This is a genomic window from Pannonibacter sp. Q-1 (genome assembly GCF_054073275.1).
In genome coordinates, this window is record NZ_JBSXNB010000003.1 from 113,963 (window position 1) to 229,305 (window position 115,343).

89 protein-coding genes, 1 tRNA gene, 1 other RNA gene and 1 pseudogene (2 of these 92 running past the window's edge) are annotated in these 115,343 nt (G+C 62.6%); 39 read left to right on the top strand and 53 right to left on the bottom strand.

What is annotated here, in order from left to right; genetic code table 11:
- The 7 genes from ACVNHC_RS08480 to ACVNHC_RS08510 form a co-directional block, all read right to left on the bottom strand.
- Positions 1 to 1,180, bottom strand: partial view of a peptidoglycan D,D-transpeptidase FtsI family protein gene (locus tag ACVNHC_RS08480; protein WP_094463241.1) — the 5' portion only. The gene continues 551 nt to the left of window position 1, outside the view; only the first 1,180 of its 1,731 coding nucleotides appear in the window; it begins with the start codon at positions 1,178 to 1,180; the stop codon falls past the left edge of the window.
- A 10-nt stretch (positions 1,181 to 1,190) separates the two neighbouring features.
- Entirely contained in the window at positions 1,191 to 1,568 is a 378-nt protein-coding gene (gene ftsL, locus ACVNHC_RS08485; protein WP_019964115.1) for a cell division protein FtsL, read from the bottom strand.
- Between the two features lie 3 nt (positions 1,569 to 1,571).
- Positions 1,572 to 2,615, bottom strand: coding sequence for a 16S rRNA (cytosine(1402)-N(4))-methyltransferase RsmH (rsmH, locus tag ACVNHC_RS08490; protein WP_050474248.1), 1,044 nt, complete (start codon positions 2,613 to 2,615; stop codon positions 1,572 to 1,574).
- Positions 2,612 to 3,079 (bottom strand): division/cell wall cluster transcriptional repressor MraZ, encoded by a 468-nt coding sequence (locus ACVNHC_RS08495; RefSeq protein ID WP_019964113.1) that lies wholly within the window; start codon positions 3,077 to 3,079, stop codon positions 2,612 to 2,614. The genes rsmH and ACVNHC_RS08495 overlap by 4 nt, the downstream gene beginning before the upstream one ends.
- Positions 3,080 to 3,401: 322 nt before the next feature.
- An RNA gene (rnpB, locus tag ACVNHC_RS08500) (RNase P RNA component class A) lies at positions 3,402 to 3,802 on the bottom strand.
- A gap of 58 nt (positions 3,803 to 3,860) precedes the next feature.
- Entirely contained in the window at positions 3,861 to 6,737 is a 2,877-nt protein-coding gene (locus ACVNHC_RS08505; protein ID WP_457166983.1) for a DUF2339 domain-containing protein, read from the bottom strand.
- A gap of 144 nt (positions 6,738 to 6,881) precedes the next feature.
- The gene (locus ACVNHC_RS08510) at positions 6,882 to 8,957 is read right to left on the bottom strand and encodes a putative bifunctional diguanylate cyclase/phosphodiesterase (protein ID WP_186391092.1); all 2,076 of its coding nucleotides are present in this window, start codon (positions 8,955 to 8,957) and stop codon (positions 6,882 to 6,884) included.
- Positions 8,958 to 9,125: 168 nt separating this feature from the next.
- Here ACVNHC_RS08510 and ACVNHC_RS08515 point away from each other — a divergent pair, with 168 nt between their 5' ends.
- From ACVNHC_RS08515 to ACVNHC_RS08525, 3 genes are all read left to right on the top strand, one after another.
- Positions 9,126 to 9,878, top strand: a complete 753-nt coding sequence (locus ACVNHC_RS08515; protein ID WP_244274560.1) for a J domain-containing protein — start codon at positions 9,126 to 9,128, stop codon at positions 9,876 to 9,878.
- Positions 9,875 to 10,633, top strand: a complete 759-nt coding sequence (locus ACVNHC_RS08520) for an N-acetylmuramoyl-L-alanine amidase (protein WP_026355622.1) — start codon at positions 9,875 to 9,877, stop codon at positions 10,631 to 10,633. The genes ACVNHC_RS08515 and ACVNHC_RS08520 overlap by 4 nt, the downstream gene beginning before the upstream one ends.
- Positions 10,634 to 11,158: 525 nt before the next feature.
- On the top strand, positions 11,159 to 11,707 hold the full coding sequence (locus ACVNHC_RS08525) for a lytic transglycosylase domain-containing protein (protein ID WP_208982760.1): 549 nt from the start codon (positions 11,159 to 11,161) through the stop codon (positions 11,705 to 11,707).
- 66 nt (positions 11,708 to 11,773) lie between these two features.
- Here the strand turns inward: ACVNHC_RS08525 and ACVNHC_RS08530 are convergent, their stop codons facing one another.
- Entirely contained in the window at positions 11,774 to 12,310 is a 537-nt protein-coding gene (locus ACVNHC_RS08530; RefSeq protein WP_050474254.1) for a winged helix DNA-binding protein, read from the bottom strand.
- Positions 12,311 to 12,668: 358 nt separating this feature from the next.
- Here ACVNHC_RS08530 and ACVNHC_RS08535 point away from each other — a divergent pair, with 358 nt between their 5' ends.
- From ACVNHC_RS08535 to ACVNHC_RS08565, 7 genes are all read left to right on the top strand, one after another.
- Positions 12,669 to 13,916: an NAD(P)/FAD-dependent oxidoreductase gene (locus ACVNHC_RS08535; protein ID WP_457166984.1), complete on the top strand. Its 1,248-nt coding sequence runs from the start codon at positions 12,669 to 12,671 to the stop codon at positions 13,914 to 13,916.
- An 80-nt stretch (positions 13,917 to 13,996) separates the two neighbouring features.
- A complete protein-coding gene (locus tag ACVNHC_RS08540; protein ID WP_457166985.1) occupies positions 13,997 to 14,977 on the top strand; it encodes a TRAP transporter substrate-binding protein in 981 nt (326 codons plus the stop codon).
- A gap of 229 nt (positions 14,978 to 15,206) precedes the next feature.
- Entirely contained in the window at positions 15,207 to 15,743 is a 537-nt protein-coding gene (locus ACVNHC_RS08545) for a TRAP transporter small permease (RefSeq protein WP_050474256.1), read from the top strand.
- 5 nt (positions 15,744 to 15,748) lie between these two features.
- Positions 15,749 to 17,056: a TRAP transporter large permease gene (locus ACVNHC_RS08550; protein ID WP_050474257.1), complete on the top strand. Its 1,308-nt coding sequence runs from the start codon at positions 15,749 to 15,751 to the stop codon at positions 17,054 to 17,056.
- Between the two features lie 149 nt (positions 17,057 to 17,205).
- Complete coding sequence (locus ACVNHC_RS08555; protein ID WP_457166986.1) at positions 17,206 to 20,793, top strand: hydantoinase B/oxoprolinase family protein; 3,588 nt, start codon at positions 17,206 to 17,208, stop codon at positions 20,791 to 20,793.
- 153 nt (positions 20,794 to 20,946) lie between these two features.
- Positions 20,947 to 21,966, top strand: a complete 1,020-nt coding sequence (locus tag ACVNHC_RS08560) for a TIM44-like domain-containing protein (protein WP_457166987.1) — start codon at positions 20,947 to 20,949, stop codon at positions 21,964 to 21,966.
- Positions 21,967 to 22,437: 471 nt separating this feature from the next.
- Entirely contained in the window at positions 22,438 to 24,201 is a 1,764-nt protein-coding gene (locus tag ACVNHC_RS08565) for a methyl-accepting chemotaxis protein (protein WP_457166988.1), read from the top strand.
- Between the two features lie 59 nt (positions 24,202 to 24,260).
- Here ACVNHC_RS08565 and ACVNHC_RS08570 read toward each other — a convergent pair whose 3' ends face one another.
- Together ACVNHC_RS08570 and ACVNHC_RS08575 are read right to left on the bottom strand one after the other, a co-directional pair.
- The gene (locus tag ACVNHC_RS08570) at positions 24,261 to 25,403 is read right to left on the bottom strand and encodes an endonuclease/exonuclease/phosphatase (protein WP_457166989.1); all 1,143 of its coding nucleotides are present in this window, start codon (positions 25,401 to 25,403) and stop codon (positions 24,261 to 24,263) included.
- Between the two features lie 103 nt (positions 25,404 to 25,506).
- Entirely contained in the window at positions 25,507 to 26,280 is a 774-nt protein-coding gene (locus tag ACVNHC_RS08575) for a HugZ family pyridoxamine 5'-phosphate oxidase (RefSeq protein WP_457166990.1), read from the bottom strand.
- A 227-nt stretch (positions 26,281 to 26,507) separates the two neighbouring features.
- Between ACVNHC_RS08575 and ACVNHC_RS08580 the strand changes: the two genes are divergently transcribed.
- Together ACVNHC_RS08580 and ACVNHC_RS08585 are read left to right on the top strand one after the other, a co-directional pair.
- A complete protein-coding gene (locus ACVNHC_RS08580; protein ID WP_058899330.1) occupies positions 26,508 to 27,041 on the top strand; it encodes a BA14K family protein in 534 nt (177 codons plus the stop codon).
- Positions 27,042 to 27,307: 266 nt separating this feature from the next.
- Positions 27,308 to 27,946, top strand: coding sequence for a LysE family translocator (locus ACVNHC_RS08585; RefSeq protein WP_162936399.1), 639 nt, complete (start codon positions 27,308 to 27,310; stop codon positions 27,944 to 27,946).
- Between the two features lie 21 nt (positions 27,947 to 27,967).
- Here the strand turns inward: ACVNHC_RS08585 and ACVNHC_RS08590 are convergent, their stop codons facing one another.
- Complete coding sequence (locus ACVNHC_RS08590) at positions 27,968 to 29,038, bottom strand: DUF2336 domain-containing protein (protein ID WP_094463233.1); 1,071 nt, start codon at positions 29,036 to 29,038, stop codon at positions 27,968 to 27,970.
- Between the two features lie 875 nt (positions 29,039 to 29,913).
- A complete protein-coding gene (locus ACVNHC_RS08595; RefSeq protein WP_050474265.1) occupies positions 29,914 to 30,516 on the bottom strand; it encodes an FMN-dependent NADH-azoreductase in 603 nt (200 codons plus the stop codon).
- Between the two features lie 279 nt (positions 30,517 to 30,795).
- On the opposite strand from ACVNHC_RS08595, the gene ACVNHC_RS08600 reads away from it, so the two are divergent.
- Positions 30,796 to 31,116, top strand: a complete 321-nt coding sequence (locus ACVNHC_RS08600) for a hypothetical protein (protein ID WP_200901781.1) — start codon at positions 30,796 to 30,798, stop codon at positions 31,114 to 31,116.
- A gap of 56 nt (positions 31,117 to 31,172) precedes the next feature.
- On the opposite strand, the gene metH is transcribed toward ACVNHC_RS08600, so the two are convergent.
- The 4 genes from metH to ACVNHC_RS08620 all read right to left on the bottom strand — a co-directional run bounded on the left by metH (position 31,173) and on the right by ACVNHC_RS08620 (position 38,690).
- The gene (gene metH, locus ACVNHC_RS08605) at positions 31,173 to 34,901 is read right to left on the bottom strand and encodes a methionine synthase (RefSeq protein ID WP_457166991.1); all 3,729 of its coding nucleotides are present in this window, start codon (positions 34,899 to 34,901) and stop codon (positions 31,173 to 31,175) included.
- 444 nt (positions 34,902 to 35,345) lie between these two features.
- The gene (gene metF, locus ACVNHC_RS08610) at positions 35,346 to 36,260 is read right to left on the bottom strand and encodes a methylenetetrahydrofolate reductase [NAD(P)H] (RefSeq protein WP_050474266.1); all 915 of its coding nucleotides are present in this window, start codon (positions 36,258 to 36,260) and stop codon (positions 35,346 to 35,348) included.
- A gap of 1 nt (position 36,261) precedes the next feature.
- On the bottom strand, positions 36,262 to 37,275 hold the full coding sequence (locus ACVNHC_RS08615; RefSeq protein ID WP_050474267.1) for an ArsR/SmtB family transcription factor: 1,014 nt from the start codon (positions 37,273 to 37,275) through the stop codon (positions 36,262 to 36,264).
- A 329-nt stretch (positions 37,276 to 37,604) separates the two neighbouring features.
- Positions 37,605 to 38,690: a DUF2336 domain-containing protein gene (locus tag ACVNHC_RS08620; protein WP_457166992.1), complete on the bottom strand. Its 1,086-nt coding sequence runs from the start codon at positions 38,688 to 38,690 to the stop codon at positions 37,605 to 37,607.
- A gap of 396 nt (positions 38,691 to 39,086) precedes the next feature.
- On the opposite strand from ACVNHC_RS08620, the gene ACVNHC_RS08625 reads away from it, so the two are divergent.
- The gene (locus tag ACVNHC_RS08625; protein WP_094463230.1) at positions 39,087 to 40,010 is read left to right on the top strand and encodes a LysR substrate-binding domain-containing protein; all 924 of its coding nucleotides are present in this window, start codon (positions 39,087 to 39,089) and stop codon (positions 40,008 to 40,010) included.
- A gap of 8 nt (positions 40,011 to 40,018) precedes the next feature.
- Here ACVNHC_RS08625 and ACVNHC_RS08630 read toward each other — a convergent pair whose 3' ends face one another.
- Both ACVNHC_RS08630 and ACVNHC_RS08635 read right to left on the bottom strand, forming a co-directional pair.
- The gene (locus ACVNHC_RS08630) at positions 40,019 to 40,654 is read right to left on the bottom strand and encodes a helix-turn-helix transcriptional regulator (RefSeq protein WP_457166993.1); all 636 of its coding nucleotides are present in this window, start codon (positions 40,652 to 40,654) and stop codon (positions 40,019 to 40,021) included.
- Between the two features lie 93 nt (positions 40,655 to 40,747).
- The gene (locus ACVNHC_RS08635) at positions 40,748 to 40,981 is read right to left on the bottom strand and encodes a hypothetical protein (protein ID WP_457166994.1); all 234 of its coding nucleotides are present in this window, start codon (positions 40,979 to 40,981) and stop codon (positions 40,748 to 40,750) included.
- Positions 40,982 to 41,131: 150 nt separating this feature from the next.
- On the opposite strand from ACVNHC_RS08635, the gene ACVNHC_RS08640 reads away from it, so the two are divergent.
- Positions 41,132 to 43,111, top strand: coding sequence for a putative bifunctional diguanylate cyclase/phosphodiesterase (locus ACVNHC_RS08640; RefSeq protein ID WP_457166995.1), 1,980 nt, complete (start codon positions 41,132 to 41,134; stop codon positions 43,109 to 43,111).
- A 79-nt stretch (positions 43,112 to 43,190) separates the two neighbouring features.
- Positions 43,191 to 43,472 (top strand): DUF2293 domain-containing protein, encoded by a 282-nt coding sequence (locus tag ACVNHC_RS08645; RefSeq protein WP_457166996.1) that lies wholly within the window; start codon positions 43,191 to 43,193, stop codon positions 43,470 to 43,472.
- A 36-nt stretch (positions 43,473 to 43,508) separates the two neighbouring features.
- Here the strand turns inward: ACVNHC_RS08645 and ACVNHC_RS08650 are convergent, their stop codons facing one another.
- Positions 43,509 to 43,883 carry a RidA family protein gene (locus tag ACVNHC_RS08650; RefSeq protein ID WP_050474299.1) on the bottom strand — a complete coding sequence of 125 codons (375 nt, stop codon included), beginning with the start codon at positions 43,881 to 43,883 and terminating at the stop codon, positions 43,509 to 43,511.
- 512 nt (positions 43,884 to 44,395) lie between these two features.
- On the opposite strand from ACVNHC_RS08650, the gene ACVNHC_RS08655 reads away from it, so the two are divergent.
- Positions 44,396 to 46,072 (top strand): methyl-accepting chemotaxis protein, encoded by a 1,677-nt coding sequence (locus ACVNHC_RS08655; protein WP_058899322.1) that lies wholly within the window; start codon positions 44,396 to 44,398, stop codon positions 46,070 to 46,072.
- Between the two features lie 216 nt (positions 46,073 to 46,288).
- Positions 46,289 to 47,542 carry an alpha/beta hydrolase family protein gene (locus ACVNHC_RS08660; protein ID WP_457166997.1) on the top strand — a complete coding sequence of 418 codons (1,254 nt, stop codon included), beginning with the start codon at positions 46,289 to 46,291 and terminating at the stop codon, positions 47,540 to 47,542.
- Positions 47,543 to 47,556: 14 nt separating this feature from the next.
- Here the strand turns inward: ACVNHC_RS08660 and ACVNHC_RS08665 are convergent, their stop codons facing one another.
- Complete coding sequence (locus tag ACVNHC_RS08665; RefSeq protein ID WP_457166998.1) at positions 47,557 to 48,195, bottom strand: MOSC domain-containing protein; 639 nt, start codon at positions 48,193 to 48,195, stop codon at positions 47,557 to 47,559.
- Positions 48,196 to 48,374: 179 nt separating this feature from the next.
- On the opposite strand from ACVNHC_RS08665, the gene ACVNHC_RS08670 reads away from it, so the two are divergent.
- Positions 48,375 to 49,829, top strand: coding sequence for a hypothetical protein (locus ACVNHC_RS08670; RefSeq protein WP_457166999.1), 1,455 nt, complete (start codon positions 48,375 to 48,377; stop codon positions 49,827 to 49,829).
- 164 nt (positions 49,830 to 49,993) lie between these two features.
- A complete protein-coding gene (locus ACVNHC_RS08675) occupies positions 49,994 to 52,243 on the top strand; it encodes a mechanosensitive ion channel family protein (RefSeq protein WP_457167000.1) in 2,250 nt (749 codons plus the stop codon).
- A gap of 10 nt (positions 52,244 to 52,253) precedes the next feature.
- On the opposite strand, the gene ACVNHC_RS08680 is transcribed toward ACVNHC_RS08675, so the two are convergent.
- From ACVNHC_RS08680 to ACVNHC_RS08700, 5 genes are all read right to left on the bottom strand, one after another.
- A complete protein-coding gene (locus ACVNHC_RS08680; protein ID WP_457167001.1) occupies positions 52,254 to 55,280 on the bottom strand; it encodes a pentapeptide repeat-containing protein in 3,027 nt (1,008 codons plus the stop codon).
- Positions 55,281 to 55,528: 248 nt separating this feature from the next.
- Positions 55,529 to 57,178, bottom strand: coding sequence for an energy-dependent translational throttle protein EttA (gene ettA / locus ACVNHC_RS08685; RefSeq protein ID WP_457167002.1), 1,650 nt, complete (start codon positions 57,176 to 57,178; stop codon positions 55,529 to 55,531).
- A 140-nt stretch (positions 57,179 to 57,318) separates the two neighbouring features.
- Positions 57,319 to 58,650, bottom strand: coding sequence for an NAD(P)/FAD-dependent oxidoreductase (locus tag ACVNHC_RS08690; protein WP_457167003.1), 1,332 nt, complete (start codon positions 58,648 to 58,650; stop codon positions 57,319 to 57,321).
- A 3-nt stretch (positions 58,651 to 58,653) separates the two neighbouring features.
- Positions 58,654 to 59,973, bottom strand: a complete 1,320-nt coding sequence (locus ACVNHC_RS08695) for an NAD(P)/FAD-dependent oxidoreductase (RefSeq protein ID WP_457167365.1) — start codon at positions 59,971 to 59,973, stop codon at positions 58,654 to 58,656.
- A 133-nt stretch (positions 59,974 to 60,106) separates the two neighbouring features.
- Positions 60,107 to 61,009 carry a LysR family transcriptional regulator gene (locus ACVNHC_RS08700; RefSeq protein WP_457167004.1) on the bottom strand — a complete coding sequence of 301 codons (903 nt, stop codon included), beginning with the start codon at positions 61,007 to 61,009 and terminating at the stop codon, positions 60,107 to 60,109.
- 126 nt (positions 61,010 to 61,135) lie between these two features.
- On the opposite strand from ACVNHC_RS08700, the gene ACVNHC_RS08705 reads away from it, so the two are divergent.
- The 6 genes from ACVNHC_RS08705 (at position 61,136) to ACVNHC_RS08730 (ending at position 66,861) form a co-directional block, all read left to right on the top strand.
- Positions 61,136 to 61,615 (top strand): nucleoside deaminase, encoded by a 480-nt coding sequence (locus ACVNHC_RS08705; protein ID WP_457167005.1) that lies wholly within the window; start codon positions 61,136 to 61,138, stop codon positions 61,613 to 61,615.
- Between the two features lie 145 nt (positions 61,616 to 61,760).
- A complete protein-coding gene (locus tag ACVNHC_RS08710) occupies positions 61,761 to 62,735 on the top strand; it encodes an ABC transporter substrate-binding protein (RefSeq protein ID WP_457167366.1) in 975 nt (324 codons plus the stop codon).
- Positions 62,736 to 62,740: 5 nt separating this feature from the next.
- Entirely contained in the window at positions 62,741 to 63,520 is a 780-nt protein-coding gene (locus tag ACVNHC_RS08715) for an ABC transporter ATP-binding protein (RefSeq protein ID WP_457167006.1), read from the top strand.
- A gap of 1 nt (position 63,521) precedes the next feature.
- Positions 63,522 to 64,376: an ABC transporter permease gene (locus tag ACVNHC_RS08720; RefSeq protein ID WP_457167007.1), complete on the top strand. Its 855-nt coding sequence runs from the start codon at positions 63,522 to 63,524 to the stop codon at positions 64,374 to 64,376.
- Positions 64,373 to 65,746, top strand: a complete 1,374-nt coding sequence (locus ACVNHC_RS08725) for an amidohydrolase family protein (RefSeq protein WP_457167008.1) — start codon at positions 64,373 to 64,375, stop codon at positions 65,744 to 65,746. Before ACVNHC_RS08720 ends, ACVNHC_RS08725 begins: the two co-directional genes overlap by 4 nt.
- A 116-nt stretch (positions 65,747 to 65,862) precedes the next feature.
- On the top strand, positions 65,863 to 66,861 hold the full coding sequence (locus ACVNHC_RS08730; RefSeq protein WP_050474907.1) for an isopenicillin N synthase family dioxygenase: 999 nt from the start codon (positions 65,863 to 65,865) through the stop codon (positions 66,859 to 66,861).
- A 190-nt stretch (positions 66,862 to 67,051) separates the two neighbouring features.
- Here the strand turns inward: ACVNHC_RS08730 and ACVNHC_RS08735 are convergent, their stop codons facing one another.
- The 4 genes from ACVNHC_RS08735 to ACVNHC_RS08750 all read right to left on the bottom strand — a co-directional run bounded on the left by ACVNHC_RS08735 (position 67,052) and on the right by ACVNHC_RS08750 (position 72,824).
- Complete coding sequence (locus ACVNHC_RS08735; protein ID WP_050474906.1) at positions 67,052 to 67,858, bottom strand: NUDIX hydrolase; 807 nt, start codon at positions 67,856 to 67,858, stop codon at positions 67,052 to 67,054.
- Positions 67,855 to 68,919, bottom strand: coding sequence for an ABC transporter ATP-binding protein (locus tag ACVNHC_RS08740; protein ID WP_457167009.1), 1,065 nt, complete (start codon positions 68,917 to 68,919; stop codon positions 67,855 to 67,857). Before ACVNHC_RS08740 ends, ACVNHC_RS08735 begins: the two co-directional genes overlap by 4 nt.
- Positions 68,920 to 68,931: 12 nt before the next feature.
- A complete protein-coding gene (locus ACVNHC_RS08745; protein WP_457167010.1) occupies positions 68,932 to 70,686 on the bottom strand; it encodes an ABC transporter permease in 1,755 nt (584 codons plus the stop codon).
- A 71-nt stretch (positions 70,687 to 70,757) separates the two neighbouring features.
- On the bottom strand, positions 70,758 to 72,824 hold the full coding sequence (locus ACVNHC_RS08750; protein WP_457167011.1) for an extracellular solute-binding protein: 2,067 nt from the start codon (positions 72,822 to 72,824) through the stop codon (positions 70,758 to 70,760).
- A 207-nt stretch (positions 72,825 to 73,031) separates the two neighbouring features.
- Between ACVNHC_RS08750 and ACVNHC_RS08755 the strand changes: the two are divergent.
- A pseudogene (locus ACVNHC_RS08755) lies at positions 73,032 to 73,382 on the top strand (Ldh family oxidoreductase); the annotation flags it as partial.
- A 183-nt stretch (positions 73,383 to 73,565) separates the two neighbouring features.
- Here ACVNHC_RS08755 and ACVNHC_RS08760 read toward each other — a convergent pair.
- The 4 genes from ACVNHC_RS08760 to ACVNHC_RS08775 all read right to left on the bottom strand — a co-directional run bounded on the left by ACVNHC_RS08760 (position 73,566) and on the right by ACVNHC_RS08775 (position 76,338).
- Positions 73,566 to 74,291: a hypothetical protein gene (locus tag ACVNHC_RS08760; protein ID WP_457167377.1), complete on the bottom strand. Its 726-nt coding sequence runs from the start codon at positions 74,289 to 74,291 to the stop codon at positions 73,566 to 73,568.
- Positions 74,292 to 74,378: 87 nt separating this feature from the next.
- Positions 74,379 to 74,675: a helix-turn-helix transcriptional regulator gene (locus ACVNHC_RS08765; protein ID WP_457167012.1), complete on the bottom strand. Its 297-nt coding sequence runs from the start codon at positions 74,673 to 74,675 to the stop codon at positions 74,379 to 74,381.
- A 17-nt stretch (positions 74,676 to 74,692) separates the two neighbouring features.
- Positions 74,693 to 76,015, bottom strand: a complete 1,323-nt coding sequence (locus ACVNHC_RS08770; RefSeq protein WP_457167013.1) for a type II toxin-antitoxin system HipA family toxin — start codon at positions 76,013 to 76,015, stop codon at positions 74,693 to 74,695.
- A 247-nt stretch (positions 76,016 to 76,262) separates the two neighbouring features.
- A tRNA-Ile gene (locus tag ACVNHC_RS08775) sits at positions 76,263 to 76,338 on the bottom strand.
- Positions 76,339 to 76,545: 207 nt separating this feature from the next.
- Between ACVNHC_RS08775 and ACVNHC_RS08780 the strand changes: the two genes are divergently transcribed.
- Positions 76,546 to 77,337, top strand: a complete 792-nt coding sequence (locus ACVNHC_RS08780; RefSeq protein WP_457167014.1) for an SIMPL domain-containing protein — start codon at positions 76,546 to 76,548, stop codon at positions 77,335 to 77,337.
- A 100-nt stretch (positions 77,338 to 77,437) separates the two neighbouring features.
- Here the strand turns inward: ACVNHC_RS08780 and ACVNHC_RS08785 are convergent, their stop codons facing one another.
- The 5 genes from ACVNHC_RS08785 to ACVNHC_RS08805 form a co-directional block, all read right to left on the bottom strand.
- Complete coding sequence (locus tag ACVNHC_RS08785; protein ID WP_050474933.1) at positions 77,438 to 78,025, bottom strand: GNAT family N-acetyltransferase; 588 nt, start codon at positions 78,023 to 78,025, stop codon at positions 77,438 to 77,440.
- Positions 78,026 to 78,202: 177 nt separating this feature from the next.
- Entirely contained in the window at positions 78,203 to 79,303 is a 1,101-nt protein-coding gene (locus ACVNHC_RS08790; protein WP_457167015.1) for an NAD(P)/FAD-dependent oxidoreductase, read from the bottom strand.
- Between the two features lie 63 nt (positions 79,304 to 79,366).
- Positions 79,367 to 79,783 carry a ketosteroid isomerase-related protein gene (locus ACVNHC_RS08795; RefSeq protein WP_050474932.1) on the bottom strand — a complete coding sequence of 139 codons (417 nt, stop codon included), beginning with the start codon at positions 79,781 to 79,783 and terminating at the stop codon, positions 79,367 to 79,369.
- 131 nt (positions 79,784 to 79,914) lie between these two features.
- Positions 79,915 to 80,304, bottom strand: coding sequence for a DoxX family protein (locus tag ACVNHC_RS08800; RefSeq protein WP_050474894.1), 390 nt, complete (start codon positions 80,302 to 80,304; stop codon positions 79,915 to 79,917).
- Positions 80,305 to 80,427: 123 nt separating this feature from the next.
- The gene (locus tag ACVNHC_RS08805; RefSeq protein WP_457167016.1) at positions 80,428 to 81,330 is read right to left on the bottom strand and encodes a LysR family transcriptional regulator ArgP; all 903 of its coding nucleotides are present in this window, start codon (positions 81,328 to 81,330) and stop codon (positions 80,428 to 80,430) included.
- Between the two features lie 83 nt (positions 81,331 to 81,413).
- Here ACVNHC_RS08805 and ACVNHC_RS08810 point away from each other — a divergent pair, with 83 nt between their 5' ends.
- Positions 81,414 to 82,028 carry a LysE/ArgO family amino acid transporter gene (locus ACVNHC_RS08810; protein WP_457167367.1) on the top strand — a complete coding sequence of 205 codons (615 nt, stop codon included), beginning with the start codon at positions 81,414 to 81,416 and terminating at the stop codon, positions 82,026 to 82,028.
- A gap of 29 nt (positions 82,029 to 82,057) precedes the next feature.
- Here the strand turns inward: ACVNHC_RS08810 and ACVNHC_RS08815 are convergent, their stop codons facing one another.
- Positions 82,058 to 83,416, bottom strand: coding sequence for a DUF930 domain-containing protein (locus ACVNHC_RS08815; protein WP_457167017.1), 1,359 nt, complete (start codon positions 83,414 to 83,416; stop codon positions 82,058 to 82,060).
- 747 nt (positions 83,417 to 84,163) lie between these two features.
- Here ACVNHC_RS08815 and ACVNHC_RS08820 point away from each other — a divergent pair.
- Positions 84,164 to 84,403, top strand: a complete 240-nt coding sequence (locus ACVNHC_RS08820; protein ID WP_197717513.1) for a DUF2798 domain-containing protein — start codon at positions 84,164 to 84,166, stop codon at positions 84,401 to 84,403.
- Positions 84,404 to 84,465: 62 nt separating this feature from the next.
- On the opposite strand, the gene rpoD is transcribed toward ACVNHC_RS08820, so the two are convergent.
- The 3 genes from rpoD to ACVNHC_RS08835 form a co-directional block, all read right to left on the bottom strand.
- The gene (gene rpoD / locus ACVNHC_RS08825; protein ID WP_058900719.1) at positions 84,466 to 86,475 is read right to left on the bottom strand and encodes an RNA polymerase sigma factor RpoD; all 2,010 of its coding nucleotides are present in this window, start codon (positions 86,473 to 86,475) and stop codon (positions 84,466 to 84,468) included.
- Positions 86,476 to 86,943: 468 nt separating this feature from the next.
- Complete coding sequence (gene dnaG / locus ACVNHC_RS08830) at positions 86,944 to 88,971, bottom strand: DNA primase (protein ID WP_457167018.1); 2,028 nt, start codon at positions 88,969 to 88,971, stop codon at positions 86,944 to 86,946.
- Positions 88,972 to 89,168: 197 nt separating this feature from the next.
- Positions 89,169 to 89,636, bottom strand: a complete 468-nt coding sequence (locus ACVNHC_RS08835; protein WP_050474889.1) for a GatB/YqeY domain-containing protein — start codon at positions 89,634 to 89,636, stop codon at positions 89,169 to 89,171.
- A gap of 253 nt (positions 89,637 to 89,889) precedes the next feature.
- On the opposite strand from ACVNHC_RS08835, the gene carA reads away from it, so the two are divergent.
- Positions 89,890 to 91,083, top strand: a complete 1,194-nt coding sequence (gene carA / locus ACVNHC_RS08840; protein WP_457167019.1) for a glutamine-hydrolyzing carbamoyl-phosphate synthase small subunit — start codon at positions 89,890 to 89,892, stop codon at positions 91,081 to 91,083.
- A 177-nt stretch (positions 91,084 to 91,260) separates the two neighbouring features.
- On the opposite strand, the gene ACVNHC_RS08845 is transcribed toward carA, so the two are convergent.
- The gene (locus ACVNHC_RS08845; RefSeq protein WP_050474887.1) at positions 91,261 to 91,704 is read right to left on the bottom strand and encodes a MerR family transcriptional regulator; all 444 of its coding nucleotides are present in this window, start codon (positions 91,702 to 91,704) and stop codon (positions 91,261 to 91,263) included.
- 819 nt (positions 91,705 to 92,523) lie between these two features.
- Complete coding sequence (locus tag ACVNHC_RS08850) at positions 92,524 to 93,570, bottom strand: helix-turn-helix domain-containing protein (RefSeq protein ID WP_457167020.1); 1,047 nt, start codon at positions 93,568 to 93,570, stop codon at positions 92,524 to 92,526.
- Between the two features lie 416 nt (positions 93,571 to 93,986).
- Between ACVNHC_RS08850 and ACVNHC_RS08855 the strand changes: the two genes are divergently transcribed.
- From ACVNHC_RS08855 to ACVNHC_RS08870, 4 genes are all read left to right on the top strand, one after another.
- A complete protein-coding gene (locus ACVNHC_RS08855; protein WP_082675989.1) occupies positions 93,987 to 94,277 on the top strand; it encodes a helix-turn-helix domain-containing protein in 291 nt (96 codons plus the stop codon).
- A 128-nt stretch (positions 94,278 to 94,405) separates the two neighbouring features.
- The gene (carB, locus tag ACVNHC_RS08860) at positions 94,406 to 97,768 is read left to right on the top strand and encodes a carbamoyl-phosphate synthase large subunit (protein ID WP_457167021.1); all 3,363 of its coding nucleotides are present in this window, start codon (positions 94,406 to 94,408) and stop codon (positions 97,766 to 97,768) included.
- 222 nt (positions 97,769 to 97,990) lie between these two features.
- The gene (gene greA / locus ACVNHC_RS08865; RefSeq protein WP_055454032.1) at positions 97,991 to 98,464 is read left to right on the top strand and encodes a transcription elongation factor GreA; all 474 of its coding nucleotides are present in this window, start codon (positions 97,991 to 97,993) and stop codon (positions 98,462 to 98,464) included.
- A 923-nt stretch (positions 98,465 to 99,387) separates the two neighbouring features.
- On the top strand, positions 99,388 to 100,182 hold the full coding sequence (locus tag ACVNHC_RS08870) for an SDR family oxidoreductase (RefSeq protein WP_457167022.1): 795 nt from the start codon (positions 99,388 to 99,390) through the stop codon (positions 100,180 to 100,182).
- Between the two features lie 128 nt (positions 100,183 to 100,310).
- Here the strand turns inward: ACVNHC_RS08870 and ACVNHC_RS08875 are convergent, their stop codons facing one another.
- From ACVNHC_RS08875 to ACVNHC_RS08895, 5 genes are all read right to left on the bottom strand, one after another.
- The gene (locus tag ACVNHC_RS08875; protein ID WP_457167023.1) at positions 100,311 to 101,267 is read right to left on the bottom strand and encodes a hypothetical protein; all 957 of its coding nucleotides are present in this window, start codon (positions 101,265 to 101,267) and stop codon (positions 100,311 to 100,313) included.
- A gap of 81 nt (positions 101,268 to 101,348) precedes the next feature.
- A complete protein-coding gene (locus ACVNHC_RS08880; protein WP_457167024.1) occupies positions 101,349 to 102,371 on the bottom strand; it encodes a hypothetical protein in 1,023 nt (340 codons plus the stop codon).
- Between the two features lie 125 nt (positions 102,372 to 102,496).
- The gene (locus ACVNHC_RS08885; protein ID WP_457167025.1) at positions 102,497 to 103,504 is read right to left on the bottom strand and encodes a hypothetical protein; all 1,008 of its coding nucleotides are present in this window, start codon (positions 103,502 to 103,504) and stop codon (positions 102,497 to 102,499) included.
- Entirely contained in the window at positions 103,494 to 105,221 is a 1,728-nt protein-coding gene (locus ACVNHC_RS08890) for an Hsp70 family protein (RefSeq protein ID WP_457167026.1), read from the bottom strand. The genes ACVNHC_RS08885 and ACVNHC_RS08890 overlap by 11 nt, the downstream gene beginning before the upstream one ends.
- 139 nt (positions 105,222 to 105,360) lie before the next feature.
- Positions 105,361 to 105,831 (bottom strand): Lrp/AsnC family transcriptional regulator, encoded by a 471-nt coding sequence (locus ACVNHC_RS08895; protein WP_019964018.1) that lies wholly within the window; start codon positions 105,829 to 105,831, stop codon positions 105,361 to 105,363.
- 191 nt (positions 105,832 to 106,022) lie between these two features.
- On the opposite strand from ACVNHC_RS08895, the gene ACVNHC_RS08900 reads away from it, so the two are divergent.
- The 3 genes from ACVNHC_RS08900 to ACVNHC_RS08910 all read left to right on the top strand — a co-directional run bounded on the left by ACVNHC_RS08900 (position 106,023) and on the right by ACVNHC_RS08910 (position 108,954).
- Entirely contained in the window at positions 106,023 to 107,015 is a 993-nt protein-coding gene (locus ACVNHC_RS08900) for a mitochondrial fission ELM1 family protein (protein WP_457167027.1), read from the top strand.
- 17 nt (positions 107,016 to 107,032) lie between these two features.
- Complete coding sequence (trxB, locus tag ACVNHC_RS08905) at positions 107,033 to 107,995, top strand: thioredoxin-disulfide reductase (RefSeq protein ID WP_094463194.1); 963 nt, start codon at positions 107,033 to 107,035, stop codon at positions 107,993 to 107,995.
- 62 nt (positions 107,996 to 108,057) lie between these two features.
- The gene (locus ACVNHC_RS08910; protein WP_050474926.1) at positions 108,058 to 108,954 is read left to right on the top strand and encodes a LysR family transcriptional regulator; all 897 of its coding nucleotides are present in this window, start codon (positions 108,058 to 108,060) and stop codon (positions 108,952 to 108,954) included.
- Positions 108,955 to 109,808: 854 nt separating this feature from the next.
- On the opposite strand, the gene msrP is transcribed toward ACVNHC_RS08910, so the two are convergent.
- Together msrP and ACVNHC_RS08920 are read right to left on the bottom strand one after the other, a co-directional pair.
- Positions 109,809 to 110,780 (bottom strand): protein-methionine-sulfoxide reductase catalytic subunit MsrP, encoded by a 972-nt coding sequence (msrP, locus tag ACVNHC_RS08915; protein WP_457167028.1) that lies wholly within the window; start codon positions 110,778 to 110,780, stop codon positions 109,809 to 109,811.
- Positions 110,781 to 110,982: 202 nt separating this feature from the next.
- On the bottom strand, positions 110,983 to 113,043 hold the full coding sequence (locus ACVNHC_RS08920; protein ID WP_457167029.1) for an elongation factor G: 2,061 nt from the start codon (positions 113,041 to 113,043) through the stop codon (positions 110,983 to 110,985).
- A gap of 333 nt (positions 113,044 to 113,376) precedes the next feature.
- Here ACVNHC_RS08920 and ACVNHC_RS08925 point away from each other — a divergent pair, with 333 nt between their 5' ends.
- Positions 113,377 to 113,718, top strand: a complete 342-nt coding sequence (locus tag ACVNHC_RS08925) for a hypothetical protein (protein ID WP_457167030.1) — start codon at positions 113,377 to 113,379, stop codon at positions 113,716 to 113,718.
- Between the two features lie 178 nt (positions 113,719 to 113,896).
- On the opposite strand, the gene ACVNHC_RS08930 is transcribed toward ACVNHC_RS08925, so the two are convergent.
- Positions 113,897 to 115,096, bottom strand: coding sequence for a pyridoxal phosphate-dependent aminotransferase (locus ACVNHC_RS08930; protein ID WP_050474873.1), 1,200 nt, complete (start codon positions 115,094 to 115,096; stop codon positions 113,897 to 113,899).
- A 183-nt stretch (positions 115,097 to 115,279) separates the two neighbouring features.
- Positions 115,280 to 115,343, bottom strand: partial view of a PAS domain-containing protein gene (locus tag ACVNHC_RS08935; RefSeq protein WP_457167031.1) — the 3' portion only. Its footprint extends 1,076 nt past the window's final position; only the last 64 of its 1,140 coding nucleotides appear in the window; its start codon lies off the right edge, out of view; its stop codon occupies positions 115,280 to 115,282.

Here is a 115,343-nt window from a genome sequence, read left to right on the forward strand (position 1 = left end):
GCAGCAGCGGGGCCGCATTTTCGGGCAGCTCGTTGGACTGGCGCTCGGTCAGGCCGAGGCGTGCATAGAACTCGCGCTGATAGTCGACACCTGTCGTCAGCATCATCTTGGCCGTGCCGATGTTGGACGAATAGATGAAGACTTCCGGCACCGAGAGGATGCGTCTTTTTCCGTGGAAATCGTTGATCGTGCGCCCGCCGGCGCGGATCGGGCGGCTCGCATCGAAGCTGTCGTTCATGCCGACCCGGCCCGAATCGAAGGCGCTGGCGAAGGTGAAGGTCTTGAAGACGGAGCCCATCTCGAACACGCCGCCCGTGGCACGGTTCAAGCGGTCCTTGTCGAGGGCCTGGGCGCGGTCATTCGGATCGTAGTCCGGATAGGACGACATGGCGACGACTTCGCCCGTGTGCACATCCAGAATGATGCCGACGCCGGCAATGGCGTGATAGCGCTCGACACCCTTGAGCAGCTCATCACGCACGACGAACTGCACACGGGAATCAAGCGCCAGCTTGACCGGCTCCAGCGACCGGTCCGTGGCAAAGCCAAGCTTCTGCAGTTCGGACAGCCATGAATCATCAAGATGCTTCTCAAGGCCGCCAATGCCCTGATTGTCGATATTGACCGATCCGATGATGTGCGAAGCCAGCGGCCCGCCCGGATAGAAGCGCTGCTTCTCCCAGAGGAAGCCGATGCCCGGAATGCCGAGACGGTGAATGGCCTGGTGCTGGGCCGGCGTAACCTCACGCTTCAGCCAGATAAACCCGGCGCGGCTGCTCAGCCGCTTGCGCATGTTCTCGTTGTTCAGCTCCGGGAACACGCTGCCGATGCCCTCCAGCGCCTCATCCACGTCGATGATCTTGCGCGGCTCGGCATAGATGGAGGCTGTCTTGATGTCGGTCGCAAGAATTTCGCCGTTCCGGTCGATCAGATCCGGCCGGGAGGCCGCGATGGAATCCTGCGCCGAAATGAAAGCCGCATTCGGCGCCTCTTCCATCTGGGCGAGATGCACGAGCCGGGCGCCGATCACGGCATAGAGCATGGCGAAGGCCGCCATCGCAAAATAGATGCGGGTTCTGACGGTGCTGGTGGACACCGAGCCATAGGCCGGGCGCGCTGCCGCACGGGGCTGGCTGCGCTGGAACTGCAGGAAGGAGGCGGGCTCGCTTGCCATTGTCATTGCAGCGCTCCTATCGGATCGAGGAGGTGGAGGCAGGTTCCCGCAGAGCCGCAAAGCCATCAAGCGGGGCCTCACCACCAACAGGGGGCAGCATGACGGGCCGCATCGGCAGATCCTGCAGCTGCACGATCTGCTTGCCCGGATCCATCTCCTGGAGCTTCAGAAATTCATCATAGCGCTCGGTCAGCCCCTGCAGGCGGGCAGGCTGATTGAGAACGCTCCATTCGGCACGCAGCACCCGGATGGCTTCGTGCTCTTCGTCGATCTTGACCTTGAGCGACGCCACATATTCGGACGTGTGCTCGGCCTCCATCTTCATGTCGTACACGACACCTGCGCCCGTCAGCACAGCAAGGACACAGACGATATTGAGATAACGGCTCACCATCGCTCAGCCTCCAAGTCCCTTGAATTCCGCCAGATGCGGAACGCCAATGGCGTGAATATCCAGATCTCGCGCCGGAGCATCCGTCCGCCGCCCAGCCCTGAGGCGGGCCGAGCGGGCACGCGGGTTGGCCTGCGTCTCGCTCTCGTCCGGCTCCTGACCGCCCTTGACCACCAGTTCGAAGGTCGCCGGCGGCACATCCTCTTCCGGCATATGCCGGGAACCGCCACCGCGCGTGCGCGTGCGGTCGGCAAAGAACTTCTTCACGATCCGGTCTTCGAGGCTGTGGAAGCTGACGACCACCAGCCGCCCGCCGGGACGCAGAACCTTTTCCGCCGCCCCCAGCACGGACGCTGCCTGATGCAGCTCGCCGTTCACATAGATGCGCAGCGCCTGAAACGTGCGCGTCGCCGGATGGATGTGCATCTTCTTCGGCGAGCGCCCGACGACCTTCTCGATCAGCGCGGCAAGATCACCGGTGCGGGTGAAGGGCTGCTCCTTGCTCCGCTGCTCGATGGCGCGTGCCACCTGCCCTGCCCGCTTTTCTTCACCCAGAAGACCGATGATCCGGGTCAGATCCCGCGCCGGAAGCGTATTCACCACATCGGCCGCCGACGGCCCGGCCTGCTCCATGCGCATGTCGAGCGGCCCGTCGCGCATGAAGGAGAAGCCGCGATCGGCTTCATCCAGCTGCATCGAGGAAACGCCCAGGTCCAGCACGACGCCGTCCACGGCCTCGACGCCGAGCGACGCCAGATGCGTCTCGATATCGGCAAAGCGCCCCGGCACCAGCGTCAGCGCGCCATTCGAGGCTTCCACCAGCGGCTGACCGCCCGCGATGGCATCCGGATCCCGGTCAACGCCGATGACCTTCGCACCCGCAGCTAGAAACGCGCGGGAATAGCCGCCAGCCCCGAAGGTGCCGTCCACGACAACTTCACCCGGCTTCACGGACAGCGCCGAAAGAACCCCGTCAAGGAGGACGGGCACGTGGCGGACCAGTCCGCCAGCGCCTTCAGTCTCGTGACCTTCTGCGCGACCCGCCGTCATGCCGGTCCTCCTGACGCAGCAGCCGGGCTCATGCCCGACAGCATCGCAAGCGCGCGCTTCTGGGCCTCTGCGCGATGCTCACGAAAACGCTCCGGCTCCCAGAGCTGAAACTTGTAGCCCAGACCCGCGAAGGTGATCTGATCCGTCACGCCGGTCTGCTCGCGGATCATGTCGCTCAGGACAATGCGGCCATCGGAGTCGATCTTCGGCGTTTCACTGGCACCAAAGAGCGCAATGGCCAGCGCATCATGATCCGGCGACAGCTTGGCAAAGGCGGCAAGGCGCCCCTCGATCTCATTCACCAGCTCATTGCCGCCCGCATCAACCGCGGGCGCATGGGGAGAGGCAATGCAGTAAAGGCCCTCAAATCCGTCGCGTGCCAGCACGGCCCGGAACGGCGCAGGGATCGAAACACGCCCCTTCGCGTCCAGCCGGTTGGTAAAATGCGACACAAAGCCGGCCATGATCCCCTTTCAACGCGCCATCCTGGCGCCTGCTGCACTGGCAAAGTCTGAAACTTGCAAAACGAAACCGAGCGTCCCGGCACTCACGGGACAGCCCCTGAAAACAGCCGCCTCGAACGGAACCGGAGGCAGCTTCATGGGTTAATATGGGATAGCATGGGAGATCATGGGCGTCAATGGAATCAGGCGGATTCCACGGCTCGATGCCCTGTGCAATTGCCCCTTCCTCCACAAACATCAACATGGTTAATAAAATGCTGCCGGCGGCAGAAATGCTCCGGTTTCCGCGCAAGGCGGTGAACTTGATCCAAGGAGAGGAAAAGGTGTCAGCCGGCCTGTAAGCCGGGTTCTGTAAGGCACGGAAGCAAGCTTCCATACGCGACGGTCATTCATCTGGGACGCCTGTTGCCAGACGCCTCACGCAACCTACCCGGATGGCTGGCCAGGAAACCAACCCGGACCCGAAGGCCCTGTGCCATCCCTATTCGGTTTTGCTCCCGGTGGGGTTTACCGTGCCGCGTCCGTTACCGTCCGCGCGGTGGGCTCTTACCCCACCCTTTCACCCTTACCCCTTGCCCGAAGGCCGGGGCGGTTTGCTTTCTGTGGCACTTTCCCTGAGGTCGCCCTCGCCGGGCGTTACCCGGCACCGTGTTTCCATGGAGCCCGGACTTTCCTCCCCCGCGGCCTTTCGGCACTTGCGGCAGCGACCGTCCGGCCAGCTGACCGGCTCCCCTTACGGAGGAAACGGCAGCCGGTCAAGGACGCTTCTTGCGGGTCCCCTTCATGCAGAAGGCGGCTTGCGGGCAATCATGCGCTGGTAGAGGTAACCGATGGCGATCAGAACCGCGCCCAGCCCCAGGAAGGACAAGGCCCTCAGCACGCCCTGCAGCGAGGACATGTCGAACAGGAAGACCTTGACCACCACCAGCGCAACAATGGCGCCGGCCACCTGCCGCAGGCGCAGGCTGTCGCGCCAGAGCCCCGCCACCACGCCCGCCACGCCCAGCACCAGCCAGACGATGGAATAGACGTAGTTTTCCAGTTCGCTCACGGGTTCCGTGGTGAGGATCAGCGGGCTGAAGGCATGGCGGATGGTCAGGTTGACGAAGAAGACGCCCATGAGGCCTGCAAAGACCGTCACCAGCCAGACATATCCGGCCGGACGCACCGGGCGCGCCGCATAGGCCAAGAGGGCATAGATCACGAAGGGAACGCCATAGCCAAGCGTGACCCAGTTCAGCACCGGCGTATAACCGACAGGGGCGCCGGTCCAGAGCGGGTTTTCGCCCACGAGCGCCAGCCCGCCCGTCAGCATGCCGAGCACGCTGACCGTCATGGCTCCGCCGGAGAATACCAGGTTGCCCTTTGCCCCATCCGTGCCCGGCAGGATGCGGGTGAGGCCCAGAGACACCGAGCCGCCGGTGATCACCATCATGGCCGCCGCCTTGAACCGGCTGGCATCGGAATAGAACATGAAGGTGGGATCGATCGCATGCAGCGCCAGCATGGCCAGCGTAATGCTGACACCCGCGATGGCCATCGCCTGCAGGATGCGGGCCCACAGATCATCACGGGTGCGGGTCAGCGCCCATGCGGCCAGAACCAGACCCAGCGCCGGGATGCCGTAGCCGTAGAGCAGCTGGTTGAACACCGGCGTGATGCTGAGCTGACCGCCCGCGATGAACGGGTCCCACAGCAGGCGGCAGACATACGGCAGGATGGCGACGGGTGCGAGAACACGCAGGCCCTGTACCGGGTAGCGCAGATAGACGAACACGAAGGCAGGCACCAGGAGGCCCAGCGCCGTGGTCAGGAAGCTTCCCTCCAGAACGATGGCGATGGACAGGGCAAGGCCGCAGAGTGTTCCGGTGAACCAGGCCGCCACCGCTCCGGCACTGCCCGGATGCGTGTCCGCGACATCATCCCCGGCCTTCGGCCCGCGCACGGCAAAGAGCGCGGCCAGCCGGTCGCCGAAGAGCAGGAAGGCCGCGGACAGGGCAAGTCCGGTCACGGCAAACAGCGGCGATGCAGCAAGGCCTTCCACCCGCCACCAGGCAGCGGCAAGCAGGGCAAGGCTGCCGGCTACAGCCAGCGAGGCCAGAACGGCACGGGAGGCGGATTTCAGGCTGCCCGCAACACCAGCGGCCAGCAGAATGGCCCCGGTCACCAGCCCCAGCATGCCGAAGCGGGACAGCATGGCTTGCGTTTCGGCAGGCACCGGCGAAATTACCGGGCCGTAAGGGCCATCCACGCCGGCATAGGCGCCAAGGTCCCTGAGCGGCAGATCAAGGCCGGCATAGGCAGTCACCTGCACCAGCAGCGGCACCACGGCGGCATAGCGCAGGGCGCTGCAGCCATAGGCGAGCGCCAGCGGCACGGCAGTGAGAAGCAGCGTCTCCAGAACGAAGAGCGAAGCACTGTCCGACAGGCTGACATGGGCGAGGAAGGGCAGCGCCAGCGCGCTGAGCGCGGCCGTGGCGTACCAGTCCGGTTTTTCGGCTCTGTCCGGTGCAAAGTCATGGAAGCGCCAGACGAAGCCCGCCGCCGTGATGACATAGGCGCCTGCCAGATAAAGATCGAGCAGCAGCCGGTCTCCGGCATCGGCCGCCATTTCGAAAAGCAGCGCCCAGCCGAAGAGACCCGCCGCCGCAAGGCCCGCGAGCCACAGCCACAGCCGGATGCGCCCGACTGCCACCGCGGCAGCCGAAACGGCCAGCACATAGAGGACCGCCGGAAGGATCTGCGCACTGCCGGAAGACACAAGCATGGGCACCGCATAGCTGCCCGCAAGCCCGAGCGCGGCGAGCGCGGGCCCGTGCAGCAGGGCGGCAAACATGGTGAGGAGCGAGACGGCTCCCAGCAGCACGAAGGCGCCAGCCGGGCCGATCAGATCGTAGAGCGCATAGGCAGCGTAAACATCCGCAAACAGCGCCAGCGTGCCTGATGCGGTCAGAACTGCAGGAATATTGGCTGTGGCAAAGCCCGGCAGGGAGAAGGTGCCCGGCCGGCGGCGGGTCCACTCGCCAAGCCCCAGCAGGATCAGGCCCAGCGCCGCACCGGCCAGAATGCGGGCAAGCGGACCGAGGAGATCGTTCTCGACCGCAAAGCGCACGAGGAACACGGCACCGGCGGCAAGAGCGATGCCACCGGTCCAGATGGTCCATTTGCCGCCGATCTGCTGTTCACGGGCGGCGGCTGCGTCTCTGGCGTCCTGCGCCTCCCTTGCGTCATCCGGAGCCGCAGCCGCGCTGCGGCGGGCGGACGATGTGCGCGCGGCAGCCGCAAACGGGCCTGCGGGGCGTGCAGCTTCCCCGCTTTCGGGCTCTTCTGCGGGTCCGCTTTCCTCTGCCGGACCTGGGGTTTCCGGCTCATCCGCTTCTACAAAGAAATCATCAGCAGAAGGCTGCTGCGGGGCGGTTTCCGGCTGTTCGGGCACTGCCGATCCGGCATCCGTCTCCGGTGCAGCCCTTGCGGCAGCCTCATTCAGCTCCAGCCGCCGCTGCAGGCCGGTGACGATCTGCTGAAGGGCTGAAATCTCGCGTTTCTGCAGATCAATCTGCCGCTGCAGGCCGCCCGTCGTGCCATAGAGGATGAGCGGCAGAATGAAGCTGACGAACAGGAAGACCAGCGCGAAGCCGATCAGGAGCGTGAATTCCATATCCAAGGCTCGTCTCCGCAGACATGCAGATGCACAAAGTCAGCCTGCATCCTGACGCAGGCTGATCAGATTACCTAGTCTCATGTGAAAGGCTGACCTGTGACTTGCGCCACAGCCCGGAGCTTTTTGAGGACGCAGCCGCTCTCAGGCCGTCTGCTCTGCAGGCTCCCGGGCACCGGCCTCTTCCTCAGAAACTGCCGGAAGGGTGCGCTCGTCGATGACTTCCGGGCCTTTGACGGCGCCGGGACGGCCAAAGAGATAGCCCTGCACCAGATCGCAACCGGCTGCGCGCAGCAGCACCACCTGGTCCTGGTTTTCGACGCCCTCCGCCGTAATCAGCACGTCGAGCGAGCGGCCAAGGCCGATGATCGACGTGACGACGGCATCGGTGCCTGCATCCTTGCCGAGGTTCTTGATGAAGCTGCGGTCGATCTTGATCTTGTTGAAGGGGAAACGGTTCAGGTAGCTCAGCGAGGAATAGCCCGTGCCGAAGTCATCCATGGCGATGGTCACGCCCATGGCGCTGATGGCTTCCAGCGTTTCCACGACCGCTTCGGTATCGGCGATCAGCAGGCTTTCGGTGATCTCGATCTCGAGCCGCTTCGGATCAAGGCCGGATTCCTCCAGCGCTCTGGCCACCTTGCGCTGGGTTTCCCCTGCCTTGAACTGGGCCGGGGAGAAGTTGACGGCCACACGCAATGTCTTGTCATGCCACTCGGCCGCCTCACGGCAGGCCCGGCGCAGCACCCAGTCACCGATGTCCTCGATAAGGCCGGTGTCCTCAGCCACCGAGATGAACACGTCCGGAGAGATGGTGCCCTTGGTCGGATGCTCCCAGCGGATCAGCGCCTCATAGCCCTTCAGCGTGTTGTCATGCAGCGAGAACTGCGGCTGGTAGAGCAGGTCGAACTGATCATATTTCAGCGCCTTGATCAGCCCGGCTTCCACTTCCTTGCGCCGCTGCGCTTCCGCGTCCATTTCCGGCTGATACCAGAAGAAGGTGGAGCGGCCGGAGTGCTTGGCCCGGTACAGCGCCAGATCGGCGCAATGCAGCATGCGCGAGGAGCGCCAGTTGCCGTCATTGGCACGGGCAATACCCATGGACAGGGAGATCTGCAGCTCGATACCGTCAATGATGCAGGGCGGCTTGGTGGCCGCAATCATGTCACTGGCAAGTTTGGTGATCCGCGCCACATCGGAGATGGATGTCACCATCACCGCGAATTCGTCACCCGACAGGCGCGCCACCAGATGTTCCCCGAAGACCGCGCGCAGCCGGTCGGCGATCACCTGCAGGAAGATGTCCCCCGTACCGTGGCCATAGGTGTCGTTGACCGACTTGAACTTGTCCACATCGATCAGGATCACCGCCATGTTGCTGGCCTTGGCGTGGGTCACGCGCAGGGCTTCCGTCAGCTTGGCACTGAACAGCGCCCGGTTCGGCAGCGACGTCAGCGGATCATGATGGGCCAGGAATTCCATGTTGCGGCTGATGCGCACCACATCCCGGTAGCGGAACCAGAGCAGCAGGCCCACCGCAAGGGCGGAACTGACGGTGAGAACGGCAAGAAGGACCGTTGCCAGAAGAACCGTCCGGTTCGCCCCCGCCAGAACAGGGGCAATGTCGAGCGCCAGCAGATCAGCGGAGGTCACTGTGCTGCCATCGGCAACCGGAACAGTCACCAGCGCCACATCCTTCGCAGCGCCCCACCAGCTGTAGAATATGGTGACACGCGGCAGACCGCCGTCCTGGGCCAGTTCCAGCGCGCGGCGGACCGCCCCGCTGCCGACACCAGCCTCAACAAGGGCGGCAGGCACCTCCTGCGGCAGGATGCTGCCATTCTCATCCACCAGCGGCACCCTTGCATGGGCGCGCCTGGCAGACGACCCCAGATCCGCCGTCACGGCATCTGCAAAGCGCGTCAGCTCGAAGATATGCAGGGTGCCGTCATCAACCCCGGCAATATGCGGCACGAAGCTCTGGCTGAAGCTGCGCAGCCGAAGCAGCGCGCTGGACAGATCCTCCGTTTCACGACCCTGCCTCGCATCAAGGCGCAGGTCCGATTCGGTCCAGTTGCGCAGCGAGGATTCCAGCGCGTCGCCCACCAGCCAGCTGGACAGCAGCCGGTTGCTGACGAAAATGCCCAAAGACAGCGCAAACACGACAGCAAGCATGGTTGCTGCGGCCATCAGTTCCTGGCGGCTGATCGTGCGTTTCATAGCTGTCTGGACTACCCTGTTTACCAATGTCCCGGCAGCACCATACGCAGATGATGGTTTAGCCCAGGTGAATGAAAATCTGCCCTTACGTTATTTTGCCAACAGTGCGCCGGTAGGGGCTTGCGCGCCCCGTGCCGGTGCCTGTACTCGGGTGGGGAAGAAGCACCGGTGCCCGCCTTTGGCCAGACGGACACCCCGATCCCGGAGCCTGACGCGGTGAACATCTGGTCCAGCATTGGCGCCATCGTCTCAGCCATCGGCTCGGCCATTGGTTCAGGCGGTGCACAGCTGATCGACCGGCTGGTGCAGCTTGTCCTTGCCCGGCCGGAAGGAACATGCACGGTCGGCTTCACCGTCGCCATGATTGCCCTGTCGGCGAAAATGGCCAAGGCAGACGGCGTGGTGACGACCGACGAGGTCCTCGCCTTCCGCAAGCTGTTCGAGATCCCCGAAGGCGAGGAACGCAATGTCGCGCGCTTGTTTGATCTCGCCAAACAGGACATTGCCGGCTTCGATACCTATGCCAAGAAGCTGGCGGATCTCTTTCCCTATGACCGCAAGACCCTCTTCGACATTCTCGACGGCCTGTTCTTCATCGCCAAGGCCGACGGGCTGATCCACACGCAGGAGCTTGAGTTTCTGCGTGAGGTGGCACGGATTTTCGGCCTCGATGAGCGCGAGTTCAACAAGGTGGTTGCCCGCCATGTGCGCGACCGCAACGACCCCTATGCGGTTCTGGGCATCCATCCGGATGCATCAAACGAGGACGTGAAGGCGCATTACCGCCGCGAGGTGCGGGAAACCCACCCGGACGTGCTGATTGCCCGCGGCGTGCCCCAGGAATTCGTCCGTATCGCCAATGACCGTATGGCCGCCCTCAATGCGGCCTATGCCAAGATCAGTTCGGAGCGTGGCCTGTGAGTGTGAAGCCTGATTGCGGCGTGCCCGCCAGAGTGCACCCCTCCCCCAATCACAATGAACGCCGGGACGGCGCAGCGGTTGACATGATCATCCTGCATTACACCGGGATGCAGACCGCCGATGAAGCCCTGCAGCGCCTGTGCGACACGCGCGCGGAAGTCTCCGCCCATTATTTCGTCCATGAGGATGGCCGGATCCTGCAATGCGTGCCGGAAGCCCGCCGCGCCTGGCACGCGGGCAAGTCCTTCTGGAAGGGTGAGACGGACATCAACTCCCGCTCCATCGGCATCGAAATCGTCAATCCCGGCCATGAGTGGGGCTACCGGCCCTTCCCCGAGGCACAGGTCGAAGCGGTTCTGCACCTGTGCCAGGACATCATGCTGCGCCACCAGATGAAGCCTTGGCGCGTGCTGGCTCATTCCGATGTCGCCCCCGGCCGCAAGGAAGATCCGGGCGAGCTGTTTCCATGGAACGTTCTGGCCGCCGGCGGCGTTGCCCATCATGTGGACCCGGTTCCCGTGACCAGCGGCCGGTTCTTCCAGGAGGGCGAAAGCGGCCAGCCCATTGAGGCGCTGCAGTCGATGCTGGCAATCTACGGCTATGACGTGCCGGTGCAGGGGGAGTTCGACGCCCGCACCAAGGCGGCCGTCACTGCCTTCCAGCGCCATTTCCGCCCCGAAAGGGTGGACGGTATCGCCGATGCCTCCACCATTGCCACGCTGCACAAGCTGCTCACGGCCCTGCCCGAACTCTGACCTGCAGCCGGCGGGCAGCGGCAATGGCCGGAAACAGCCAGCATCAACCGGCAAGGCACGCTATTGTGCATAGCAACATCCGGGGCAAATCCTGAGATAAAGACGGGCGCTTTGATGGCTGAACGCTTCTCACCAAACAAGCGCCCCGCTTTTGCCCAGATCTGCATGATTTACCTATAAAACGCTTAAATATTTAACGGGCTACCCTTAATTTCCGTAACATTTCGTGATGATAGCGGGCCGATTTTGGCCCAAGCTGGCGGTCATTTCTCCCCCATCGAACCGCGGCAAGCCGCATTGACCTCAGCCGCGGGCAGCCCCCGGAAGACACTCACGGAGCCACATCACATGACCCAGACGCGCACCTCCCTGCGCCGGGCTTTCTATTGCCTTTTTTCTGTTGCGCTGACCCTGACCATGATGCCCGGCGAAAGCCTTGCCAAAAGCCGTGCAGCCGCTCCATCTCCCGAAGCCAGCGAAGCAGGCAGCGAAAACGCAAAACCCGAAATGCGCGAGGTCCTGGTCATGGTCGGAGGGCGTCTGACGCCTGCCCTCCGTCCCGTCACGGATGAAACGCCCGGTGGCCTGGTCGTCAAGCGGAGCAAGACCGCCGCAACCGAAGCCGGAACACAGGGCACCAGCGAAAGCGGCAAGGTGGCCGCTGCAAGCACTGCCGATGATGACAACAGCGTTGCCGGTCACAGTGCCTATGATCACCTGATCGCCGCTGCCGCCAAGCGTCATGGGGTTTCCGTGGAACTGGCCCACGCCGTGATCCGCGTGGAAAGCAACTACAACGCCCGCGCAAGGGGCCGCCATGGGGAGATCGGCCTCATGCAGATCAAGCCTGCCACCGCGCGTGGTCTCGGCTTCCGGGGCAAGGCGTCGGCACTCTATGATCCGGCAACCAATCTGGAATGGGGCATGCGCTATCTGGCCGGTGCTCAGGCCCGCGCCGGCGGCGACACCTGCGGCACGATCCTGCGCTACAACGCCGGCCACTTCGCCACCCGGATGAACGCCCGCAGCCGCCAGTATTGCGGCCAGGTGAAGCAGATCATCGCCTCGCTGTAACCGGATACGCATAAAAAAGGCGGCCGGATGGAGATGAAAGCCCCATCCGGCCGCCTCTTGCATTCCTTACATGGCCGCAGCTGCCCGCGCCGCCTGATCGTAGGAGCCGGAGACAGAGCGCAGGATGGCCGCAAGACGCGACAGTTCCTTCTCGTCAAAGCCGATGGCCTTGACCGGCTGCACCAGCAGCGCCTCGCGCAGGCGGCGGTACTCGAGACAGGCCTTTTCGCCTTCAGGCGTGATCGCCACCGTCTTTTCCTTGCCCCGCCGCCCCGAAACGATCAGCTTTGCGGCCTCCAGCTTCTTCAGCGCATAGGACACGGTGTAGGTATCCTCGATATTCAGCACGAGGCAGAGATCGGCCAGCGTCTTGGCCCTGCCCCGGTGATTGATCGAGTGCAGCACCTGGACGTCCAGCGGGCTCATGCCCGGCACACCAGCAGCAGCCATGCAGCGGACCATCCAGCGGTAATAGGCGTTGATCATCATCGTCACGCCGAACTCCACCTCCGACAGCGACGGCATGGCGCCAGAAGCCAGATGGGCGGCGGACACGACCGGACCAATCGGAGCCAGTTCCTGCGGTTCTTCTTTTTCTGTCATTGGTCCAGCACATCTCCCCGGTGCGAAATCCCACAATCAAACGCAGCTGCAAACTACCCGACAGATACGCGCCCCAGCAACAGACCCAAAGCCGGCCGCTTGCGCAGATACGACATGCACCTGCTGTTTTACCGGGCACTTTGCCGTCCCAATAATGCACCGGCATGAAAAGACCGCGCATTCCGGCGGCTTAACCGCAGATATTATGCTCGCAAATTCGTCAGGACAGCACCAGCCGAAACGGCGATGATTTATTGACATTTTATAGACGTCAATTAACGTCCCGGCAGGGACTGTGAGTTGGGAGGCTTTGCAGCATGACAGGAAGATCAAGCAGGCCGTTTGAGGCCGTTGCTGCATGAGCGTTTCCGGCCCCATTGCCGTCATCGGGGCAGGCATTGCCGGTGTATCAACCGCCGTCTGGCTCGCACGCTCAGGCGCCAATGTGATCCTGATCGACCGGCAGGAGCCGGGCGAGGCCACCTCCTTCGGCAATGGCGGCGTGCTTGCCGCCTGCGCCATCGTGCCGGTGACGGTGCCGGGCCTCATGCGCAAGGCGCCCGGCATGCTGATGGACCCGGACAGCCCCCTGTTCCTGCGCTGGCCCTATCTGCCGAAGCTGCTGCCCTTCCTCACCCGCTATCTTGCCAATTGCCGGGCCGACCGGGTGGAAGCGATTTCGCGCGGGCTGGCGCTGCTCAATGCCGACAGCCTCGCCCAGCATCAGGCGCTGGCCGGCGGCACGGAAGCCGAACGCTGGCTGGTGCCTTCCGATTACGTCTTCCGCTATCCGGACCGCGCCACCTTCGAGGGCGACAGCTTCGGCTGGAACCTGCGCCGTCAGGCCGGCTTCGAGTGGGACGAGATCGAGGGGGCCGCGCTGACGGACTATGATCCTTTGTTCAGCCCGAAAAACAGCTTTGCCGTGCGGCTGAAGAACCATGGCCGGATCAGTGATCCCGGCCGCTATGTGAAGGCCCTCGCCGGGCATTTTCTCTCACTTGGCGGAGCGTTCCGGCGCGCAGAGATATTCGATTTCCGCATTGGTCCGGACGGGCTGGAGGGCCTTGAGACAAGCGATGGCTTCATCGCCTGCGGCAAGGCGGTTCTGGCCACCGGTGTCTGGTCGAAGCCGCTGATGGCAAAGCTCGGCCTGTCCGCACCGCTGGAAAGCGAGCGCGGCTATCACCTCGAACTCATCGAGCCCAGCGCCATGCCGGCTGCCCCCACTATGATGACCTCGGGCAAGTTCGTGGTCACGCCGATGGAAGGCCGCATCCGGCTGGCGGGCATCGTCGAGTTCGGCGGGCTGGACGCAGGCCCGAGCGAAGCGCCCTTCGCGCTGCTGGAGCGGCAGGCCCGTGCCGCCATGCCCGGCCTCACCTGGCGCGAGACCAGCCGCTGGATGGGCCACCGCCCTGCCCCTGCCGACAGCCTGCCGCTGATCGGCGAGGTGCCCGGCTGCCGTGATGTGATCGCCGCCTTCGGCCATCATCACATCGGCCTGACCGCAGGCCCCAAGACGGGACGCTTCGTGTCTGGCATGCTGACGGGCCAGAAGACCAACTCCGATCTTTCCGCCTTCGATCCGGCACGGTTTGCCTGAAGGAAAAAGGCGCAAGACGCAAGAAGAACCAACCGGCCCAGGCAACGCATCCTGAGGCCAGAACCTGAGGGGAAGTAAGGATGACACGCATGATGAAGACCGCCATTCTGGCCAGTGTCTGCAGCGCAGCGCTGGCTCAGGCCGCCATGGCTGAAAAGTGGGACATGCCGCTGGCCTATCCGGCCAGCAACTACCACACCGAAAACGTTGTCGAATTCGCCGCCTGCGTGAAGGAAGCCACCGGCGGTGAGATCGATATCGTCGCCCATCCGAATGGTTCGCTCTTCGGCGGCGCCGACATCAAGCGCGCTGTCCAGACCGGTCAGGTGCCGATCGGCGAGCGTCTGCTTTCCGCCCATGCCAACGAGAACCCGCTGTTCGGCGTGGACAGCATTCCCTTCCTCGCAACCTCCTTTGAAGAGAGCGGCAAGCTGTGGGACGCGGCCGGCCCGGCCGTCGCCGAAGCGCTGGACGAACAGAACCTCATCCTCATCTACACCGTGGCCTGGCCGCCGCAGGGCCTCTATTTCAAGAAGGAAGTGAGCTCGGTTGCCGACATGAAGGGCACCAAGTTCCGCGCCTATAATGCCGCCACCTCCAAGATCGCCGAGCTGACCGGCATGGCGGCCGTGCAGATCGAGGCTGCCGAAGTGCCGCAGGCCTTTGCCACGGGCGTGACCGAGTCCATGATGTCCTCCGGCGCAACCGGTTTCGACAGCAAGCTCTGGGAAAGCGGCGTCACCAACTTCTATGAAGTGAACGCCTGGCTGCCGCGCAACGCCGTCCTCGTCAACAAGGACAGCTACGCCGCCCTGACCGATGCCCAGAAGGCCGCCTTCACCGATTGCGGTGCCAAGGCTGAAGCCGCCGGCCTCGAAAAGGCCATCGCCTACACCACCAAGACGCTGGACGGCCTCGCCGCCAACGGCATGAAGGTGGCCCCGCCCTCCGATCAGCTGAAGGCGGACCTGCAGGCCGTGGGCGAGACCATGACCAGCGACTGGCTGGCCGCCGCCGGTGACAAGGGCAAGGCCGTCATCGACGCCTACAAGGCGCAGTAATCCCTGAAGCCAGCCTGTCCGGAGTTCTCTGGACAGGCCCATTCCCCCCCCCGCCTGTCCGGATATATCCGGACAGGCCCATTCCCGAAGTCTTGCGACTGGCAGGTTCCCGCGCGCAAGGTTTCCGGCATGGTGCCTGAAGGGGCAAAAAGGCTGGCGCTGCAAGGTGCCGGAAAGCCGAACCCTTTCAAAAAGAAAGGGCAGGCGCCATGGCGAAGAGGGGAACCTGATGCTTGAAAGATCCGGACATGCGCTGCTGCGCGTCCTTGATGGCCTGTACCGGGCCGGAGCCGTGCTTGCGGCAATCAGCCTGGTGATGATCCTTGTCATCATCGTTGCACAGATGGGCGCCCGCTGGCTGGGCATCACCTTTCCAGGAGCCGCCAATTATGCCGGCTATGCCATGGCCTCCGCGTCTTTCCTTGCCTTTGCCCATGCGCTGAAAAGCGGCACGCACATCCGTGTCGGGCTGCTGCTGAACCTTGCCGGGCGGCATGTGCGCTGGGTTGAGGCCTGGTGCCTTGCCATCGGCTCGGCGCTTGGCTGGTATCTGACCTGGTATGCGGTGAAAGCCGTCTACTGGTCCCGCAAGCTGCATGACATCAGCCAGGGGCAGGATCAGACGCCGCTCTGGATCCCCCAGTCGGCCATGGCTGCAGGCGCTGCCCTGCTTGCCATCGCTCTTACTGAAAGCTTCTTCCGGGTGCTCGTCACCGGCCGCACCGGCATTGCTGCCGGCACCGGCGAACAGTCCCACGCGGAGTAAGCCCGATGGAAGCCATTGCTCCGATTGTCATTTTTCTCTTCGTCCTGTTCCTGCTGCTGGGCACCGGCGTGTGGGTGGGCCTTGCCCTGCTGGGCGTCGCCTATGTCGGTATGGAACTCTTCACCTCGCGCCCGGCCGGTGACGCGATGATCACCGTCATCTGGGCGGCCTCATCCTCCTGGACGCTGACGGCCCTGCCGCTGTTTATCTGGATGGGCGAGATCCTCTACCGCACCCGCCTGTCGCAGGACATGTTCCGCGGCCTTGCCCCCTGGATGGGCGGACTGCCCGGCGGGCTGATGCATACCAATGTTGCGGGCTGCACCGTCTTTGCCGCTGTCTCCGGCTCCTCTGCCGCAACGCTCACGACCGTCGGCAAGATGACCATTCCGGAACTGCGCAAGCGCGGCTATCCGGAAAAGACCATCATCGGCACGCTGGCAGGCTCCGCCACGCTCGGCCTGATGATCCCGCCGTCGCTGACGCTGATCGTCTATGGCGTGACGACGAATGAATCCATCACCCGCCTGTTCATGGCCGGCGTCATTCCCGGCCTCGTGCTGGCCGCCCTGTTCATGGGCTATATCGCCGTCTATTCCAAGGTTTCGAAGGACTATAATCCAAAGCCCGAACCGGTAATGTCCTTCGGCGAGAAATTCAGGAACTCCCGCTTCCTGCTGCCCGTCCTGGCGCTCATCGTGGTGGTCATCGGCTCCATGTATGCAGGCCTTGCCACGGCAACGGAAGCAGCCGCCCTCGGCGTCATCGGATCACTGCTTCTGGCACTGGCGCAAGGCTCGCTGACGTGGAAGTCCTTCGGCGAAAGCCTGATGGGCGCCACCCGCACTTCGGCCATGGTGGCCCTCATTCTGGCGGGTGCCGCCTTCCTGTCGCTCTCCATGGGCTTCACCGGCCTGCCGCGCGCGCTCGCAGGGTGGATCGGCGGCATGGAGCTTTCCAAGTTCCAGCTGCTGCTGGCGCTGCTGGTGTTCTACATCGTCATCGGCTGCTTCCTGGATGGCATTTCCTCCGTGGTGCTGACCATGGCGGTGGTGGAGCCGATGATCCGTCAGGCCGGCATTGATGTGCTGTGGTTCGGCATCTTTATCGTGGTGGTGGTCGAAATGGCACAGATCACGCCGCCTATTGGCTTCAACCTGTTCGTTTTACAGGGCATGACCAGCCATCCGATGTCCTACATCGCCCGTGCCGCCCTGCCGATGTTCTGCATCATGGTGGTGATGGTGATGCTGCTGATCGTGTTCCCCGAACTGGCCACATGGCTGCCCATGAATATGGCGAACAGAGGGTAAGCCCTTCGGGCCGCGATGCGTCAGCGTCGCAAGGGCCCGGGGCGAAGGACAAACGGCAAGTTGATTTCAAAAATAATTTATCGACAAAATGTCGATAAAAACATAACTTGAAATCCAGCCATGGAAGAACCGTACCCAGAGGGACGAAAATGAACGGTCAGTGGGATTTCTGGATTGATCGCGGCGGCACCTTCACCGACATCGTCGGCCGCACGCCCGATGGGACAATCCGCGCGCATAAGGTGCTTTCGGAAAACCCGGAAGCCTACCGGGACGCCGCCGTGCAAGGCATCCGCGAATTGATGGGCCTGGCCGCAGGGGACCCGATCCCCTCCGGCGCCATCGCCACGGTGAAGATGGGCACGACGGTCGCAACCAACGCCCTGCTGGAGCGGAAGGGCGAGCGCACGGCGCTGATCACCACCAAGGGCTTCCGCGACGCGCTGGCCATCGGCTATCAGGCCCGGCCGGACATTTTCGCCAAGGAAATCATCAAGCCGGAACTGCTCTACGAGAGCGTCCACGAGGTGAGCGAGCGCCTGCGCGCCGATGGCACGCTGGAAACGCCGCTGGACGAGGCGGAAGCCCGCGCAGCGCTGGAAGCAGCGTGGAACGATGGCATCCGCTCCGTCGCCATCGTCTTCATGCACGCCTATGCCTATCCGGACCACGAGAAGCGCGTTGCGGCCATCGCCCGCGAGGTGGGCTTCCCGCAGATCTCCGTCAGCCATGAAGTCTCGCCGCTGATGAAGCTGGTGGGGCGCGGCGACACCACGGTGGTGGACGCCTATCTCTCGCCGATCCTGCGCCGCTATGTGCGGCAGGTGCAGGAAGAGCTGGGCGAAGGCCCGCGCCTGATGTTCATGCAGTCCTCCGGCGGCCTGACGGCGGCGGACCTGTTCCAGGGCAAGGACGCGATCCTCTCCGGCCCGGCAGGCGGCGTTGTCGGCGCGGTCGAGACCTCGCGGCTTGCAGGCTTCGACAAGGTCATCGGCTTTGACATGGGCGGCACCTCGACGGATGTCTGCCATTTCGACGGCACCTATGAACGTGCTTTCGAAACGGAAGTGGCCGGTGTGCGCATGCGTGCGCCGATGATGATGATTCACACGGTGGCCGCCGGCGGCGGCTCGATCCTGCATTACCGGGATGGGCGCTTCCAGGTCGGCCCGGATTCGGCAGGCGCCAACCCCGGCCCGAAGTGTTACCGGCGCGGCGGCCCGCTGGCCGTCACCGATGCCAATGTCATGACCGGCAAGCTGATCCCGGATTTCTTCCCGAAGATCTTCGGCCCGAACCGGGACGAGGCGCTGGACGCAGATGCCGTGAAGACGGCCTTTGCCGAACTGGCGGACAAGATCGGCAAAGGGCGCAAGCCGGAGGAAGTGGCCGACGGCTTCCTGCGCATTGCCGTCGAGAATATGGCCAATGCCATCAAGAAGATCTCCGTGCAGCGCGGCTATGACGTGACGGGCTATGCCCTCACCTGCTTTGGCGGTGCGGGCGGCCAGTCCGGCTGCATGGTGGCCGACAGCCTCGGCATGGAAACGGTGATCCTGCATCCCTTCTCCGGCATTCTCTCGGCCTATGGCATGGGCCTTGCCGACATCCGCGCCAGCCGCCAGCAGGCGGTAATCAAGCGGCTGGAAGAGGCACTGATGCCCGCGCTCGATACCTTGCGCGCCGAGCTTGCCGCCCAGACCGAGGCCGAGCTGAAGGCACAGGGTGTGACGGGGAATGACTGCGAAACGCTGGCTCGTGCGCATCTGCGCTACGAGGGCACCGACACGCCCCTGCCCGTGCTGCTGGCGAGCCCCGCAGAAATGATGGCCGCCTTCGAGGAAGCCCACCGCAAGCAGTTTGGCTTTGCCTATGAGAACAAGCCGGTGGTGGTGGAAGCCCTCGAGGTGGAAAGCTCCGGTGGCGGCGCAGGCATCACCGAGCCGGATCATCCGCTCACCGAAGGCACGCCGGAGCCCGCCCGCACCACCCGCGTCTATGCGTCCGGCCAGTGGCATGAGGCAGGCGTCTACCTGCGTGCGGGCCTCAAGCCCGGCATGAAGGTGCCCGGCCCTGCCCTTGTCATCGAGCCGCATGCGACAATCGTCGTGGAGCCGGGCTGGCAGGCGGAGATCAACGTCAAGGATCACGTGATCCTGCGCCGCGTCGTGCCGCTGGAACGCTCCGCCGCCATCGGCACCCATGCCGACCCGGTCATGCTGGAAGTGTTCAACAACCTGTTCATGTCCATCGCCGAACAGATGGGCCTGACCCTGCAGAACACCGCCTATTCGGTGAACATCAAGGAGCGTCTGGACTTCTCCTGCGCCGTGTTCGACCGCAACGGCGCGCTGGTGGCCAATGCGCCGCACATGCCGGTGCATCTGGGCTCCATGGACCGGTCCGTCGAGACGGTGATCAAGCTCAACCAGGGCCAGATCCGTCCCGGCGACGTCTTCGCCCTCAACGCCCCCTACAACGGCGGCACCCACCTGCCGGATATCACCGTCGTCTCGCCGGTGTTTGACGATGCGGGGGAGGAAATCCTGTTCTGGTCCGCCAGCCGCGGCCACCATGCGGATGTGGGCGGCTCAGCCCCCGGCTCCATGACCCCGCTTGCCACCACGGTGGACGAAGAAGGCGTGCTGATCGACAACTTCAAGCTTGTCGATCAGGGCCGGTTCCGCGAGGCGGAGCTGATCGAGCTGCTGACTTCCCATCCCTATCCCGTGCGCAACGTCCACCAGAACGTTGCCGACCTGAAGGCGCAGATTGCAGCCAACGAGAAGGGCATTCAGGAACTGCGCAAGATGGTCGCCCACTTCGGCCTCGACGTGGTGCAGGCCTATATGGGCCACGTGCAGGACAATGCCGAGGAAAGCGTGCGCCGGGTGATCTCGGCCCTGAAGGACAGCGCCTGCGACTACCCGACCGATCAGGGCTCGGTGATCCGCGTGAAGATCACCGTCGACAAGGACAAGCGCGAGGCAACCGTTGACTTCACCGGCACCAGCCCGGTGGCGGCCAACAACTTCAACGCACCGGAGCCGGTGACCCGCGCGGCCGTGCTCTACTGCTTCCGCGTCATGGTGGACGGCCACATTCCGATGAATGCGGGCTGCCTCAGGCCCATCCGCATCATCCTGCCCGATGGCTGCATGCTGAAGCCGGAATATCCGGCGGCCGTTGTGGCGGGCAATGTGGAGACCTCGCAGCACGTCACCAATGCGCTGTTCGCGGCACTGGGGGCCATGGCCAACAGTCAGGGTTCCATGAACAACCTGACCTTTGGCAACAACACCTACCAGTACTACGAGACCATCTGCTCCGGCTCGCCCGCCGGTCCCGGCTTCAACGGCACGGACGGGGTGCATGTGCACATGACCAACTCCCGCCTGACCGATCCGGAAGTGCTGGAGTTCCGCTTCCCCGTGCTGCTGGAGGACTTCCACATCCGCAAGGGCTCGGGCGGCAAAGGCAAATGGTCCGCAGGCGGCGGCACCCGCCGCACCCTGCGCTTCCTGGAGAAGATGGATCTCGCCATCCTCGGCTCCCACCGCACCATCGCCCCGAAGGGCATGGAAGGCGGCGAGGACGGGCAGCTTGGCCGCACGGAAGTGCGCCGTCTCGACGGGCACATCGAGGTGCTGAAGGGCTGCGACCAGACCGTTCTGGAGCCCGGCGAGGCAGTGACCATGATCACCCCCACGGCCGGCGGCTGGGGCCGCCCGGACTGACCATTCCCCGAGGGGGCGGAGCCGGATGGTTCCGCCCCTTTTTTCATACGCATAAGCCACACACGCAATAGTCATTTGCACTGGTAATACGGCCGCCATACTCCCATATGACGAGGGTTATTCTCGACCTGAGCCTATTGGAGGAAATGCCTGATGCCTGCTGCCGCCCGCCGGATGCGCAAGACGACAGCCGCCCTTGCCCTTGGAATCGCGACGCTTTTTGCCGCCGTTGAATATGCCGAAGCCCGCCGGGCCGGCAGCAGCGGCTTCGGCAGCCGTGGCAACCGCACCTATTCCGCCCCCGCCCCGACCAACACCGCCCCCGGCACCGCCGCCCCCATGCAGCGCACCATGACGCCGCAGCCCGCACAGGGCCAGCAGGCGGCACCGGCCGCAGCCGCACGGCAGCAGCAGGCAGCCCAGCCCTCACGCGGGCTTTTCGGCGGCATGGGCGGCGCGCTGCTCGGCGGCCTGCTCATGGGCGGCCTCTTCGGCATGCTGTTTGGCGGCGGGCTGGGCGGCTTTGCCGGTTTCCTCGGCCTGATCCTGCAGGTGGCCCTGATTGCGGGCATTGCCATGCTGGTCATGCGTTTCCTTGGCGCACGGCGTCAGCAGCCGGCAGCTGCTGCAGCCGGTGGCGCACGCCCGGACCTGCGCACCAGCGCAGGCGGCAATGCGGGCAACCCCTTCAGCTTCGGCGGCAATGGCGGCGGCAACGCCAGCCCGGCAGCCTCCGCACCGGTGCAGGCCCCTGTCATGGACACGCCGCTTGAGCTGGAAGCTACCGATTTCGACCGCTTCGAACAGATGCTGGCCGAGGTGCAGGAAGCCTATGGCCGCGAGGACTATGCCGCCCTGCGCCGTCTGGCGACGCCGGAGGCCATGTCCTTCCTCGCCGAAGAACTGGGTGAACTCGCCTCCTCCGGCAAGCGCAACAGCGTTTCGGATGTGAAGCTGCAGCAGGGCGATCTTTCGGAAGCCTGGAGCGAGGGCAACGACGACTATGCAACGGTCGCCATGCGCTTCTCCGCCCTCGACGCCATCCTCGACCGCAACTCCGGACGCGTGCTTTCGGGCAGCCTCGAAGAGCCGCAGGAAAGCACCGAACTGTGGACCTTCCGCCGCCAGAATGGCGGGGAATGGGTGCTCGCCGCCATTCAGGGCACCGACTAACACCAAGGCTCTGAGATGCTGACGCATCACGCCTTGAAAATGCTCAAACGCCGCACGGGCTTGACCAAACATCGATGAGCCAAGCTCATCGAGGTTTGGTCTAACATCCCGCAGCTGACCCAACTGTCTCGAAGAAGCCGCCCCGCACCGGGCGGCTTTTTTTTGTGATCACCCCTCTCCAGAAACGTCTACCGCCCCACTACACTTCGCCACCATGGCGTTGATTTGCATTTTACATAAGCAAAACTACTCAACTGGCGTCAATATCGATATTTCATAGCGTGATTTTTGACAATGAAACCTTGGGTAAGTAGAAATATTTCCGAAAACAAAACGCAACCAAAGGTTATTTTTATATTTTTGTTAATTCACTAACCGAAATATCAGGGCACACCAAATAATGACGCAGAGTCAGATACACAACCTGACCGATTGACGAACTGAAGCCGTTTCGCAGCACAGGATTTAAAGATGACATCCTCGCGTTCCCACATCAGCCGCTTCCGTTCAATCGCGGCGAAAATTTTATCCCTCGTCGCATTCCTCGGCGCAATGATGATCCTCATTGCCGCGACAGGCATTCTGCAGATGCAGAAAATCGGCGGAGAACTGACTGAAATTGCAGAGGAGACTATTCCGCTGACGGTCAATGTCACGAATGTCACTCTGCATCAGATGGAACAGGCGCTGCTGCTCGAACGGCTTCTCAGAGCGGCCGGCCTGGCAGCTTCCGAAGCCACCGGCACGGTTTCAAGCCTTACGGCAAGCCTGACGAAGCTGGCTGAAACCGTCCAGAAAGAGATCCTTGAGGCAGAAGATCTGGCTCAGCACGGCATAAAGCTCGCGACGACAGCCGAGAACCGGCGCAAATACGAAACCGTTCTCCAACAGCTGAAGCGCATCGAAAAGGAACATAACACCTACGACGATCACATCGGGGAAGTGGTCGCCCAGATCAGCGCCGGCGACCTCGGCAAGGCCTCGGCATTGGCCGTGGAAATTGAGCGCGAACAGCACGCCTTGAACGCGGAGCTGGCGGCACTGACGGCAGATCTCAACAGTTTCACAGAAGCATCCGCGCGCGAAGCCAAGGAGCATGAGTTGCACGGGCTGAGGCTCATGGCGATTGTGTCCCTCATCGCCATAGCTGCAGGCACTGCCATTGCGCTGCTGATTTCCATCTTCGGGATCAGCCGCCCGCTGCGCAATGTCGTCCACGCCCTCAACCGCCTGGCACAGGATGATACAAGCGTCCAGCTCAAGGTGCGCAGCCGCGACGAAATCGGCGCACTGGCCGTTGCCTTCGAAGCCTTCCGCGAGAAAACCATCGAGATCAAGCGTCTGCAGGCCCAGGCAAAGGAGGAGGAAGAGCGCATCGAGCAGGAAAAGCGCGACGCGACACTTCGCCTTGCGGATAATCTGGAGGCGACGGTCAAGGGCGTCTCGGACAGCATCTCCACTGCCGTGAAGGAGCTGGAAGCCACCGCACAGATGATGGCCAGGAATGCCAACGACACGTCCTCCACGGCCAACACGGTGGCTGCAGCAGCAGAAGAATCGAGCCGCGGCGTGCAGACGGTTGCTTCCGCTGCCGAAGAACTCGCCGCCTCCATCGGCGAGATCAGCCGCCAGGTGACAGCTGCTCTGGGAGCAGCCGGCACCACCACCGAGAACGCGCGCAGTTCCAGCGAAACGGTTGGCGTATTGGCTGCCTCCGCCCGCAGGATCGACGATGTGGTGAAGCTCATCAACGACATCGCCGCCCAGACCAACCTGCTCGCCCTCAACGCCACCATCGAGGCCGCACGGGCCGGAGAGGCAGGCAGGGGCTTTGCCGTGGTTGCCGGCGAAGTGAAGGCACTCGCCACTCAGACCGGACAGGCAACTGAAGACATCAGCCGCCAGGTCGGCGAAATGCAATCCGGCGCCTCCCTCACCTCCTCAGCCATCGAGGCGGTGGTGACTGCCATCAGCCAGATCAACGGCCAGATTTCAGCCATCGCATCGGCCATCGAGGAGCAGAATGCGGTGACCTCCGAAATCGCCCGCAATGTCCACGAAGTGGCACAGGGCAGCGATGAAATCACCCGCAGCATCGGCGCCGTCCGGGAAAGCGCCATGGATTCAAGCTCCGGCGCCCGTCAGGTTCTGTCCACCGTGGGCGTACTGTCGGAACAGTCCCGGAACCTGCAGAACGAGCTCGGCACTTTCCTGCGGAACATCCGGGCGGCCTGACGGAGGCTGGCAAGGCTTCAGTGGCAAGCGGGGCAGCCGCAAGGCTGCCCCGTCAAGTTTCAGGCTGGAGCCCGCCGGTCGAAATGCATCGAGACCGGCTTGTGATCGCTTGTCATGGCAAAGGCTGGCCGCGTTCCCGTAATGGCGTGATGGACGTCATGCTCCACCAGCCCTCCCCCCTGCCGCGCCCGGAAGCTGTTTGCCGTTACCTGCCGGTTGCCGGTGAAGGTCTGGCTGAACAGGATGTGATCCAGCAGGATCCGCGGACTGCGGCCGGGATCCAGCCTGTCGCGGAAGAAAACCGACCAGCGTTCCTCCTCCGGCGCGTCAAACAGGGCGTGATTGAGGAAGCGGCGGGCAAAGAAGATTTCGCCCTGCAGCGTGCTGATCAGGTCGTGATAGAGAAACCGGCGCTCGATCCGCTCCTTGCCCGGCCCGTCATTCAGATCGCCCAGCACGATCAGCGGCGCGCTTGCATCTGCGGCAAAGCGGGCATCGATATAGTGCCGGACATCCGTGCACTCAGTCGTGATCTTGACGCGGGAGTTGATCAGGTCAGCCACAAGCCCCGGATTGTTGTCGAAGAAGGCGGCATCCGTCACATCGCCCCTGCCGGAGGTGCGGGTGATCTTGCTCTTGAGATGACAGCCGATGAATTCGATGCTCACCCCATCCACATTGGCCAGCAGCACCTGCGGATGGCGCCAGTGACTGTGATTGCGGGTGATGCGGAACAGGAGCTGGCCATCCCGGAACTCCGGAAAGGCGACATCCCAGCTTCCAGCCCTGTGTTCTCCGCCGGAATTGGCCTCGGTCAGGCGCTTCCACTGGTCCAGATGAAGCAGTGAACCGGAAAGGGCGGGAATGTCCCGCAGCAGGAACCAGATCCACTGGCGGCCGGTCACCGCATCCGTGCCCTGCATACCATAGGTCCTGCGGTCATCCGAGCCGCGCGTGACAAGCTTGTAGCCGGGCGCCGCCCTCTCGAAAAAGCGCTTCGCCCGGTCCTCTCCATTCGGTCCCTCGCTGATCATCAGCACATCGGCCGCAAGGGCGGTGATCTCGTCGCGCACTGCGGCAAGGCGGGCCTCGGCTTTCTCCCGGACGCCGTCTGAGGCGGCCTCGAGATCATCGAGCAGCTTGTCCGCATGCTCGATGTTCCAGCACGTCACCTTGAAACTCTGGATCCTGTTGCCTGTCATAAGCACCTCCCTTGCCCTAACGGAAAGCAATTTAGGCGGGAATTGCAACACTTACGCAACAGTCATTTCAGGTTTCAGAAGGTCTCACAGCCATGGCAGGCCTTCAGGCCGGCGCCTTCGCCCGCGCCGCTTTGGCAAGCTCCACCAGCTTCTCACGCAGGGCCTTGGGCTCCGTCAGCGGTGTGTCGAACCACAGCCGGCAGGCACGGTCACCGGCCGCAAGATCGAGCCCCTCGGGATCAAGGCCCGTCAGGCGCCAGTTCGCCTTGGGCTGACCGCACAGAACCTGCGCATAAAGGGCAAGCGCATCCGCGTGGTCCTCATTCATGTGGGCGGCAGCACCCGCCTCCCAGCCAGACAGCGGCGCACAGAGTTCCACCGGCAGCACGAGATCTGCCGCACTCAGCGCATAGGCCTTGCCGAAGCCGCCGTTGAGGCTGGCCCGTGCCACTTCCAGCCGGAAGAAGCTCATGTCCGGGAAGTCCACGTAAAGCTCGGCCTTCGGATGGCGGGCGAGATGGCGGCGGCGGGCCTCGTCATGATCCGGCGAGCCGCGTTCAATCTCCCGCGCCACGGCCATCACCGTCATGCGCGGATGGGCCAGCGGATCGCCCTTGCCGGGCTCTCCCACAAGCAGCGAGCAGCGGCCGTCTGCCTGCATGGCCGGTTTGTGAGCCGCGAGTTTTGAGGCAAGCACGACCGGCGTTCCATCCATGGCGGCAACAGGTGTCACCCGCGAGACCAGCGGATGGCCGGTCCCCACCTCCAGAACACCGAGGGCGGCATGGCGTGCGAGGCGCAGCAGTGAGCGGGCCTGACGGCGCACCTCATCATCCACCTCTTGAAGAAGAGCTTTTTCCTTTCCGGCTTCAGTCACCAGAGTTCTCCGAACAGCAATCTCCCTCCCCGCCATTCTATCCGCCCGGCCGCCAAAAGACAGCCCCGGCCGTTCCGTAAAGCCGCCGCTGCAGCCGTTGCCAACATGAACGGCAGATGAACGGGCATCTCAGAGTGCATTCAGCCCCCCCATGGCAAATTGGCACCATCGGAACACAGAGGAACGGGCCACACGGATCGAGCCCCCTCACGCGAAGGAGACGGAAGATGAACACCCTGACCAAGCGCATTCTGACTGCCGCCCTTTCGGCCAGTCTGCTGGCGCCGCTGGCAACCGGCGCGCAAGCGGGCGGCTGGGGTGACCGGCACGGCGGCTGGGGCCATGGCCGCGGCTTCGAGCGCGGATATGACCGCGGCTACGACCGGGGCTGGGAAGACCGCAACCGGGTTGAGCGGGGCCGGGACCGGCACGAGGAGCGCGGCCGCAAGCGCAACAACACGGACGCTGCCCTTGCTGCCGGTGTGATCGGCCTTGCCGCCGGAGCCATCCTTCTGGGCACCATGAGCGGCGGCGCCAGCGCCTCCACGCCTCCCCCGGCCTATTACCCGCCGGCTCATGCTCCCATTCCGGCTCCTGGCCCGGTCTATGGCGCACCGGTCTATGGTGCACCTCAGGCATCGCCCGGCTATCTGCCGTGGAGCCCGGCCTGGTACGACTACTGCAGCTCGCGCTACCGCAGCTTCAACCCGCGCACGGGTACCTTCACGACCCATGGAGGCGAGCAGCGCTTCTGCCAGTAATACCAAGGCTTTCGATGCTGACGCATCGCGCCTTGAAGTTGCTCAGGCGCCGCACGGGCTTGACCGGCTCTTGATGAGTCAAGCTCATCGAGAGCCGGTATAACACGGACCGTCAGTCCAATCCCCAGAGGGAGCCCACACTGCGGGCTCCCTTTCTTTTTTCTGTCAGACACCGTCAGCCCCACAATCCCACTTGCAAAGTGCCCTGCGCCGTGGCTGGCTTCTCCCGCTGGCGGAAGCCGGGCATGTTTCGGAAGGATTGTGGAATGACGATTGAACTCTACATCGCCTATGTGGCGGCCACTCTCGTTGTGCTCGCCATTCCCGGGCCAACCATCCTGCTGGTGATCAGCTACGCCCTGTCGCATGGCCGCAAATCGACCGGGGCCTGCGTCCTGGGTGTCGCCCTGGGAGATGCAACAGCGGCCACCGCCTCACTGCTGGGCCTCGGCGCTGTTCTGGCCGCCTCCGCTACCGCTTTCACCGTGCTGAAATGGGCCGGAGCGCTCTATCTGCTGTGGCTCGGCATCAAGATGTGGCGGCAGCCGCCGTTCATTCCTGCAGCGGATCAGATTGACATGGCAGCACCCGCCATGGAGCCGCGCAAGATCTTCTGGAACACCTATGTGGTGACGAGCCTCAATCCGAAGGGCATCGCCTTCTTCATAGCCTTCCTGCCGCATTTCATCGCCCCTGCCGCCCCGGTGGCGCCGCAGCTGGTGCTGATGGGCGTGACCTTCGTGGTGCTGGGCGCCTTGAACGCGGGTGTCTATGCGCTCGCCGCCTCTGCCCTGCGCAAGCAGATCCGCAAGCCCTCGCTGATGAAAGCCCTCAACCGGCTTGGCGGTTCCCTGCTGATTGGCGCTGCGGCCATGACGGCCGCCCTGCGCCGGGCTGCAGCCTGATCTGAGGCGTCACGTCCCTCGTCAGGATGCCTTTTTCGCGCGCTCCCGGATCACGGCGAGCGCGCGCATCGCTTCAGCCCTCTGCATGCGGCCATAGCGCAGGAAGGCATCGTTGATCTCCTGACCGCTCATCTTCAGCCGCTGGGCCCGCAGCTTGACGATGTTCTTGTAGGCATTGTCCGTCACCCCGTTGGCGCGGCACAGGATGATCAGCGGTGCATCATCCGTGTTGAAGACCACCCGGGCCACCATCGCCGTGGGCAGTTCGCTCACCTCCGCCAGCAGATGGGCAAGGTCCACAGGACGGTCCGTCTTGGAAAACTGGTTGACCGCATCGTCAATCGGGCGGCGGCGGGCCTTCACGTCGTCAATCAGCATCTTCGCACGCGACTGGGCGCTGCCCAGATCACGCACCTGAGCCTGCACCTCCTGCGCGGCCCGCTCCGCCAGGATCTGCACCAGCGTTCCATCTCCCCCCAGATCAAGGATACGCTTCTTCAGCTCCTCGGAGAGGTAGGGCACGAGATTGCGGGCGCCCTCGGCCGGAAGATCCTCGCGGCCGATCAGCGCTTCCTGGATCATCGGATGATGCCGGGCCTTTTCCAAGAGCATTTCAAAGGCATTGGCGGTGAACCGGGCCTGCTCGTTGCCGGCGACCGTTGCCAGAACCTCGGTGTTTCCCCGGCTTACGATGACGCTTGTCACCGCCTCGTTCAGGGGCCGCCGGTCTGCGATGACGCCCAGATGATCCATGCTGCCAGTCTCGGCAAGGGACACAAGATCATCGGTGGTCAAAACCGGTGAACCGGCCAGAACCGGCGCCGCAACGTTAATCCGGTCTGCTGCAAGCGACATGATCAAGTCACGGGGGGCGGCCTCGGCCTCGCAGATGCGCACGGCCAGCGCCATGCGGGCTTCTTCCTCAAGCTTGCCGATCACCTTGAGCACGATATCGCCGAACAGCAGGCTGATATGGTCGACCTGATCCGATGCGGCGGTCATGAACATGTCCGTCACCGCATCGACGAGCGCACGCCGGCCTTCCGGGGTGTTATCCCTCGCAAGTTCCGCCAGCCTGCCGAGATTTTGCATTTTTGCCCGCCCAAAGCATGCATCAGATCAAGAAACTACATTTTGCAGAACTTGTTACCTTTTTATTAAGGTGATGATAATTCTTACAAATAGATTTTCAACCACAAATATTTATCTTGCCGCACCTGTGTCTCGATAAATCGGCCCTGCACCCTTGCCAAACACAGCGCCAGCGCTCCCCAGCGCCATGCACAGCCTATAGGCAGGACTACGGTCCCGGCAGGCAATCCCAGTCAGACAAGAACTGCCATTCATGCGCGCAATCAACGGCTTACATCTTTGAATCAGAGAAATTACGCAACGGCTTTTGCAGTGCAGCACATTTTCTGCTTTGCGCAGGCGGCCACCTTGCCTACATTAATGAACGTGCAGGAAAGGACATCGGGAGGCAAAACAATGTCGATTGTCCGCAATCTTGACGTGATAGCAGTCTGTGCAGCTTTCGTCTTCCTGGGCGCCATTGTGATCGGCGCACTGTAGGAGACTTGGAGGACTGCAGATCTGATGCTGGCTGGGTAGAAGATATGCATCAGATGGAAATCCGGCAGGCCGGAGCAACCGGCAGCCGCGCTGGAAAAGCGTAACCAGAAAATATCAGGGATCCAGTTGGAGCGCCCGCAGGATGATGATCCGGCGGGCGTTTTATATCAAGGCGCCGAGACGCTGACGCAGCGCTGCTTGAAGGTGCTCAAGCGCCGCACGGGCTTAACCACCTCCCGATGACGCAGGCTCATCGGGAGGTGGTATCCTGTCAGGACCTCCGGATGCCGGGACAGCAGACCGGCCGCCCGGATCAGAGGCGCGGCCCTGAAACAACACAGCCGCCCCTTCGGGCGGCTGCGGAACTCTGCCTTGGGCTAAAGTTTTGCCTGAACTCAGGCGGCCTTGGCGACGAGAGCGTCGATGGCCTCGTTCGCAGCCTTGATGCTGCCCTCAGCGTCCATGGCCAGCTTGTCGGCCGCCACGACTTCCACATCGGTGATGCCGAGGAAGCCGAAGACGTGACGCAGATAGGTGGTGGCATAGTCATAGGACGAGCCGACCGGCGTGCCGCCAGAAGCTGCAACGATATAGGCCTTCTTGCCCTTCAGCAGGCCTTCCGGACCGGCTTCGGTGTACTGGAAGGTTTCGCGGGCGCGGGCCACCAGATCGATCCAGGACTTCAGCGAGGCCGGAATGCCGAAATTGTAGACCGGAGCGGCGATGACGATCACGTCAGCAGCCTTCAGTTCGGCAACGAGGCTGTCGGACAGGGCAAGCTTTGCCTTCTGTTCATCGGTGCGGGCTGCCGGATCGGTGAAGTTGGCGCCGATCCACTCTTCGTCAACCAGCGGGAAGCCGGCGGCCACATCGCGGGTCACGGTCTTGGCGCCAGCGATCTTGGCAGCAAGGCCGTTCACCAGCTTTTCGGTGAGATCGCGGGTCGCAGAGCCTGCCTTGCGGGCGGAAGCGTCAATCTTGAGAATGGTCTTGGACATGAATGCTCTCCTTCGAGATGAAGTGCCGGGGAGGTGAAGCACCGGTTGTTCGTCGGCCTACACATAAACCCGCATCCCCCGGAGAACTAGGCCACAGCCGGTGAACAGTCTGTTCGGGTCATCGTGAAACCCCGGCCTGAAGCCGCCGCGCTCGAAGCTGCGGCTGAGCAATCTCAAGGCGTGATCCGTCAGCGCCGAAAGCCTTGGTATGACAGGTTCACACCGCCCTCCGCGCTGCGTCCTCCTTCTTGCCAGTCACCTCTGACAAGGAGCAATTCCATGACTACGATTTGGGGCGTTGTGAACGCCAACGGCACCATCGCATCCGGCAGCGGCGGTGAGGGAGACTATGATTTCGCCGTCATCAACGAAGGGCCGGGGATCTACCAGATCTCGTTCAACGGCAATTTTGCCGGCCTGCCGGCCATCACCGGCTCGCAGGTGATGTGGGGCACCATGAGCGAAAGCCCGCTCGACAACGTGGTCTTCCCCTACCTCACGGCCGCCAGCGCCACAGCCATCACCGGCGCCTCGAATGGCGCACCGCAAAACCGCAGCTTCTCCTTCATCGCCATGGGCGAGTCGTCCAGCGGCCGCTGAAAACGCACAAGGGGCAGGCAGCAGAATGGTGCCGCCTGCCTCTCAGATGCCGTGCCTCACTCGGCCGCAGCGCGGCGGCGGGGGTCGTAGTTGAGGATCGGAGCAAGCCAGCGCTCGGCATAGGCGAGGTCCCAGCCCTTGCGCTGCGCGTAGTCTTCCACCTGATCGTGCTCGATCTTGCCGACGCCGAAATAATGGCTGTCCGGGTGGCTGAAGTAGAGGCCAGAGACAGAAGAGCCCGGCCACATGGCGTAGCTTTCCGTCAGGTTGATGCCGGTCGCCTCTTCCGCGCCGAGCAGATCGAACAGCGTGCGCTTTTCGGTGTGGTCCGGCTGGGCCGGATAGCCCGGCGCCGGGCGGATGCCCTGATATTTCTCCTCGATCAGCTCCTCATTGCTGAGGGTCTCATCCGCCGCATAGCCCCACAGGTCCTTGCGGACGATCTGGTGCAGCTTCTCGGCAAAGGCTTCCGCAAGGCGGTCGGCCAGCGCCTGGCTGAGGATCTTGTTGTAGTCATCGCCCGCCCTGGCATAGCGGGCGGCAAGGTCATCCTCGCCGTGACCGGTGGTGACGGCAAAGCCGCCCACCCAGTCGGCAACGCCGGAGCCTTCCGGCGCCACGAAGTCGGACAGGGCCACATTGGCCCGCCCGCCTGCCGTGCGGGCCATCTGCTGGCGCAGGGTGTAGAAGGTGGCGACCGGGCTCGTGCGGTCCTCGCTGCCAAAGAGCAGGATGTCATCGCCGCGCGCCTGTGCAGGCCACAGGCCCGCAACGCCCCGCGCCGTCAGCAGCTTGCCTTCCACGATCTCGTCCAGCATGCGCCGGGCATCATCGTAGAGCGCCTTGGCTGCCGGGCCGTAGCGGTTGTCGGTCAGCACCGCCGGATAACGGCCCTTGATCTCCCAGGTGGAGAAGAAGGGCGTCCAGTCGATCAAGGGCACCAGCTCTTCCAGCGGGAAATTGTCGAAGCGGGTGATGCCCGGCTTGCGCGGTGCCTGCGGCTTGCGGGTGAAGTCGCAGGTGAAGGCGTTGGCTCTTGCATCAACGATGGACACGCGCGCGCCGGAACCGCGGGCGTTGGCATGCGCCTCTGCAATCTCGGCATATTCGGTACGGACTTCGGCGTAATAGGGATCACGCTGGCCTTCGCTCATCAGGCGCGAGGCGACGCCCACGGCGCGGCCGGCATCGGTCACGTAGATCGCCTGTCCCCGGGCATAGTTCGGGTGGATCTTTACCGCCGTATGGATGCGGCTGGTGGTGGCCCCGCCGATCAGCAGCGGCACATCCAGCCCCTCGCGCTCCAGCTCCGCCGCCACGTGGCACATCTCGTCGAGGGACGGGGTGATGAGGCCGGACAGGCCGATGATATCCACCTTCTCCGCCTTGGCCGTCTCCAGGATCTTCGTGGCAGGCACCATGACGCCGAGGTCGATCACCTCGAAATTGTTGCACTGGAGCACGACGCCGACGATGTTCTTGCCGATGTCATGCACGTCGCCCTTCACCGTCGCCATCAGGATCTTGCCCGCAGAGGACGAGCCCTCGAGGCCGGAGAGGCGCTTTTCCTCTTCCATGAAGGGCATCAGATAGGCCACGGCCTTCTTCATCACGCGGGCAGACTTCACGACCTGCGGCAGGAACATCTTGCCCGCACCGAAGAGGTCACCCACCACATTCATGCCGTCCATCAGCGGGCCTTCGATCACATGGAGTGGACGCTCCACCGTCTGGCGGGCGGCTTCCGTATCCTCAACCACGTAATCGTCGATGCCGTTGACCAGCGCATGCTCCAGCCGCTTGGCCACGGGCCACTCGCGCCAGCTGAGATCAGCCTCACGCTTCTTGCCGCCCTCGCCTTTCCAGCGCTCGGCCGCCTCCAGCATACGGTCCGTCGCTTCCGGCGAGCGGTTGAGCACCACGTCCTCGCACAGGTCCCGCAGTTCCTTGTCGAGGTCGTCATAGATGGCGAGCTGACCGGCGTTGACGATGCCCATGTCCATGCCGCGCTTGATGGCGTGGTAGAGGAACACCGAGTGCATCGCCTCGCGCACGCCCTCATTGCCACGGAAGGAGAAGGAGAGGTTCGACACGCCGCCCGACACATGGGCGTGGGGCAGGTTCTCGCGGATCCAGCCCGTCGCCTCGATGAAATCGACGCCATAGTTGTTGTGCTCCTCGATGCCGGTGGCCACCGCGAAGATGTTCGGATCGAAGATGATGTCTTCCGGCGCAAAACCGGCCTTTTCCGTCAGCACCTTGTAGGAGCGGGCGCAGATTTCCGTCTTGCGCTCGAAGGTGTCGGCCTGGCCCTTCTCGTCAAAGGCCATCACCACCACAGCCGCGCCATAACGGCGCACGAGCTTGGCCTGCGCCAGAAACGCCTCCTCGCCTTCCTTCAGCGAGATGGAGTTGACGATGGGCTTGCCCTGCACGCATTTGAGGCCCGCCTCGATGACGGTCCACTTGGAGCTGTCGATCATCACCGGCACGCGGGCAATGTCCGGCTCGGCAGCGATGAGGTTGAGGAAGGTGACCATGGCGGCTTCCGAGTCCAGAAGCCCCTCGTCCATATTCACGTCGATGATCTGCGCGCCGCTTTCCACCTGCTGGCGGGCCACATCCAGCGCCGCCGAATAGTCGCCTTCCTTCACCAGCTTGCGGAAGCGGGCGGAGCCGGTGACGTTGGTGCGCTCGCCGACGTTGACGAAGTTGATTTCCGGCGTCAGCACGAAAGGCTCAAGGCCGGACAGGCGCATCAGGCGCGGCACATCGGGCAGGACGCGCGGCGCTTTGTCCGCCACGGCTTCAGCGATGGCACGGATATGCGCCGGTGTTGTGCCGCAACAGCCGCCGACGATATTGACGAGGCCGGAAGCGGCAAACTCGCCCACGAGACCCGCCATATGCTCCGGGCTCTCGTCATATTCGCCGAATTCGTTGGGCAGGCCCGCGTTCGGATAGGCGCAGACCAGCGTATCGGAAATACGGGCAAGATCAGCCACATGGGCGCGCATTTCCTTGGCACCCAGCGCACAGTTGAGGCCGATGGAGAAGGGCTGCGAGTGGCGGACGGAATACCAGAAGGCTTCCGCCGTCTGACCGGACAGGGTGCGGCCCGAAAGATCGGTGATCGTGCCGGAGATCATCACCGGCAGGCGGACGCCCTTTTCCTCGAACACCTCATCAATGGCAAAGAGCGCGGCCTTGGCATTGAGCGTGTCGAAGATGGTCTCGACCAGCATGATGTCTGCGCCGCCCTCGATGAGGCCGCGGGCAGCCTCGGCATAGGCCTTGCGCAGATCGTCGAAGCTCACGGCGCGGTAGCCGGGGTTGTTCACATCCGGCGAGATGGAGGCGGTGCGGTTGGTCGGGCCGATGGCACCGGCCACGAAGCGCGGGCGCGACGGGTCTTTGGCGGTCACCAGATCGCAGGCCTCGCGGGCAAGGCGGGCGCTCTCGAAATTCAGCTCATAGGCCAGCGCCTCCATGCCGTAATCGGCCTGGGCGATGGTGGTGGAGGAGAAGGTGTTGGTTTCAACGATGTCCGCCCCGGCCTCCAGATAGGCCACATGGATGGCGCGGATATCATCCGGGCGCGTCAGGCTCAGAAGATCGTTGTTGCCCTTGAGGTCCTGAGGCCAATCGGCAAAGCGGCTGCCCCGGAAGGCCTCCTCATCCAGCTTCAGCGTCTGGATCTCCGTACCCATGGCGCCATCCAGCACAAGAATGCGCTTGGCGGCGGCAGCGTGGAGGCGGTCGAAAACGTCAGACTTCTTCAGCATGGATGTGATCCGGTTCCTGTCACACAAAAGGTCCGCCACGCGGACCTGAAGTTCATTCCCGTCCGGCGCAGACCTTCCGCTCCGCGCCTGACATGTTCGAGAGCGCCCTTCCCGGCAAGCGGTCAGGCACATGTTCGAGGTCTACTACATGCACACATCCCGTCTGAAACCGTTAAGGTCATGGCGGAGGGTGGCAGTTTCGTTTCGATATCCCGGCGTCTCAGCCCCCCTCCCCCTGGTGGGGAGGGGTGAGGGGCGGGGGAGAACCTCTCCTCTCGGCACGAAGTTTGAAGATCTCCGCCGCCCCCTCACAAGACTGGTTAGGAAACCTGAGCCCCAGACACTTTCAGGCTCAGAGCCCCCCACCCCTTACCCCTCCCCACCAGGGGGAGGGGAGCGGAGAGACCTCAATACATAATAAATGCCTCACTGCGGGCCAGGCCCTCACGCCACCTGACGTGCCGTCTCGCCCTGCCCAAGCCCCAGCATGTGGCAGAGGGCGAAGGTCAGTTCGGCGCGGTTCATGGTGTAGAAATGGAAGTCGCTGATGCCACGGTCGACGAGATCCATCACCTGCTCATAGGCAACAGCTGCTCCGACAAGCTTGCGGGTTTCAGCGTCATCATCAAGGCCGGCAAAGCGCCGGGAGAGCCAGTCCGGAATGGTGGTTCCGCAGCCCGACGAGAACTTCACCACCTGATCGAAGTTCAGGATCGGCAGGATGCCCGGCACCACCGGAATGGAGAGGCCCGCCTTGGCGATACGCTCCAGATAGGCTTCGAACAGATTGTTGTCGAAGAAATACTGGGTGATGACGCGGCTCGCGCCAGCATCGATCTTGCGCTTCAGGTTGTCGATCTCGACCTGCCAGTCCGTGCTTTCGGGATGGCGTTCCGGGTAACCGGAGACGGAAATCTCGAAATCACCGATGGCCTTGATCCCGGCCACCAGATCACTGGCGTAGGCATAGCCGTCCTCACGCGGCACATAAGCCGTGCCGACACCCTCCTGCGGGTCACCGCGCAGGGCCACGATGTGGCGCACGCCGAGATCCCAGTAATCCTGCACCACCGCGTCCACATCCGCGCGGGATGCCCCGACGCAGGTGAGATGGGCTGCCGGAAGCATCGGCGTTTCCTTGAGGATGCGCTCCACCGTGCGGTGGGTCCGCTCACGGGTGGAGCCGCCCGCGCCATAGGTGACCGATACGAAGGAAGGCGACAGGGTCTCAAGCTTCTGGATGGTCGACCACAGGGTCGCTTCCATCTTGTCCGTCTTCGGCGGGAAGAACTCGAAGGACACCTTGACCGGTGCGCTCTCGCTGCTGTGCGAACGGCGGGCGTCGGTGGAAGTGGACATGTTACGCAACCTCGCGGGTTAGATCGGCGAGCGGCAGGTCCGTCACGACCCTCGGGTCGCGCGCCAGCCACAGGGTGACAGTCAGTGCTGAATGATTGCCTGCAGATGCAGGCACAAGATCGGTGACGTCTTCCACGTCGAGCCCAAGCCCCTGCAGCCAGCGGCCCATCTGCTCGCGGGAGAAGCCGAGACGGCGGTGGGCATGCTCCTCGCGCAGGAACTCAAGCTCATGCGGGGCAAAATCGACGATCATCAGACGCCCGCCGGGGCGCAGCGCACGGGCAGCCTCGGCAAGGGCACGGGCCGGATCGTCCAGGAAATGCAGCACCTGGTGCACCGCCACCACATCAAAGGAAGCCGGCGGCACATTGAGGGCGTAGATATCGCCATGGCGCACCTGCGCCTGTGTCAGCCCCTGCCCTGCCAGATTGGCGCGGGCGACGGCCAGCATGTCATGCGAGGCATCGACGCCCAGCGCCGTGGTGTAAAGCGGGGCAAACAGCTCGAGCAGACGGCCGGTGCCGGTGCCAAGATCCAGGAAAGACTGGAACGGCTTGTTGCCCAGCGCCCGGAGCATCGCTGCTTCCACATCGCGCTCGGCCACATGCAGCGAGCGCTCCTGATCCCACACCTGCGCCTTGGCGGCGAAATAGGCAGCCGCCTCTTCGGCCTTGGCCTTGCGCAACGCATCGAAGCGGGCCGCATCGGCTTCCAGCACATCATCGGACGGCGTGAGCCGGGCGACGAGATCCCGGGCCAGATCCCCGGCAGCGTCTTCCGCCAGCCGGTAGAACACCCAGGAGCCTTCCGGATAGCGGCGCACGAGGCCGGCCTCTGCCAAAAGCTTCAGATGCCGGGAGATGCGCGGCTGGCTCTGGCCGAGAATTGCCGTCGCATCCTTCACCGTCAGCTCGCTGCGGGCAAGCAGCGCCAGAAGCCGCAGACGGCTCGGCTCACCGGCCGCCCGCAGGCCCGACAACAGGTCTTCGATGGAGAGATGCTGATCGCCGCTCATGCCGTCCACACCATACCGCCGCAACCGGCGCTTCTTCATATAAAGATATCTTTATACCACGCCAGACGTACGTGCAAGCCCTGAGGCGCCTCATGTTCCGGCACAAGGTGAAGAAAGGCTTCATGTGAGGAATAAAATGAAGCACCGGACTCAGAGCATCAGCCGCCCCGGCCAAGTGATTCTGGCGACTCGTTATTCTGCCCCGCAAACGGCTTGATGCGGGCACGGGTCACGTCCATGTTCAAGCTTTGGCTCTTCCGCCAAATCCTTGAAAAAAGGCCCGGATCTCTTTCGAGCCGGGCCAGGTCAGCTTGAGGCGCTGTAGAAATTCAGTCTGCAGGAAGATCGGACCGCAGGGCAAAGCGCTGACGGGCGTCCTCAACCCGCATGGCGTCGAAGCGCGCCAGCGCCTGCGCGCGGGCCTGAACCGTGAGCCGGTGGCGCCAGGGGCCGACCTTCAGCAGGGTCGCCACCGTCAGTGACGACAGATTGTTGGCCTTGGCCACGATGAGGAAAGGCTCCACGTCAAGGCGGACCATCCAGTTGCTGGCCTCGGTGACGCTGACCTTGGTCAGGGAGGCGAAAGCCACCACGGCTTCGGCAAACCGGTCATCGGCTGCCAGCCAGCGCAGGCTGCTCTCGTTGAGGCGCCCGTCGCGCATCAGTGTCAGCACACGGGTGCGCGCCGCTTCAAAGTCGTAACGGCTCAGCCAGTAGTCATTCGACATGCGCTGTTCGGCAATGCGGGCGGCCTGCGGCAGTTGCTCCGCATCGGCCAGCGCACCGGCAATCACCAGCTTCTGGCGGACGGATTCGGTGGCCACTTCCACCAGCCGGGCGATATGCGCATCGGCAAGATCGCGGCGCTCGCTCAGCGCCAGCTGCAGGGCATGGTCCTCAGCCGCAGCATCCAGCAGCCCCTCGAACCCTTCCAGCGAGAACGCGGCCCCCGGGTTGGCGGCGACACGGCGCTTGACGCGGATGTCACCGCGGCGGACCAGAACGTCGGTGACTTCCTCGGACAGAACTTCACGCTGGGCGATGGCAAGGCGGTGGGCATTGCTGTTGACATCGGCAATCCCGGCGAGTTCGGGATCCTTCAGCACACTGGAACGGCGCAGCAGAGTTTCGGCGACTTCGATCTCATCGCCAGCCAGCTGGCGGATGGTGCGCTCGGGGCCCTTGCGAAGCTCCGCCAGCCGCTCGGCCACGAAGCGCCGGACCTCCACTTCCACCATGTTCACCAGCCGCAACAGGACCGAATCATATATGTCGACCTGTTCGTCGGAGCATTTGTCTGAGGTCAGAGAGAAGAGTACGGCAACATGACGGGCGAGTTCCGCCTTCCGGTCTGCGCTGGCTTCGGACGATAGTCCGCCAAAATTCACAAGCTCCGTCTGCAACGCTTCTGTCATCTCTCAACCCACATTCGAGGACACGCCAGCACTCTAATAGCGATTCTTGAAGATAAGAGTAACGCCAAAACGTATTCTCTAAGTATGTTTTACCAACTATCGTTTAAAATTTTAATCAACTCATTTTTCTTTGTTACTTCAACAATTTGAAGCTCAAGAGAACCAAAGTCACCCGATCACACCAGCCTGCGAAGCTTGCGCGAAGCTTGCCAAACGGGGCACGGGAGGGAAATTACGTAGCGTAATTTATTGATCAAATAAAAAAATGGGCGGCCCCAAAAGAACCGCCCAGTCTGGCACCAGTAGCTGGAAACTACTCACAGAGCCATGCTGGCGGAAATCGGACATCAGGTCCAATAGGATTGATTCGGCTTTTAAATAAGATAAACTGATCGCATGATCTCACTCCGCCAGCTTCGCTATCTCGACGCCCTCGCCACCCACCTGCATTTCCGCAAGGCGGCGGAGGCTGTCGCCGTCACACAGCCTGCCCTGTCCATGCAGATCAAGGAGCTGGAGGAAAGCCTGGGGGTCATGCTGGTCGAGCGGCGCTCCGGCCTTGCCCGGCTGACGCCGGAGGGCGAGGAAGTGGTCAGGCGCGGGCGGCGCATCCTCGCCGATGTGCGCGATCTGATGGACTACGCCCGCCACCGGGGCCAGCCACTCACCGGGCCGCTGCGTCTTGGCATCATCCCTTCGATCGCGCCCTATCTTCTGCCCCGCGTCCTGCCCAAGCTGCAGAGCGGCCATCCGGACCTGCGGCTGACCTTGCGCGAAACCCTGACGGATGTGCTGGTGCAGGAATTGATGGCCGGAGAACTGGACGCCATCATCGCCGCGCTGCCCCTCGGCCAGCCGGAACTGACCACCCTGCCCCTCTTTGAAGACCGCTTCCTTCTGGCGGTGCACAACACACCCGATCTCGACGAGCGGCGGCGGATCGGCATTGACGAGATCCGCCAGGAGGAACTGCTGCTGCTGGAGGAAGGGCATTGCCTGCGCGACCAGGCGCTCAACTACTGCCAGATCGTCACTTCCGGCCGCCGGTCCTCGCTGGGGGCGACCAGCCTTGCCACGGTGATGCAGATGGTCGCCGCCGGTTATGGCGTCACCCTGCTGCCGGAAATCTGCGCCGATGTGGAGGTGCGCGACGACCGCGTTGCCCTGCTCCGCTTTCAGGATCCCCAGCCTGCCCGCATGGTGGGCCTTGCCTGGCGGCGCACATCCCCGCGGCGGAAGGATTTCGAGATCCTGCGGGATACGCTGGCGGTCACACTCAGCGGGCTTGGCGTGGCTGCAACGCCGCTGGAAATTAGTTAGGCACTCCCTCAGGCAGCAGCCCGCTCGCGAATGCGGTAGACACAGCGCCGTCCGCCGGACAGCAGATGCTCGCAGCGCTCGATTTCGGCCTGCGGCCCGAGGACACTGGCAAAAAGCGACAGTTCCGACCGGCAAAGCCCCTGACAAACGGACGCCGCCGCGCAGATGGAACAGTGGTTCTCGATAAAGAGCCAGCTGCCGTCCGCGTCCCGCTCGACTTCGGCCATATAGCCCTCCCGGTTGCGCAGATCCGCAAGACAGGACAACCGGTCGGACAGCGCTGAAGCTCCAGCCAGTTCCTTTTCGTAACTCGCCTGCATTTCCTTCTCGCGGAAGGCAATCAGGTCCTCTACCCCTTGCGCGCCGTAAAGCTCCCGCAGGCCGGAGAGCAGCGACAGGATCAGGGCCGAATGGTTGTCCGGAAAACGGGCATGGCCGGCAGCACTCAGCGCCCAGACGCGGCGCGGACGACCGACGGCCCCCTTCATGTCCTCGAAGTCAACCAGTTCCTCCTGCAGCAGCCCGTCCAGATGCTGGCGCACGGCAACAGGCGTGACGGAGAGCGATGCGGCGAGTTCCGCCGCAGTCTGCGGGCCGCCAGCCTTCAGGGCGTTGAGAATACGGGTGCGGGTTCTGTCTGACATGGGCTGAACATAGCACGGGATCGGTCATATAAAAAGATTTTACTTTTCATATTCCGGAATCTAATTTAGAAAGAAAAAACTTTCTTTATAGGGTCAGCCATGTTCCTCGATCGCGCTTTCCAGTTTGCCAGCACCCTTGCCGTTTTTGCTGCAAGGCACATCACGCGTCCAGCCGGCAGGCGTGGGTGCCACCCGCAACTGCGTGACTTGCCCCCCGAACTCCTTGATGACATTGCACTTCCCCAGAGAGTTCGCGAATTGCTGCAGCGCGAAGAAAACCGGCAGCAACGAAGCCTGCCCCTTCTTTTCCGGCGATGGAAAGATCACGGTGGAACTCAACAATTCTAAAGAAATGCCGCCACCGGAGATGAATGTACCCTTGCGAGATCATCGCAAAAAACGCTAGGGCATGTTAAATGCAGGTTATTACTTTGACCTCATACTCTGTAGAAGAGGAGAGTTCGAAGAGTGACAACGATGCGCCGATTTCTTGACTGGATGACTTTGTCAGGCCAGCAACCGGAAATCCTTCTGGCACAGTTCAGGGAACTGCGCCGGCAGGTGCCGCTTCTCTATGCCTTGCTGATGGTCAACGCGGGCGCCGTGTCTTTTACACATTACGGTCTGGCCCCGGACTATCTGACGATCTGGCTGCTCCTGCCGCTTTTCATCATCTGTTCAGTGCGGGCCGTGGCCTGGCTGCGCCGGTCTGCTGATGCCGTGTCTCCAGAGGAAGCCCTTTACCAGCTGCGCCGGACCCTCTTTCTGAGCGGCGTTCTGGCGCTTGCATATGTGACCTGGTCGCTGGCGCTCGACAGCTATGGCGGACCGCTGGAGCGCGGGCATGTCGCCCTCTTCATCGCCATCACGGTGGTCGGCTGCATCTTCTGCCTGATGAACCTGCCTCAGGCTGCGCTTCTGGTGATGGCGCTGGTGACAGTGCCCTACATTGTCTACTACAGCCGCCTTGATCTGACGGTCTTTCACGCCATCTCGATGAATATTTTCCTCGTCAGCCTTGTGCTGATCCAGGTGCTGTTCAATGGCCACAAGGCCTTCACGAACGTGATCCAGGCGCAGCGGGCACTGGCGCAGAAGCAGCAGGAGACCGAGCGGCTGAGCGAGGAAAACGCCATCCTCGCCCATACGGATGTGCTCACCGGCCTGCCGAACCGCCGCCATTTCTTTTCTGCCCTGCAAAAACGCATCCAGGACGCCTCCTCAACGCACACCAGCTTTGCTGTCGGCGTCCTTGACCTTGACCGGTTCAAGCCGGTGAACGACACCTATGGCCACCATTTTGGCGACCTTCTGCTGGCAGAAGCGGGTGACCGGCTGAAGGGACTGGTCAGCAGCAGCACCCGGCTTCAGATCAGCCGCCTCGGCGGCGACGAGTTCGGCATGATCATCGAGGCTCCGGCTGAGGATCTGGAGGCGCTTGGCCAATCGATCTGCGACATCATCGCAACCCCTTATGAAATTGAGGGAATTTTTGTCCGGATTGGCTGCTCCTGCGGCCTCGCGGTTTTCCCGGATGCCGGGCGCACGGTCCACGAACTGTTCGACCGTTCTGACTACGCGCTTTACAACTCCAAGACCGGACGGCGCGGTCAGGCGACGCTTTATTCCGTGGAACATGAAAGACAGATCCGCTCTGACCGGGCAATCGAGAGCGCCCTGCAAGGCGCAGATCTTGAAGAGGAATTCGAGGTCTATCTGCAGCCGATCCTCGACCTGCAGAAAGGCAGCATCACCGGTTTTGAAGCGCTTGCCCGCTGGCACAGCCCCCTTCTCGGTCAGGTCCCGCCGGATCAGTTCATCCCGCAGGCGGAGCGCTCCGGCCTGATGCGGCGCCTCACCATCTCGCTTTTTGGCAAGGCGCTGGCGGCGATGAGCCAATTGCCGCCGCATCTCTCCCTGTCCTTCAACCTGTCGGCCCACGACATCACCAGCAAGGAAACGGTGCTCACCTTGCTCGCCCTGCTGGGGCGCAGCAGCATCCAGCCGCACCGGCTGATATTCGAGATCACGGAAACGGCGGTGATGCGCAGCTACGAGAGCGCCGAGCAGTCCATGCGCCTGCTGCGCCAGACAGGCGCAAGGCTGGCTCTCGATGATTTCGGCACCGGCTATTCGAGCCTTGGCTATCTGCACCGGCTGCCGATCGACCGGGTGAAGATCGACAAGAGTTTCGTTTCAGGCATCAATGACCCGAGCGGCCACGGCATCGTCTCGTCGATCATTGCCCTGTGCCGCTCCATGTCCTTAGATTGTGTGGTGGAAGGCATCGAGACCGAAGCCCAGCGCGACCGGCTGCACAGCCTTGGCTGCCGGTATATCCAGGGCTACCTGATCGCCCGGCCCATGCCCGCCAGAGAAGCAGCCGCATGGCTGGAACACGCGGACTATCATCAGCCCGCAGCCCGGCAAGGTGTGGTATCCCTGCCTCTGAACTGAGGATCAGGAGACACGGCCGGTGCCGGATGAAACCGAACCTGCGGTGCCCCGGACCGGAGGCACGCGCCGACAGAAAGACATGCGCAAGGCGCTGCGCCAGCTGGCCCCGCGCATTCCCTTGTTTGATGCACAGGCCGTTCTGTTCGGTGCCATGGCCGGACATCTGCGCCACCTGCCGCCATCCATTGCCGTGCAGCAGGCCCTGACCTCCCACATCCGCCACACCGCCACCGAATATGACGCCCTGCTTGCCGAAGGCTACGACCGGGATTCGGCCCGGCATTTCGTGCTGGATGATATCAATGACCAGCTCGCAGACTGGGGCTCCGGCCTGCGCATCACCGAAGCAGACGGGGACTGAGCCCCGCCTCATATCAGATGCCCGGGCACTGACGCTTCACGGCCGCCGCGCAACGAGATCGATTTCCACCAGCGCATGAACGGCAAGACCGGTTACGCCGATGCAGGTGCGTGCGGGCAGCTTGCCCGGCGCGAAATAACTGCTGTAGGTCTCGTTCATCAGCGCATAGTCGCGGTGGAAGTCCGTCAGATAGACGCGGGCCATGGTCACATGCTCCAGCCCGAGCCCCACACCCGCCAGAACCAGCTTCAGGTTCTCCATCACCCGTGCCGTCTGGGCGGCAATCCCCTCCGGCAGCGGCGCATCCGGGGCAGCCGGATCTGTCGGCATCTGCCCGGTGATAAACACCCAGCCATCGGCCTCGACGGCATGGGAGAACGGCGCCACGGGACGCGGCCCGCCGGAAATCATGTGATGGATCGGCAGCAAATCAGTCCCCTTTGTCTGTTATCTCCGCTGCACCGGCAGAATCCGGACAGTCCGGCGCGCCCTTTGACGCATTCCGGACGCCGATCTAACAGGGATTCTTCACGCCGGGCCAGAGCCTCGGCACAGAAGAGAGCCACAGAACAACTTGCGCATAACCCGCAAGGCAAGCACAGCTCCAAGACATGGAACTGCCAGAAGCCGCCATCATCGGTATTTTTCCAGACGCAGCGGCATCCGTCCGCGCAGCTCATGGAGAGACACGTCAACAGGACTGACGGTGATCTTTTTCGTTTGCATGCAAATAAAAAGAATGCAGCCTACCCCTCACTCAAATCAATCTAAATACTTCAAAGAAAGCGCCAGAAACAAAAATAACTCTGCGTATTTTTCAAACTTTAAAAACAAAACTCCAAACCTCGGCAAAGCTTCCAATTAATTTCATGTAAAGATTCTGATGTTTTGATCCGTAACACTTTCACGCGAGGGGCGGACGAATGACGATCAAGCAGAAGATGCTCGTTTTGTCGCTGATGGCACTCAGTGCCGTTTTGCTGACCGGGCTAATACAGATTTTTTCACTGCGCAGCACGATGCTCGAAGACCGGCGCGATCTGATCCGCTCACAGGTGGAGACGGCACAGAGCGTCGTGAAGGCCATTGCCGAGGAAGCCAAGGCAGCCGGTGTGCCGCTTGAGACGGCCCAGGCCAACGCGAAGGCCGTGCTGCGCACCATGCGCTTCAACGGCAATGACTATTTCCTCGCCATCGATGCCAGCCCGGCCAATCAGGGCCTCATTCTGGCGCATCCGAGCGCATCCGTCGAAGGCAAGAACCTGTGGAACTCCAAGGACCCTGCCGGCAATCTCTTTGTCCAGGGCGAGATCGAAGCCGGGCGCAAGGGCGGCGGCTTCTCCGAATTCCTGTTTCCGCGCCTGAATGAGACGGTGGCAGCTCCCAAGCTTGCCTACACCATGAATTATGACCCGTGGCAGTGGGCCATCACGTCCGCACTCTACATCGACGACATCAGCGCCGCCTTCTATTCGGAACTCTTCACGATGCTGATGTGGATGGTGCCGCTGATCCTGGCGATTGCCGCAGGCACATTCGTGCTCTCCAACAGCATCACCCGCCCGCTGGAGGCCATCACCAGCGTGACGCGGCAGCTGGCCGACGGCAACATGACCGTCACCATCCCCGGCACCGGCCGCAAGGACGAGATCGGCCATATGGCAGAGGCCACGGAAATCTTCCGTGACACGATGATCCGCGCCCGTGATCTGGCCCAGTCTCAGGCGGCCGAACAGACCCAGCGCGAGGCGCGTGCCCTGCATATCGAGGAACTGACCCGCAGCTTCGATGCGAGTGCCGCAGCGCTTCTGCAGGCGGTTACCCAGTCCGCCTCCGGCATGGAAGGCAGCGCCCGCAACATGGCCCGCATTGCCGAAGGCACCAACTCCAGCTCGACCGCCGTTGCCTCGGCGGCGCAGCAGGCCGCCGCCAATGTGCAGACGGTTGCCTCCGCAACGGAAGAGCTGAGTTCTTCCATCTCCGAAATTGCGTCCCAGGTTTCCCGTTCCTCGCAGATCGCCATGCAGGCGGTGGACGAGGCCCGGCGCACGGACGGCCAGATCCAGGGCCTTGCCAACGCAGCCAACAAGATTGGCGAAGTGGTGGACCTCATCCGCGCCATCGCCGAGCAGACCAACCTCCTTGCCCTGAACGCCACCATCGAGGCGGCGCGTGCGGGCGAAGCAGGCCGGGGCTTTGCCGTGGTGGCGGCCGAGGTGAAGGAACTGGCCTCGCAGACATCCAAGGCAACCGAGGAAATCACCACGCAGATTTCGGCCATCCAGTCGGAAACGCGGGTGGCCGTGGACGCGGTGCAATCCATCGGCAAGACGGTGGAAGAGATGAACCACATTGCGGCCGCCATCTCGGCATCCGTCGAGGAACAGGGTGCTGCCACCAGCGAAATCGCCCGCAACGTCGAGCAGGCCTCGCGCGGGACGCAGGATGTGACGGACAACATCCTAGAAGTCTCCCACGCGGCCAGCGAAACCCGCGGCGCCGCCACCAGTGTGGAACAGGCCGCAGCAGCGGTGACGCGCGACGCGCTGGCGCTTCGCACCGAGGTGGAAAGTTTCCTCAGCGGCGTCCGCGCCGCCTGACGGACAGAACAAGCGTTCTGGCTGAAAAGGCCGGGTCCCCGTGGCCCGGCCTTTTCGTTGCCACAGGACGGGCACAATGAGGCCGCACTATCCCGGCACAAGTTGCATCCGGAACACTTTCACGCTTGCATTTCCTTCGAGGTCATCATGAAAATCAGGCACTTGCTGGCAGTGGCCCCGCTGCTTCTCTCCCTCGCTGTCCCCCCTGGATCTGCAATGGCCGAAAACAGAATAGACACCATCCGCCCCGATGCCCCCGTGCTTGCGGCCTATGGAAGCTATGGGGTTGGCGTGACGACCATCGAGCTGACCAATCCGGGTCAGATCGATGTGCTGAACTCGGAGCCTGGCAAGGAGCCTGTCCTCTATGACAGACCGCTGACGGTCGAGGTGTTCTATCCGGCTGCCGCCGATGCAAAGCCCACCCCGCTCAAGGCGATGATGCGGGACGGCAGCACGATGATCGAACTCAGCGGCCGCGCCTCGCGCGCCGCCGAACCGGACCTGAGCGGCGCGCCCTATCCGCTGGTCATCATCTCCCACGGCTATCCGGGCAACCGCTTCCTGATGAGCCCGCTGGCGGAGAACCTTGCCAGCAAGGGCTTTGTCGTTGCCTCCATCGACCACACCGAATCCACCTATGACAACAGGGCCGCTTTCATCTCGACACTGGTCAACCGTCCGCTGGACCAGATGTTTGTGCTCAATGCCATGGATGAGCTGGGCAAGACGCCGGGCGGCCCGCTGGAGGGGCTTCTGTCCACCGAACGGACCGGCCTCATCGGCTATTCCATGGGCGGTTACGGCACGCTGATTTCCGGCGGCGCGGGCCTTGCCGATTTTGCCCGCGAGGCTTCATGGGCTGATGGCAAGGGCGCGTTCCTTGAGCGCCATCTCGCCGGAAGCGAGAGCCATGAAGCGCTGGTCGATCCGCGCCTCAAGGCCATTGTCTCCGTCGGCCCCTGGGCGCGCAAATCCAATGCCATGAATGCCGACGGTCTTGGCGGCTTGCGGGTTCCGGCGCTGATCGTGGGCGGCAATCAGGACGAGATTTCCGGCTACAGCGACGGCATCCGCAAGATCTGGCAGGAAGCCAAGGGCGCCGACCGCTATCTGCTGACCTTCGTCAATGCGGGCCACAATGCCGCCGCCCCCATGCCCGCTCCGGCAGAAAGCTACGCCTTCAGCGAGGCCATCGGCTTCCCGCCGTTCCAGCATTATGCCGATCCGGTGTGGGACAGCGTGCGGATGAACAACATCCTCCAGCACTTCACCACCGCCTTCCTCAACATCAACCTCAAGAGCAAGACGGACGAGGGCAAATACCTCAAGCTCCTGCCCTATGCGGAGGATGGCGTCTGGTCGATGAATGCGGATGGCAAGCCCAACGCGGACCACACCTACTGGGAAGGCTTCCCGCAAGGCAGTGCCATCGGCCTGCGCTTCGAGCACCTGGAGAAAGGGGAGTAACCCCTTCCCCCCAATCAGCCCGGATAGATCCAGTGCTCCGGCAGATGCGCCGTAATGGCATCGCCCGGCAGGACGCGCCCCGGCAGTTCGACGAAAGCGACAAGGCCGCGCAGATATTGCGCGGTCTTCGGGAACAGCAGATCGAGCCCTTCGCGCTCCGGCACATGCTCCGCAATCTTCCGGCCAGCCGCCCGGCAGGGTGAATTGTAGCCATCCACCCGCAAAACAGCCCCGCTCTCAAACACGAGCCGGGTGCGCGGCGGCAGCAGGCTGAGGCTGGGGATGCCTTGCGTCACCACATTGCCGCCGATCCAGCCGGCGGGCAGCGCGTCCAGTTCCATCCGCGAGGCAATCAGCGCCAGTTCCTCCACCGACAGGATGGAGAGCTGACGCTCGTTCACCATCACCGTGCCGCGGGAATACCAGGGCTCGCGCCCGCCCGAGCGCCGGGTGCGTCCGCCATGCCGGTCGCCTTCGATGCCGTCAAAGCCAAGATCCAGCGCCGCGCAGGTCTCCGTCGCAAAATCTGACTTCTTCGCCGTTCGCAGCACTTCGGCCGTCTTGCCGGAAATCTTGCGCGCAGGAACGCGCTGCAGCCGCGCCAGCCTGTCCTCAAGCGCCGCATGCCCGGCCTCACCTGTCTCCACACTCATGACGCCTTGCCCCTCAAGTTTTCCGGCTTCACCCAAGGCCGGATAATTAGCGCATGCAGGCGGGAGCGGCCAATGAATTGGCGTGAAGTGAGTATCACGCAAATTGCACGGCGAAGGCGCACAATCTCGGCCGCATTGCGTCCTGCCGGAGGAGGAACAGACCCTCCAAGGAGATCCGAATGAGCACCAGCAGCGTCACCCTGAATCTCGTCAATCTGCGCGGGAAGCCAACGGCCGCAGACGAGGATATCTACATCCTGCTGACCGGCGAGGACGTCACAGGTCTGACCGGCATCACGCTTGGCGCGGTTACGTCCCTGTCGCAGATCACGAACGCCGCCATCAGCTTCACCACCATCAAATCCGGACGGCTCTATGCGGGGCTCGGCCCGTTCCCCAATCCGCCCACCCCGACCGGCGGCATCTATTACGGCTGGATAGAGTTCAGCTGCCTGACGGCGGGAGACAACCTCTGGATCAACATGTCGAATGTGGATCTGCTCGGCCTGCCGCTCGCCATTGCGGGCACGGAGGCCGGAGGGGGCAGCTTCTCGCTCGGCTACAAGGACCCGATGACCCCTACCCTCATCAACACCATGAAGAATTCGGTTCTGACGAAACATGGACAGGGCGCAGTGATCACCACGGTTTCCGGTCAGCAGCTGGTGATCGGGCCCACCATCATACCCTCAGCATATCCCGACATGACCCCCTACGTGGTGAGCCTCGTCAAGGCGAATGCCCCCGTTACGATCATCTCCGACACCCCGCCCGGCGGTTCTCCCGAGACCTTTACCGGCAACTTCCAGGCAGCCGATCCGAAAACCGGCGTGATCCTCTCCCTGAAGGGCGACCAGGGCGACACATTCGAGCTGACGGCGATCAACCTCAGCAGTTCGATCATCTACCGCTGCGATGGCGGCACCATCATCTTCAATGGCCGCGTCGTGCCGCAGAACCGCACCGCAACGAATGATCCATCGGGCCAGCCCGCCTCCCAGATCATCAGCAACTCGGTGTTCCGCAACCTGATGATCGGCTTCAACGAGGGCTATTTCACCACCGCCGGGCCCAACAACTCCAGCCAGTTTCCGGGCCAGACGCCTTTCGCCGGCGGGAATGGCAACCTCTATGCGCAGGCGATCCACAACGGCACCAATTCCTATGGTTATCCTTACGCGGACAGCAATCTGAAGGTGCTCATCCAGGCAGATCCGGCCCAGCCGGTGACCGTCTCGGTCCTCGCCGACAGCATGGCCTATGGCTACACGGACAATCCGGGCGGCGGCAGCAATCAGCCCTCCAGCGGCACCTACCAGTTCGGCATCGGGTCAGGCAGCGGCGCGCTGGGGCCAATCCGCATCGGTAACTGGGTCTATGAGCCTTCCGCCAACACGGCGGGAAGCCCGGGAGGCGCCTACGGCGGCTTCCTGCCGGACCTGACGGAGTGGACACAGATGCAGTTCACCGGCGCCGGCCCCGGCGCTTACATCTGGGTGAAGAACGGCAAGATCGAAACAGGCGGCTGCCTGAATACCGCCGGCAGCTGGAATGACAGCAAGACCGTCTACAGCTGGCCAGCCAACCTGCAATGGGTGCCGGGAGCCATAGCACCCGCCAAGCCCACAAGTTGAGACACCGCCTGCCGCAGCAGCAGCCCTCGGCTGCGGCAGGCCTTCAAAAAGACAGCAGACGTAAACACTCTGGCATTACCATGCGTCCCCAACGGCATGCTGGGGCAGCCTGTAGGGACTGGGGGCGTGGAATGATGGCGTTTGCGGGCAAAGTTGGACACGGGTTGACAGCGGCAGCGCACCGCTTCTCCAGCATGATCCTGTGCCTGAGCCTGGCTGCCGCCCTCACCGGCGCCGCAGCTTCAGGCCCCGCCTCGGCCCAAGACACGGCAACAGGCAGCAGCGCGGCAGCCATCGCCATGAATGACGCGATGCAGGAGAGTTTCCAGCTGCGCGGCGCGCTGCAGCAGCTGGCCGCAGAACTGCCCACCCTGCCGGGAAAAATGGCGGCAACGCTCCGCGCCATGTCGCCGGATGGCTCGCTGGGCTGGCTCTGGTCCGCCTTTGCCCTATTGGCAGCAGCGCTGGTTGCGGGCTTAGCCGTGCAGGCCCTGTTCCGCCGCTGGGCAGAGGCGGTCTATCTTCACCGCTTTCCCCCGGCGCCCGAAACCCGCGCGGGCAAGGTCGCTTTCCTGCTCGGGCGCGGCACGGTGATGCTGCTGGAACTGGCCGTTTTCCTGATCACAGCCTGGCTGGTGGCCGTGCTGCTGCATGAGGATCTGCATGCCTCCCGGGTGACCGTGCAGACCGGCATTCTGGGCTTCACCGCCTGGAGCCTGATCCGGCTGATCCTGTTCAACATCATTGCGCCGGACACCCCCTCCTGCCGCATGCTGGCCTTTGACGATCAGTCCGCCGCAAGGCTCAACACGGCGCTGGTCACCGGGCTCGGCCTCTCGGCCTTCGTCATCTCGCTCTCCATCTGGATGCGCGCCCTCGGGCTGGAGGCCAGTGCGCACAAGGTAGCGCTTGTCTTCTCTGCCGCCCTGTCGACCTGCATTCTCTCCACCATTGCCATTGTCTGGCGCAAGAGCGTCGCCAATGCCATCATGGGGGGCGCAGAAGACGAAAGCGCAGTGCACACTGCCCTCCACTTCATCGCCACCATCTGGCACGTGGTAGCGATCCTGTATTTTCTCTTCGCCTTCGGCACGGCCAGCTTCCGCATCCTTCTCGACCGGCCTTTTGCCACCGGCCTTGTCAGTGCGCCTGTGCTGGTGCTGGTGGCGGCGCTGCTGCTGCAGGCGGTGCTGATGCTGCTGATCGACCGGCTGCTGCCGCGCCTCGACACGCGCAGGGCCAAGGCCGTGCTGATGGATGACCTTGCCCGCGCCGAGACAGCGGCCGGAGAAGCCCCCGACACCACCGCCAATGCCTCGCAGGCCGAAGCCGAAGCGCTGGAGGCAGAGGCCGCCCGCGCCCCCTACCGCGCGCTTTTCGACCATGGCGCGGCCATCCTCACCCTCGTCTTTTCCGCCTGGCTGCTGCTCAAGGTCTGGGGCATCTCGATCCACGACCAAAGCTCCATCCTCGGCAATCTTGTGGAAGTGGCCATCGTCGGCTTCCTTGGCTACATGGCCTATCAGGCGGTGGAAATCGCCGTTGCGCAGGCGGTGCGGCGGGACCTCCAGCGCCCGGATGCATCCACCCGCGCGCCCGGAGAAACGGAGATTGGCGGGCACGGCGACAGCCGCCTCTCCACCCTGCTGCCGATCTTCCGCAATTTCCTGCTGATCACCATCGTGGTGATCTCCGGCATGCTGATCCTGTCGCAGCTCGGCATCGACATTGCCCCGCTCTTTGCCGGTGCCGGTGTCGTCGGCCTTGCCATCGGCTTTGGCGCGCAGACACTGATCCGCGACATCTTCTCCGGCGCCTTCTATCTGATCGATGACGCCTTCCGCAAAGGCGAGTATATCGACATCGGCAGCGCCAAGGGCACGGTCGAGAAAATCTCCATCCGCTCCATGCAGCTGCGCCACCACCGCGGCGCGCTGACGACCGTGCCCTTCGGCGAAATCAAGCACGTGCAGAATTATTCGCGCGACTGGGCCATCATGAAGCTCGCCTTCCGCGTCACCTATGACACGGACACCGAGAAGATGCGCAAGATCATCAAGAAATTCGGCCAGGACCTGCTGGATGATCCCTATTACGGGCCGATGTTCCTCGATCCGCTGAAGTCGCAGGGCATCCTCTCCATGGAGGACAGCGCCATGATTGCGCGGGTGAAGTTCATGTCAAAACCCGGCAAGCAGTTTGAGCTGCGCAAGGTGGTCTATGCCGGACTGCAGGATCTGTTCGAGAAAAACGGCATCCGCTTTGCGCACCGGGAAGTCACCGTCCGCGTCGCCGATGCAGGCGGCAACCTGCTGCCCGCCCCCACTCCGGCCCAGATCGCCAGCGCTGCCGCCGGCGCCCATGCAGGGCTTGCAGCGGCGGAAGCCGGCGGCCAGGGACAGGATCCACAGTAGCAGGCCTTTGCTACTCACTCGACATGGTCGCACGCCATGCATTCCACTCTTTGTAAATTTCGCTTGGCTTCAGAATACGGTCAGGCCAGTGCGATGGCCTTTTGAGATCAGCAGGCAAAAGGGTTGTCGTATCTCCAAAAGCCGATTTGATCTGATCTTGAGTAACATTTTGGCTTTCAGACAGGTCTGCGTCGACGAGGAGAGCCCCATCAAGCGTCGCCCCGTCAAAATCTGCTCCTGTAAACTTGGCGCCATGCAGATTAGCCATGGTGAGATCTGCATGGGATAAAGACGCTTGGGTCAAATTCGCCTCCAGCAGGCAGGCAGATCTCAGATTTGCTAGTGATAAATAAGTTTTATTAAGGTTCGATCTATTCAAATCTGCAGCACTCAAATCAGCATCAAACATTACAGCCTCACTAAAATCAGACATACAAAGATCAGCCTTCAATAAATTAGCCTTACTAAGGTCAGAAAACCTCAAAGAGGATCGACTCATATTGGCGAGCATCAAGTCTGACCGAAAAAATACAGCATAGCTAAGATCTGAAGCGCTAAAATTTACACGAGGCAAGTTAAGAGATTCAAAAAGAGAACCCACCTCATCTAAAAAAGAGAAATCAATATGTGACATAATAAGATGATGAGCCGTAGATCGATCATGCGAAATATGTAACATTTCAATGAAACGTCGGGGAGCGATCTGATCAGGCCATGCAAGTTGGATAACGTGCAATCTATCAGAATCGAAGACTGAGCCTTCCGTATTTTCCTCAGCCTCTGGACGACTAGACAAGCTCTGAGCCAGAGCATTCAAGACGGCGAGTAGTGCTCCGGCTGCATTTCTCTGCCACACCTCAGCCTTAGCCCAAGAAATAGTGTTATCTTTCTTATGGGCAGGAAACCCATGCAAAAGAACCCAGTTCATATGCTGCGTCAGATTTTCCTTGAGTTTCGTCACCCTTGGAACATTTTGCAACCGACACTCATCTTTTAGAAAGCCAAGAATTTCTGGCGTTACCGGCTGCGCGCAAAACAAATCGAGCCACTTTGGGCAAAATTCTTCAGAATCTTCGTATTTCGAGCTGAGCTCCCAACCAGCACGTAGTAATGCGCAACCAGTCAGGTACTCACCAAAGCTCTTATGAACAAATTCGAATCCTTGATCAGTATCCCCCACAGCCCTTGTATAAAATTGTGACGTAACATTCGCCAAGCTTGCGAAAGATTTCTCTTCAAATTCCTTCTTTTTACCGTAACTATGAAACTTACGATAGTTCTCATAGTTCTGCTTCGACCCAGTCCGACCACCGCCTTGCCAGATCGACAGACCCAAACATTCCATAAGATGAAGGAAGTCATCCTTGTTTAGATTGCGGCTCGCCGCATGTTCTTTTTTCTTATCCCTCTCGTGAACCTTGAGGAAAATCTGACGATAGATCAGATTTCGATTTAGAGCCGCCTCGCCAACATTCTTATCAGCATAACCAGAAAGAATGAGCAGATAAAAAAGCAATGGCTCTGACGTCAAATCCTCAAGAGCCTCAATTTCCAGAACAGAATTATCTGTACTATCTGAAAGACAAAAGGCCGTCAGGCTTCTGCTCCAATAATTATATCTATCATCATTGTTCATCAAATGCTCAGGATCGTTATATTCATACCATTCACGCAGTTCCCCTGAGCGTCGAGCATCAAGATCCAAGCAGGCTTTATCCAGCTTCTTTAGCGGCATGACGTGCAGAAGGGCTGGGAGGTCAATTTCCGCCTCGGCCATAGCTTCGGTTACGGATACGGAACGGCCAAGGACAATGGCTGCAGCCTTGAAGCCATTTCGGTTCACATCACGAAGCAAGTCTTTGACATTGCGAATGAATCTCCTTGATACGTCCCTAGCCGCATCATCACTATGCGATATTTCATCAAGACCATCAAAAACAAATAAAACAGGCTTGGCACCATCAAAATCTATCATATCGAACAGATCACCACCCAAACCTGCGCCTTCGGCGTTTAGCTTGAAGTAATCACGAATGCGGTCTCTAAAGTCATCTTTAAATCGCATATGCTGTAATTCGGCATACGCAACTTGGAATTCACCAGCCATTGCAACATCATAGGCTAGAACTCTGGAAAAGACCGACTTTCCACAGCCTGGAGGGCCAGCAACAAGCCTCATGGTATCCGCCGGGGCTGCGTTACTCTTCTTCGCGGACAGACTGGAAAGCCACGTTTTCACTGTTTCTTCGAGCAATCCAATGTTGGCGATACGCCGCATGCGCTTTTCGATAATACCATGACGACTGACAGGCGCTGTCTCGCCTTCTTCAGCATCATCGGGCACTTCAGTATGAAAATTCGACCGAAGCGGGACATAAACATCCCTTAGCGTAACCCCCGTCTCTTCTTGACCGAAGAGAGGTTTTTTGCTGAGCTTGTGATCAATCCAACTGTAATGGCGTTGCCATGCGAGCCGTTGACGAACTCCTTCCGCAACGGGGCCCTCCAAAACACTGTTGGCGTATTCCCTGAAGGCAGTTGACTTATCCGATATCCAAACCTTTCCAATCCCTTCCTGGAGGCTGACATCAAGTTGGCGCTCCAACTCACCTGGAGCAAAATCACTCTGAGGGCTGATCACCTTGATCATGTCCCGGAACATTCTGCGGAGGTCTTGGTAGGGTGAAAAACTGGTCGGCTCCCGAAGACAGTTTTCACTGAAAGCAACGTCTCCTTCCATCACAGGACCAAACTGCGCAGCGATGAGGTTTGTGTTCCAGCTTTCAGATCTAAAGTCGGCAATCTTGTACCTGCCGATCACATCCATGACCGCATACGCGAGAACCGCCTTCCAGAAACAATGTGCCGCCTGCGCCCCCGTTTGCTCCTGACGCCCCATTGCTGCAGCAGCATCGATTAGGTTCGAGATCACACCCGCCGCACTACAAAATGCGGCCTCTGCAGCCGCCTTCAGGAGTGCAACAACTGGTTCTTTGACTTTTAGAGCAGGCTGACTGGCGGCTGTAACGAGTTCCATGGAGCGATCCAATGCACGAGCTTGAAGTGTTCTCAGCAATCATAACCTTGCATGAGCACAACCTTGCAACCCCAAAAAGAGGATCAAGCGGCAAAGTCACTCATTGTCCAAAATTCTGGCCGCAAGGGCTTTTCACGTCCATAATTTTGGACATGCTTCACACTCAAAGCCCCCAAAACAAAAATCCCCGGGCCACCGGCCCGGGGATTTTCCTTTTTGCAAAACCGCAGCTCGAGGCTGCCGAAGTCTTAGCGCGTCAGCGGCTTGTACTTGATGCGGCTCGGGTCGGCGGCGTGGGCGCCGAGGCGGCGGACCTTGTCCTTCTCGTAGTCCTCGAAGTTGCCCTCGAACCATTCCACATGGCTGTTGCCTTCAAAGGCGAGCATGTGGGTGGCAAGGCGGTCGAGGAACATGCGGTCGTGCGAGATGACCACGGCGCAACCGGCGTAGTTTTCCAGCGCGTCTTCGAGGGCGGCCAGCGTCTCGGTGTCGAGGTCGTTGGTCGGCTCGTCAAGCAGCAGAACGTTGGCGCCCTGCTTCAGCACCTTGGCGAGGTGCACGCGGTTGCGCTGACCGCCGGAGAGGTCGCCCACCTTGGCCTGCTGAGCCGGGCCCTTGAAGTTGAAGGACGAGCAATAGGCGCGGGAGTTGATTTCCTTGCCATCGAGATAAATGATCTCGTTGCCGTCGGAGATTTCTTCCCAGACCGTCTTGTTCGGGTCCAGCTTGTCGCGCGACTGGTCCACATAGCCCAGATGCACGGTCTCGCCGATGATGACCTCGCCGCTGTCCGGCGTTTCATGGCCGGTGAGCATCTTGAACAGGGTGGTCTTGCCCGCGCCGTTCGGCCCGATGATGCCGACGATGCCGCCGCGCGGCAACTTGAAGGACAGGTCCTCGATGAGCAGACGGTCGCCGAAGCCCTTGGAGACGTTCTTCAGCTCGATGACGTTGGCGCCAAGGCGCTCGCCCACCGGAATGAGGATCTGCTCGATGGTCGGCATACGGCCTTCCTGCGCCGCCACCAGATCCTCATAAGCGCGGATACGCGCCTTGGACTTGGTCTGGCGGCCCTTCGGCGACATGCCCATCCACTCGCGTTCACGCGCAATCGCCTTGGAGCGGGCCATGTTCTCGCGGCCTTCCTGCTCCATGCGCTTGGTCTTCTTCTCCAGATAGGCGGAGTAGTTGCCCTCGTAGGGGATGCCCTGGCCGCGGTCCAGCTCGAGAATCCAGCCGGTGACGTTGTCGAGGAAGTAGCGGTCGTGGGTGATGATCAGCACGGAGCCCTTGAACTCGCGCAGGTGCCGCTCCAGCCAGTGGACGGTTTCAGCGTCCAGATGGTTGGTCGGTTCGTCGAGCAGCAGCAGGTCCGGCTCGCTCAAGAGCAGCTTGCACAGGGCCACGCGGCGGCGCTCACCGCCCGAAAGATTGTCCACCGGGCTGTCGGAGGGCGGGCAGCGCAGGGCTTCCATCGCCATCTCGACCTTGCTCTCAAGGTTCCACAGGTCTTCCGCGTCGATGATGTCCTGCAGCTTCGCGCCTTCCTCGGCGGTCTCGTCCGAGTAGTTCATCATCAGCTCGTTGTAACGGTCGACGATCGCCTGCTTGTGGGCGACGCCTTCCATCACGTTTTCCAGGACGGTCTTGCCCTCGTCGAGCTTCGGCTCCTGCGGCAGATAGCCGACCTTGGCGCCTTCCGCGGCCCAGGCCTCACCGGTATAGTCCTTGTCGAGGCCGGCCATGATCTTGAGCAGGGTCGACTTACCGGCGCCGTTGGGGCCGAGAATACCGATCTTGGCATCCGGGTAGAACGACAGGTGAATGTTGTCGAGCACCTTCTTGCCATTATAGGCCTTGTTGAGGCCATGCATGTGATAGATGAACTGGCGCGCCATGGGGCCTCGCATCTCCGTTTTGGAATTGTGCCGGGAATCTGATCGACAATTGATCGAAACTGGCCGCCCTTTTACGCCATGCAGCGGGCCGGGGCAATGGCGGTTGGTGAACAGGCCTTCCCTATAGACCTGCTCTCCCTTCACCCCCAGCGGTCCTTCAGCCCGTACCACCAGTAGGCCATCTGCAGGTAGTGGCGGCGCAGGGCGGGCAGCGGGAAACGGCGCAGGGGCGTGCGGACCGGCAGCGGCAGTTGCCAGGGGGAGCGGGCCTCCAGCGCCAGTTCCGCCGCCAGCGACCCGGCATAGGAGCCCATGGCCACGCCGTTGCCGTGATAGGCGAGCGCTGCAAAGACGCCGGGCATGGCCGGTATGGGGCCGATATAGGGATTGAGATCCAGCGCCAGGCACACCCGCCCGGACCAGTGATGCGTTGCCTCCACATGGGCAAGCGCCGGGAACAGCCGGTCGAAGCCCTCACGGATGGCAAGGCGCAGCCGCGCCTCTTCCCCAGCCGTGCCGAAAATGCCGCCGCGCATGCCGAACAGCATCCGCCCGTCCGGCAGCAGGCGGAAATAATGCAGCAGCGTGCGGGCATCGGAGGCCATCACGGGGCTGGTCCAGCCCTGTGTCACCATCTCCACAGCCGTCAGCGGCCGGGTGACCATGACATTGGACAGCACCGGCAGCAGACGCCCTTCCAGCCAGGGCAGCAGGCTCTCGTCCGTATAGCCGTTGCTGGCGAGGATCACGCGGCGGGCATGGACGGTGCCCTTCGGCGTATCCAGCCGCCAGCGGCCCAGCTCCGGCCGGATATCCGTCACCGGCGAGCGGGCAAAGATGGGCTGGCCCGCCGCACGCAGCGCCCTTGCAAGGCCGCGCACATATTTCAACGGATGAAGGCCGAAGCCGTGAGGATAGAACAGCCCGCCATATGTGCCCGACGCCCTCAGGCCTCTCGCCTCCAGTGCCGTTTCATCCAGCATCTGCGTGCCGAGGCCGAAGCGGGCATTGACGAAGGCGCCCTCCTCCTCCAGCGCCTTCAGGGCAGAGCGCTTGTGCGCCAGAACCACCTCGCCGCTGCCCGAACGGTCCGCATGGATGGAATGCGTGTCCAGCAGCGCTGCAACATGATCAATCGCCTCGCGCTGCATGTGGGAGAAACGCTCGGCCTCCCGCCCGCCATAGCTTTCCACCATGTCTTCGGGCGAGCGCTTGGAGCCGCCAAGGCAACAGAAGCCGCCGTTGCGGCCCGAGGCGCCGAAGCCCACGTGATGGCGGTCCAGCACCACGGTGGAAGCGCCCAGCGCCTGCGCCCGCAAGGCCGCGTTAAGCCCGGTGAAGCCCGCACCGATGATGGCCACATCCACCGCCAGTGCCTCTTCCAGCTCCGGATCTGCATGATCATACGGGGCGGCACCGGCAGCGCTGTCTTCCCAGTAACTGCCGGTGGGTCCGCCGCCGTCTGCCTGCATGGTTCAGAAGCCCAGCCGGTCGCGCAGGGAAAACCAGGTCATCGCCAGCACCAGCAGCGGGAAGCGGAAGCGCGAGCCGCCGGGGAAGGAAGGCACCTTGATCCGCTCGAACACCTCGAAGCGGCCCGTCTGCCCGCTGACGGCCTCACCGATCAGCCGACCGGCAAGGCAGGCCATCGCCACCCCGTGGCCGGAATAGCCCGAGGCGGTGATCACATTGGGCGAAAGCCTTGCGAAGAAGGGCATGCGCTTGGGCGTGATCGCCAGCGTGCCGCCCCAGCCGAAATCAATGCCGATGTCCGCCAGCTGCGGAAACACCTTGGCCATAGGCTTGCGCACGAAGGCGGCAATGTCGGAGGGGAAACGGTAGCCGTAATTCTCGCCGCCGCCGAACAGCAGCCGGTGATCGGCGCTCATGCGGAAATAATTGATGACGAACTTGCTGTCCGCCACCGCAACGCCGTCGCGGATCAGCGATTGCGCCCGCTCTGCCCCCAGCGGCTCCGTGGCGATGATGTAGTTGTTGATCGGCATGACACGGGCCGACACCTTCGGCTCCAGCCGGCCGAGATAGCCGTTGCAGGCGAGCACCATGTGGCTGGCGGTCACCTCGCCCGCTTCCGTCTTCACCACAACGCGGGAGGGGCTGGCTGTGTAACCGGTCACCCTTGTGCGCTCGAAGATCTGCGCCCCGGCGGCTACCGCCGCCGCGCCGATGCCCAGCGCGAAATTCAGCGGGTGCAGGTGCCCTGCCCCACGGTCAAGGATGCCGCCGTGATAGAGCGGGCTCGCCAGCCGCTGGCGCACCGCATCGCGCCCCAGCACCTCGTTGCCCTCATAGCCGTAGACCTGTTCCAGATGCCGGGCATAGTCCGCATGGTCACGGGCAATGTCAGGGCGGTGGTCCACATAGAGGATGCCTGGCCGGTAGTCGCAGTCAATCGCATGGTCGCGGATCAGGTCCTGCACCACGGCCTTGGATTCCTCGGCCAGATCCCACAGCAGCCGGGCATCGGACTTGCCGAGCATGTCCTCCAGCGTGATCTGATCGAGCCGTTGGCCCGAACCAACCTGCCCGCCATTGCGCCCCGAAGCGCCCCAGCCGATGCGGTTCGCCTCCAGCACCACCACCGAATGGCCGGACTGCGCCAGCGACAGCGCCGCCGAAAGCCCGGTAAAGCCTGCGCCGATCACCACCACATCGGCCTGAACGGAGCCTTGCAGCACCGGATGCTCGCTCCTCCGGCTCGCGGTTGCGGCGTACCAGGACGAGGGGTGATGCCCCGGGCGGTCATTGGCGGTCAGAAGATCAAGCTGCGGCAAACTGAAGACCCCGGTTGGCACATCCGCACCCCTCCTGCCCTCGAAGGTGCCATGCAACCGTAAGACAGGCCGAAGCCCTTGTGAAGCTTGCCATTACGGCATGGGAGAAGAAAAAATGCGGGGTTGTCCGCCCTCACTTTCCTAGGCTGGCCAGAAGGGCGCTGATTTCGGCGAGGACTGGACCGGTCGCATCGCCAAGGCTGTTGCCGCGGCAGATGGTAATGCTGAGGGTTTCGGTCAGGCGGCGGCTGGCGAGCGGGCGGAAGACAAGGTTGCCGGCTTCGACATCGGCGCAGACGTCGATCCAGGTGAGAAAGCCGATCCCCTTGCCGCGCCGGAGCATGTTCAGCAGCGCCCCGATGGAATTGCTGTTGAACCTGACGCGCGGATTGACGCGCACGCTCAGGATTTCGGCCAAGAGCCGGGTATGCATGGACAGCGCGGCACTGGGCAGGCACAGCGGCCGTTGCAGCGCCTCGGCCAGGGAAACTGGCCCCTCCCCTTCCGGGCCGGAGCCGGGGGCATAGACGACGCCCAGATGGTATTCCTCGCTCTGCACCACGGCGAGGCGGGACAGCCGGGGCATGTTGAAGGCGACGATCAGATCCAGATCCAGCGCCTCGGCCCTGTCGATGATGTCCCGCGTCGTGCCGACCGTCAGTTCCAGTTCCACCACACCGAAAACCGCCTCCAGACGGTCCATGAGCGGATGCACGAGTGTGGGAACCAGCCCTTCCATCACCCCCATGCGCAAGCGCAGGTCCATTGCCAGCTTGGTCTGCTGAAGACGCTGGCTGAAGTTGGTGTCCGCCTCCATCCAGCGCAGAGCTTGATTGCGCAATTCCTCGCCTGCGGCCGTGAGAGCAACCCCGCTCGTGCTGCGCACCAGCAGCGGCGCGCCATAGCTGCGCTCAAGTATCAGCATCTGCCGGCCCAGCGCGGGAGCTGAAATATTCAGCCGCTCGGCGGCCGCGCGGATGGAATCCGACTGGGACACCACGATGAAGGATCTGATCTCGCGCGAGAATGCGGACATGGCGCCTGCCTGACGAACCCGTGGAAAGTTTTTTGTTCCACGATGCAAAATTCTTTGTTCTTTTTTTAACACCGGTCAAGCCGCTACGCTCCCTCCATCATCAGGAAAAACACGGACGCAAGGCGGATGACAGTGGCTGGCGATGACATTCTTCTGCTGCGGGAAACCATCAGGATCGCGGGCGAGGCACGCAAGGCCGGCAATCATCCCTTCGGCGCCCTGCTTGCCTCGGCAGATGGCGCGGTGCTGCTGACGAGCGGCAACACCTATCTGGAGGATCGCGGCACCGGCCATGCCGAACTCAATGTCGCCCGCGCTGCCGCCCGGTCCTATGAACCGGAATTCCTGGCCGCCTGCACGCTCTACACCTCGGTGGAACCCTGCAGCATGTGCGCAGGCGGCGTCTACTGGGCGGGCATCGGCCGGCTGGTTTACGGCATGTCGGAAGCCCGGCTTGGCGAACTGACCGGCAGCAACCCGGAGAACCTCACCATGTCGCTGCCCTGCCGCCATGTGCTGGCCGCAGGCCAGAGAACCGTGACAGTCGAAGGCCCCTTCCCCGAACTCGAAGACGAGATTGCCGAGGCCCACAAAGATTTCTGGTGAAACGGGTTTCTGGTGACACAGCACCCTCTGAGGAACAGGCAACGCGCGCCAGCCTCCCTGGACGCAGCAAAAGGACGGAACGATGACACAGCGCAAGACAGGACTTTCCCGCCTTTCCATCGCCTGCGGCCTTAAGGCCTCCGCTATGCTGACAGGCACCTTCCTCGCCGGCATCAGCCTGTCCGGCGCGGCACTGGCGCTCGACAAGGTGACCTATCAGCTGGACTGGCTGCCGGGCGGCGACAAGGCCCCCATCTATGTCTGCATCCATGAAGGCTTCTGCAAGGACGCAGGTCTGGAAGTCACCCTTGAGCCGGGACGCGGCTCGTCCGAAGCCATCACCAAGCTGGCGACCGGCACCTCCGACATCGGCAGCGCCGGCATCGAAGCGCTGATGGCCGCACGGGCCACGGAAAAGGTGCCCGTGACGGCCGTGATGAACGTCTTCAACACCGGCCCTCATGCCTTCTACACGCTGCAAGGCTCCGGCATCACCTCGATCACGGATGTAAAAGGCAAATCGGTCGCCACCTCGCCCTTCACCTCTTCCAACGTGTTCCTGCCGCTGGTGCTGAAGGAAAACGGCATGTCGGAAGATGATATCACCCTCACCAAGGCCGATCCCGGCGCCCTCGGCCCGCTGCTGATGACCGGGCAGGCCGATGCCATCATCGCCTGGCTGACGGATGTGTCACGCTACACCGGACAGGCGAAGGAAGCGGGCAAGGAGCTTGTCATCCTGCCCTGGGCCGATGCCGGGCTTGAGCTCTACTCTGCCTCACTCGTTGCCTCGGATGCCTTCCTTGCCGAGCGGCCCGATGTGGCGAAGCGGTTCCTGGCAGCCTTTCAGAAGTCGCTGATCTTTGCCCATGACAACCCGGACAAGGCGGCAGAAGCCGTTGCCGCGGTTGTGCCGGAACTGACGGCTGAGGACGTCAAGGGCTCCTGGCTCGATGCCTCAAAGCTTGCCTTCAACAGCAACACGGACAAATACGGCCTCGGCGCCTTCGACAAGGACAGGCTTGCCGCCACCTGGAGCCGGGTTGCCGAAGCCCAGGGCCTTGATCCGGCAGCCCTCGACCCGGAAACCATCGTCGACCGCTCCTTCCTGCCGGAGTGACGCCCGTGGCCCTCGTCAAGGACGCCATCTGCTTCGAAAATGCCGGTCAGACCTTTCTGACCGGCTCCGGCCCTCTCGTTGCGCTTGAGGACGTCAACCTCAGGATCGACCAGCATGAGTTTGTCGCCGTTCTTGGCCCCTCGGGCTGCGGCAAGTCCACGCTGCTGCGGCTGACGGCAGGGCTGATGAAGCCCACCGGCGGACGGGTGTCGGTTTTCGGGCTGGAGGTGACGGGCCCGCGCGAGGACATCGGCATCGTCTTCCAGAATGCGACCTTGCTGCCCTGGGCCAGTGTGGAGGACAACGTCGTCTTTCCGGCCCGGCACATGCGCGGGCGGGTGGATGCGCAGGACCGCGAGCAGGCACGGCACATCATTGCCGCCGTGGGGCTGGCGGGGTTTGAAAAGCGCCTGCCGGGCGAATTGTCCGGCGGCATGCAGCAGCGCGTTGGCATCGCCCGCGCCCTGTTTCTCAATCCGGACATCCTGCTGATGGACGAGCCGTTCTCGGCCCTCGATGCCCTGACGCGCGACGCCATGGGCTACGAGCTGCTGCGCCTGTGGCAGGCAAGCCCGAAGACGGTGCTCTTCATCACCCACTCCATCCCCGAAGCGGTGCTTCTGGCCGACAGGGTGGTCGTGATGAGCCGCCGCCCCGGCCGCATCATCGCCGACCTGCCCGTACCCATGGGCCGCCCGAGAGACGAGAACGCGCTCAGGACAGCGGAGATGCAGGACTACATGGCCCATCTGCGCAACTTGCTGATCCACCGGGAGGCCGCCTGACATGCGCGCAGAAACGACAAGCCTCGCAGACAATGCGCCCGCTGCCCGCCATGGAGCGCAGCAAGCCCCGCAAGGCCTGAACCTGCGCGAAAGACTGGTGCAGATACCTTTCGTGCTGCCGCTGCTCACCTTTGCCGCCCTGCTGGCCTTGTGGGAGGCAGGCACATGGCTCTTTGCCGTGCCAAGCTACATCCTGCCTGCCCCCAGCCGCATTCTCGGCGGCTTTGCCGCTCTCGACATGAGCCGCTGGGTCACGCATGTCTGGGCCACCTTGCGGGTCGCCCTGCTGGGCTATGCAGCCGCCATCCTGATTTCGCTTCCCATCGCCATCAGCCTGTCCCGCTCACCCCTTGCCTCCCGCGCTCTTTATCCGCTGCTGGTGGTCATCCAGTCCGTGCCGGTCGTGGCCGTAGCGCCGATCATCATCGTCGTGCTGGGCACGGGTGATGCGCCGCGTGTGGTCATCACCTTCATGATTTCCTTCTTTCCGCTGGTCGTGTCGATGACCACCGGCCTGATGGCAACGCCGCCGGAACTGATCGAGCTGTCGCGCAGCCTGCGGGCACCCCGGCGCCGGGAGATCCTGCAGATCCGCATGCCCTATGCCACGCCGCACATCTTCTCGGGGCTGAAGATCTCCATCACGCTGGCCGTCATCGGCGCCGTCGTCGGTGAGTTCGTCGCCGCAGAACAGGGCCTCGGCTTCTTCATCCAGTTCTCCACGTCGATGTTCAGGCTGCCGCAGGCCTGGGCCGGTCTGGTGGTTCTGGTTGCCATGTCGCTGCTTCTGTTTCAGGCGGTCAGCCTGATCCAGCGGCTGTTCTTCCCCTGGTCCATGGCAAAGGCAGACAGATGAGCCTGCTGATCACCAACATCACCCATGGCTGGACTGGCGCCGCCGCCGGAACCCGCCTCTCCGGCGCCATCCGTGTCGATGGCCAGAAGATTGCCGCCATCGGCGATCTTGCCCCGCTGCCGGGCGAAGAGGTGATTGATGCCAGCGGCTGCGTGGTGACGCCCGGCCTCGTCAACACCCATCACCACCTGTTCCAGTCCGTCATGAAGGGCGTGCCCGCTGGCATGAACGTGCCGCTGGACGACTGGCTGGCGCAGGTGCCCTACCGGCTCTGGCCGCTGCTGGATGAAGACGCCTTCCGCACGTCGGTGCGCATCGGCCTTGCCGAACTGGCGCTCAGCGGCGCCACCACCGTCTGCGATCATCACTACATCTTCTCCAGCCAGTATGACTATGACCCGGCAGCCGTCCTCTTCGAGGAAGCGGCAAGGCTGGGACTGCGCTTCGTTCTGGCGCGCGGCGGCATGACACGCGGGCGCAGCTTCACCGATCCGGACACCCCGCCTGCGCCGATGGAAACCCTCACCGGATTTCTCGACGGCATCAGCCGGGCCGCCAGCCTGTGGCATGACCCGTCAGACATGGCGATGACACGGGTTGCCTGCGCCCCGGCAACACCGAACTTCAACTTCGATGCGCAGGCCCTGCCGGAGATCGCCCAGGAGACCCGGCGCCTTGGCCTGAGGCTGCATGCGCATCTGTCGGAAAATGAAGCCTACGCCCGCCAGACATTGCGGGATTTCGGGCTGAGGCCTGTGCCCTGGCTCGCCCAGAAGGACTGGCTGGGCGATGACGTCTGGTTTGCCCATCTCGTTGACCTCAGCCCTTATGAAGTCGCGCTTCTGGCCGAGACAGGCACAGCCATGGCCCACTGCCCGCAGGCCAATGCAAGGCTCGGCTCCGGCATTGCCCCGGCAGCAGCCCTTCATGCAGCCGGAGGCACCGTCTCGCTCGCCGTGGACGGGGCCGGCGCCAACGAGGCCGCCGGCATGGGCATGGCCATGTACACGGCCTTCGCGCTGCACCGGGCCGCCCATGGCGTAGAGGCCCTGCGGCCGGAGACCGTGCTGCACTGGGCGACGCAGGGCGGCGCCCACACGCTCGGCCTTGGCGGCGCAGGGCTGCTGGCCCCGGGCATGGCGGCGGACATCACCCTGTTCGATCTCGGAAGCCCTGCCTGTTTCGGCCTGCATGATCCGGCCCTTGCCCCCATGATCTGCGGCCCCTTGCAGGTGCGCCACAGCCTTGTTGCCGGCAGGCCGGTGGTGCAGGACGGGCGCCTGCCCGGCCTCAGCCTGCCGGATCTTGGCCTCGCCGCTGCGGAAGCAACCGCCCGGCTTGCCCACCGGAAGGAGGTTCTACCTGCCTGATCCTCTCCCGCCTGTTTCTCTCCCGCGGGGAGAGGATCAGGGGTACCCCGGAGTAGAAGCTGTCAACGCCATCCCGGCGTGGGTCATTGCTCCTCAATCTCAAAGGAGACTACAGCATGACAACGGCACAACCATACGGCCTTGCCGAACTGAACAAGGAAACCGGTTTCGGCGGCTATGGCGAGGAAGTGGAGCGCGACATTCCCCGCGTGGACATGTCGGACTACTTCAACCGCAAGGACGAGATCTCCGATGCCCTGTGGGATGCGGCCACCGGCATCGGTTTCTTCCAGCTCACCGGACACGGCATTCCGCAGGCCCTCATTGACGAAGCTTTCGCTCTGTCCGAGGCCTTCTTCGATCTGCCGGCAGAGGTGAAGGGGAAGTATCCGCTCCGGCCCGGCACCAATTCGGGCTGGGAATACAAGGCGCAGGTGCGCCCCTCCACCGGCACCCCGGACCACAAGGAAAGCTACCAGATCACCCTGCCGCGCATGCGCGAACTGTGGCCCACCGGAGAGGAGCTGAACGGCTTCAAGGAAATCATGCTCGCCTTCGAGCGCCACAACTGGTCGCTGGCCATGAAGGTGCTGGACTGTTTCGCAGGCCGCCTGAACTTCCGCCCCGGCTTCTTCACGGATGGCCATGATCCGGACCGGGCCGAATACCAGTCCACCCTGCGCCTGATCCATTATCTCGGCATGGAAGACGCCAAGCCGGAGGACTTCAAGTTCTGGCGGGCGGGCGCCCATACGGACTTCGACTGCCTCACCCTGCTGCACCAGAAGGCCGGTCAGGGCGGCCTGCAGGTCTGCCCCGGCAAGGACAGCATGGGCCGCGCCATCGCCTGGACCGACGTGCCTCCGCTGGAAGGCGTGATCACCTGCAACATCGGCGACATGCTGATGCGCTGGTCGGACGACAAGCTCCTGTCCAACCTGCACCGGGTGCGCATGCCCAAGCCCGGCGAATATCTCGGCCCGCGCTACTCCATGGCCTATTTCGCACAGGCCAACATGGACACCGTGCTGGCCGGGCCGGAAGGCAAATACGAGCCGATGACCGCCCACGACTACATCCAGATGCGTCTCGGAGCGAACTTCGGCAAGAAGTGACGCGGGGCCTCCGATACCCGCGCATCAAGCCTTCAAACACGCAAGCGCGGCAAGGGCCTGAGCCGGTCAGAAAATCTGACCGGCATTCATACCAAGGCGCCGAGATGCTGACGCATCACGCCTTGAAAATGCTCAAGCGCCGCACGGGCTTGACCAACTCTCGATGAGTCAAGCTCATCGAGAGTTGGTCTTACAAGGCAACCGAGGCGCCGCCCGTTCCATGGCGGGCGACAACATTCTGACACACAAGGTGGGAGCCAAATTTGATATCCAGCGCCCCTGCAAGGCCCGAGCGCAGTTCCTCCATCGTGACAAGTGTGTTCGATTCGACCTCGCCGTCGATGCAGGTGGGTGTCCAGCCGCGCGGCAGAAAGAGATCGTAGACGGACAGAAGCTCCTGATGAAAGCCCTGGGCGCTGACATAGCAGACCGGCTCCTCGCTGATATGGCGGGCATGTTTCATCAATTCAGCCTCTATGCCAGCCTCTTCCCACGCTTCCTTGACGGCGGTTGTGGCTGCATCGAGATCGTGGGGCTGACCTCCGGCGACCAGGGTATCGAAATAGCCAGGAAAGGCGGTGGAATGGGCCGCCCGAAGCGAAAGCCAGATTTCCGGAGCTTGATCGGCTCCGGTGCTGACCAGACCATTGACATGCACCTTCGTCGCCCAGAGCCCCAGAATCCGCATGGCGCTTCTGTCGATGATGGCGATGGGCTCTGCATCGAAGCGATGGCGCACCGGCATCATCTCGCCGCGTCTCGGCCCGATCAGCCCGGCCTCGAGCAGCAGCAGTCGTGCCCGTTCCAGCCGTTCGGTGAGATCGCCATCATGCGGCATCGATAGCGCCGCGCCGTCTGTCATCATCAACCCGCCATCCATCAGCACCCGCGCGCAGCGGCTGGGAAGGAAACCGAGCGGCGCGGCATGGCCGGCGAGGAAAAACGGGCGGAATGCAACAGGCCAATGGCCCTGTCTGAATTCGTCTTTATGCGTCATGCGGGAAACACCACCACTGCGTCTGGTCTGAAGGAAATCCGGGCCGTATCGCCGACGGCAAGTCTTGCCGGCGACATCAGGGAAAGGCTGCCGCCGACCACATCAAGAACGGTCCGCCACAGGCGGCCCTCGTAAAGGCAGTGGGTCACAGTGCCGGCCAGCGTATTGGTATCGGGTTTCTCCCCGCCATCGCCCATATCTATGCTTGCAGGATGCAGCATCACGGTAACGGCGCCGCGATAGGCGGGGTCGATGTCGGCCGGTTGCGGAACGGTGATGCGCTGATCGCCCACCAGCACACTCCACCTGCCCTCCGGGTCCGCCTCAATCACCTTGCCTTCCATGCGGGTCTCGAAGCCTGCGAGCGTGGCAATCCATCGGGAGCGCGGCGCGGCAAACAGGGTTTCCGGCGAGCCAACCTGTTCGATCTCTCCGCTTTTCATCACCACCAGCATGTCGGCAAAGGAACACGCCTCGAGCGGGTCATGCGTAACATAGAGCACCGTCTTGCCCACCCGCTTGAACAACTCACTAAATTCCTTGCGCATTTCCAGCCGCAATTGCACATCGAGGTTGGAAAGCGGTTCGTCCAGCAGCAGCAGATCCGGATCGGTCGCCAGCGCCCGGGCAATGGCGACCCGCTGTTGCTGTCCCCCGGAAATCTGGGAGGGCAACCGGCCTGCCAGCGGTGCAATCTGCATCAGGTCGAGCAGGCTTTTCACCCGGGCGTCACGCTCAGCGGCGCCAAGCTTCTTCAAGCCGTAGCCAATGATCCTTTCCACCGTCATATGCGGCCACAGGGCATAGTCCTGAAACACCATGTTGAGCCCGCGCTTGTGGGCTTCCAGCGCCCAGCCGGCCGAGGAGATCACGGTTCCGCGAAGCCGCACCTGTCCGTCGTCGGGCCGGTCCAGACCCGCAACGAGACGCAGCAGGGTGGACTTGCCGCAGCCGGAGGGGCCAACCAGACAGGCGACCTTGCCAGTGGGGACTTCCAGCGAAACGCGGTTCAGCACGGTCTGCCGGCCAAAGCGACGGACCACATTGTCGATACCGAGCATGGGTGAAACCTTTCAGGTCCGCTCCACCGGGGCAACCAGACGGCGGATCGCGACGGTAGAAAGGAGGTTGACGATGACGATGATCAAAATTGTTGCGGTGCCAGCGACAAGGGTGGCGGCCGTCGCGGCACCGAACTGGCTCTGCTCGAAGGCGCGATTGACATAGACCGGCAAGACATTCAGCCGGGGCGGCCGCAAGATCGAGTTGATGGCAAGGTCGAAGATCGCCGAGCCGAAAGCGGTCAGTGTGGCCGAAACGAGGGCTGCGGCAACCAGCGGCGCGGCGATGGTAACGATCCGCCGGGTGAGCCCCGCTCCCTGCAGGGCGGCAGCCGACAGCATGCTGACTGGCACCTGCGCCATGGCACCCAAAAGCACCCGGATCGCAATCGGCACGGCACCCGCAATGCCGGCCAGCACCAGGATCGACTGGGTGCCGTAGAGCGATATGCCCAGCCGGTCGAACAGGGGAGAATTCCACATGAAGATATAGCCAATGCCGAGAACGACTCCGGGAACGGCGAGACTCAGCGTGCAGGTCACGTCGATAAGCCGGTTCAGGCGAAAATCGGAAAAGGTCAGTACATAGGCCGCAGCAGCCGACAGGAGGCCGCTGCCCAGGGCCGCTGCCGCGGCAATGCCCAGCGAGGTGCGCAGGGCGCTGACGAAGGCACCGCCGGTGTCGAGCACATAGGCGTAATTCGCAAGCGTCAGGTTGGCAAAGGAGAAGCCGGCCGAAATCCGGTCCGTGAAGGATACCAGCACGCTGGAACCGATCGGGATGATGATCGCAACAGTCAACGCCAGCAGGACGAGGCCATTTGCTATCAGGCCAAAGCGTGGGCCATTGGCCTGGCGCATGCGGGCCCGGCCGCTGAGAAAATCGAAGCGGCGGTTTCGCAGGATGGCGAAATAGACAAGCACCGCCGCCAGCATGATGACGGTGACATAGAAGGCCAGCACTCCCGCCAGGTCGAAGCGGATCGGCGACTGATTAATCGCGACATAGATCGCATAGGTGAGGGTCGGAAAACGGTAGGTGGTCGCCAGCGCCGCCGGCAGGCCGAAATCACCCAGCACATCGATGAAGATCAGCACGGCGCCCGAAAGCACAGCGGGCAGCAGCATGGGAACCCGCACCGTGGCCAGCACGCGCAGCGGCGACGCACCGCAGAGCCGCGCGGCATGGGCATAGTCGTCCATGTCCCAGCGCATCGCCGCTGATACGGTGATGTAGGCGAAGGGAAAGGCCTTCAGGCTCATGATCACGGCGAGCCCCCACGGGTTGAAAACCATGTCGGGCACGAACGTCAGGCCGAACCACTGGTTGGCAAGGCCGCCACGGCTGGCAAACAGGATCCAGCCCTGGGCGAGAATGAAGGAGGGCAGAATGATGATCGCCCAGGTCGCGATATCCAGCGCCGGGCCCAGCACCATCCGCGAGGAATGCCGTATGATGGCAAGTCCGGTGCCGGTAAGGCCGCCGATCACCGCCGCGATGCCGGCCAGAAACAGGGAGTTCATAAGGGACCGCTGCCACAGCGGCCGCTCGAAGACTTCCAAAAGGCCCGAAACACCGATGGCCCTGACCTGCCCGGAAAACAGGCCGGGCACGAAGGCCTGGACGATGACGGTCGCCATCGGTGCGAGCACGAGGATAACAAGCGCGGCGACGACGCAAAGCCCCAGCCAGTCCTCGGATCGCAGGAGGGCTCGTCGTGTGCGGACACCGGTTGCATTGGGAGGGATCGCGGTCAGTTCGCGCATAGCATACTCACAGGATATCCTGGAAGGGAAACCACCCCGGAGCACAAAGCTCGGGGGTGGCGGGACAATCCTTATTGGAGCGCGCGGTCGGCGAACCAGGTCTTGATCTCGGCCTCATTGGCCACAGAGAAGTCATCCGGTGCGACCCGGTAGACGGCACCTTCGGCCGGTCCGTCGGCACGGCGGGTGGCGCCTTCTACGGTCGGTTCGAACAGGCCGTCGGCGGCGGCAGCTTGCGACAGATAAGTCTGCGTTTCGGGCTTGAGCAGCCATTCTACGAATGTACGGGCCGCTTCAGACCGCTTCGTCGAGGCCTGGATACCAACGCCGCGCACGACGCCAGGCGCCCCCTCTTCCGGCCAGACCACTTCGACAGGCGCCTCGCCCGCAGCTTTCAGCGAATAGGCGACCTGTGAAGTGATCAGCGCGAGATCGAGCTCACCCGACACAATGGCGCGGCCGACCGGGCCATTGGTCCGGAACACGCGCATGCCGTTGTCAAACAGGCTGGTGAAATAGGCCTCGGCATTGTCCTTGCCGAGCGAATGGAAGAATTCCGCAACACAAGGATAGGCCGGTGCGGCAATCGCCGGATCGGCCATACCGAACTTGCCGTTGAAGCGGCTATCGGCCAGATCGGAGAATTTTGCCGGCGGGTTGCCGATCCTGTCGGTGCGATACAGCATGACGCAGGAGGCAGCCATGCCGATCGGGAACCATGAGCGGTTTTCCGGCAGATAGGTGCGCCCCGTCTCGTTGAGATTGCCGATATTGGCCGGCTCGACGCCGCGCAGCAACTGGTTCTGGCCGTCCAGCATCTTGAAGCTGTAGGAACCGTTGAAGATCAGCACATCCCATTGGGGATTGGCCGCTTCGGCTGCGATACGGGCGAGGATCTCACCGCCGCTCATCTGTACCACATCGATCTGGCGTCCGGTATCGGCCTCGAACCGTTCGGTAATCACGCCTTCGAAATCATTGGTGTAAAGCACCAGCGGGCCCGGTGCGTCCTCGGCAGCGGCAGGCAGGGAAATGGCGGTAGTAACTGTCATGGCAGCTACGCCGAAGGCTTTCAGAAAGGGTCTCATCGCAATCTCACTCTCAGCCAGGGTCAGGGTTGCCACACCGCTTTCGTCGGCGCGCAGACCCTCGCTAGGGGAGGCAGATGACAGTTCCATGAAATGAACCCGGCCCGGTTTCAGCACGCCCCATCCCGGATTTGGAACAGGCTGATTTCCCTGGAGAATCACGGTTTTGACATAGGCACCGAGTTCGTCGGCAACGCGCCGCAACGTCGTGTTCATCAGGCGCCGCGGAGGGCTGAGAAGCGTCATGGTGAGCGTTGGCCCGATCCAACCGGGCACCACCGGCACAAGCAGGCCCTCCATAACAGCCTTTCTCACGGCAAATTCCGGCAGAAGCACAAGCCCTGCGCCGGACAGCGCGAGCGACAGCAGGACCTCCACGTTGGTGGTGGTGAGCCTTGGGGTGCAGGACAGGACTTCGGCCTCTCCAGCTTCGGACTGAAAGCTCCAGCTGGCCGTGCCGGCATCCAGGCCGTGAACGAAGACATCCGGGAAATCGAGAGAGGCAGGTCCCGGCGCCCCGGCTACACGCGCCGCGACGTCAGGGCTCGCGACCAGAAGCAAAGGATTGCGGCAGATGCGCCGCTGAATCAGGGGCGAGTCTCGCAGTGGCCAGTGATGCGCGTAGAGATAGAGATCGGACGTGTCGCTGGTCTGGTCCAATACCCGGTCCGCCACGTCCACGACAAGATCAAGACCGGGATGGGCCTGCGTCATCGCCGCGATATACAGGCCGAGCGATGATGCCAGCAGAGGCGAGACATTGATGGAGACGCGGCCGGAAATCGCATCCGTGGAGCGCATGAGCCGGTCTTCCGCATGCTGCGCGGCCTCCACCATGGCAAGACCAAGCCTGTAGGCTTCCTCCCCGGCAGCCGTCAGCCTGAACTCGTCGCCGCTTCGGATGACAAGCCGCGCCTTCAACTGCTCCTCAAGGGCCGCCAGCCGGCGGCTCATCGTCGATTTTGGCAATTGCAGCGCGCGGCCCGCTCTCAGAATGCCCTGGTGTTCGACGATGTGCACGAAAAGACGCAGGTCGTTGAGATCCAACATGGTCGGCTCCTCTGACCAGATCCGGCGTCCTGTGCACGCCAGATATACCCAAGCTGTCCGCCAAGCGCAGACCGGCTGCAGGACTGCTAGCGGAGTTAGGTGACAAATTTGTAACAGCTTCGCTGGAGTTCCCGCCAGCAACACGCCGGGACAGGATCAACGCATCCCGGATATCATCCGCGATCGCCTTTGACCGCAAGGATCGTGCTTCTCATCAACGAGTGCATCCATCTGCCGGCACTCAGGCCGGAGGTAGAAGCTCTCACGGAAGAAGGGATTGCCGTCCTTGCCATATGCCCCAGCTATGCGACCGTTGCCCCTGCAGGTGGCCGGAGCCCACTGCTGGGTACCAATCCGTTCGCATTCGGATGGCCGCGCAAGGGCGCCAACCCTTGCATCTTCGATTTCGCCACCTCCGTTGCCGCCCGCGGCGAGATCGAACTGTATCGCCGGGCCGGCAAGCTGCTGCCGCGAGGTTGGGCCATCGACACGAACGGCACCCCGGCGACCGGCCCCGGAGCGGCACAGGCAGGCGCGATGCTGTCCTTCGGCGATCATCACCACATCGGCCTGAACGGAGCCTTGCGGCACCGGATGACCGCACCGCCGGTTCGCGGTTGCGGCACATCAGGACGAGGGATGATGCCCCAGGCGGTCATTGGCGGTCAGAAGATCAAGCTGTGGCCGAACGGGGAGCCCGGGGAGCCGCCACCTTCGGGGCTCTCCTCAGCCAGAGGGTTATCAGTCCAGAAGCGTCTCAAAATCTTCCGTATTGACGCGCGCCGCAATACCGGGCTCCGTGACGGCTGCAGCGTTTGCATACTGGCCCATGACAGCCCACTCACCGCCGTAACGCAACAGGGTAAAGGCCGTGACAAAGGTCTCTCCCTCGAAGGATATCAGGGCAAGCCGCTCCGCCAGTTCGTCAGCGCCATACACTTTTGCAGTCTGAGCCGCCTTGAGCAGTTCAGCCTCATGGGCTGGGCCACTTGGTTTCGGACTGCCAATCTTGATGATGCTGATGGTCTTCAGCCTATCTGCCTGCACGGTACGGATGAATGCAACAGCTTCTGCATCATCAACCAGCACGGCTGAATTTGCGTCCTCAAACTCCCTGGTCATCAGGCTGTACACAAAGACCTGCAGCCCATTTGCCAGTTGAGCGTCGAATTTTGCTTTGTTCATTCCGGTGAAAAGGCCGTAGTTGGCAGGCAATGGACCATTTTTCAGAATGGCCCCCGTGCGGCCAGCATATGCGGCGAAATCGAACTTCACGCTCATTCTATCGGCCGCCGAAGCCGCAACAACTTTATCAAAATCCTGCTGCGCCACTCCTTCCAGATAGGCTGTTACAGCCCCTTCAGGTGTTTTCATATCAGCACCGGATGCGAGCACTTGGTCAGATGCCAAAAGACCAACCCAAAGCACAGTAATGACTGCAAAAATTTTCTTAAAAGAAGGTTCCATCGTCTTCCCTTCCAGACGAGCATTATTTCGGGGACTGACACAGGAGCCAGCCATTTCGCCGGTAGCCTCCCTCAGCTTCAGCACTGATTATTTTGGCCGGTCCACATGGTCATTCTTGGGCACAAAACCAACCCCGAACCCGAACAGGCGGCCAATCCTCTCCATTGTTTCGAGCGTTGGATTCGCCGTCCCGGCTTCGATCTCCGCAACTTGTCGACGGGTAAGCGACAGCGTCTTTGCGAACTCATCCTGCGTCATGCCGAACCCTCTGCGGATCTCCGCTACCGCACCAGGTAGCCTCAGGTCCCCAGTTCTAGCGCGCTCCGCCAGCGTTCTGCGGTTTTCGAGGATCTCCTCTTTCGTTGGCTTTTTCCATCGAGCCATCTAGCGGTCCTTCGCCATCATTGACACGCCGCCAGAACGCTATCTGCTATCTCCATACAGCGTCCCATTGCACGGTCCGTAATGTCCGGAGACGCCCCCAGTTCTTTCGCCATGTCCGGCGCGTGCCGCAGATGTTCTGCAAACGCGGAAAGCGCGGCTACTAGCGCACTGTGCTCAGCGGGATCAGGCATCAGTTCGCCGCAGATGTGCTTCCAATCAGGAAGATGGTCGCGGCCACTGTCACGCATCCCCCCCCATCGGGTGGAGCGAACGATCCCCTCCTTGGCGAGCCGCATGGGCGCGAAATCAAAGAGCGGAGACAGGCGGATCGTGCCGTCCGGGTGCTTGCTGAGAGCCGAATTCCGGCCGTGATTGTCGGGATTGCCGAGCGCCAGATTGGCGATATCGCGCTTCAGGTATTCGACAATGTCCGCAAAGGGATCGGCCGAATATTGGCGCAAGACGCCGATATAGGCCTCATGGGTGCCGACATGCCCGAAATCGGCAACGCCGATCGCCGACACCAGGCTTTCCTGGCCCAGCCGCACGGTTCCGCCGCCTTCTTTCTTCTTCCGGTCGAAACGGGGAATGATCAGGACGCCTTCGGCATAGGTCGAAGGTTCGCTGACATTCAGGCCGATCGCTTGAGCGATCCGCGAATAGAGGGCTTCGCCTTCAAGAATAAGGCGGTCCGAAGGCTCGTTGCTGCGGACCAGCTTGACGATGACATGGCGCACGGCCTCATCATCGGTCACGACGCTGTCGGGATAGTAGAGGCCATCATTCGCCTGCGTCATCGCAACCTTCGGCCATTCGCCCTGCAGGCCGCTTGAGCCGGAGGCGAGCATCCCAAAGCGGTCGGCGGCTTCCATGAACCGATCCGAACGATCAAGGATTTCCGCCTCTGTCACCCCTTGGCGCTCGACACCGCGCAGGCGTTCCGCTTCGGCGTCCGCCGCTTCCCTGATGCGGATGTTGCCGATGCCACCCGTTGCCGATCGCAGCAGCAGGGGCAGATCGGAAGCGCGCGCGCCCTCCGCAAGGCCGAGGTGCCCGGCAAGCTTCCGCCTTGCATGGCCCTGGGGCATAAGATCCAGGAGGAAGGGCGGCCAGCTTCTGCTGTACCGGTTTTCGAGATCAACAGGATAACGGACCGACAAGGCGCGATGATCCCGGACCGTCTTTCCGGCTGCGAACTCCGCCGACGCCACACTAACGAAATAGTCAAGATCGTAATCGGCGATCGACGCCCCCAGGAAGCCGGCCGCGCCGTCCTTCAGTTCCAGGGTCGCAGCGTAATGCCACTCGCCATCAAAATGGGTTTGGAGCGTCAGGCGCATTATTGGACCCTTTCAATGGTTCAAATAATGCATTTTTGGTATTTATTCAACCCATCATAGTGGGTTGAATAACTGATGTTTGGCATACCAACCGCCGAACCGGTCTTGAAAGATCTTGTGCCGGCCAGCGCAGATAGAAAACGCCGCATCGCGACTTCATGAGATAGGCCGGATTGAACAAACCAATGTTCCCCTTGGATGTCTCCCCAAGAAAAACCGGCTTCTAACTAATTGATTTTAAAAGAAATGGTGGGCCCGGAGGGACTCGAACCCCCAACCAATCCGTTATGAGCGGACGGCTCTAACCATTGAGCTACAGGCCCTTGCCCTTAGTCGGGCTGGAGTGTGGTATACCAGCGCGGGCGCGGGCTGCAAGTGTCTTGCGAGCGGAATATACGCATGTTTCCGCCGGAAATACCCGGCCGCAGTGCTCCGGCAAGTGCACAGCCCCGTAACGGCATGCCTTGTGCCTGCCTTATTTCCGGGCAAATGTCGGCTTGCCTTTTGGTTCTCAAGGGATTTTTTCATCCATGACCTTGCATTCGCGCCCCCTCCGCTCCGCGCTGTCCCGCCAGCTCGCCTTCTCCCGTGCTGCCGCGCTGGCGCTTGTCCTGCCGCTGGGCCTTGCAGCCGTCAGCACCACGCTCACTCCGGCCTTTGCCCAGGAAGCTGCAGTGAAGAACGAGCGTTTCATCACCGTGCAGGGCAGCGGTTCCGTCAGCGCCGTGCCGGACAAGGCCACCCTTTCGGGCGGTGTGACCACCGATGCCGAAACGGCGGCCGATGCGCTGGCCAGCAACTCCAAAGCACTCAACGCGGTGCTGACAGCGCTGAAGGATGCGGGCGTCGAGGCCAAGGACATCCAGACCAGCAACTTCTCGGTCCAGCCCCGCTATGGCGACTACACCAAGTCCGGCCCCTCCGGCCTGCCGAAGATCGAGGGCTATCAGGTGTCCAACACGGTCAGCGTGCGGGTGAATGACCTGGAACGCCTCGGGCCGCTGCTCGACACCATGGTCACCTCCGGCGCCAACACCATCAATGGCATCAATTTCGAGGTCACCGGCGCCAATGAAAAGCGCGATGCGGCCCGTGAAGCGGCCGTGACGGATGCCCGCCGCAAGGCCGAGCTCTTTGCCAAGGCCTCCGGTGCCAAGCTGGGCCGGGTGATGTCCATGTCCGAAGGCGGCGACGGCGGTGTGCGCCCGATGTACCGCATGGCCACCATGGCGATGGAAGCGGCCCCGGCTCCGGCGCCTGTCATGGCGGGCGAGGAAACGCTCTATGCGAGCGTCACCATCGTTTACGAACTGGTGGACTGAAAGACACTGAGGCTCCGGTCACGGCCGGAGCCTCAAATTGTTGGAACAGTAGCCCCTCCCGGCCGACCGGCCCGTCGTCTTCAGGCGGAGCAGACCCCTCTCACAGATACCGCAGCCACACCTGCATCGGCTTTTCGGTTTCTTCCGTGTCGCCCATGTCCTTCCAGGGGAAATAGACGGTGGCGCCTTCCAGCGGCTTGTAGCCGCGCTTGGTCCAGAAGCCGTCGAGTGGGCGGTAGTCCGCCGGCCGTGCCGGATGATCTGCCGGGCGCACCACGGTGCAGAAACTCGCCTTGGCAAAGCCGAGCTTGCGGGCATGGGCCTCGCGCTCGTCGAAGAAGCGGTGGCCGATGCCCTGGCCACGGTACTGCGGCAAGAGGACGGATTCGGCCAGATAGAAGATTTCCTTGAGGTTCAGCCCCCGGTCCTCGAAAGGCTGGCGGAACTGGATCACCTCCTGCGCCAGCGGTTCGCCCGTCGCCGCGCCGATGATGCGGTCTCCGTCGAAGGCGGCGACAATCAGGGCACCGGGCGTGCCGGCATAGCGGCTGATGTAACTGCGTTCATAGTCCATGGACCCGTCGTAGAGGTAGGGCCAGTCGCGGAACACTTCGATGCGAAGCCGCGCCAGATCGTCCAATGCGTCCTGAAGTTCTCCTCCAGTCAGGCTCTTCACGGTGACCGGCATATTCTCTCCCATATGATTTATGTCTGTTCTTGTGGCCACACGATGCGGGCGCGGACGGCAAAATCAAGCCCCCGCCCGCATGAAATCTGCTTTGCAGAGCTGCCATGCGGCCGGTGCAGGGCTTTCCTCACCTTGAACCCCGCCCGGCCCAGATAAGCCCGGTCCGGACAAGCAGCTTCAGTCGCGCGCTTCCAGCCAGATGCGCGCCGTATCCACATCCCCCGCAATCAGCCCATCGGCGATCTTCTGCCCCACGACGGCGCCGAACTTGTAGCCATGGCCGGAGCAGGCCGAAACGATGACGGCCCGCCCCTCCTCCCGGGCATAGAAGTGGTTGTCCGCCGTAAAAGTATAGGCACAGGTCACCACATCCGTGACCCTGTAGTCCCCGATACGGCCGAAGGGCGGGGAGAAGTGATTGCGCAGCCGCTCGCCCTCGCCCGGCACGATGCCCCGATTCTGGTCCGCATCCGCGTTCTTCACTTTGTGGATACCCGCGCCAAACTTCAGCCCCGTACCCGGCACCGGCGGCAGCACATAGCCATCCACCTTGCCGCCCACATCGAGAATAACCGGCGCAGCCTCCCATGATGCCTTCAGATCCGCAGGCGGCTCCAGATAGACCACCGCCGTACGGTAGGGCGTGAGATCGGAGCCCAGTTCCGGCGCCAGCTTCAGCACCCAGGCCCCGGCACTGATCACCACCCGGTCACCCGTCAGGTCTTCGCCGCTTTCCAGCGTGACGCGGCCCGCGGCCCGGTCAACGGCCACCACCTTCGTGTTTTCCAGCAGCCTTGCGCCCTTTGCCAGCAGGAAGGCGCGCATGTCTGCGGCAATCTTCTGGCACAGCAGAACGCCGCCTTCCGGATGCACGGCCACGAAGCGCAGCCCCTCGGGCGACAGGAAAGGATAGCGGGCGCAAGCCTCGGCAGGGCTCATCTGGTCAAGGCTGTAGCCGGCCTCCACCATGCCGCGCCAGTAGTCTTCACCCTCATCGCCCTCTTCCTGCGAGATGACCATGAAGCCGGTGTCCACGAGATGGCGGGCGCCGAAGTCGTCCCACATCTCGTCCCAGGCGGCATAGGCATCGCTGATGCGGCGCTGATAGCCGCCCTGCCCGCCATAGGCGCGGCGGATGATGCGGTGCTGATCGCCGGAGGCGGAGAGCGGATTGGGGATGGGCCCCAGCTCGATCAGCGTCACCTCCACTCCGCGCTTGACCAGCGCCCAGGCGGTGGAAAGACCGGTGACACCGGCGCCAACGATGATGACATGCATGGTCCCGCTCTCCTGCGGGCCCCTGCCCGCACGTCTGTGTGTGGGATGAGGCTCCGGCGCGGATCAGGCGCCGACCTGGGCGATCCAGTCTTCCAGATTGTAATAGGTGGTGATGCGGGCGATCTTGCCGCCCTTCACATCGAAGAAGGTGCCGGCCGGCAGGCGGTAGGTCTGACCGGCAGCTTCCGGCAGGCCCTCATCGGTGCTGAGATAGGTGCCGTTGACAATGAACTCGGCCGCGGCACGCGTGCCGTCCTCGCTGGCGAAGATGACGATGTCCGTCAGCTCTTCCCGGTAGCAGCGGGTCATGTGGGCGTTGAACTCGGCGAAGAGCTTCTTGCCCGTGCGGCGGGAGCCCTGATTGACGTCATGGGCCACATCCTCGCTCACCATATCCAGCATGGCGTCCGTCTCCCCCCGGTTGAAGGCGGCATAATAGGCGTTGATCAGAGCTTCGGTCTGGAGGCGGGCAGAGGTCATGGCAAAACTCACGAGGACAGGATTCGACTGACGCATCTGAGCGCATCAGCCGGAGTTGCGCAAGATGGGGGCAAACGCAAACGCCGCAGCGCGGGGCTGCGGCGTTGCAGAATGTTGTTTGCGTGAAAGGCTCAGCGCGCGCCGCGCATGGCGTCGATGCTCCAGCGCCCACCGCCTGCTGCTGCCAGATAGAGGAAGACGAAGCAGTAGAGCGCGGCGAGTTCACCGCCATTGACGATCGGATAGAAGCCCTTGGGATGATGCACGAGGAAATAGGCCACCGCCATGGTGCCGGAGGCAAGGAAGGCAACCGGGCGGGTGAAGAGGCCAAGCACCAGCAAGGCGCCGCCCACCAGCTCGATCACGCCGGCCATGCCCGGCAGGGTGGTGACGGACACACCGCTCATCTGCGTGGCCGGAATGCTGAGAAACTTGGTGGTGCCGTGCTGCAGAAACAGCAGGCCGGACATGATGCGCAAGGCGCTCAGAAGGTCAGGCGAAAAGCTGGTGAGAAAACGCATGGGTGCCTCGCATGTATCTGATGAACGGCTACCGGCCATTCTTCTGGAATCACGCATAACCGTTTCATATTCGGCATGCAATTTCATTCCTGAATAGCACTCTGTTCATGTTTTGGAGAGGCTTCATTTGACAGGGGTAAGAAGCTGATCTGCCGCAGCGGCACGCACGGCTTGCGTCAGGCGCTGCAAGCCCGGCGCGGCAGAGCGGCTGATGTGCCAGTAGAGCGGCACGGTGAGCGGCGTGCCGGGCACCAGTTCCTCAAGGCGCCCGTCCATGAGATGCGCCCTGACCAGCGGCTCCGGATTCATGCCCCAGCCAATGCCAGCCGCCGCCGCATCGACAAAGGCATGGGTGGAGGCGATGTAGTGGGCGGGCAGCACCACATCCTGATCGAAGCTCTGGCGCACCCATGCGGCCTGCAGCCCGTCTTTCAGATTGTAGATCATGGCAGGGGCGCGGGCGAGGCTCTCAACGTCCACACCTCCGGCGAACCAGCGCCGCATGAAGGCCGGGCTTGCGGTTGCCCGGTAGGCCAGCGCGCCCAGCGGCACCACATCGCAGCCCTGCACCGGTGCCGGATCGGCGCTGACGGCGGCCCGCACCTCGCCCCGGCGCAGCCAGCCGGCGCTGTGGTCCTGATCATCGATCTGCAGATCGAACAGCAGATCCCCGGCGCCCTGCATGGCCGCCACGAACCATGTGGCGAGGCTGTCGGCGTTGATGGCCACCCGCACGCCCGGCATGGAGCCACCGCCCGCATCCGGCAGGCTGCTGCCGATGTCCTGCCACAGGTCCTGCTCCAGCAGCGCCACGTCCTCTGCATGGCGGGCAAGGCGCTGACCGGCGGGCGTCGGCAGGCAGGGCTGGCCGCGCACCACCAGCACCGTGCCCAGCCGCTCTTCCAGCGCACGGATGCGCTGCGACACGGCGGAAGGCGTCAGATTGAGCTGCCGCGCCGCCTTTTCAAAACTGCCGAGCCGCAGCACGGCGGCCAGCGCCTGCAGATGGCTTGCCTCAAGGCGCATTAGAAGACCTTCATCAGGATCAGAAACTTTAAATTTTCTAATCCTGCGCAAACCGCTAGTCAAACAGCAGCACACGCCCTCGCATCCCGGAGCCTCCCTTGTTCACTGCTGCCCTTGCCGGTTTCTTTCTCTGCCTCGGCCTCATCGTCGCCATTGGCGCGCAGAATGCCTTCATCCTGCGGCAGGGGCTGAGGGGGGAGCACGTGTTCTGGGTGTGCCTCACCTGCGCCATCTGCGATGCCTTTCTGATCACGCTGGGCGTCACCAGCCTCAAGGCCATCTCCGCCGTGCTGCCGGGCATCGAGCCGGTGCTGCGGTATGGCGGGGCCGCGTTTTTGCTGGCCTATGGGCTGCGGTCCATGCGCTCGGCCTGGCGCGGCGGCAATGCGCTGGATGCAGGCACCGGGCAAGGCGCCTCGTTGAAGGCGACGCTTGCCACGCTGCTCGCCATCACCTTCCTCAACCCGCATGTCTATCTGGACACGGTGATCCTGATCGGCTCCATCGCCACCAACTACCCCGGCCATGAAATGGCCTTTGCGGCAGGGGCAAGCCTTGGCTCCATCGTGTTCTTCTTTACGCTGGGCTATGGCGCAAGGCTGCTGCGGCCGCTCTTTGCCAAGCCCGCCTCCTGGCAGGTGCTGGACGGGCTGATCGCCATGGTGATGACCGGGCTGGCGGTGAAGCTGGTGGTGTAACCCGCGCGCCCCGCCTCAGTTTCCCCGCCTCAATTGACCGGCAGGCGGCGCTTGGCCCAGTCGGCGCGCGGAACAGGCCCGCCCACTTCAAAGGCGAAGCTGACGACCCGCGTGATGCCGGCGTCGAGCTCGCAGCGCAGGGCAAGATTGTACCACTGCCCGCGCTCGCGGAAGGCCGTCTGCGGCGTCTGCAGCACAGTGCCGGAGGCCAGCCGGAACGAGGGCAGCAGTTCGGGAACGCGCGGCGGATTGGAAAACAGCAGCTGGGCGCGCAGTTCGGTCATGCACAGCACATCCGCCCGCTCCTCCCGCGGCATGCCGCGCATGGCCGTCTGGGCCCGGACGCCGCCATTGCTGCGCGTCGAAAAAAGCTGGCGCGCCATGTTGAGGGGCACACCGCCCGCGACCACCTGCCCGGCGCCCCTGCCTGCCCCAACGGGCGGCTTGGGCTGGGGCGCGGCAAGCGCCACGATCGGGCCAACGGTGCCGAAATCCTCCGGCGCCGCTTCTGCCTCACCCGGCGCAGGGGAAGCCAGTTCCCCATCGGCGGCCACCGGCGCCTCCACGGCAGGGCCTGGTTCCAGCCCCGCCTCATCTGCTGCGGCTTCCGCCAGCGCGGCAAGCTCTGCCAGCGCATCAGCTTCCGCCGCCTGTGTCTCTGCTTCCGGCGCCGCCTCTGCCTCTTCCGTGGCCTCTTCGGTCCTCTGGTTTTCAGCCTCAGGCCCGGACTCTGGCCCAGACTCTGGCCCAGACTCTGGCCCATCCTGCGGCTCAGCCTCGCCCTGCTTCTCCGGCTCGGTTTCGGGTGCCTCGGCGGCAGAGCCATCCAGCGACACTTCGGGGCCGGTATCCTCCTCGCCAAACTCCGTCACCGGCTGCAAGACCGGATAGGGCTGCGGCACCACGGGCAAAGGCGCCTCGGCCACCTGCGGCTGTGCGGGCTCCGGTTCGGGCTGCGCCTGCTCCGCTTCAGGGGCAGGCTCAGGGGCCTCTTCAGCGGCCTCTTCCGGCGCAGGCTCCGGCACGGCTTCAGGCTCGGGCTCAACCGCTTCCGGCTCAGGGGCCGGCTCAGGCTCCGGTGCGGCCTCCGGTTCGGGCGCAGCCTCGGGTTCGGGTTCTGGCGTTGCTTCCGGCTCGGGCTGCACCTCCTCCTGCGGCGGGGGCACAAGCGCCACCTCCACCACCTCGGGCTCAGGCGTCATGTCCGGAAACGGCTCGCTGACATTGGTGAAAAGCACCAGCGCCAGCAGCCCGTGCAGGGCAAGCGACAGCATCAGCGCCAGCGCCGGACCATCCCGGTCCTCACGCCCGCCCGCCCTGCGCTCCGTGCCCCTGCCGGCCCTGATCTTCTCTGCCGTCAGCTTGTCTGCCCTGACCTCGTGCTCCATGCCCCCTTCCTACCCGCTCCCGCAGGCAAAAGGGAGGCATGGCGTGATGGGATGGATCATCTTTTTGGGAAGATGTGTCTGGCGGCAACTCGCAAGGTCACCCCACTCTCCGCGCCGTCCCGGCCCCCCATATCCGGATCTGGACCGGGATCTGTTATGGGCGCAGGGCGTTTAGCCTCTTCTGCCAACCGAACTTCCAGAGCGCCGCAAGACGTCCAGAGCACCAAGGCCGCAAATCCCTTACAGGTCCCGGCACGAGGCCGGGACGGCGCAGTGGAGATGTTTGCGTGCCGCAACTGCCACGGCAAATGCAGCAGCTCCTCCACCTCACCATCGTCATCCCGGCCTTGAGCCGGGACCGGTGAGCCACGGCCTGCCGGCTCAAAGGCCCAAGCGCAAATCATGTGCCACGGTTTGTTTTTCTCACAAGCAAGCAACACCCACCCCGGGCTCACCGGTCCCGGCTCGCGCTACGCTTGGCCGGGATGACGATGGTGAGGTGAGGTGTGGTGCGGGAGGGGAGAGGTGCGGGAGGGGAGCAGAGAGCAGATGGAGAGACGCCGGGCGGCGGGGGCTTGCGCAGTGCGGCTTGGCGTCCTATCAAGAGCTGCCGTCATTGCGGCCGTAAGCGTTTACGTGAGGCAACGCATCCAGACCTGAAGCCGTCCGCAAGGGCGCTCCCGCACAAGGTTCGTGATGCAATTGTGTATCTGCCCTCACGGCGGCTTTCTCCACAAGGAAGTACCAATGCAGCTTACGCGCTTTCCGGCCCGCTATGCGGGCATCCTCATGCCGTTTGTCCTGTCGATCCTCATGACCATGGTTGTATCGGCTGTCGCAACGGCGAAGAACCTCGGTTTCGGGCCTGAGTTCCTGGCGAACTGGCCTTCCGCATGGGCCATGTCCTGGGTCATCGCCTTCCCGGTTCTGCTCATTGCCCTGCCGCTCACACGCCGCCTCGTCCGCCTTCTGGTCGAACCGGCATAAACAGCAAAAGGCCGGAGCGTCGCCGCTCCGGCCTTTTGTGATTGCGTTGAACCGCCGCGTCCTCAGCTGTCGAGGAAGGAGCGGAGCTTGCGGCTGCGGCTCGGGTGCTTGAGCTTGCGCAGCGCCTTGGCTTCGATCTGGCGGATACGCTCGCGCGTCACCGAGAACTGCTGACCCACCTCTTCCAGAGTGTGGTCGGTGTTCATGCCGATGCCGAAGCGCATGCGCAGCACGCGCTCTTCACGCGGGGTGAGCGAGGCGAGCACGCGGGTGGTGGTTTCGCGCAGGTTCGACTGGATGGCCGCATCGATGGGCAGAACCGCGTTCTTGTCCTCGATGAAGTCGCCGAGGTGGGAATCCTCCTCGTCGCCGATCGGGGTTTCCAGCGAGATCGGCTCCTTGGCGATCTTCAGGACCTTGCGGACCTTTTCCAGCGGCATCTGCAGCTTTTCGGCCAGCTCCTCCGGGGTCGGCTCGCGGCCGATCTCGTGCAGCATCTGGCGCGAGGTGCGCACGATCTTGTTGATCGTCTCGATCATGTGCACCGGAATGCGGATGGTGCGGGCCTGGTCGGCGATCGAACGGGTGATCGCCTGCCGGATCCACCATGTGGCATAGGTGGAGAACTTGTAGCCGCGCCGGTACTCGAACTTGTCCACCGCCTTCATCAGGCCGATGTTGCCTTCCTGGATGAGGTCGAGGAACTGCAGGCCGCGGTTGGTGTATTTCTTGGCGATGGAGATCACGAGGCGCAGGTTGGCCTCCACCATCTCCTTCTTGGCGATGCGTGCTTCACGCTCGCCCTTCTGCACCATGGACACGATCTTGCGGAACTCGGTGATTTCGAGGCCCGTTTCCGTTGCCAGCGTCTGGATATCCTGACGCAGCTCGCGGATCATGTCCTTTTCCTTGGCGACGAAGTTCTTCCAGCCGCGCGTGGCAAGGTTGGCCACCTTGCGCAGCCAGTTCGGGTCCAGCTCCGCGCCCTGATACTGCTTGAGGAAGTCCGTGCGGTCGACGCCATGGCTGTCGGCAAGGCGCAGCAGGCGGCCTTCATAGCCCATCAGGCGCTTGTTGATGTCATAGAGCTGCTCGACCAGCGCATCGATGCGGTTCTGGTTGAGCGACAGGCTCTTCACATCGGCGACCAGCTCTTCCTGGATCTTCTTGTAGCGGCGCTCCTGGCTCGGCGACAGGGTCTTGTTGGAGAGCTTGTTCTCCACCAGCTGATCCTGCAGGCGGCGCAGCTTCTTGTAGCTGTCGGCGATGCTGTCGAAGGTTTCCAGAACCTTCGGCTTCAGCTCGGCCTCCATGGCGGACAGGGAGACATTGGACTCGAATTCGTCCTCTTCCTCCTCGCCTTCCTCGGGCAGGCCCTCGGGCGCGCCGTCCTCACGCGGGGCGCTGCCGGCAGCCGGGCTGCGCGGCTCGCCGTCCACATCCTCTTCCTCTTCGCCCTCGCCCGCCACCGGGCCGCCACGGGCATCCGGGCCGGCATAGGTCGCTTCAAGGTCGATGATGTCGCGCAGCAGAACCTTGCCTTCGTTCAGTTCGTCGCGCCAGATGATGATGGCCTGGAAGGTCAGCGGGCTTTCGCAAAGCCCGGCGATCATGGCCTCGCGGCCGGCCTCGATGCGCTTGGCGATGGCGATTTCGCCCTCGCGGGACAGAAGCTCCACGGAGCCCATCTCGCGCAGATACATGCGCACGGGGTCGTCGGTGCGGTCGGTCGGCTCGCGGCCGGAGCTGGCCTTGGCAAGCGCCGTCGGGCTGGCTACGGCGATTTCGCCGCCCTCTTCCGCGTCGTCGGTCTGGGCTTCTTCCACCTCGTCGCTGTCGATCACGTTGATGCCCATGTCCGAAAGCATGGCCATCGTGTCTTCGATCTGCTCGGAAGACACGTGCTCGGAGGGCATCACCTCATTCAGCTCGTCATAGGTCACATAACCGCGCTTCTTGGCGGCCTTGATCATTCGCTTGACGGCAGCATCAGAAAGATCGAGCAGCGGGCCATCCTGACCTTCTGCTGCCGCTTCCTGGGTTTCTTCCGTCTGCGTCGCTTTCGCTACCATATTCTGCTCCAGAACCGCCGCATGTCTGCGGCGCCGTGCCCGGCTGTTCGCCCACATCCGAACCATCAGACTGCCTTCCGGCGCGCGGGGAACGCGCAGCTCTCGAAGACCTTGCGATGATTCGGCTTTTAAATCGGTGTCCCTTAAGTCCTACTTAACCGTACCGGAAAGCCCTGCAGCCGCAGGGTGGAAACCGGACAAGTGACGCCACACCGCCCCGGCAAAGCCAGACCGGCAGACAATTCCTCAGGATATGCAGCGCGACTGAATGTTCCGCTCGTGGCTCTTGCCATCATGAACGCTGTGGGCTGCCTGAATTCCCCTATTTAGCTCGACGCCACCGATTCGCAAGTGTGATTCGCGAATCGTCAATGTGATTCGCGAAATAGCCACAGTCAGAACGCAGTCTGGGCCGTGAATGCGGTCCTTTGCCGGGTTAACAGCCCATCCCGAGGACTTGCCTCGCGGCTAATGTGGGGACGAGGCCGCCTGATTGCCATGGCCAGGCACCATGGCCGGGCCTGCATGGCGCAGTTTTTTCGCCCGTTCAGCCAGTTCCCCCTCTTCACGGGCGCATTCCTCGCGCCGGCGGGAAAGATCCTGCGTCAGGCCACGGATGCGGTTCCAGGCCAGTTCGTCAAAGGCGTGTTCGGCCGCCGCCAGTTCCTGCTTCAGTTCCTGCTCCAGCGCCATCAGCTCGATCTGGTCGAGGAAATGCAGGAAAGCCGCCTCGATGAAGTCCTCCGGCGGCGTCGCCTTCAGCAAGGGGAAGCGCTGGTAGAGGCCGGAGAAGTCACCGTGCTTCTGCGCGCCCGCCTCGTCCGCCGTCATCACCTCATGCAGGATCTTGTAAAAGCTGTCATCAACCCCTTCGGCCAGCTGCGCGGCCGTCAGGCTGTTGAAGTCCCGCGCCACACGGCAAAGCGCATTGCGGAAGCCCGCATGCAGCGGATCGGCAAAGGGAAGGCTGGCGACGCGCTCGATGTGCTTGTCCAGCAGATCGGGGAATTTCACACACATGCCGCAGACCAGCCGCTCGGTGCCGAACAGCGGCCCCTGCGGCGCGGTGATGGCCTCACCGCCCGGCCCGCGCGTCAGAAGCTGCAAGGCAACTGCCGCATCGCCCGGCCGCCCGCGCCCGCGCTCTCCGCCCTGCCCCCAACTCTGTCTCTGGCCCTGCCCCTGCGCAGCGCTGCGCTGGCGGCGCGAATGCTCGTAGAAGAGGTTGGACAGGCGCAGACGGAAATCCAGCTGATAGCGCTTGCGCACCCGCTCGTCGGCAATGGTGCCGATCAGGTCCTCGAAGCGCTTTTCCAGCGCGGCCTTGCGCTCGGGCGTGTCCAGATTGGCGGCGCTGATCTCCCGGTCCCATACGGCCTCGAACAAGGGCTGCGCCTTGGCGGCCTCCTCATGGAACCCGGCGATCCCGCGTGCCTTGATCAGGTCGTCCGGGTCCTGCCCGTCCGGCAGGAAGCAGAACTGGAAGGAATGGCCGCTGCGCAGCACCGGCAGGATGCGGTCAATCGCCCGGTGCGCCGCAGAAATACCCGCCGCATCGCCGTCGAAACACACGACAGGCTCCGCCGCCAGCTTCCACAGCCGCAGCACCTGATCTTCGGTGAAAGCCGTGCCAAGCGTCGCCACCACATGGCGCAGGCCCGCCTGCCACAAGGCGATGGCATCGAGATAACCTTCCACGACAAAGGCCTGCCCGCTCTTGAACGCAGGCTCGCGTGCCCGGTGGGCGTTGAACAGCATGACGCCCTTGTGGAAGAGCGGCGTTTCCGGCGAGTTGAGGTATTTCGGCTGGCCATCGGGGTCGAGCGTGCGCCCGCCGAAGGCGACGACCCGGCCGCGCTCGTCGTGAATGGGGATCATCAGCCGCCCGCGGAACCGGTCATAAGAGGGGCGGCCATCATCCGGCTTGATCACCAGACCGGCCTCTACCATCACCGGCTCCTCGACGCCCTTCTCCGTCAGAAAGCGTTTCAGGCTGTCGCGTGTGTCGGGCGCAAAGCCGAAGCGGAACTCGTTCAGGGTCTCGGCACTCAGCTGGCGGCGCTGCACATAGGCGCGGGCCGTCTGGCCGCGCGGGCCGCCGAATTCCATCTGGAAGAATTGCGCCGCCATCTCGCAGACCTCGGCAAGGCCGGCCTTCTTGCGCTCCTGCCGGGCAATCTTCGGGTCCGCCACGGGAAGGGCAACGCCGGCCTGCTCCGCCAGCCGCTCCACCGCTTCGGGAAAGCTCAGGCCCTCAGTGTCCGTCAGGAAACGGAAATGATCGCCGGATGCACCGCAGCCGAAGCACTTGTAGCGCCCGCGCCGGTCATCCACGTGAAAGCTCGGGGATTTTTCCTGATGGAAGGGGCAGCAGGCCCAAAAGTCCCCCCGCCCCGGCTGCGTCTTGCGCCGGTCCCAGCTCACGCGCCGGCCCACGATGTCCGAAAGGCTCAGCCGTGCCTTGATCTCGTCCAGTAGCCGGTTGTCGAAACGCATGAAACCTGTCCGGAAGCCGGGAATGGCCCGCAGGGCCGGAGGCATCCGGCCATGGCGGCAAGTGGATTACATTAGCCTTGAGTACCCCTTTGAGGGAAGCAGTGACTTAAGGCGCGGGGGCGCCGCCTGCAAGGGCCTCCCCGCAGACCGGGCCGGGCGGGCCGTCTTTACCAGACCGGAACCCGGCCCTGCGCCCCTCAGCTGTCCCCGGGCCGGGTGCGCAGCAGGTCCTTCACCAGGCAGGAGGCCTGCACGAAGTCCATCTGGCCCGGATAGCGCTCCTTGAGGGAGTTCATGCAGCGGCCGATGTCACGCAGGCCCTGCGCCTCGATATCGGCGATGGTCTCGGCACAGATGCGGCGCATTTCATCCTCGCCCATCTGCCGGGGCAGAAACTCGCGGATGATCTGGCTTTCTTCCTCTTCCTGAACCGCCAGTTCCACCTGTCCGGCCTCTTCATAGGCCTGACGGGATTCCTCGCGCTGCGCCAGCATGCGCTTCAGGAACTGATGCACCTCTTCGTCGGTGATTCCATCGCGGCCGCAGTCACGCGCCGCCGCTTCCCGGTCCTTGATGGCAGTCAGGATGAGGCGCAGGGTGGCAGCGCGGCGTTTGTCGCCGGCCTCAAGCGCATCCTTCAAGGACGCACTGATGTCATCGCGCATGTCTTGCCCCTAATAACCACGAATATGACCGCTGAAAGACGCCCTCTTACCCGGCCATTTGCCCACATGCAATGTACCAAGCGAACAAGCCCTTGATTCAAGGCCTTTTTATTCCCGAACACCAATATTGACCTACCGGGACGCTTCCCCTACATTCCCGCGCTTGAAGCACGGGGCTAGCGCCTGGCTCGGGTTCGGCATATCCGGGCGTTCGGTGCCCATGATGTCATCAACAACACCGAGATTGCAAGACATGACGACCGCGACTGCAGACGCGTGGGCCATACCGCCTGCCACCGCACTTCTGGTGCTGTCCGATGGCACCGTGATCGAGGGCCAGGGCCTTGGGGCCGAAGGTGAGGCCGTTGCAGAAGTCTGCTTCAACACCGCCATCACCGGCTACCAGGAAATCCTGACCGACCCCTCCTACGCCGGCCAGATCGTGACCTTCACTTTCCCGCATGTGGGCAACGTGGGCGCGAACGAGGACGACATCGAGACGCTGAACATGGCGTCCGCCTCCGGCGTGCGCGGCACGGTGCTGAAAGCCGACGTCACCTCCCCCTCCAACTATCGCGCCGCCCGCCGCTTTGACGAGTGGCTGAAGGCACGCGGCATCATCGGCATCAGCGGCATCGACACCCGCGCCCTGACCGCCCGCATCCGCGACCTTGGCGTGCCGAACGCGGTCATCGCCTATCATCCGGATGGCAAGTTCGACATCGACGCGCTGAAAGCCAAGGCCGCCGCCTGGCCGGGCCTCGAAGGCATGGACCTTGCCAGGGACGTGACCAGCGGCCAGAGCCAGAGCTGGACGCAGACCCCCTGGGTCTGGGATGAAGGCTACGGCGAGCAGCAGGACAAGGAATTCAACGTCGTCGCCATCGACTACGGCGTGAAGCGCAACATCCTGCGCCTGCTGGCCGATGCCGGCTGCAAGGTGACCGTCGTCCCGGCCGAAACTCCGGCAGACGAAATCCTTGCCATGAACCCGGACGGGGTGTTCCTGTCCAACGGCCCCGGCGATCCGGCGGCCACCGGCACCTATTCCGTCGCCACCATTCAGGCGCTGGTGGACAAGGGTCTGCCGGTCTTCGGCATCTGCCTTGGCCACCAGATGCTGGCGCTGGCGCTCGGCGGCAAGACCGTGAAGATGCATCAGGGCCATCATGGCGCGAACCATCCGGTCTTCGACCACACCACGGGCAAGGTGGAAATCACCTCCATGAACCATGGCTTTGCCGTGGACAAGGAAAGCCTGCCGGAAAACGTTGAAGAGACGCATGTCTCGCTGTTCGACGGCACCAACTGCGGCATCCGCCTCAAGGGCAAGCCCGTGTTCTCGGTGCAGTATCATCCGGAAGCCTCACCCGGCCCGCGTGACAGCCACTACCTGTTCCAGCGCTTCACCGAGGTGATGCGCGAGGCAAGGCAGGCAAGCGCCTGACAGGCCCACGCAGCAGATCAAAACGCCCCGGCAAGCAGCGCTTCCGGGGCGTTTTTTTGGATCCTGAGCCCTGCCAGCGGCCGCAGCCCTTTCCCAAAAAGAAACAGAGCCCGGCCTGCCGCCCGGGCTCTGTTATCTTTCAATTCCGGTATCTTGCAATTCCGGAAGGTCTGCAGCTCAGGACACGGCGATCAGCCGGTCGAGGGACTGCATCACATGATCCACTTCCGCCACCTGCTCCTGCAGCAGCGCGTGCTGCTCACGCAGCATGTCCTGCTGGCTGGCGCAGATGCCGCGCAGTTCTTCCAGCTGGCTGCGGCGGGGTGTGCTGCTTTCAACAAGCTTCAGCACGCGGCGAATCTCGGTCAGGGTCAGGCCGATCTTCTTGGCCTGCAGAATGACCCGCATCCGGCCGACGTCACGGGCGGAATAGAAGCGGCGCGCGCCTTTACGCACCGGATTGATGAGGCCCTTTTCCTCGTAGAAACGCAGGGTCCGGAGCGTCACGCCGAAATTCTCCGACATCTCGGAGATCGCGAGGAGTTTCGGCTCGCTGCCATCATCCACGACCGGACCTGCGATGTCCGGAATGACGACCATATTGGGTGCTAAGCTGTTCATCGTTTTCTAGCCTGGTGGTTGAACAGGGCGTGACAAATGAATGCGCCAGCGCAGATCCCGGCCTCCTCCCACCTTGGAAACCCGGATCTTTGGGGACACCTTCCGCATTTCGCGTCATGAAGAGAACTCCTTTGTAAGGGAGGCTCCAAACACAACGCTCATTTACGTCACGGGCACTAATATGCCACCCATTTCACGTATACTCCTTCTCATAAGGCGCCAATTTTCGATCACTCAGCACTTAAGTTGCCCTAAATGCACAGAAATTCTTCCAGAAAACAAAAAAGATTTTAGAGAAACAACTGAACATCCATCAAAAAACAGAAGAAAACCGATAAATAAATTCATTTGAAAAACACCATTTACATATTATCGATATATAAGAATACAAACAAACCACAAAAACAGCACAAGCAACGACGCCCGGCAAAGCCCACAGCCAGGCCGAACGCCCCTGCAATAAATATCTAATTCTTAAGACTGTGAAATCGATATCAATTGCACGAAGAAATCTGCACTTAACAACATTGTGCAGCGCAAACACGCAAAGCTTGCGAGGTTGAAAAATCCGGAAAGTTGATTCTCCACGTCACGCAGAAATTGGAGAGTTCCGCCACATGGTCAGCCGGGGCCTTACTTTCCTGAGCTTGAATATTCAACAAGGGGACAAACTGCGCGTGTAGCTGCCTCTGAGGCACACACGTCTGCGCCGGGTCTCCTCCCCTGCACGGTTTGGCGAGCGGCAACGCGATTCTTTCAATCCTGACGGGCAGCGCTGCAACTCACCCGGCACCTGCAGGCACGGCAGCATTGGGCCTGTCAGCGGCGGGCCTCAGTCCTGCGCCATTCGCTCGGTGTCATCCCGAACCAGCGCTTGGCTGCGCGGGTGAAGTTCCCCACCGCCGAGAACCCGAGGCGGAACGAAACCTCGGAGATTGGCAGTCCCGTTGTGCGCAGCAGATCGGCCGCGATGCCGCGGCGGACATCATCATGCAATTCGTGGAAGGTCACCCCCTGCTCGCTCAGCCGGCGCTGCAGCACCCGGCCACTGACACCGACGGCACGGGCAACACTCTCGAGAGACAGGTCCTTCTCCCCCACACGCCGGTCGATTTCCTCACTGACCAGCGCGGTGATCCCCGACAGCCGCCCGCGATCCGCGAGCCGCCGCATTGCCAGTTCCACCAGGGCCTCGAAAAGAACCGGATACGCTCCCGGCAGCGGCTTGTCCGCCAGCTCAGCCGGCAGGCTGATCGCTGAATGGTTCTGATCAAACAGCACATTTGGCCCAAAACACTGCCGGTGCAGCCGCGTATCCTCAGGCTTGCCCCGTTCCAGCCGCACTGCGACATTCTTGAAACAATCGGGCCCCGCAGCCAGCGACAGGAACATGCAGGCCAGGACGGCAATACAGTCATTGAGCTGGTCCCGCAGCACCACCCGCGGAACATGGCGCCAGATCACCTCAAGCCGTCCGGAAACCTGCCGGACCTCGCAGGCCTCCAGATCAACAATTGAGGCATGCGCTTCACCAAGCACCTCGAAGAGGCGGCGCAATGTCGGGGCATAGGGCAAGGCGAGCACGAGCGCATGGGTGGGAACCACCGGTTCCATGACGGACGAGCGTAGCCCGATCAACGGATCATCCAGCAACTTCCCCGCCTGTTGCAGCAGGCAGGCAACGTCATTCATCGGAAGATAACGGTCGTAACGCCCATTTGCGGGCGGCAGCATGACACCGGCCTTGCGCGCCACCTCTTCAATCGCAAGGCCATTGCGTTCCAGGTACCGCGCAAGCGGCTCAATGATCTGCCCGGCAACTTCTGCCACTCCGGATGAAGAGCCCAACTTTCCCTCGCGCAGCATGTCTATACATTCCAGAAGTGTAACACGGGACAGAATCCTGAAATCTCAACAAGAATCTGTTCCAGAAGGGCCTCTGTATAATCACCAATGCCCCCCGGCGAGAACCTCGAAAACAAGATATCACGCCGGGTTCCATATTAACGTTATCAATTCGAAAGGAAATTAATCACGATTTTCCTAAATTGTATTTTACCTGCCGGTAACCATCCCGATACAGGCAGGATGCAATCAAAAACGTATGAAGGCGGCAGAAAGATCGCAGAAAGTGCATAGCCGCCAGAAAAGCAGCCCCCGCCAGCCCACCCCGCGGCAGGAGCCGCAGAAATTTGCCGGACAGACGCGGCTGAGCACTTCCAGAGGCGCAACAAGTGCGCTATCCGCCAGTCAGATAATCAGCATCAATCAGGATAACAGCGATGAGCGGCAAGAAGACGGCAGGCATGACACCGGAGCAGTTCCGCGACTGGCGGCGCGCCCTCGGCCTCAAACAGAAGGACGCCGCCGAGCGGCTGGGCCTGAAGAAGCGGATGATCCAGTATTATGAGAAGGGGAACCGCGACGGACGGCCTGTCGAAATCCCCAAATACGTCCGCCTCGCCTGCTATGCCCTGCAGGCGGGAATCGGCGATTTTGATGGCCAGAACACCCGCTCCGCGCCACCGCTTCCCGTACCGGAAGAAGACGGAAACGCAAAAGCGCTCGATTGACGGCGATCCGGGGTTTCATCCTTCGCCTTTATTGCCTATAAGGCGCGCTCAGCCACCAGTGTCATTCCTCAAGGACGAGCCCAGGCGCACGCGCGACAGAGCGCGGCGGCGGGCCGATGCGAGCCACGATGCCCAAACGCACAGACATTTCCTCCATCCTGATCATTGGCGCAGGCCCGATTGTTATCGGTCAGGCCTGTGAATTCGATTATTCGGGCACGCAAGCCTGCAAGGCCTTGCGCGAGGAAGGGTATCGAATCATCCTCGTGAACTCCAATCCGGCGACGATCATGACCGACCCGGATCTGGCCGACGCGACCTACATCGAGCCCATCACCCCGGAAGTCGTTGCCCGCATCATCGAGAAGGAGCGCCCCGACGCGCTGCTCCCGACCATGGGCGGCCAGACGGCACTCAACTGCGCGCTGGACCTTGAGCGCGACGGCGTGCTGGAGAAATTCGGCGTGGAAATGATCGGCGCCCGTGCCGACGTGATCGAGAAGGCCGAAGACCGCGAGAAGTTCCGCGCCGCGATGGATGTGATCGGGCTTGAAAACCCGCGCGCCTCGATTGCCTCCTCGCCTGCCATCCGCGATGCCAACGGCAAGATCACCGGCTATGACCGCAACGCCGGCTTCATGGAAGCCATGAAGGCGCTGGACGAGATCGGCCTGCCCGCCATCATCCGCCCGGCCTTCACCCTTGGCGGCACCGGCGGCGGCGTGGCCTATAACCGTGAGGAATTCGAGACGATCGCCCGCTCGGGCATCGACGCCTCCCCGGTCGGCCAGATCCTCATCGACGAAAGCCTGTTGGGCTGGAAGGAGTATGAGATGGAAGTGGTCCGCGACAAGGCGGACAACTGCATCATCATCTGCTCCATCGAGAACATCGACCCGATGGGTGTGCACACGGGTGACTCGATCACCGTCGCGCCGGCGCTGACGCTGACCGACAAGGAATACCAGATCATGCGCGACGCCTCGATTGCGGTGCTGCGCGAGATCGGCGTGGAAACCGGCGGCTCCAACGTGCAGTTCGCCGTGAACCCGCAGAACGGCCGCCTCGTCGTCATCGAGATGAACCCGCGCGTGTCGCGCTCCTCGGCTCTGGCCTCCAAGGCCACCGGCTTCCCGATCGCCAAGATCGCGGCCAAGCTCGCCGTCGGCTACACGCTGGATGAGCTGGAGAACGACATCACCGGCGGCGCCACCCCGGCCTCGTTCGAGCCGTCCATCGACTACATCGTCACCAAGATCCCGCGCTTTGCCTTCGAAAAGTTCCCGGGCTCCGATCCGGTGCTGACCACGGCCATGAAGTCCGTCGGCGAAGTCATGGCCATCGGCCGCACCTTCCCGGAAAGCCTGCAGAAGGCCCTGCGCGGCCTCGAAACCGGCCTGACCGGCCTCGACGAGGTGGAAATCCCCGGCCTTGGCCAGGGCGACGACAAGAACGCCATCCGTGCCGCCATCTCGACGCCGACGCCGACGCGCCTGCTCAACGTCGCCCAGGCCATCCGCCTCGGCACGCCGCTGGACCAGATCTACAGCATCTGTGGCATCGACCCCTGGTTCCTGGAGCAGCTCTCCGGCATCATCGCCATGGAAGAGAAGGTCCGCGCCAACGGCCTGCCGGACAATGCGGTGATGCTGCGCAAGCTGAAGGGCATGGGCTTCTCCGACGCCCGCCTCGCCTCGCTGACCGGCAAGGACGAAGCCGATATTGCCAAGATCCGCGCGGATCTTGACGTCCATCCGGTGTTCAAGCGCATCGACACTTGCGCGGCGGAATTCGCATCGCCCACCGCCTACATGTATTCCACCTACGAGACGCCCTTTGCCGGCGCGCTGGCCAGCGAAGCCCGCCCCTCGGACAAGAAGAAGGTGGTCATCCTCGGCGGCGGCCCGAACCGGATCGGCCAGGGCATCGAGTTCGACTATTGCTGCTGCCATGCGGCCTTTGCGCTGCAGGAAGCGGGCTATGAGACCATCATGGTCAACTGCAACCCGGAGACAGTGTCCACCGACTATGACACCTCCGACCGGCTCTATTTCGAGCCGCTGACCGCAGAAGACGTGCTGGAGATCATCCGCACGGAGCAGGAAAACGGCACGCTGCACGGCGTCATCGTCCAGTTCGGCGGCCAGACCCCGCTGAAGCTGGCGCAGGCGCTCGTCAAGGCCAATGTGCCGATCCTCGGCACCTCGCCGGACATGATCGACCTTGCCGAAGACCGCGACCGCTTCCAGCGCCTCCTGACCAAGATCGGCCTGAAGCAGCCGCAGAACGGCATCGCCTATTCCGTCGAGCAGGGCCGCCTCATCGCCAGCCAACTTGGCCTGCCGCTGGTGGTGCGCCCGTCCTACGTGCTGGGCGGCCGTGCGATGCAGATCATCCGCGACGAAGAGTCGCTGAACTCCTACCTGCTCGGCACCCTGCCGGAGCTGGTGCCCGGTGAAATCCGTGCCAAGTATCCGAACGACAAGACCGGCCAGATCAACACCCTGCTCGGCACCAACCCGCTGCTGTTCGACCGCTATCTCGATGGCGCCATCGAGGTGGACGTGGATGCCCTGTCGGATGGCAAGGACGTGTTCGTCTGCGGCATCATGGAGCATATCGAGGAAGCCGGCATTCACTCCGGTGACAGCGCCTGCTCCCTGCCGCCCTACACGCTCTCGGCCGAAATGATCGCCGAGCTGAAACGCCAGACCATTGCCATGGCCAAGGCGCTCGAAGTCGGCGGCCTGATGAACGTTCAGTACGCGATCCGCGACGGCCAGATCTATGTGCTCGAAGTCAACCCGCGCGCCTCGCGCACGGTGCCCTTCGTCGCCAAGACCATCGGCGTGCCGGTGGCCAAGATCGCCAGCCGCATCATGGCCGGAGAAAGCCTTGCCTCGTTCAACCTCAGCGAAAAGCCGCTGAAGCACGTGGCCGTCAAGGAAGCCGTGTTCCCCTTCGCCCGCTTCCCGGGTGTGGACACCATCCTTGGCCCGGAAATGCGCTCCACCGGCGAAGTCATGGGCCTTGATGCCAACTTCGGCACCGCCTTCGCCAAGTCGCAGATCGGCGGCGGCACGGGCGTGCCGGTGGGCGGCACGGTGTTCGTCTCCGTGCGCGACCAGGACAAGGAAGGCGTGCTGGACGCGGTGAAGCGCCTCGCGGCCAACGGCTTCCGCATCATCGCCACCAGCGGCACCCAGCGTTACCTTGAGGAGCATGGCGTCACCTGCGCCAAGATCAACAAGGTTTCCGAAGGCCGCCCGCATATCGTGGACGTGATCAAGAACGGCGAGGTCCAGCTGGTGATCAACACCACGGACGGCATGCAGGCCATGTCGGACAGCCGCTCCATGCGCCGTGCTGCCCTCCTGCAGAAGGTGCCCTATTACACGACGCTGGCCGGCGCCGTGGCCGCTTCCAAGGGCATCGAGGCCTACAAGAGCGGGGGGCTTGAAGTCAGGCCCTTGCAGTCCTACTTCGCCTAGAGCATAGTCTCGTGCGGGCCATCGTGGCCCGCACGATCAGAATGCGATCTTAGCATTAAATCTGAAGCGGTTTTCTCTTGGCCGGATCATGAACCCGGGCGGAGGACGCTCCAGAACTGTATCATCCGCACTCCGGCCAGACGGTGAAACGTCCGGCTTGATTGTGTTTTTTTGACGTTTCGTCCGCGCAAGCGGACCACTTAACCAGAAGGTCTACGGCCAATGGAAAAGATCCCGATGACCGCCGCCGGCTACGCAATGCTGCAGGTGGAATTGAAGGAGCGGACGTCGGTCGAGCGGCCCCGGATCGTCGAGGCCATTTCCGAAGCGCGCGCCCACGGCGACCTGTCGGAAAACGCCGAGTACCACGCCGCCAAGGAAGCGCAGAGCCACAACGAGGGCCGCATCGCCGAGCTTGAAGACAAGCTCAGCCGCGCTGAAATCATCGACGTCTCGAAGCTCTCCGGCACCACCGTCAAGTTCGGTGCCACGGTCACCCTCATCGACGAGGACACCGAGGAAGAGAAGAAGTACATGATCGTCGGCGACGTGGAAGCAGACGTGAAGCAGGGGAAGATCTCCATCTCCTCCCCCATCGCCCGCGCCCTCATCGGCAAGACGATCGGCGACAGCGTCGAAGTCGCCGCCCCCGGCGGCGCCCGCTCCTACGAGATCGAGAACGTCCAGTTCCTCTGATCCGTCTCTGACCGGCTCTTCGGATCAGCGCACCTGATCAGGAGACCGGTCATGTGGGCCGATCCTGAGGATTGATCCAGAGAACAAACCTCCGGGCCCTCCCGCCCGGCAAGACCCGAATGCCCGCGCCCGCCGCGGGCATTTTTGTTTGGGGGCAAAGGAGGCTTTCTTCTCTTTCGTCATGGCCGGGCTTGTCCCGGCCATCTGCTAGCCATTCACTTGTGCAGATCCTCGGCACAAGGCCGAGGATGACGGGAGAGATTGCAAACGCGTCGGCAGACTGAAGCTCCGTGCCTGCTGCACGCGCTTTTTGAGGGGCCTTGCAAAATCTGCAAGACATCCTCGCAATGCCGAAGCGTCATCGCTCAGCTGCGCAGAGCCCTGATTTTACATCCCATCCGACGACTGGCCAGTCTGGAAGCGCCGGCGTGCGGCTTTCAGGATATCCTCCATGGAATGGTCATGTAGTCCACTTTCGGAAAAGCAAAAGGAGAGACGCTGACAACCGAACCCAAACAGGCTTCAATGCAATCAGAACACCGGGCTGCCTGCATCCGGTTCAACACGCGGCTCTGTCAGGTAATGAGCGTCTCAGGATAATCACCACCACGCCAACGCCACAAACAAACCCCACTGAAAGCCCCGCCCAGCCGCCCTGCCCTTGACGCCCCCACCGCTGCCGGGTACCCCTTTGCCTCAGATTGAGGAGTGACGGACATGGACAACCGCAACCGGTAAACTGGACATTCGCCGAACCGTGGCCACTGGCTTGGCATTTGACCAAGACCTTCAATGCTGTCTCATTGCGCCTTGAGGCTGCCCAAGCGCAGCACGGGCTTTCGCCGCTCTTGATGAGAGAAGCTCATCGAGAGCTGGAATGACCAGCGGCCACGCACCCTCACTTTGGAATCCAGGGATTTATCATGCCCAGACTTTCTGGAAAGCGCGCTCTCGTGACGGGGGCGGCGCGCGGTATTGGTGCGGCCATTGCCAAGGCCTTTGCCGATGAAGGCGCGAGCGTCATTGTGACCGATATCAACGACGAAGGCGGTGAAGCCACAGCCGGGGCCATCGGCGGCACATATTATCATCTGGATGTGGCCTCTGAAGCGGACTGGAGCCGGGCGGAGCGCCTGTTCCCTGAGCTCGACATTCTCGTCAACAATGCCGGCGTTACCGGCTTTGAGGACATGGCCAATGGCGCGCCGCCAGCGCATGATCCTGAACACGCACAGCTTGCCGATTGGAGAGCCGTGCATGCGGTCAACCTCGACGGCACGTTTCTGGGATGCCGCTATGCCATCCGCGCCATGCGGGCGAGGGGCGCCGGGTCGATCATCAACATCTCTTCCCGCTCAGGATTGGTCGGCATTCCGATGGCCGCCGCCTACGCCTCTTCAAAGGCGGCGATACGCAACCACACAAAGAGCGTGGCGCTCTATTGTGCAGGCCAAGGCCTGAAGATCCGCTGCAACTCGATCCACCCTGCCGCCGTCATGACGCCCATGTGGGAGCCAATGCTGGGCGACGGGCCGGACAGAGCCAAACGGGAGGCGGCCATGGTGGCCGATACGCCGCTGCGCCGGTTCGGCAGACCGGAGGAAGTTGCGGCGCTGGCCGTGTTCCTTGCCTCTGACGAGGCCCCCTACATGACGGGCGCAGAGCTGACGATCGACGGCGGCATCCTGGCAGGATCAGCCGCAACGCCCGGAAGCTAGAGCCGCAGCCCCAAGCAGCAGTCGTCAGCCCCCCTCACCGCTCGATCGGCACCGTGGGTTCGTCCCTGGTGCGGCGGATGGTGAGGGCGGTGCGGACGCTGGGCCGGTGCGGCAAAAGCCTGCCCGCCCTATTTCTTCAGGTTCTTGCCTATGAGAGCCGCGAACAGGATCGCAACGGGCAGCAAGGAAAAGACGAGCGAGGACGGGCTCTGGGTCAGGCCCAGCAGATCGGGCCGGAGCATCGCAAAAACCGCAGCGATCAGAAGCGCGAGATAGAATCCGGCGGCAAGCAGAACGGCCGTAAGCCTGAACGCAAAGAAGAGCGCCTGCAGAGGCCTGAACTTCCGCGGCCTGCAGGCCAGAAGGGCCGATGCAAGGGCCTGATCATGCCCGGCGAAATGCACAAGCTCCGTATTGTCGGTCCACCAGTGGAACAAGTCTTCAAGGCGCAGCCTGAGCTTCTTGTTGAAGCCGCGTCCAAGAACATGGCCGCCGTCCCTGCGCCGTCTCATGCACTTGCGCAAATAGGCCATGACGGCAAAGCCAACCGCCCTTTGCTCCCCGAGGCTCAGGTCTTCAACTGCGACCAGCAAGGCGATGAGCCGGGACGCAGAGCCGAATGATGGCCGCAAGCCGTAAATGGCCTGAAGCCTGCGTTCCAATGCCTCATGATGCGCCAGCTCTGCGGGATCAGGCGCCGCTGCCTGCTCTGCGGCCGGATCAGGAGGCAGTCCGTTGCCTTCCATCACGGCCTGCAACGCAAGCGGATCGTCATCCGCCGCCGCCTCCGGGGACGCGCGCTGCGCTTCCACGAGGGGATCATCAGCATTTCCGGCAGGGGACAGAGCAGGAGAAGCAAGCTCCGGCAACGGCTGGTCAGGCACAACAGCGGCCGCTTCTGCATGCGCCCATCTCAGCGCCGCCTCATAGGCCTGCCGCAAGGCCTGAAAGGCCTCGGCCTCAGCGGCCTGATCGACCTGCTTCAACTGCCGCGCATAGGCGCGCTTGAGAAGCTTCGGATCATCAGAGGGCTCATCAAGACCGAGAAGCCCGTAAGGCCAGCGAGCAGTTCCCTCAGAGTACATGTACTCTCCAGTCCAATTGACCGTAAACGCAACCCAGAAGACCGGTAGCCCGCACAATAAAATTATAAGCCCCGATGTAACTCACAGCATCAGATTTAGTATTCTCGCCTTGCTAAGAAGAGAACGAAATTTCACGCGAGTGGCTTTATACACCCCATCAAAAACACCAACCGCATGCAGAAGAAACACAAGAACCGGCACTATCACGGCGGAAATCTTCAAAATCGGATGCATGTCCATTGAAAAAACCTCAACAACAACAAGCAAAAACCCAATAATAAAACCAATGGCAAAAATTATGCTCAAAATATAAATCACATAATCAACCACGAATAAGAAATACATCCAAATCTTTATCAATATCAATTCAATCATAGAGCGCGGACGGCGATACATGATCAACGCAATAGAAAGTTCATCTTCATCCTGAACAAACTCCCGCATTTCGACAGCATCATCCCACCAGTGAAACAATGTGTTCAGGCGGAATTTGAGCTTCTCGCTAAAGCCGGTCTTGAGGACATAGCCCCCATCGTCGCGCTGCTCCAGACACCGGCGCAGATAGAACATTACGGCAAAGCCAAGGTCCCGCTGTTCATCGTGGGGAAAATCCTCCACTCGGGCGAGCAACTTCAGGAGACGCGAGGCAGAACGCCTGGAAGGCTTCAGATCATAAATGGCCTGTCTCAGGGCTGCAAAGGCTTCGTCTGCAGCCCGGTCCTGCCGGCCGGAAGCGGGCTCTCCGCCATCCTCCGCCTCTGCAGCGCGATCCCGTGCCGTCTCAGACTCAGAAAGATCTGCCACAGGCCCCGAAGGATCTGAGCCTGTAACGGACTGCAACAGAGCGCCGTCGTGCTCATGACCGCGCCTATCCCCATGCCCTTCAACAGTGCCAGTGCCAGTGCCAATTCCGGTCCTGGTTTCGGCCTGCCTCAGAGCCGTCTCATAGGCCTGCCGCAAGGCCTGAAACGCCTCGGCCTCCGACGCCTGATCAACCTGCTTCAGCTGCCGCGCATATGCCCGCTTGATGACCTTCGCGTCGCTCGACGGTTCATCAAGACCAAGCGCGCCGAAAGGCCAGCCGGCCTTGCCCTCAGAATACATGCAGCTCCCCTGGCATCTCAGCGGCAGCGCCCCAATGAACACCCACGCAAGCCTCTACCCCCGTCAAGTTTCCACCTTCATTTTCCAGACTGGACAGAAATCAAACGTCAGGAAAAGGATATTTTTTATTTTCTAAAAACGTATTTACACATAAACCTTCCGATGGAAATTCTATAAAGAAGCCGAATACACTTCTGAAAGCAGATCAAGGAGTGCCACACAAACGGAAATAACGGGAAAAGAATAGTTACAAATACCAATGAGGCCCATCCCAGATATTTAAAAATAAAGCCGGATACGAAGGCAACAAAAGCGTATATACAAATATAAATTGCAGCAGAGCCGAACGTTGAAATATATTCAAAATGCCGATTTACATAACGTCTTATGGCATCGGCGCGGGCACTTGAACGGAAACTTTTCCTATCAAAAGATAGAAGGGCAATCTTCAAGTCATCGTCATGCCCAGCGAACCTCTCGAGCGCCTCAACATCCGTCCACCAGTGAAACAATGCCTCCAAGCAGTCCCGTAGGCTGGAGTTGAAGCCCTCGTTAAAAAAGTATCCGGCACCTTCTCGCTGCACCAGGCACTTGCGCAGGTAAAGCACGACGGCTGATCCGACGGCCTGCTGCTCATGCAAAGGCATGTTCTCGACATCTTCGAGCAATTGCACAAGAACGTCCGGCGCGTCTCCGGACGGTTCCAGGTCATAAACAGCCTGAAGCAGATCCTTCAACGACGTAACATGATCTTCATCCGGCTGGTCAATCTTGCACTCTGAAGACATTGGAGCCACCCGCTGCCTTTCCGGCGGCAGGAGCGGGTCAAATTCAACCTTGAACTCCACATGGGCGGCACTCTTCCTGGCGGGGGCACCGGGCTCTCGCACTCCAGGCAAGATCCCTGTGTCTTCTTCAGTCAGCAGCTGAGGCTCTGGCTCGCTCCCCTTTTCCGCCCAGTCCAGAGCCGTCTCATAGGCCTGCCGCAAGGCCTGAAACGCCTCGGCCTCCGACGCCTGATCAACCTGCTTCAGCTGCCGCGCATAGGCCCGCTTGATGACCTTCGCGTCGTTCGACGGTTCATCAAGACCAAGCGCGCCGAAAGGCCAGCCGGCTTTGCCCTCAGAATACATGCGCGCTCTCGAAGCGCTGGATGACCTCCTCATAGCCAGTCCGGAAACTGGCGATTGCCGACAGGTCCTGTGAGGCAATCAGGGCATCGAATGCGGCAAGCAGATCGCCCACGGCCTCGCGCTCCTCAAATCTTGCCATCTCATAACACTGGGCAAGGCGGGCACGGAAAAGGGCATTCTCTTCCGAATCCCTCGGATGCACCTTGAGCTTTGCCATCTCCGCCCGTGCCTTGGCGATCTCCTCTGCGGTCAGTGAGCCGCTCAGGTTCTTGATCAGCAAATTTGCGTTGCGCCCATCCACGAGCGATACGACGTCAACATCCAGCAAGCCGCTTGCATCATAGGTGAAGCGGACGGAAACCGGGCGGTTCTGGCCGTCGCGGGCACGCGGAAGCGGGATCGAGAGACTGCCAAGCCTGACATTGCCGGACACATCAGGGGCTTCGCCCTGGAATACATTCACCTCGATGACGTTCTGATCCTGCGACAGAGGCGATACCACCTCTTCCCGCGAAACGGGAATGACGGTGTTGCGCTGGATGATCGGCAGGTAGTAGCCCGGCACGTGCTGCTTTCCGATCCTGCGGCTGACCTCGATGCCCAGCGTGTGCGAGCTGACATCCGTCATCACAACGTCCTGCAGGCCCTCGTTCCGGGCAACGAGGCCCGCCTGCACGGCAGCCCCCAGCGCAACCGCCTGGTCCGGATCGATATGGGCCTCGGGAAAATGCTTGAGATGCCGGGCCACGAAAGAGCGGATCATGGGCATCCGCGTTGCTCCACCCACCAGAACCACCCGGTCCAGATCACCCGGCTCCAGCCTTGCGTCATGCAGCACGCGGGCCAGCGGCTGGCGCAGCCGCTTCAGAAGCGGTGCGCAAATTTCCTCGTATCCGGCACGGGAGAGCTTTGCAGACAGCGACAGGCCCGGCTGGTCTGCCGAAACCTCGGCGGTGTCCTTCTCGCTCAGCATGAGCTTCACCTGCTCCGCCAGCTTGCGCACGGCCGCCTTGTTGCCATCAAAGCGCTGCCGCAGCGAAAGCTGACTGGTGAGGTGCTCTTCGAGCAGGCGGGAGAAGTCCTCGCCGCCGAGATAGGCATCACCAGCGGTCGCCTTCACCTCCATGACGCCCTCGAACACTTCCAGGATCGAGACATCAAACGTGCCCCCGCCCAGATCGAATACGAGGAAGGTGCTCTCTTCCTCAAGGTTCTGCAGGCCATAGGCCAGAGCAGCGGCGGTGGGCTCATTGATGAGACGGACAGGGTTGAGGCCCGCCATCACGGCGGCCTGCGACACGGCCTTGCGTTGCATTTCGTTGAAATAGGCCGGGACGGAGATGACCACGTCCTCAACCGGGCAGCCCAGTTCAGCCTCCGCGTCGGCCTTCAGAGACTGAAGGACAACGGAGGACAGGGTCACAGGCGTGAAGACCTGGCCGGCCAGCTTGAAGGTGGTTTCCGTGCCCATCGCACGTTTGAAGGCCGAAACAGTCTCTTTCGGATGCGTCACCATGCGGGCGCGCGCCGTTTCGCCGGAATAGAGGTGTTCCCCATCAAAGCTGACGACCGAAGGGGTCAGGACGCCGCCAACCTTGTTGCGGATCAGACGGGGAGCGCCGTTTTCAAACACGGCAACCAGCGAATTTGTCGTTCCAAGATCAATTCCAACGGCAGGCACTGTCAGCTCCAGCTTCATGAAATCCAGAAGCTGCATGGAATGCCTAGGCACAAATTGCAAGGCGAATACGCACACCCTTGCGTGCAACACCGGCCTCGCACAAGCTTCGCCGCAGCCTTACGGCCAGCAAAAAGCCCCGGAAAACCGGGGCTTGAAAGCTGCTGTCAGTGCAATTTCACCGCTCGATCGGAACCGTCGGTTCGTCCTTGGTGCGGCGGATGGTGAGGGCGGTGCGGACGCTGTCGACGTTGGGGGCGGCGGTCAGTTCGCGGATGATGAAGGTCTGGAAGGTCTGAAGGTCCGGGGCGACGCATTTCAGCAGGAAATCCACTTCGCCCGACAGCATGAAGCACTCGCGCACGATGGGCCAGCTGTTGACCCGCTCCTCGAAGCCGTTGAGGTCCGCTTCCGTCTGGCTGTGCAGGCCGACCATGGCAAAGGCCGTCACCTCGTAGCCGAGCTGCTTTTCGTCCAGCAGCGTGCGGTAGCCGCGGATGAGCCCGGCCTCTTCCAGCGCGCGCACCCGGCGCAGGCACGGGGGCGCGGAGATGCCGACACGGCGGGCGAGTTCCACATTGGTCATCCGGCCATCCTGTTGCAGCTCGTCCAGAATGTGCCAGTCGATCGCGTCAAGCCGTGCTTTCAAGGAAATCTCCAGTCAGTGCGGGCAGCGCCCGGCGGGCACGGCAAAAAGGCCGCCTGCCCCAAAGTTCCGTTTCACAGGCACGCCCCCGGCCTTGTTCCAGCCGTCTGTCCGTGCTTGTGTGGCCGCAAGACCCAATGCCCTGCGGCTTATGATTTTTTGCTCATTTCCGCAAGACTATAACAAAAGCACCCATGCTCAAGAAAGATCCAGAAACCGCAAAAGCTGAGGATGACCGGAGCATCTGGATTCTGTCCGATGGCAAGGCGGGCGACGAAATCCAGTGCATGGGCGTCGCCGAAGCCCTTGGCCTGCCCTATCAGATCCGCCGCGTTGCCCCGCGCAAGCCCTTCGTCTGGGCCATGCCCTGGGGGCCGATTGACCCGCGTGAGGCCGAGACGCGGCCCGGCAGCCCGCTGGCGCCGCCCTACCCGGACATCGCCATTGCCTCCGGCCGGCGCACCGTGCCTTATCTGCGCCGCCTGAAGAAGCTGAGCGGCGGCCGCACCTTCACCGTCTTCCTCAAGGATCCGCGCACGGGCACGAGTGCCGCCGACCTCATCTGGGTGGGGGAGCATGACCGGCTGCGCGGCGCCAATGTTCTGGTGACGCCAACCGCACCGCACCGCCATTCGGCTGAGAAACTGGCAGCGGCAAGGGCGCAGCCGGACCCGCGCCTTGGGGATCTGCCCTCCCCGCGCATAGCCGTGCTTGTGGGCGGCAACAGCCGCCATCACAGCTTCACGGCCGAAGACATCAACCGCTTTGCAGACGGGCTGGCGGATGCGGCACGGCAGGGTGGCAGCCTGATGATCACCGCCTCACGCCGCACGCCCCCTGCCCTCAGTCACCGGCTGGAGCAACTGGCGGAGACAGGAAACCATTTCCTGTGGGACGGCAGCGGTGAAAATCCGTTGCTGGCAATGCTGGCGCTGGCAGATACCATCGTGGTCACGGGCGACAGCACCAACATGGTGGGTGAGGCGCTGGCGGCGGGGCGGCCGGTGCATGTGTTCATGCCCTCGGGCGGGCACCACCGGCTGGACCGTTTTTTGACTGGATTGCGCCAGATTGGCGCCATTCACCCCTTTCCGGGGCCTCTCAAAACCACTACCTGTGAGCCGCTGGACAGCACCCCGCAGATCGCTGCGGCCATCAGGGACCGGCTGGCCTCGCGCAAGGCATGAGATTTAAGGAACTGGACATGGCGACGGAACACGTGAAGCTGCTCATCATTGGCTCGGGCCCGGCTGGCTACACCGCCGGCATCTATGCCGCGCGCGCCATGCTGGAACCGGTTCTCGTCGCGGGCATCCAGCCGGGCGGCCAGCTGACCATCACCACCGATGTGGAGAACTATCCCGGCTTTGCCGAGCCGATCCAGGGCCCCTGGCTGATGGAGCAGATGCAGCTTCAGGCCGAGCATGTCGGGACGCGCATCGTGCATGACATCATCACCGAGGTGGACCTGTCGAAGCGCCCGTTCCGCGCCGTTGCCGATGGCGGCACCGAGTTTCTGGCCGATGCGGTGATCATCGCCACCGGCGCGCAGGCGCGCTGGCTGGGTCTGCCGTCGGAAGTGGATTTCATGGGTGCGGGCGTTTCGGCCTGCGCCACCTGCGACGGCTTCTTCTACCGCGGCAAGGAAGTGATCGTGGTCGGCGGCGGCAATACGGCCGTCGAGGAAGCGCTTTATCTGGCCAATCTGGCGTCCAAGGTGACGGTCGTGCACCGCCGCGACAGCTTCCGCTCCGAGCGCATCCTGCAGGAGCGGCTGTTTGCCAATCCGAAGATCAATGTGGTCTGGGATTGCGTTGTGGACGAGATCCTCGGCGGCGGCATGCCCAAGGCCGTCACGGGCGCACGTCTCAAGAACGTCAAGACCGGCGAAACGCACGAACTCAAGGCCGACGGCGTCTTCATCGCCATCGGTCATGCGCCGTCGGTCGATCTGTTCCGCGGCCAGCTGACGCTGAAGCCGAATGACTACATCTTCACCGAGGCCGACAGCACCCGCACTTCCGTGCCGGGTGTCTTTGCCGCCGGTGACGTGACCGACGACATCTACCGCCAGGCCGTCACCGCCGCCGGCATGGGCTGCATGGCCGCCCTTGAAGCGGAGAAGTTTCTGGCTGAACATGCCCTTGAGGCAGCAACGGCAGGCTGAGGCGGCCAGCAACAGGCTGACCCGGCAAAGAGGGGCGGCGGAAGAGGAGAGACGGGCGCATGATGGACTGGGACAAGCTGCGCATTTTCCATGCCGCCGCACAGGCAGGCAGCTTCACGCATGCGGGCGACAGCCTGAACATGAGCCAGTCCGCCGTCAGCCGTCAGGTCAGCGCGCTGGAGCAGGATCTCGGCATCCCGCTGTTCCACCGCCATGCGCGCGGCCTTCTGCTCACCGAGCAGGGCGAACTCCTCTACCGCACGGCCCGCGAGGTGCTGATGAAGCTGGAGGCCGTGCAGACGCGCCTCACCGACAGCCGCGAAAAGCCCTCCGGCGTGCTGCGCATCACCACCACGGTGGGCCTTGGCTCCACCTGGCTGACGGCGCGCATCAACGAGTTCATCGACCTTTATCCGGACATGGAACTGCGGCTGATCTTCGATGACGAGGAACTGGACCTTGGCATGCGCGAAGCGGATGTGGCCATCCGCCTGCGCCAGCCAACCCAGCCGGACCTGATCCAGCGCAAGCTCTTCACCGTGCACTTCCACATCTACGCTTCACCGCATTACCTGAAGCGCTATGGCACCCCGAAGACGATCGAGGATCTGGACAATCACCGCATCGTCACCTTCGGCGAGCATGCCCCGGCCTATCTGCGCGACATGAACTGGCTGGAAACGGCGCACCGCCCGCTGGGCGAGCCGCGCCGCATCGTGCTGCGCGTCAACAATGTGGTGGCGATCAAGCGCGCGGTGGATCAGGGCATCGGCGTGGCCATCCTGCCGGACTACATCGTCGAGAATGACACGGGCGTGGTGCCGATCCTCACCCATCTGGAAGACCAGATCCCCAGCTTCGACACCTATTTCGTCTATCCGTCCGAGCTGAAAAACACAGCGCGCATCACCGCCTTCCGTGATTTCCTGCTGGCCAAGGCCGAACGCTGGTCCTACTGACCGGCGTTCCGCCGCTGGACAGAATGCCGCAGCGCAGAAAACGCCTTCAAAATCATATCCATTTGATTTCATAGCGCTTCCGGGAAGAATAGCGTCCAGCTGCAGCCTGTACACTCCTGCGAACTCATCCATCAAAATACCAGCCAGAACGAATTCGCCTGAAAAACAGGCAATTCTTGAAACTGCACGAAATCTGACCACAAGGTCAAAATCTGCACAAAGCACACATCAAGCATCTGAATCAAAAAAGGAAATATGATTCCCCCGGGCCAAATGTGACAGGATTGTGCAGGACTGACATATTAGTCATTCCTTAAACGCATGGCTGACCTGCGCAGGTGCCACTTGTTTAATCAGCTTGTGCACTGCATATAAGCATCACTGTTGGTTCTGCGGCGTCGCACTCTCCTCCCAGCGACGCCAATTCAGCCAGCTGTTCCCCTCTGGAAGGTGATTTTCCACGCTGTGGAAAATCAAAAATAACTGCCGGGTCTTTTGACCCGGCTTTTTTTTGCCTTGTGGCTTGGAAGTGGAACGCGCTTAGGCTGATGCCGCTCGGACGTAGCAACAGGAAACTCCACCTTTGAAATGCAAAAGCGCTTGAGATGGCTGCTTTCAGCGAGTCCGTTCCCTATCCATCGTCATCCCGGACGCAGCGAAGCGGAGATCCGGGACCGGTGAGCCAAGGTCCCGCAGCTATGGCTCCTAAACACAACCAACTTATACCCCGGCTCACCGGTCCCGGATCGCGCGAAGCGCGTCCGGGATGACGGCGGAGAGGCCTCAATCAAAAGAAAAAAGGCCCCGGAGATACCCCGGAGCCTTCCACATCACGTCCCTGAAGTCACACAGCCTCACATGAACAGCTTCTCGCCTTCCATGCCCTTGTAGAGGCCGGCGACCTGTTCGGCGTAGCCGTTGTAGAGAAGGGTCGGCACGGTCTGGCCGGTGCCCAGCACGTCTTCCTGCGCCTGGCTCCAGCGCGGGTGAGCGACTTCCGGATTCACATTGGCCCAGAAGCCGTATTCGGTCGGCCCCAGCGCTTCCCACATGGTCTTTGGCCGCTCGTCGGTGAAGGTGATGCGGACGATGCTCTTGATCGACTTGAAGCCGTATTTCCACGGCAGGGCGAGGCGCAGCGGCGCGCCGTTCTGCTTGGGCAGCGGCTTGCCATAGACACCGGTCACCATGAAGGCCAGTTCGTTGGTGGCCTCGGCCATGGTAACACCCTCCACATAGGGCCACGGATACCAGACCATGTTCTGGCCCGGCGCAATGCTCGCGTCCTGGAAGGTCTCGAAACGCAGGTATTTGGCGCCTGCCTGGGGGCTCGCCAGCTTCACCAGTTCCGACAGCGCAAAGCCGGACCAGGGCACGGCCATGGACCAGGCCTCGACGCAGCGGAAGCGGTAGAGCCGCTCTTCCAGCGGCATGGCCTTCAGAAGATCATCGATGCCGATCTGCTGCGGCTTGTCCACCATGCCGTCGATGGTCACCGTCCACGGGCGGATGGGCAGGGACTGCGCCGCACGGGCGATGCTCTTGCTGGTGCCGAATTCGTAGAAATTGTTGAAGCTGGTGACATGCTTTTCCTGGCTGAGCGCACGGTCCAGCATATAGGCCTCGTTGCGCGTCACCGGATAGAGGCTGGCGCTCGGGTCTGCGGCACCGTCCTGCGCCCTTGCACCGGATGGCAGCCCCGCCCCCAGTGCCAGTGCGCCCGCACCCGCCATGCCCGCCAGAACCGCGCGGCGGTTCCAGAACAGGTGCTCCGGTGTTGCCATATGCTCGGGCAGGGCCCAGCCCGGCTTGCGGATGATATGCATCTTGTCCTCCTGATCAGCGCCCACAGCAAACGCCTGAAATTCTGAAGATGCAAATAACGCTCTGGTGACGTCTGGCGAGCCCCTGCGCACGCAGGATTGAGCGCTCTTTGTGCCTATCGGGAAAAGATGAGGCCGGCGCCCGTCCGCACCGGCCTCGCCCCTCCTGTTGGCAGCAGCCCGAAGGGCTGCATGGAGAGCTCCTTTATGCAGCCTTCTGGCGCTCGCGGGCAAGTATCTGATCTGCGAGCTTACCGGTCACCTCTGCCAGATGGTCAAAGCGGCGGTGGAAGCTGCCCGCCCCTGCCGTTGCTGACCGCAATTCCACGATCAGCCCGTCCAGCTCCGCCTGCGGCATCAGGCAGCGCACCTCGTCCCACCCGGCCCAGCCGGGCCTCGCATCAAAGCCGAGGATCTGGCCGCGCCTAGCAGGGATGATGGCGTTGATGCGTGCCGTCGCTTCGGACGGGCACACCACGATCACCTCGTCCATCGGCTCCAGCAGCACCGGGCTGCACTCCGGCAGCCCTTCCCGCATTGCCGTGATCGCCGCCATGCGGAAGGCCTGATCGGAACTGTCGACCGAGTGATAGGACCCGTCCGTCAGCACGACCGAAATATCCACCAGCGGGAAGCCCAGCGCGCCATGGCCCAGCGCCTCGCGCACGCCCTCTTCCACGGACGGAATATATTGGCGCGGCACCACGCCGCCGGTGATCTTCTCGGCAAAGACAAAACCCTCTCCGCGTCCCAGCGGCCGGATTTCGAGCACCACATCCCCGAACTGGCCATGCCCGCCCGACTGTTTCTTGTGCCGCCCGCGCACGCTGGTGCCCTTGCGGATGGTTTCGCGATAGGCAATCTGCGGCGCGCGCGCCTCCACCGTCAGGCCATATTTGCCCTTGAGCCGGGCCAGCGCGACACGCAGGTGCATTTCGCCCTGCCCTTCCAGCAGGGTTTCGCCGGTCGCCTCGCTCAGCCGCGCATGCAGGGCGGGGTCCTCTTCCGTCAGTTTATGCAGGGCAGCAGAGAGCTTCACATCGTCCTTGTGGTCAGCCGTGGAGATGGCAAGCCCCATCACCGGCTCAGGCCGGCGGAAGGGCATCCACTGCCGGATCGGCTCCTTCAGCCCCAGCAGCATACCGGTCTGCGCCCCGTCGAGCTTCGCCAGCGCCACCGTTTCCCCCTCTCCTGCCGCACCCCGGCGGCTCGCCTGCTGGCCAAACAGCGAAAGCAGGCCGGATGGCTTCTCCGCTCCGCCCTCTGGCAGGTGCAGCCCCTGCCCCTCGGCCACCGTGCCGCCCAGAACGCGCGTCACCGACAGCTTGCCACCATGCAGCGTGTGCAGCGTCTTCACCACCACGCCCGCCTCGGTGGAGGGGCTCAGGCCCAGCCGCGCCCGCGTCGCCACCACATCCGGCCCCTCGTGCCGCAGAGCCTTCATCAGCCGCTGAATGCCGTTGCCGTGTTCTGCCGAGCCGATGAATACGGGGCAGATCAGACCCTGCCGCATTTCTTCGGCGAGATCCGTGAACACCCGCTCCCGGCCCGGTGCCATGTCCTCCAGCAGGGTTTCCATCAGCACATCGTCATGGTCGGCCAGCCGTTCCAGCATGGAGAAGCGCGCTTCCACCTCGCGGGCAAGTTCATCACCCGGCATGTCGATCACGAGACTTTCCGCATGCTCGCGGTAGACAAAGGCCCGCTCCAGGGCAAGATCGATGAAGCCCACGGCGATGCCGTTCTTCCAGATCGGGATCTGCCGCAAGACCAGCGGCACGCTGGAGGCCGGCTGCAGCATCTGCAGCACGTCGCGCACCCGCTGGGTGGCCTTGTCGATCTTGTTGAGGAACAGAAGCCGGGGCACACCGCGCTCTTCCAGCATCTTGAGGATCAGTTGCAGCGCGGGAACCTTCTTCTCGTCCGCTTCCGCCACCACGATCGCCAGATCCGCGCCGCACAGGGCGCCTTCCGTGTCGGTGAGGAACTCGACGGAGCCGGGGCAATCGAGGAAGGTATAGTGGTCCCCGAGATACTCCGTTCCGGCGATGTTCATCTCGATGCTCATGCCGTGAGCCCGCGCCTCCGGCGAGGCATCGCCCGTCATGTTGCCGCCTGCCTGGCTGCCTTGTCTGGAAATTGCCCCCGTGCGCGCCAATATGGCTTCCATCAGGGTTGTCTTGCCGCTTCCGAAGGGCCCGACAATCGCGATGCAGCGGGGGCCGGATCGTCTGCCGCTGCTGGTGCTTTCCTGAATGCCGCTCATGCTGCCGTCTCCCGTTGGCTTGTGTTGCCAGCGCGAGGATCGCGGCAGGAGATGACGCCGCGTCTGCGCGCCGTCCACCCGCTGCAGGGACATGAGCCGTCTTGTCCGGACGCTCCGGAGCCGGGCCAGGCCCTGCGGCGTTTGAGCATTGCAGCTCCGCGCGCGTTTGACGCCGCCACGTCGCTGTTGAAGGCATCGTCGCGCCGCGCGGGCGCCATTTGCAAGCAAAAGATGTGCGGCACTGCAGCATCAAACGGCCTTGCCCCTGCCGCATCTGCGGGCCACAACAAGGCCAGAGACAACCGGACGAGGCAGCGAAGGGCCGAAGTCAGCATGCAGATCCAGACGCTTAAAAGCCTTGTGGCTACCACCCTGCTTCTGGCAGCGGCCCTGCTGACGCTTGATACAGGCTCCGAAGCTCAGGCCCAGACCTCCGCCCTGCGCCGCTCCAGCGACAACGGCACCGCCGCCGCCCCGTCCATGCGCGGCCAGGCCGGGCGCATGCTTCTGGACAAAAGCCAGCAGCAGCAGACGCAAGGCCTCGACAAGCGCCAGCAGATCGAAGCCGAACACCGCCGCGAACGGGCCAGGGAACTCGCCCAGCCCTGTACCCAGCCCGGCTGCCCGACAAAGCCGGAATACCGGGATGTTTACGGGAAGCCAAAGAAGCGCTGAAACAATAGAGCTCTGGCAATTTACAAAGGTAGAGTTTTGCGGGCGCCGCTGCAGCCCCTCCATCGTCATCCCGGCCAAACGCAGCGCGAGCCGGGATGACCACGGAGAGGACTTTAACGACAAAAAAACCGCCGGTTTTCACCGGCGGGCTCTTCAATCACTTACCGTCAGAAACGGCTCAGCGCAGGTTAGCGCAAAAGCGCTGGATGCGCTGGCAGGCGTCTTCCAGGGCTTCGGTTGCGGTGGCGTAGGAGATGCGGAAGTTCGGGCCAAGGCCAAAGGCCGAGCCCTGCACCACGGCAACGCCTTCAGCTTCCAGCAGCTCGGTCACGAAGTCCTCGTCGGTCTCGATGACCTTGCCGGACGGCGCGGTCTTGCCGATGCAGCCTTCGCAGGACGGGAACACGTAGAACGCGCCTTCCGGCACCGGGCAAACGAGACCCTTGGCCTGGTTCAGCATGGACACCACCAGATCACGGCGGGCCTTGAAGATCTCGTTGTTCTTCGGGATGAAGTCCTGCGTGCCGTTCAGCGCTTCCACGGCCGCATACTGGGCGATGGAGCTGGGGTTGGACGTGGACTGGGACTGCACCGTCGCCATCGCCTTGATCAGCTGCACGGGACCGGCCGCATAGCCGATGCGCCAGCCGGTCATGGCATAGGCCTTGGAGACACCGTTCACCGTGAGCGTGCGGTCATAGAGCGACGGCTCGACCTGCGCCGGGGTGGTGAACTCGAAGTTGTCGTAGACGAGGTGCTCATACATGTCGTCGCTCATCACCCACACATGCGGATGACGGACGAGCACATCGGTGAGCGCCTTCAGCTCGGCGCGCGTGTAGGCGGCGCCCGAGGGGTTCGACGGCGAGTTGAAGATGAACCACTTGGTCTTCGGCGTGATCGCCGCTTCCAGCGCTTCGGCAGTGATCTTGAAGGTCTTCTTGTCGGCCTCCACGATCACCGGCGTGCCGCCGGCCAGCTCCACCATGTCCGGGTAGCTCACCCAGTACGGCGTCGGGATCAGCACTTCGTCGCCCGGGTTCACGGTGGCGACCAGGGCGTTGTAGAGCACCTGCTTGCCGCCGGTGCCGACCGTCACCTGTGCCGGGGTATAGGTCAGGCCGTTCTCGCGCTTGAACTTGGCGCAGATCGCCTCCTTCAGTTCGGGAATGCCGTCCACGGCGGTGTATTTGGTCTTGCCCTCATTGATGGCCTTGATCGCCGCAGCCTTGATGTTTTCCGGGGTATCGAAGTCCGGTTCGCCAGCGCCAAGACCGATAACGTCCCGGCCGGCGGCTTTCAGCTCACGCGCCTTGTTGGTGACCGCAATCGTTGCGGACGGTTTCACACGCGAAAGAGCATCGGCAATAAAGCCCATGAGGGTCCTCCATAGGAGACATGGTGATTTCGAGCGCGCGGACCCTAAGCCGACAACAGAACAGCCGCAAGGCCAAAGACCCGCAGAAGGGCGTCTAGCGTCAATTTTTGTGCCAAAAAATAAAACCACCCGGACGGCAGGCAGACCAATGTTCGAAAAACGGGAGCCGCCCGGCCTGACTCCTCAGGCCCGGCTTTCCAGCACCAGATGCGGCGGGTCATCGTCGTTGTCGATGAAGATCGCGCGG

What these genes read in the sequence shown, in the direction of transcription:
- ftsL (WP_019964115.1), bottom strand. Translation starts at nt 1,568, where the DNA reads ATGGTGAGCCGTTATCTCAATATCGTCTGTGTCCTTGCTGTGCTGACG.
- rsmH (WP_050474248.1), bottom strand. Translation starts at nt 2,615, where the DNA reads ATGACGGCGGGTCGCGCAGAAGGTCACGAGACTGAAGGCGCTGGCGGA.
- ACVNHC_RS08495 (WP_019964113.1), bottom strand. Translation starts at nt 3,079, where the DNA reads ATGGCCGGCTTTGTGTCGCATTTTACCAACCGGCTGGACGCGAAGGGG.
- ACVNHC_RS08505 (WP_457166983.1), bottom strand. Translation starts at nt 6,737, where the DNA reads ATGGAATTCACGCTCCTGATCGGCTTCGCGCTGGTCTTCCTGTTCGTC.
- ACVNHC_RS08510 (WP_186391092.1), bottom strand. Translation starts at nt 8,957, where the DNA reads ATGAAACGCACGATCAGCCGCCAGGAACTGATGGCCGCAGCAACCATG.
- ACVNHC_RS08525 (WP_208982760.1), top strand. Translation starts at nt 11,159, where the DNA reads ATGGTCGGAGGGCGTCTGACGCCTGCCCTCCGTCCCGTCACGGATGAA.
- ACVNHC_RS08530 (WP_050474254.1), bottom strand. Translation starts at nt 12,310, where the DNA reads ATGACAGAAAAAGAAGAACCGCAGGAACTGGCTCCGATTGGTCCGGTC.
- ACVNHC_RS08535 (WP_457166984.1), top strand. Translation starts at nt 12,669, where the DNA reads ATGAGCGTTTCCGGCCCCATTGCCGTCATCGGGGCAGGCATTGCCGGT.
- ACVNHC_RS08540 (WP_457166985.1), top strand. Translation starts at nt 13,997, where the DNA reads ATGACACGCATGATGAAGACCGCCATTCTGGCCAGTGTCTGCAGCGCA.
- ACVNHC_RS08545 (WP_050474256.1), top strand. Translation starts at nt 15,207, where the DNA reads ATGCTTGAAAGATCCGGACATGCGCTGCTGCGCGTCCTTGATGGCCTG.
- ACVNHC_RS08550 (WP_050474257.1), top strand. Translation starts at nt 15,749, where the DNA reads ATGGAAGCCATTGCTCCGATTGTCATTTTTCTCTTCGTCCTGTTCCTG.
- ACVNHC_RS08555 (WP_457166986.1), top strand. Translation starts at nt 17,206, where the DNA reads ATGAACGGTCAGTGGGATTTCTGGATTGATCGCGGCGGCACCTTCACC.
- ACVNHC_RS08560 (WP_457166987.1), top strand. Translation starts at nt 20,947, where the DNA reads ATGCCTGCTGCCGCCCGCCGGATGCGCAAGACGACAGCCGCCCTTGCC.
- ACVNHC_RS08565 (WP_457166988.1), top strand. Translation starts at nt 22,438, where the DNA reads ATGACATCCTCGCGTTCCCACATCAGCCGCTTCCGTTCAATCGCGGCG.
- ACVNHC_RS08570 (WP_457166989.1), bottom strand. Translation starts at nt 25,403, where the DNA reads ATGACAGGCAACAGGATCCAGAGTTTCAAGGTGACGTGCTGGAACATC.
- ACVNHC_RS08580 (WP_058899330.1), top strand. Translation starts at nt 26,508, where the DNA reads ATGAACACCCTGACCAAGCGCATTCTGACTGCCGCCCTTTCGGCCAGT.
- ACVNHC_RS08585 (WP_162936399.1), top strand. Translation starts at nt 27,308, where the DNA reads ATGACGATTGAACTCTACATCGCCTATGTGGCGGCCACTCTCGTTGTG.
- ACVNHC_RS08590 (WP_094463233.1), bottom strand. Translation starts at nt 29,038, where the DNA reads ATGCAAAATCTCGGCAGGCTGGCGGAACTTGCGAGGGATAACACCCCG.
- ACVNHC_RS08595 (WP_050474265.1), bottom strand. Translation starts at nt 30,516, where the DNA reads ATGTCCAAGACCATTCTCAAGATTGACGCTTCCGCCCGCAAGGCAGGC.
- ACVNHC_RS08600 (WP_200901781.1), top strand. Translation starts at nt 30,796, where the DNA reads ATGACTACGATTTGGGGCGTTGTGAACGCCAACGGCACCATCGCATCC.
- metH (WP_457166991.1), bottom strand. Translation starts at nt 34,901, where the DNA reads ATGCTGAAGAAGTCTGACGTTTTCGACCGCCTCCACGCTGCCGCCGCC.
- metF (WP_050474266.1), bottom strand. Translation starts at nt 36,260, where the DNA reads ATGTCCACTTCCACCGACGCCCGCCGTTCGCACAGCAGCGAGAGCGCA.
- ACVNHC_RS08615 (WP_050474267.1), bottom strand. Translation starts at nt 37,275, where the DNA reads ATGAGCGGCGATCAGCATCTCTCCATCGAAGACCTGTTGTCGGGCCTG.
- ACVNHC_RS08620 (WP_457166992.1), bottom strand. Translation starts at nt 38,690, where the DNA reads ATGACAGAAGCGTTGCAGACGGAGCTTGTGAATTTTGGCGGACTATCG.
- ACVNHC_RS08625 (WP_094463230.1), top strand. Translation starts at nt 39,087, where the DNA reads ATGATCTCACTCCGCCAGCTTCGCTATCTCGACGCCCTCGCCACCCAC.
- ACVNHC_RS08630 (WP_457166993.1), bottom strand. Translation starts at nt 40,654, where the DNA reads ATGTCAGACAGAACCCGCACCCGTATTCTCAACGCCCTGAAGGCTGGC.
- ACVNHC_RS08640 (WP_457166995.1), top strand. Translation starts at nt 41,132, where the DNA reads ATGCGCCGATTTCTTGACTGGATGACTTTGTCAGGCCAGCAACCGGAA.
- ACVNHC_RS08645 (WP_457166996.1), top strand. Translation starts at nt 43,191, where the DNA reads ATGCGCAAGGCGCTGCGCCAGCTGGCCCCGCGCATTCCCTTGTTTGAT.
- ACVNHC_RS08650 (WP_050474299.1), bottom strand. Translation starts at nt 43,883, where the DNA reads ATGATTTCCGGCGGGCCGCGTCCCGTGGCGCCGTTCTCCCATGCCGTC.
- ACVNHC_RS08655 (WP_058899322.1), top strand. Translation starts at nt 44,396, where the DNA reads ATGACGATCAAGCAGAAGATGCTCGTTTTGTCGCTGATGGCACTCAGT.
- ACVNHC_RS08660 (WP_457166997.1), top strand. Translation starts at nt 46,289, where the DNA reads ATGGCCGAAAACAGAATAGACACCATCCGCCCCGATGCCCCCGTGCTT.
- ACVNHC_RS08665 (WP_457166998.1), bottom strand. Translation starts at nt 48,195, where the DNA reads ATGAGTGTGGAGACAGGTGAGGCCGGGCATGCGGCGCTTGAGGACAGG.
- ACVNHC_RS08670 (WP_457166999.1), top strand. Translation starts at nt 48,375, where the DNA reads ATGAGCACCAGCAGCGTCACCCTGAATCTCGTCAATCTGCGCGGGAAG.
- ACVNHC_RS08680 (WP_457167001.1), bottom strand. Translation starts at nt 55,280, where the DNA reads ATGGAACTCGTTACAGCCGCCAGTCAGCCTGCTCTAAAAGTCAAAGAA.
- ettA (WP_457167002.1), bottom strand. Translation starts at nt 57,178, where the DNA reads ATGGCGCGCCAGTTCATCTATCACATGCATGGCCTCAACAAGGCCTAT.
- ACVNHC_RS08690 (WP_457167003.1), bottom strand. Translation starts at nt 58,650, where the DNA reads ATGCAGGCAGACGGCGGCGGACCCACCGGCAGTTACTGGGAAGACAGC.
- ACVNHC_RS08700 (WP_457167004.1), bottom strand. Translation starts at nt 61,009, where the DNA reads ATGTCCGCATTCTCGCGCGAGATCAGATCCTTCATCGTGGTGTCCCAG.
- ACVNHC_RS08705 (WP_457167005.1), top strand. Translation starts at nt 61,136, where the DNA reads ATGACAGTGGCTGGCGATGACATTCTTCTGCTGCGGGAAACCATCAGG.
- ACVNHC_RS08710 (WP_457167366.1), top strand. Translation starts at nt 61,761, where the DNA reads ATGCTGACAGGCACCTTCCTCGCCGGCATCAGCCTGTCCGGCGCGGCA.
- ACVNHC_RS08720 (WP_457167007.1), top strand. Translation starts at nt 63,522, where the DNA reads ATGCGCGCAGAAACGACAAGCCTCGCAGACAATGCGCCCGCTGCCCGC.
- ACVNHC_RS08725 (WP_457167008.1), top strand. Translation starts at nt 64,373, where the DNA reads ATGAGCCTGCTGATCACCAACATCACCCATGGCTGGACTGGCGCCGCC.
- ACVNHC_RS08730 (WP_050474907.1), top strand. Translation starts at nt 65,863, where the DNA reads ATGACAACGGCACAACCATACGGCCTTGCCGAACTGAACAAGGAAACC.
- ACVNHC_RS08735 (WP_050474906.1), bottom strand. Translation starts at nt 67,858, where the DNA reads ATGACGCATAAAGACGAATTCAGACAGGGCCATTGGCCTGTTGCATTC.
- ACVNHC_RS08740 (WP_457167009.1), bottom strand. Translation starts at nt 68,919, where the DNA reads ATGCTCGGTATCGACAATGTGGTCCGTCGCTTTGGCCGGCAGACCGTG.
- ACVNHC_RS08745 (WP_457167010.1), bottom strand. Translation starts at nt 70,686, where the DNA reads ATGCGCGAACTGACCGCGATCCCTCCCAATGCAACCGGTGTCCGCACA.
- ACVNHC_RS08750 (WP_457167011.1), bottom strand. Translation starts at nt 72,824, where the DNA reads ATGTTGGATCTCAACGACCTGCGTCTTTTCGTGCACATCGTCGAACAC.
- ACVNHC_RS08760 (WP_457167377.1), bottom strand. Translation starts at nt 74,291, where the DNA reads ATGGAACCTTCTTTTAAGAAAATTTTTGCAGTCATTACTGTGCTTTGG.
- ACVNHC_RS08765 (WP_457167012.1), bottom strand. Translation starts at nt 74,675, where the DNA reads ATGGCTCGATGGAAAAAGCCAACGAAAGAGGAGATCCTCGAAAACCGC.
- ACVNHC_RS08770 (WP_457167013.1), bottom strand. Translation starts at nt 76,015, where the DNA reads ATGCGCCTGACGCTCCAAACCCATTTTGATGGCGAGTGGCATTACGCT.
- ACVNHC_RS08780 (WP_457167014.1), top strand. Translation starts at nt 76,546, where the DNA reads ATGACCTTGCATTCGCGCCCCCTCCGCTCCGCGCTGTCCCGCCAGCTC.
- ACVNHC_RS08785 (WP_050474933.1), bottom strand. Translation starts at nt 78,025, where the DNA reads ATGCCGGTCACCGTGAAGAGCCTGACTGGAGGAGAACTTCAGGACGCA.
- ACVNHC_RS08790 (WP_457167015.1), bottom strand. Translation starts at nt 79,303, where the DNA reads ATGCATGTCATCATCGTTGGCGCCGGTGTCACCGGTCTTTCCACCGCC.
- ACVNHC_RS08795 (WP_050474932.1), bottom strand. Translation starts at nt 79,783, where the DNA reads ATGACCTCTGCCCGCCTCCAGACCGAAGCTCTGATCAACGCCTATTAT.
- ACVNHC_RS08800 (WP_050474894.1), bottom strand. Translation starts at nt 80,304, where the DNA reads ATGCGTTTTCTCACCAGCTTTTCGCCTGACCTTCTGAGCGCCTTGCGC.
- ACVNHC_RS08805 (WP_457167016.1), bottom strand. Translation starts at nt 81,330, where the DNA reads ATGCGCCTTGAGGCAAGCCATCTGCAGGCGCTGGCCGCCGTGCTGCGG.
- ACVNHC_RS08815 (WP_457167017.1), bottom strand. Translation starts at nt 83,416, where the DNA reads ATGGAGCACGAGGTCAGGGCAGACAAGCTGACGGCAGAGAAGATCAGG.
- ACVNHC_RS08820 (WP_197717513.1), top strand. Translation starts at nt 84,164, where the DNA reads ATGCAGCTTACGCGCTTTCCGGCCCGCTATGCGGGCATCCTCATGCCG.
- rpoD (WP_058900719.1), bottom strand. Translation starts at nt 86,475, where the DNA reads ATGGTAGCGAAAGCGACGCAGACGGAAGAAACCCAGGAAGCGGCAGCA.
- dnaG (WP_457167018.1), bottom strand. Translation starts at nt 88,971, where the DNA reads ATGCGTTTCGACAACCGGCTACTGGACGAGATCAAGGCACGGCTGAGC.
- ACVNHC_RS08835 (WP_050474889.1), bottom strand. Translation starts at nt 89,636, where the DNA reads ATGCGCGATGACATCAGTGCGTCCTTGAAGGATGCGCTTGAGGCCGGC.
- carA (WP_457167019.1), top strand. Translation starts at nt 89,890, where the DNA reads ATGACGACCGCGACTGCAGACGCGTGGGCCATACCGCCTGCCACCGCA.
- ACVNHC_RS08845 (WP_050474887.1), bottom strand. Translation starts at nt 91,704, where the DNA reads ATGAACAGCTTAGCACCCAATATGGTCGTCATTCCGGACATCGCAGGT.
- ACVNHC_RS08850 (WP_457167020.1), bottom strand. Translation starts at nt 93,570, where the DNA reads ATGCTGCGCGAGGGAAAGTTGGGCTCTTCATCCGGAGTGGCAGAAGTT.
- ACVNHC_RS08855 (WP_082675989.1), top strand. Translation starts at nt 93,987, where the DNA reads ATGAGCGGCAAGAAGACGGCAGGCATGACACCGGAGCAGTTCCGCGAC.
- carB (WP_457167021.1), top strand. Translation starts at nt 94,406, where the DNA reads ATGCCCAAACGCACAGACATTTCCTCCATCCTGATCATTGGCGCAGGC.
- greA (WP_055454032.1), top strand. Translation starts at nt 97,991, where the DNA reads ATGGAAAAGATCCCGATGACCGCCGCCGGCTACGCAATGCTGCAGGTG.
- ACVNHC_RS08870 (WP_457167022.1), top strand. Translation starts at nt 99,388, where the DNA reads ATGCCCAGACTTTCTGGAAAGCGCGCTCTCGTGACGGGGGCGGCGCGC.
- ACVNHC_RS08875 (WP_457167023.1), bottom strand. Translation starts at nt 101,267, where the DNA reads ATGTACTCTGAGGGAACTGCTCGCTGGCCTTACGGGCTTCTCGGTCTT.
- ACVNHC_RS08880 (WP_457167024.1), bottom strand. Translation starts at nt 102,371, where the DNA reads ATGTATTCTGAGGGCAAGGCCGGCTGGCCTTTCGGCGCGCTTGGTCTT.
- ACVNHC_RS08885 (WP_457167025.1), bottom strand. Translation starts at nt 103,504, where the DNA reads ATGTATTCTGAGGGCAAAGCCGGCTGGCCTTTCGGCGCGCTTGGTCTT.
- ACVNHC_RS08890 (WP_457167026.1), bottom strand. Translation starts at nt 105,221, where the DNA reads ATGCAGCTTCTGGATTTCATGAAGCTGGAGCTGACAGTGCCTGCCGTT.
- ACVNHC_RS08900 (WP_457167027.1), top strand. Translation starts at nt 106,023, where the DNA reads ATGCTCAAGAAAGATCCAGAAACCGCAAAAGCTGAGGATGACCGGAGC.
- trxB (WP_094463194.1), top strand. Translation starts at nt 107,033, where the DNA reads ATGGCGACGGAACACGTGAAGCTGCTCATCATTGGCTCGGGCCCGGCT.
- ACVNHC_RS08910 (WP_050474926.1), top strand. Translation starts at nt 108,058, where the DNA reads ATGGACTGGGACAAGCTGCGCATTTTCCATGCCGCCGCACAGGCAGGC.
- msrP (WP_457167028.1), bottom strand. Translation starts at nt 110,780, where the DNA reads ATGCATATCATCCGCAAGCCGGGCTGGGCCCTGCCCGAGCATATGGCA.
- ACVNHC_RS08920 (WP_457167029.1), bottom strand. Translation starts at nt 113,043, where the DNA reads ATGAGCGGCATTCAGGAAAGCACCAGCAGCGGCAGACGATCCGGCCCC.
- ACVNHC_RS08925 (WP_457167030.1), top strand. Translation starts at nt 113,377, where the DNA reads ATGCAGATCCAGACGCTTAAAAGCCTTGTGGCTACCACCCTGCTTCTG.
- ACVNHC_RS08930 (WP_050474873.1), bottom strand. Translation starts at nt 115,096, where the DNA reads ATGGGCTTTATTGCCGATGCTCTTTCGCGTGTGAAACCGTCCGCAACG.